Raw genomic sequence first — 115,343 nt, 5'->3', positions numbered from 1 at the left:
AGATCATGCCGAGGCCCATGAACCCGGGCTCCGTCCAATCCTTCGGCGGCAGGCAGTGCAGCACGGTCCGCATGTTGGGCATCCCGAACACCTGGATGACGTGGCCGTGCTCCAGCGGCTTGGGCGGGACGACGTGGTTACCCATGGTCCAGTTGAATCCGACGCTGACGACGTTGCGGTCGCCTTCCCAGCCGCGATGGAAGCCGTACACCCCGCCGACAGTGCCCGCGGGGATCTTCATGAAGCCCAGATCGGAATCGGCGGTGGCCGCGGTGAACGTGACGTCGAATGTCATCTTGTCCAGCTTGGCGCCGATCGCGTCGGCCATCATGGCCGCCGACTCGGCGAACACTTCGCTTTCGGCCCGCACGCTTTCCGCCAGCCCCGGTGTGTCGGGGTCCTGTGAGAACCCCATCGCCGTCTGGGTTTCCGCGGACTCGTAGGTTGAGCAGTCCACCGACTCGGTGATCCGGATCTCGTCGACACGCTCGCAGGAGGCGGACAGCACCATGCCGACCATGTTCGTCATGCCCGGATGCGCGCCGCTGCCGAAGATCGTCGAATTGCCCTTCCGGCAAGCGTCCTCGATGCGCTTGCGATCCTGCGGCGTCTGCTTGCCGCCGGTGATCCAGGCCGCGCTGGAGCACACGTTGACGCCGGACTCCAGCAGCCGCACCAACTCGTCGATGTTGGGCCACAACGGGTTATAGCAACACGCGTCTGCGCCCAGGGCGATCAGCGCGTCGACGTCGTTGGTGGCCCGCACACCGGTCGGCTCGGGCCAGCCGGAAAGGTCGGCGGCATCGACACCGACCTTGTCCGCCCCGTGCGCGTACACCCCGACCAGTTCCATGTCGGGCCGGCCGATGATGGCGTGCAGCGAGCGCCGCCCGATGTTGCCGGTCGTCCACTGGATGACGCGTAACGGACGGTCGGTGCTGGCTGCGCTCATCGTGGCTCCTTTGCCGGTGGGACTTGAACATTATCCGCATACCGGCCGGCCGGGGGCTCAGGCGTCCAGCCGGACGAATTGGCCCTGCCGGTACTGGTCGACACAGGCGGCGCGGCGGATCTTGCCGCTCGTCGTGGTCGGAATCGATCCGGGAGGCACCAGCACGAGATCCCCGACATTCAGGCCGTGCGCATTGGAGATCGCCGAGGTGACCTTGCTCGTGACGTCACTGAGCCACTGCGCGGCGTCCTCGTCGGGGCCGGAGCCCAGCTTGAGCTCGACGACGGCGACCAACTGCTCGGTACCCTCCACCGGAACCGAAATCGCCGCGACCCGGCCCCGCGTGATCTCTTGGATCGTCGCCTCGATGTCCTCGGGATAGTGATTGCGCCCGCGGATGATCAGCAGATCCTTGATGCGGCCGACGATGAACAACTCACCGGAGTGGACGAAACCCAGGTCGCCGGTGCGCAGCCACGGCCCCACGGGTGTACCGGGCGACGGGTCGACGAGTGTTGCGCCGAAGCAGCGCTGCTCTGATGGCGGCTTGCGCCAATAGCCGTCGGCGACATTCTCGCCATGCACCCAGATCTCGCCGACCGAGTCGGGCGCGCATTCGCGATTCGTCTCAGCGTCGACGATGCGCACCGTCGGGGATTGCGGCACCCGGTATTTGACCAGCGCCGTGCCTTTACCGGCCGCGCAACGCTCGACGCGGCCCGCGCCGAGCGCCGCGGCATCGAAGTGGGCCGCCGGCGACGACTCACTCCAGGTGCCGGTCGCGACGAAGACCGTGGCCTCCGCCATGCCGTAGGAAGGACGCATCATGTGGTCTTGAAAGTTGAAGTGCGCGAACCGATCTACGAAGCGCCGCAGGGTCGCCGGCTCGACCCGCTCGGCGCCGCTGATGATGCCCAGCACGTCGCCGAGGTCCAGCCCGGCCAGGTCCTGGTCGGTGGTCTTGCGGGCGGCCAGGTCAAAGGCGAAGTTGGGCGCCGACGACCAGCTGTGGCGATTTTCGGCGAGCGCTCGCATCCACCGGGCCGGCCTCTCCAAGAATCCGACCGGACTGGTCAGCTCGGCGCGATGACCGCTCAGGATCGGGGCGCAGACTCCCAGCACCAAACCCATGTCGTGGTAGAAGGGCAACCACGACACGATCGAGGCTTCGGACGGGAGCGTGGTTCGCGACTCGGCGAAGAAGCTGCGCATCAGCTGCTCGAAATTCACTTCGAGGTTTCGGTGCGAGATCTTCACCCCGGTCGGTGTACGGGTCGAACCGGAGCTGTACTGCAAGTACGCGATGTTGGGCAAATCGTCTGTCTGGACGCGTGTTTCGACGTCGACATCGAGATTCATCGAATCGATTTCGACGACCTTCGGAACGTCGTCCATGTGTGCCTGGTCGACGTACTCGGCGACATCTTCGGCGAAAGCGGAGGTGGTGAGAACAACCGAGGGCGACGTGTCGGCGAGGACCGCGCTCACCCGTTCGTGGCTCGAGCCGCGGTGCGGCAACGGAAGTGGTACCGCGATGAGCCCGGCCTGCATCGATCCCAAAAAGGCCGCAATGTAGTCGAGGCCCTGGGGAGCCAGGATCACCGCCCGGTCGCCGATCGACCCGTGCGGCCCGAGATCGCGTGCCACATTGAGTGTTCGGCGGGATACCTGCGACCACGTGAGGCTCTCGGAGACCCCCTCCCAGTTCCCCGCGTAATCGGTAAACGTGTACGCGACATCATCCGGGCGCATGCTGGCCCGGCCGTGCAGCATGGCGAGAATCGATGATCCAGACATGGGCGCGCGGTCAGCCGGTGCCGTGGGACAACACGGACGTGGCACCCGCGAGGATCTGGGACAGCGGGTCTGCGCCGCCGCCGAATGTCGCCTGGTTGGCCGGTGCGGTGACTTCCGCGGGGTCGAAGCCGTGCACCGGGTCGACCTGAACCGGAGCGGTCGACGGGTCGTCGTTTCGCGAATAGCCCGCGTTCACCCGGGGGATCAGGATTGCGTCGAGCTTGTTCAGCGTGTCTTCGTCGATCCCGACGTATTTCAGCGGCATGACAAGAGGAAGGTGCTTCTCCGGGACCATGATCGTGGTGTCCTTGGCGCCCCGAGAGTTGATGAACGTTCGGATGTTCTGCGGCGGCACCATGCTCGGGTTGGTGAACGCCACGGCGGTATGACCGGTGGCCAGGCCCAGCAGCGTGTTGGCGAGCGCGAACAGGTTGTCCGGCCGATCGGGGAAGTCCGCGATCGAGTCGTACGCGGCCACGAACCTGTTGGTGTCGTACTGACTTTCGTACGGCGGTGGCATCGTGTAGTCGAGCGCGGGAACGGTGCTGCCGACTCCGAACATGGCGCTCAGGAAGCTCTGACCGAAGGCGTGGCGCCCGATCGGGTCGCCGAAGGTGGCGAAGTTCAGCCGGTCCGGCGGGGGAGCGGTCGGGTCAGCGGCCAGCCGCGCCTGCTCGCCGTCGACCACGAACCCGCCCTCGGACAGGCCGATCGCCGTTCCGGGCCGACCCGCGCGGATCGCCGCATCGAGGTTGTCTACTCCTTCGGCGACCGACTCGCCGACGCTGGGGCCGTCCAGACCCAGACCGGGGAAGAATTCATCGAACCGGCCGATACCCGGGAAGAGCCGTTCCAGCACGTGGCCCTGCACCTGGCCCGCCGGGTATCGGACGATCTCGCGCTTCTGGCCGGGAAACCATTGCGCGCCTTCTTGGCGGATGTACTCGTCGTACGGGATGCCCAGCACGTGTGCGCCTCCGAGTGCGAACGCCGTCTGGTCGCCCGGCGCTCCGGGGGTCGGCGGGCCGCCGATTGGCGTGTCGTCAGCCGACGCGGTTCCGACGCCGAAATACGCTGTGGCGCCGACAGTTACCAGCGCCGAAACGCCAGCGAGTAGCTTCTTCATTCCTGATCCTGACCGCTCGGATTCGTCTCGTAGTCTCACATAGATCATGCGTGCGCCCTAACCGGGTTGTGGCTCGGCGCGTCGGAGGGCTGACCGCCGCGCACCCACGCGCGACGGCCACCAGTTGGCCCGTCCGACCAGCGCGGCGATGGCCGGAACCGTGATGGTGCGTACCAAGAAGGTGTCCAGCAAAATCCCCACGCCGATCACGAAACCGCCCTGGACCACGGTGCCGATGCTGGAAAACAACAGACCGCACATCGAGGCGGCGAAGATCAGACCCGCCGCGGTGATCACCCCGCCGGTCGAACTCAGGGTGCGAATGATGCTGTAGCGCATGCTGTGTTCGGACTCCTCACGCATCCGCGACACGAGCAGCATGTTGTAGTCGGCTCCCACCGCGACCAGCACCACGAATGCCAGCGGGGGCACGCTCCAATGTAATTGCTGGCCCAGCAGGTATTGAAATACGAGTACGCCGATGCCGACCGCCGACAAATACGAAATGATCACGGAAGCAACCAGATACAGCGGCGCGACAATCGCACGCAGTAGTGCGATCAAGGTCACCAGTACGACGAGCAGGGTTACCGCGATGATGAACCGGATGTCGTGCTGGTAGTAGTCGCGGGTGTCTTTCAGGCCAACGGTGTATCCCGCCATCGAAATCTTGGCGTCGGACAGCGCGGTATTCGGTTGTGCACCCCGTGCGGCCGCGGTGATCGCGTTGACCTGATCCATGGCTTCGGTGCTGAACGGGTTCAGTTTGGTTTGAACCAAATACCGCACCGAATGGCCGTCCGGCGAGATGAATACCTTGGCCGCCGTTTGGAACTCCTCCAACCGCAGCAGCTGAGGCGGGATGTTGAACCCCGCCATCGCCGGTTGTGCCGCGTCACGCTTCAGCGACAACAGAAACGTCGCCGACTCGCTGAGCCCGGCGCCGAGCTGTTTGACTTGGTCGACGAGTTGGGCCACGGCGTCGGCTATTTGCCGGCTCCCCCCGGCGAGCCGGTTAGCCCCGTCTTGCATGCTGTTCAAATTCGCTTGCAGGCCACCGGGTTTGTCCATCCCCATCGAGTGCATCACCTTGGTGAGCTTCCCCAACGCGGCACGGACGCGGTCCGTCGAGGCTTTGAGCGCCCGCTTGTCCTGAAAGTCCTGCAGTTGGTGGGCCAAATCGTTGATCGCGTCGAGGTCCGCCTGGTCGCGCGACCCCACCAGCTGCTCGAAGGCCCCGCGGGTGGAGCTGCACGATTGATCGGCATCGCAAACCGGGTTGCCCCGCAGCGCGGTCAGCACCGGACCTATCCAGGCAAACACGTTCTTGGCCGCCGAGAAATTCCAGCCCATCGCGTTGCTGAGCGAGTTGACATGATCGACGAGCTGGGCCGCGATGTCGACCTGTTTCACCAGAGCGTCGCCGGTGTACTGGCTCTTCGCCGACGAGAAGGCGTCTTGCAGTTCCTCCAGGCTGGCCGCGAGCTGGGCGACCTGGCCGCGGACGTCGCCGAGGGTGTTGGCCATCGTGCCCGCCCCGGCAACCAGCCGGTTGAGGTCACTGGTGTGATCGTTGATCATGGTGGACCCGCCGGCCAGCAGGGTGCCGATGGCGCCCGCCTGATAGGTGGCCCGGAACTGTTCGGGCACATTCCCGGTGGGACGCGTAATGCCGCTGACCGCAGCAACATTCGGCAGCTGGCTGACTCGGTCCGCCATCTGCTCCAGGTCTGCCAGGGCTTTCGGTGTGCGAAGGTCGTGCGGTGACTGGATGAGGATGTACTCCGGAATGGACTGGTTCACCGGGAAGTGACGATCCAGTGCGGCGTAGCCGATCGAGCTCGGCGCGGAGGACCGCAGGGCCTTGCGGTCGTCGTAGTTGTAATGCACCAAGCCGGCGCAGCTGGCCAGGATGATCAGCACCAGCGCGCTGGCGACCAGATTGGCTCTGGGGCGGCGCACGATGCGGATACCCGATCGCCGCCAGAACCGGGCGGTCAGTTCGCGCCGCGGTTTGACCCAGCCACGCGGTCCGGCGAGCACCAGAATCGCCGGCAGCAGCGTCACCGCGGCCAGGAATGCCACGCCGACCCCGATCGCCGACGACGCCCCGACCGTTTTGAACACGCCCATTCGGGCGAAGCTGATCAGCAGAAAAGTAATTCCGACGGTGGCGGCCGACGCGCCGATCACTTTTCCGATCGACATCATCGCGCGTTTGATCGCTTGGTCGAAATCGGCGCCCAACCGCAAATAGTCGTGGTAGCGACTGATCAGAAAGACCGCGTAATCCGTTCCGGCGCCGGCCATTATGGCGCTCAAAAATACGATCGATTGGTTCGAGACGCCCGAGCCGGTCAATTGTGAGTAGGCCGCCACCACCGCCTGCGCGATTACCAGCGATGTCCCGATCGTCAGCAGCGGCAGCAGCATGGTGACCACGCTGCGGTAAATCACCAGCAAGACGATGAGCACCAGAACGGCGATCGCCAGCTCGATCGGCAGCCGATCCTTATCGCCGGAGACCGTGAGGTCGGCGACGGTTGCCGCGGGCCCGGTGATGTCGACCGCCAGGGGACTTCCCGACACGGAATGCTTGACGATGTCACTGATCCGGTTGAACGCGGCGTAGGACTGTGGGGTGCCCAACTCGCCCGCGACGCCGACCGGCAGCACCCAAGCTTTGTGATCCTTGCTGGTCACGACGGAGCGCAGCGGCGGCGTGCTGATGAAATCCTGCACCATCACGACGTCCCGGGTGTCCTGGCGCAGCGTGTCCACCAGTTTGCGGTAAGCGGCTTCGTCGGCGGGGCGCAGCCCCTTGTCGTCGGTCAGGACGACCAGCAGCAGGTCTTCCGAGCCCGATTCGTTGAACGCCTTGGTCATCTCGCGAGCGGTGACACTCGACGGTGCATCGTTGGGCAGGATGGCGAGTGGATGCTTCTCGGCCATCTCGCCCAGCGAGGGAAACGCTAGCGGCAGCGCGACCGCAACCGCGATCCAGAGCCCGATGACCGCCCAGGGCCACCGCACCACAAAATCGGCTAGCCGTCGCATATCGCCCTCGCCCCCGGTCGGCGCAATCGGGTGCGCCCGCCGGCGACGCTCGCCGGCCCTCTGTCAAGCCGGGCTCGTCCGAAGCGTGCCCCACCGCACGTCAGAAAAGCTTCAGCCATCGAATGGACCCACGCTACGCGACGCGTCCCCAGTGCCCACGGCCAGCGACCCGCCCGCACACGGACTTCATCGCCGCCATATAGCGGCCGACCGACTTCTGCGCGACCGGATTGTCGGGATGCATGATCGCCATGACCGTGCCCTCGTCGTACCGGAAGACATAAATGGTCAGCTGATAGGAATACCGGCCGTCCGGATAGATTCCGATGTTGTTCGCAAGGCCCAGGTCGGCTGCGGCAAGAATGGCGTTGAGTGGCGCGGCGCCCCCGTGGAAGAAGTTCGACACCGGAAAGTTCGGCCGCGGCCAGTTCAACCACGGCGCTAATTCCAATACCCGGTAATAGGGCACCTTCGCCATGTTGAGGCTCGAATCGAAAGAAGCCTGCGCTGCCCAGGCCGCATCACCGAAAGAGGCCGCGGCGATGGGCACGGTGATCGGAATCAAGCCGGTAAACCAGCCCTGTGTCATGAAATTGTCCGCGGCCGTGCGCGAATCTCTGGGTGTGAGCCCGTAATACGTGAGAGCGCCGGTGAATTCATGCTCTAGCAGAGCGAAGCAGGCGAACAAACCGCCGACGAAGCGCGCACCGGCGGCCGTGCAGGCCGATTCGAATCGCTGCGTCTCGGCCACGTCCATCAGCAGTTCGGAGGTCATCTGACTGCTACTGGACTCCGACGCGTTGCCCAGTGGGAGCGGGAATTCCGGGAAACCGCCATTGTTGTTGTCGGCGAACTCAATCCACGCGCGCACCTCGGGCGAATCGACGGTCAATGTCGACGTGTATTCGCGTTCGCGGATGCAGAAATCGTCGAAGCTGCCGGCATCGGGGAGAACAAGGGGCTGGCCGCCGCTGCTCAGTGCCGAATACATGCCGTTGGCTTCCATCATCGTCGTGCCGATCAACGTCGCGTCCCCATGCACGTGATCCATGGCCGCGAAGAAAGTGAAGTGGCTCTCGCTCTGGATGATCCCGAAGGTGAAACAGCCCCACTCCAGCGGGTTCGGTATTGCCACGACGTGAGCGTGTATTTCGTCGACGGTCATTGGGCCGTGATCGATTGGCTCGAACTCGATATCAGCCGGATCGCGCAGCGTATGCCGGACGAACTCACCGCTACCGGTGTGCTCGAACCAACTGCGGAAGGTGTCGTGTCGACGCAGATAGGCGTTGACGGCGTGGTTCATGGCCGCGACATCACAAGTCCCAGGCAACTCACAGGTCGCGATGATTTGCCGGGAGAAGTTCAGCCCCTCGGCCGCCCGGTCGCAGTAGTTACGAAGATGCTGGCCTTGCATGTAGCTGACCGGCACCGAGCTGACCGGCGCCCGCCGGACCTTGTCTTTTGCCGCGTCCGTCGGGTGCCACGAGGTGACCGAGCCCGGCGTCAGCGTCCAATCGTCGAGTGCGCCGATCGTAATTTTCCCGATGCGCAAAATTACGTCCCCCTCGGTATAAACGGTCCCGGTCCGGCCACTGGCGGCGTCACCAAGATAACCCGCCCGCCGATCGCCTCCGCAGACATGCGTGGGCCACGGCCTACACTCACTCAGGGATCCGACGGGCCGTTGCGACGATCGAACGGCGGGGCAAGAAGCGCAGAGCGGCAGCCGCACTGGCTTTCGTCGCGCGACGCGGGCGCTGCAATGGGGGCAGTGCTGGCTTTCGGAAGGCTGCTTGAAAAAGCGCGACCGGGCCACCCGCGGAGCGGATCTTGACTGGCCAAGGGCAGGGAGGGCAACCGCATGGCTTCCGTTGAAGATCAGGACGAGCCGGCATCGGCTTTTGCGATCGTTGGCTACGCCGCGCGTTTTCCGGGTGCTGCTGACGCGAATGAGTTCTGGGATGTCTTGCGGCAGGGCCGGGATGCGATATCCGAGGTGCCGCGGGACCGCTGGGATGTCGACGAATTCTTCGACCCGGAGCCCGGTGCACCCGGCAAGGTCGTCACCCGTCGGGCGGGGTTCGTCGATGACGTGACGGGCTTCGACGCGCCGTTTTTCGGGATGTCGACGCGCGAGGTCAGGTTGATGGACCCGCAGCACCGGCTCCTGCTCGAGACGGCATGGCGTGCGGTGGAGCATTCGGGCATTGCGCCAACATCGCTGGCCAACAGCAACACTGGCGTCTTCGTCGGGTTGGCGACCCACGATTACCTGGGCATGGCGTCCGATGAGCTGACTTATCCCGAGATCGAGGCCTACATGGCCATCGGGACATCGAACGCCGCGGCGGCGGGTCGGATCAGCTATCGGCTGGGGCTGCAGGGTCCCGCGGTCGCCGTCGACACGGCATGCAGCTCGTCGCTGGTCGCGATCCATCAGGCGTGCCAGGCGCTGCGCTTGAGAGAATGCGACCTGGCGCTGGCCGGAGGCGCGAACGTGCTGCTCACGCCGGCGACCATGATCACGTTCTCCAGCGCGCACATGCTCGCGCCGGACGGCCGGTGCAAGACGTTCGATGCGGCCGCCGACGGCTATGTGCGTGGCGAGGGATGCGGCGTCATCGTGATCAAGCGCCTCGACGACGCGATGCGCGACGGTGACCGGATTCGGGCGGTGATCCGCGGCAGTGCGATCAACCAGGACGGCGCATCAGGCGGGTTGACGGTCCCGAACGGCGTTGCCCAGCAACGGGTCATCGCCGAGGCGCTCAAGCGCGCGGGCCTACAACCGCGCGACGTCGGTTACCTGGAAGCACACGGCACCGGGACATCGCTGGGCGACCCGATCGAGGCGCAGGCCGCGGGTGAGGTGCTCGGCGCCGGACGCGAGCCCGGCGAGCCGCTGCTGATGGGCTCGGTGAAGACCAACATCGGGCACCTGGAGGCCGCCGCGGGTATCGCGGGTGTGATCAAGGTCATCCTCTCGCTCGAGAACGAGTTGCTGCCGCGGCACCTGCACTTTGAGAAACCGTCGCCGCACATTCCCTGGGACCGGCTCGCGGTGCGGGTGGTCAAGGAGGCCACCGCCTGGGAACGCGACGGCCGCCCGCGCATCGCGGGAATCAGCTCGTTCGGGTTCGCCGGGACGAACGCTCACGTCATTCTCTCCGAACCACCCGAGCGGGCGGCACGGGATCTCGCGGCACCGGTTCCGGTCGAGCAGCCCGGTGACCGGCGGTTCAGCATTCTTCCCGTCTCCGCGCGGACGCCGGCCGCGTTGGCGCGCCTCGCCGACGAATACCGCAGCTGGTTGAGCGCGCACCCCGAGGCCACGCTGGCGGACGTGTGCTTCACCGCCGGGACGGGGCGAGCGCATTTGGAGCACCGCGCCGCGTTGGTGGTCAATACGCGAGAGTCCGCGATGGAGCTACTCGGCGCACTCGCGGACGACCGCCCGGCACCGGGCTTGTTCCGCGGGGAATCCCACGACACACCGAAGACGGCGTGGCTGTTCACCGGTCAAGGCAGCCAATACCCCGGGATGGCCCGGGAGTTGTTCGACACCGAGCCGGTGTTCGCCGAGACGCTGAATCGTTGCGCCGCCGCGGTCGCCGACGTTCTCGAAAAGCCGCTGCTGGATGTGGTTTTCGACGTGGACGGGCCGGACAGCGAAGCGACGCTGCGGCAGACCTCCTACGCGCAGCCCGCCCTGTTCGCGCTGGAGATGGGCCTGGCCCGGCTTTGGCAGTCGTGGGGCTTCGAGCCGGACGTCGTGCTGGGCCACAGCGTCGGCCAGTACGCGGCCGCCTGCGTCGCGGGCGTGGTCAGCCTCGAGGACGGCGCACTGCTGATGGCCGAGCGCGGTCGCCTCTTCGGCGGCTTGCCCGCGGGTGGCCGGATGGTCGCGGTGCACACCGCCGCGGAGCGTGTCGAGAACCTGACCAATGAATTCCCGAGCCTGTCGGTGGCCGCCTACAACGGCGCGAACACCGTATTGTCCGGACCCGCAGCCGATCTGGAGCGGGCGGTGGCACCGCTGGTCGCCGATGGTGTGCGGTGTGACTGGCTGGACACCAGCCACGCGTTCCACTCGGCGCTGCTGGACCCGATTCTGGACGAATTCGAAGCCTTTGCCGACCGGTTCAAGTTCGGTGCACCACAACGGATTCTGATCGACAACCGCACCGGTGCCGCGCTCGGCCGCAGCGTGCGGCTCGACGGTGCCTATTGGCGCCGTCACGCGCGCCAACCGGTGCAATTCGCCAAGAGTGCGCACACCCTTGCCGAGCTCAATTGCAAGGTGTTGCTCGAGATCGGGCCGCGACCGGTGCTCACCGCCGCGGCCCTGGGCGCATGGCCGGACCCGGCCACCGCGCCGCGGGCGATCGCGTCGCTGCGCCGAAACACCGCCGACCACCGGCAGATCACCGAAGCCGTCGCCGAGGCGTATGTCTTGGGCCAGCTGCCCGCATTCACTACCTTCCGCCGGGCGCACGCGCGCAAACTCGACCTGCCCACCTATCCGTTCGAGCACCGCCAGTACTGGTTCCGCGACGATCGGGACCGCGCTGACCAACAACAGCAGCTCGGCCGCCCACGCACCGAAGCTGTCCGCCTTCTCGAGGACGGCCGCATCGAGGAACTCGCAGCCCTGCTCGACGGTGGCAGCGGCGATCAGCAGACCCTGAGCGTGCTGACCAAGCTTGCGGCACACCACAACCAAGAACGCACCACCCGATCGATCGCGGACGATTGCTACGAGATCCGTTGGGAGAAAGCCCCCACCACTGCGAAAGTCGGTGGGGAAGCCAGTTGGCTTGTCATCGGCGAGGATTCGCCGGTGGTCCAGCCGTTGACCGAGGCACTCGCCGCGACTGGACAGCCTTATCGGCTCTTGGGGTTGCCGGCGTCCGACGCCGACGAGGAGCAGCTCGCAGAAGCGTTGCGCGCCGCCGCGGTACAGGATTCGACGCTGCGTATCGTGCACGTCGCGGCGGTGGACGCCGAGCGCACGCCGTCGATGCAGTCATTGTTGCGGATGCAACATCGAATCCTGGACGGTACACGGCGGCTGTTCCGCGCCGCCGTCGCCGCCGACCTGCGCGCCCCGATCTGGCTGGTAACTCGTGGCGCACAGCGAGTCACCGACACGGACACCGTGGCGCCGGACCAGAGCTGCCTGTGGGGATTTGGACGCGCCGCGTCGCTGGAGCATCCGCGGCTGTGGGGCGGGCTGGCCGATCTGGCGGAGGGCACCGCCGACGAGTGGGCTCGCTTCGTCGACCGGATCTCGGCGTCGCACGACTCGGCCCCGCGCGAAGACCAGGTGGCGCTGCGCGATCAATCCGTCTACGTGCCCCGATTGGTGCGACGGTCGGGGCGGCCGAGCGTGACACCGTTGCAACTGCGCACCGACGCAACGTATCTGGTGACCGGCGGGCTGGGGTCGGTCGGCCTGGAGATCGCCGGGTACCTGGCCGCCCACGGCGCCGGGAATCTGGTGCTGACCAGCCGCCGTGCGCCGAGCGAAGCCGTGCAACAGCGCGTCGACGCACTGGCCGCCCAACATGGCTGTGATGTCCGGGTTTTCGCGGCCGACGTCGCGGACGCGCACGACGTCGCCCGGCTGCTGGCTCGGGTGCGGGCCGAACTGCCGCCGTTGGCCGGGATCGTGCACGCTGCCGGCGAGATCGGCACCACCGCGCTCGGCAACCTGGATCAAGCCGAAGTGGACCGCGTGTTCGCCGGGAAGGTGTGGGGTGCCTGGCATCTGAGCGAAGCCGCGGCGGACCTGCAGCTGGATTTTTTCCTGAGCACCTCCTCGATCGCCTCGGTCTGGGGCGGGTACGGCCAGACCGCCTACGGCGCGGCCAACGCGTTCCTGGACGGGCTGTCCTGGCGCCTGCGCGAGCGCGGCGTCTGCGGGGCCAGCGTGAACTTCGGTCCCTGGGCGGCGGGAATGGCCGACGCGGAGTCCCGCGCGAAATTGGATCAGCGCGGGATCCGGACGTTGTCGCCCGCCGATGCGCTGGCGGGACTGGCCGACGTCGCGGCGTCGTCGTCGGCGCACGGTGTGGTGGCTCGGGTCGACTGGGCCCGCTTCCTGCCGCTCTACCAGCAGGCCGGCCGCCGGGCCTTCCTGACGGAATTGGCGCACGAGGTGCCCGATGCGGTGCCGCCCGTGACGCCGTCGGGCAAGACCCAGCTCGTCGAGCGACTCACCAACGCCCCACTGCAGCAACGCAAGAAGCTGTTGACCGACTACCTGCGTGACGCGGTGGCAGAGGTGACGCGAGTCGATGTCGCGGAGATCCGCGAGGATGCCGGGTTCTTCGACCTCGGCATGGACTCGCTGATGGCCGTGGAGATGCGGCGCCGCATCGAGCACGGCGTGGGCAAGGAGATACCCGTCACCATGGTGATGGATCACCCCCGGCTATCCGACGTGGCCGACTACCTACTCGGCGAGGTGCTCGAGCTCAGCGAGCAGACAGCAGTGCCGCAGCCGGCGGCGGTGACGACCCGGACCGACGAACCGATCGCGGTCGTCGCGGTGTCGTGCCGTTTCCCCGGTGCACCCGACCCGGAAGCCTTCTGGGAGTTGCTGTCTGGCGGTGTCGACGCCATCCGCGAAGTCCCGGAGGAGCGCTTCGACATCGACGAGTTCTACGACCCGGATCCGGAGACGCCGGGCAAGACCTACACGCGCTTCGGCGGATTCCTGGACGACATCGACGGATTCGATCCGGAATTCTTCGGTATCTCCCCGCGCGAGGCGGTTTGGATCGAACCGCAGCAGCGGCTGATGCTCGAAACCGTTTGGGAGGGCTTGGAAAGGGCGGGGTACGCCCCGGCCGCCCTGCGCGGCAGCCGGACCGGCATCTTCGCCGGGGTGGCCGCCAACGAGTACGCGCACCTGCTGTCCGCGGAGCCGATCGACAAGATCGAGCCGTACTTCATCACCGGCAACGCGCTCAACGCCATTTCGGGCCGGGTCGCCTTCGCGCTCGGATTCGAAGGACCGGCTGTCGCGGTCGACACCGCATGCAGTTCGGCCCTGGTGGCCGTGCATCAGGCCTGCCAGGCATTGCACTCCGGTGACTGCGACCTCGCGTTGGCCGGTGGCGTGAACGTCCTGCTGAGTCCGGTGACGGTCATCGCGGCGTCGCGCGCCCGGATGCTTTCCCCGGTCGGCCGGTGCAAGACCTTCGACGCCTCTGCCGACGGCTACGTGCGCAGTGAAGGCTGCGGAATCCTGGTGCTCAAGCGGCTCGGCGACGCGGAGCGCGACGGCGATCGGGTCCTTGCCGTCATTCCGGGCAGCTCGGTCAACCAGGATGGTGCCTCCAGTGGCTTGACCGTCCCCAATGGTGGTGCCCAGCAACGGCTTATCGGGGCGGCGCTGGCCCGCGCCGGCTTGGCAGGCTCCGACGTCGACTACCTGGAGGCGCACGGTACCGGTACCCCGCTCGGTGATCCGATCGAGGTGCAGGCGGCCGCCGCCGCCTACGGCGGTGCGCGTGACCCGAACCGGCCGCTGCTGATGGGATCGGTGAAGACCAATATCGGGCATACCGAGTCGGCCTCGGGCGCGGCGGGTCTGATCAAGGTCGTGTTGTCTCTGCAACACGAATTACTGCCGCAGAGCCTGCATTTCGACACGCCGTCGCCGCACATCCCATGGGACTCGCTGCCGGTGCGGGTAGTGGGCGAGTCGACCCCGTGGCAGACCAACGGCCGGCCGCGGCGCGCCGGCGTGAGTTCGTTCGGATTCACCGGCACGAACGCGCACGTGCTGATCGAGGAGGCGCCTGCCCGAGCGGGTTCGCCCACGCAAGATTCGTCGGACTCGCCAGACGGCGGCGAGGTCAATGTGCTGGCGCTGTCCGCCCGGTCACCGGAAGCGCTGGTGGCGTTGGCGCAACGCTACGAGACCTGGCTGAGCGCCCATCCGGATGTCGACCTCGCCGACGTCTGCCTGACCGCCGGCACGGGTCGGTCGCACTTCGAGCATCGCGCCGCGCTGGTGGTGGATTCGATCGAGGGCGCCCGCCAGGGCCTGGCCGAGCTGGCCCAGAACCGGCTGCGGCCCGGTGTCGTTCGTGGTGAGCACACGCACCACCCGACGACGGCATGGTTGTTCACCGGCCAGGGCAGCCAGTATCCCGGGATGGCGCGTGAATTGTTCGACACCGAACCGGTTTTCGCCGAAACCGTGACACGGTGTGCGGACACGGTCGAGGGCATGCTGCCGCGTCCGTTGCTGGAGGTGCTGTTCGCTACCGATCGCCAAGCCGGGGAAGCGCTGCGGCACACCGGGTTTGCCCAGCCCGCGCTGTTCGCCGTCGAGATGGGGCTGGCCCGGCTGTGGCAGTCGTGGGGCATCGAACCCGACGTGGTGCTGGGACATAGCGTCGGCCAGTACGCGGCGGCATGTGTGGCCGGAGTTTTCAGCGTCGAGGACGGCGCACGGCTGATGGCCGAGCGCGGCCGGATGTTCGGCAGTCTGCCCGAAGGCGGGCGAATGCTGGCGGTGTTCACCGACGCCAAGCACGTCGAGCAGGTCGCCGGTGAATTCCCGCGGGTGTCGGTCGGCGCCTACAACGGACCCAACACCGTCCTCTCGGGGCCGGGCGAGGACCTCGAACGGATCGTCGCCACACTCAGCGACGAGGGCATCCGCTGCACCTGGCTGGAAACCAGCCACGCCTTCCACTCCGAGCTACTGGACCCCGTTCTCGACGAATTCGAGTCGTACGCAGCGCAACTGGAGTTCGCTGCCCCGACGCTGCCGCTGGTCTGCAATCGCACCGGTGCCGTGCTCACCGCCCGGACCCCGCTCGACGCGCAATACTGGCGGCGGCACTCCCGCCAGCCGGTGCAGTTCGCCGAAAGTGTGCGCACCGTGGCCGCGCTCGGCTGCTCGGTGGTCATGGAGATCGGACCGCAACCGGTGTTGACCGCGGCCGCGGTGCAGGTCTGGCCGGAGCACCTGGCCGCGCCCCGCGCGATCGTCTCGCTGCGCAAGGGCGTCGGCGACCGGCGCCAGATCGCCGACGCGCTGGCCGCGGCCTACGTCAGCGGGCATCGCCCCGACTTCGCTGCCCTGCATCGTCAGGCCCGTCGACGACTCGAGTTGCCCACCTATCCGTTCCAGCGCCGCCGCTTTTGGCCCAAGACGTCCGGGATCGCCGGCTCCGGTTTTCACGGGCCCGCGGTGTCCGGAATCCTGGGTAGCGCAAAAGAACTCGCTTCGGGTGACTCCGTCTACACCAGCAGGCTGTCGGTCAAATCCCAGCCGTGGCTTTCCGACCACGTCATCTACGGCACCGTCGTCGTCCCGGGGGCGACGTATGCGGCGATGGCCTTGGCCGCGGTCGGAACTCCGGCGCGGGCCAAGGATGTCTTTTTCTACGAGCCGATCATCCTGCCCGAGAAGAGCTCTCGTGAGGTGCAGCTGACGTTGCACCCGCTGGAGGGCGGCGCCGGGTGGAAATTCCAGGTGCACAGCCGGCCGTACGGTGAGCGCGTCGCGGAATGGTCGCTGAACGCCGAAGGCACCGTGGTCGCCGGCGCGGACGACATCAGCGACGAGCCGGTGTCCGAGACCGATCCGGTCGACGAGGCGATCGAGCGGCTGAGCCGGATGCGGCCGCAGGAGTTGTTCGAGACGTTCTCCGACTTGGAGCTGGCCTGGGGGCCGACCTGGTCTGGCTCGCTGAAGTCGCTGTGGCTCGGCGAGGGTGAGGCGATCGGCGACATCGTCGTCGGCGAAGAACTCGCCGAACAACTCGGCAGCGAGCCGATGCACCCGGTGCTGATGGACCTGTGCACCGGCGTCGCATTTCCCGCGTTCCCGGCGGTTCTGGCGGCCGAACAGGGCGTCAACGATCTGTACCTGCCGCTGCGGTACGGGCAGGTGGCGCTGCGGGAGAAGATGCCGCGGCGGTTCTACTGCCGCGCGAAGTGGCACACCAGCGCCCTGGACAGCGAAACCCAGGTCTTCGACCTCGAGTACATCGACCGAGATGGCCGCCACCTGGGCGGGATTCGTGAGTTCACGGTCAAACGCGCACCCCGCGAGGCCCTGCTGCGCGGTCTGGGCGGCGACGCGACCCGGCTGCTCTACACCCTCGGCTGGCACGAGGTGCCGCCGGCGCCGAGCGACGACGCCGCGGGCGCGCGCGGCACCTGGCTGATCGCCGGGTTCGACGAACTGGCCGCCGCGGTGCCGGGATGCATCGCGTTCGACCGGACCGATCCCGAGCCGTTGGGGCAGCTGTTGGCACAGGCTCACGAGCGTGGGCTGCCGTTCTCGGGCGTGGTCTGGCGCAGCGCCGCGCCGAACGGGGCGGAGTCGGGCGCCGACATCGCCGCGCGGGTCGAGACCGAAATCGCCAACCTGCTCAGCGCCGTGCACACGGTGCAACGCGGCCCACAAAACGGCGGGGTGAAACTGCCTGGCGGACTGTGGATCGTCACCGAGCGGGCCGTGGCCACCGAGTCCGGTGAGCCGGTCGATCCGGTGCAGGCGGCGCTGTGGGGATTCGGGCGCACCACGATCAACGAGGAACCAGCGCTGCGCTGCAAGCTGGTCGACTGCGACGGATCCGACGAGGCCGTGCAGGCGCTGGCCGACCTGCTGGCCACACCGGTCGACGAACCCGAACTTGCGCTGCGGCAAGGGAAGCTGCTGGCCTCCCGGCTGTTGCCATGGGCGCGCAGCGGTCACCTGACGGTGCCCCGCTCGTCCGACTACGTGCTGGCGCCCACCGAACGCGGTGCGATCGACAACCTGCGGCTGACGGAGGCGGAGGTGCCGGCGCCGGACGAGGGCTATGTCCAGGTCCGGGTGGAGGCCGCCGGCCTCAACTTCCGGGATGTGCTCAATGTCCTCGGCCTCTACCCCGGCGACCCGGGCCCGATCGGCGGCGACTTCGCCGGAACCGTCACCCAATTGGGCGCTGGCGTCACCGGACTCGAGGTGGGCCAGCGCGTCTACGGCTTTATGCAGGGCGCGTTCGCCAGCCGGTTCAATGTCCCGGCCCAGTTGCTGGCAAAGATTCCCGACGGTGTGAGCGCGGTCGAAGCGGCGACGATTCCCGCTGCGGCACTGACGGTCCGCCTCGCGTTCGACTGGGCGCAGCTGCAGCCCGGTGATCGTGTGCTCATCCACGCCGCCAGCGGCGGGGTCGGCTTGGCCGCCGTCCAGATGGCCCAGCAGCAGGGCGCCGTCGTCTTCGCCACCGCGAGCACCTACAAACGCGCGACGCTGCGCAAGCTGGGCGTGAAATACGTGTATGACTCGCGCACAACGGATTTCGCCGACCAGATCCTTGCCGACACGGATGGTGCCGGCGTCGACGTGGTGCTCAACAGCCTGACGAACGAGGGCTTTCTCGAGGCAACCGTGCGGGCCACCGCCCGGAATGGCCGGTTCGCCGAGATCGCCAAACGCGATATCTGGACACCCGAGCAGATGGCCGAGGTCCGCCCCGACATCGCCTACGAGATCGTGGCGCTGGACACGGTGACCTTCCAGGAGCCCGAGCGTATTCGCGGCTTGTTGACCGAGGTGTCGGAGGGGCTGGGCAAGGGCGAGTGGGCGCCACTGCCCGCCGAGATCTACCCGCTCACCGAGGCCAGAGCCGCGTTCCGCCGCATGCAGCAAGCGCGGCACATCGGCAAGATCGTGGTGCAGATCCCGAATCCGTTGCAGCCGAAGGCCGATCGGAGCTATCTGATCACCGGCGGACTCGGCGCGATCGGCCTGCACACCGCGTCGTATCTCGCTCAGCTCGGTGCCGGTGACATCGTATTGACCAGCCGGCGTGCGCCCGAGGCGGACGCGCTGCGGTTGATCGGGGAGATCACCGAGCGCTACAAGTGCCGCATCCACGTTTTCGCGGCCGACGTCAGCGACGAGTCCGAGGTCGAGCAGCTGCTGGAGCGGATCCGCGCCGAACTGCCGCCACTGGCGGGTGTGGCTCATCTGGCCGGTGTGCTCGACGATGCGCTGCTGTCCCAGCAGAGCCTGGACCGTTTCCGAACAACGATGGCGCCCAAGGCGTTCGGTGCCTGCCACTTGGACAGGCTGACCAAGGACGACGAGCTGGACTTCTTCATCGTTTCCTCCTCGGTGTCCAGCCTGTTCGGTTCGCCGGGGCAGTCCAACTACGCGACCGCCAACGCGTTGCTGGACGGCCTGGTCGCGCACCGCAGGGCGCAGGGCCTGCCGGCCACCGGGGTCAACTTCGGCCCCTGGGCCCAAGGCGGCATGGCCTCGTCGGAGGCCGCGATCGCCAATATCAGTGCGCAGGGCCTGATTCCGCTGGAGCCGTCGGCCGCGCTGAGCGCGATGGGCGAGGTAGTCGCGAACGGAACGGGCCAGGCCACCGTCCTCAAGGCGAACTGGCAGCGCGCCGCGAAGGTGCTGGGCAGTTCGCGTCCGCCGATCCTCGACCTCGTGTTGCCCAGTGCCGCCGGGGAAGTGACCGGTGACAGCGAGTTGCTCAAGCAGCTGATGGAGATCCCGGTGCCGCAGCGAGCCGGCTTCGTCACCGAGTTCCTGCAACGCGAGGTGCAGAACTTCCTGCGTCTTGCCCAGCCGCCGGCAGCGACCAGCCGGTTCCTGGACCTGGGCACCGATTCGCTGATGGCAATCGAACTGCGCAACCGGTTGCACAGTCAGTTCGGTGGCAAGTTCACGATCAACGCCACCGCGGTATTCGACTATCCGACCATCGGGGGACTGGCCGAGTATCTGGTGGCTCAGCTGCCCGACGCGGAATCGCCGTCGGAGTCTGGGTCGGAGTCGCCGTCGGCGGGGGAATCGAGCTGACGCGCGAACGTCGAGTTGTCGGGCGAAAAGCTCGCGTTCCGGCCCGACAACTCGACGTTCGGACCGTAACGGACTAGAGCCGGGCCAAGTCGTAGTCGCCGAGGTGATCGATCAGGTTGTGCACGTGATCGCCCGAGGTGCCCAGCGTGTGCTCGATCGCGGTGAGCCGGGCCGCGTAGTGGCTCACCGGATATTCGGCGGTCACCCCGATTCCGCCGTGCATCTGGATCGACTCCTGCGCAATGTGGCGGCCCGACCGGCCGATCTGCACCTTGGCCCGCGACGCGATCAGCGGGTCGAGGTTTCCGTCCGCGATCGACATCGCGGCGTACAGGCTCATGCTGCGCGCCATTTCCAGCGACACATACATGTCGGCGGCCCGCTGGGTCAGCGCCTGGAACTTGTTGAGCGTGACCCCGAACTGCTTGCGGGTCTTGAGGTAATCGGTGGTCAGCCGCAGCGCTTCCTCCATCGCCCCGACCGCTTCGGCGCACAGCCCCGACTGGATGCGAACGATGGCACCGCCGATGGCATCCGACACGTCGACCGCTTCGCCCAACGGTTCGGCGGCCGCCCCGTCCAAGTCGATCTGCGCGCCGCGTTGACCGTCGAAGGTCCGGAACGGATGACGGGTGACCACGTTCGGGTCGACCAAAAACAGCCCGGTGCCGCCGTCCGGCAGCGCGGCGCTGACCACCAACGCGTCGGCGCAGTCGCCGGCCAGCACCGGGTTCTTGCGGCCGGTCAACGTCCACGAATCACCTTGCCGCGCAGCCTGAGTCGTGACCGTCGCGGTCGGCTTGCGCTGACCCGGCTCCAGGTGGGCGAACGCCAGCAGCCGTTGCCCCGCCGCGACGTCGTCGAGTTGTCCTTTCTGGGCGTCGGTGCCGAGCTCGGCGATCAGCGCACCGGGCGCCAACGCGGCGTGCAGGATCGGCTCGGGGGCCAACCGGCGCCCGGCCTCGGTGAGCACGACCATGATCTCGATCTGGCCCGCCTCGTCGGGGTCGAAGCCCAGGCCGAGGATCCCGGTATCGGCAAGCTGACTCCAGACCTCCCGGCTCCAGCCGAGATCGGAGCCGATGACCTTGATGCGGCTCTCCGGGTCGTAGCTGCGGGACAGCAGATCGCGGGTCGTATCGCGCAGCAGGCCCTGCTCGTCGGTCAACTGAAAGTCCATGGCTGCCTCACAATCCCAGAATGGTGGACGCGATGATGTTGCGCTGCACCTCGCTGCTGCCGCCGTAGATCGACGTCTTGCGGTAGTTGAGGTAGCGCGGCGCACTGTGTCGCGCCCAGTCCGGCGACGCGACGCCGTCCCCGTCGGCGGCCAGCGCGTCCGCGCCGGCGACCTCGACAAGAAGCTCGGTGGCGATCTGCTGCAACTGGCTGCCGCGCAGCTTGAGCACCGACGACGCCGGGTTGGGCTGCCCGTCCGCGGAATCCGTCACCACCCGCGACTGCGTGAGTTCCAGTGCCAGCAACTCGTTTTCGGCTTCGGCCAACCGGGCCGCGAACAACGGGTCGTCGAGCACGCCGGCTTGCGCCGCGAATTTCTTCACCTCGGCCAGACGCACCTTGGTGCGACCCACGCCGGCGATGCCGGTGCGCTCGTTGCCCAGCAGGAACTTCGCGTAGGTCCAGCCCTTGTTCTCTTCTCCGACAAGCTGATTGGCGGGAACCCGGACGTCTTCGAAGAACAACTCGTTGACCTCGTGGCCGCCGTCGATCGTCTTGATGGGCCGCACGGTGATACCCGGCGTCTTCATGTCGAACAGCAGAAACGAGATGCCCGCCTGGCGCTTGGGCGCCTGCGGGTCGGTGCGGACCAGGCAGAAGATCCAGTCGGCGTACTGGCCCAACGTGGTCCAGGTCTTCTGGCCGTTGACGACGTAGCTGTCGCCGTCGCGGACCGCGGTGGTGCGCAGCGACGCCAGGTCGGAGCCGGCCTCGGGCTCGGAAAAGCCCTGGCACCACCAGATGTCGAGGCTGGCCGTCGGCGGCAGGAAGCGCTCCTTGATCTCCTGAGAACCGAATTCGGCGATCACCGGGCCCACCATCTTGGTGTTGAAGTTCAGCGGCTCCGGGACACATGCCAGTTGCATTTCGTCGGCCCAGATCTGGTGCTGGGTGGGCGTCCAGTCCTTGCCGCCCCACTCGACCGGCCAGCTCGGGACGGCCAGGCCGTGCTCGTGCAGGATCTTGTGGCTGGTGACGACGTCGTCGTGCACCACTTCCGCCGAGCCCTGGCGTACCCGGTCGCGCGCGTCTTGCGGGATCTTGGTCGTGAAGATGTTGCGAAGTTCGTCGCGGAACGCGGCTTCCTCCGGCGTCAGCGCCAGTTGCATGCGGACTCCTTTGCCTGGGGTTGAGCGTGTCGACCGCGATTTCCGACGGATGCCCGGCCGTGCGCTCCGAGTTCCATCTTGACCCATCCCGCGCTGTGCTTGTGCACAGCCTCCGGTTAATCCACAGCGAGCGGTTCGGACGCCCCCGGTCGGGGCCGCCGTGGTGGTCGGCGCACCTACCGTCGGCCGCATGCGCACAGAACTTCCCGCCGAGCGGCTGCACCGGCGCCTCGGCGCCGACCCGGATGTCGATTCGCCCGCCGAGGAGCCGGAGCCCGACGAGGATCAAAACTCGCTGCTGCCGCGCTGGCTGCCCGACGCACCGGAGGGCGGGTGGCCGGCCCGGCTGCGCGCCGACCCGGGCCGGACCGGCGCGATCGCGTTGGCCGTGGTGGCCGCGCTGGCCGTGCTGATCACGATTTTCACGCTGATCCGCGACCACCCCGCACCGGTGATGTCGGCGAAACTGCCGCCGGTCGAGAAGGCGTCCACGGCAAGCCCGAGATCCTCGGCGAGTCCCGGCCCGGACCGGCCGGTGGTGGTCAGCGTGGTGGGTCTGGTGCACAAGCCGGGCCTGGTCACGTTGACCCCCGGCGCCCGGATCGCCGACGCGGTACAGGCCGCCGGGGGTGCGATGGACGGCGCCGACACCATCGGGCTCAACATGGCTCGCCCGCTCGGCGACGGCGAGCAGATCGTGGTCGGGCTGGCGCCGGTGTCGGGGCAGCCCAGCGCGCTGGGCAGCTCCGTGACGTCCGCCGCGCCGCCGGCGGCCAAGACGCCGGCACCCACGGGGTCGGTGAAGGGGTCGACCCGGCCGAAGACCGGCGAGGCGCTCGACCTCAACACCGCGACCGCCGAGCAGCTGGACGACCTGCCCGGGGTCGGGCCGGTCACCGCCGCCGCGATCGTCAGCTGGCGGCAGGCCAACGGCAAGTTCACCAGCGTCGACCAGCTCGCCGACGTCGACGGCATCGGGCCGTCGCGGCTGGACAAGCTGCGGGCCCTGGTCCGTGTCTGACCTCGCGGCGCCACCGCGAGGCCTGACGGAACTCGCCCGCCTCGATGTGCGGCTGGTACCCGCCGCGCTCACCGGCTGGCTCGTCACCGCCTGCGGCATCGTGTGGCCGGTCGGGCGGGTGTTGGCATCCTGTTGCCTGGCGTTGGTCGCCGCGGCCGGCCCATTGGCGTGGTGCACGGCGCGCCGGGCCGGACGACACCCGCGGCGGCGGGCCGTCGCTGCCGGGCTGGTGGCGATCGGGGTGGTCGGCGCGGGTTTCGGATTCGCGATCGCGCTGCGCGCCGACGCGGTGGCTCGCCATCCGATCACCGCGGCATTCGGGACGATCGCCCCGGTGACGGTGACGCCCAGCGAGAGCGCGCTCTCGCTGGGCTCGGGCCGGCTGATGTTTCGCGCCACCCTGCAACGGCTGCGCGATGACGAGATATCCGGCCGGGTAACCGTTTTCGCGCGGGCATCGGACTTCGACGTGAGAGTGGGCCAGCCGCTACGGTTCTCCGCGCGGATCAACCGCCCCGGTCGCCACGACCTGACCGTCGCGATGCTCAACGCGGCGGGCCGGCCCGTCCCGGGCCGGGCGGGGGCGGTGCAGCGGGCCGCGCACGTGGTGCGCGGCCGCTTCGCCGCCACCGCGCACGAAGTGCTGCCCGCCGCGCAGGCGGCGCTGTTGACGGCCCTGGTCCTCGGCGATACCTCGGCGCTCACCGCCGAGACCGTCGGCGAATTCCGTGCGGCCGGCCTGACGCATCTGACGGCCGTATCGGGGGCCAACGTCACGATCGTGTGCGCGGCGGTGCTGTTCTCCGGCCGACTGATCGGCCCGCGGGCGGCCGTGCTGCTGGCCGGGGTGGCCCTGCTGGCGTTCGTGATCGTCGTCCAGCCGACCGCGAGCGTGCTGCGGGCCGCCGTGATGGGCGCCATCGCGCTGGCGGGGATGCTGACCGCACGCCGGCGGCAGGCGATTCCCGCGCTGTCGGCCACGGTGCTGCTGCTGCTTGCGGTCACTCCCCAGCTGGCCGTCGATGCCGGCTTCGCGCTGTCAGTGCTGGCGACCGGCGCGCTGATCGTCGTCGCGCCGGGCTGGTCGCGGCGGCTGGCCGCCAAAGGCTGCCCCAAGCCGCTGGCGGATGGCCTCGCGGTTGCCCTGGCCGCGCAGGTGGTGACCGCGCCACTGGTTGCCGGCATCTCGGGCCGGTTCAGCCTGGTGGCCGTGGCCGCCAATCTGGCCGCGGCGCCCGTCGTCGCCCCCGTCACGGTGCTGGGCAGCGCCGCGGCCGTGCTGTGCGTGCTGTGGCCGCCGGGCGCACAGCTGCTGATGCGTTTCACCGGTCCGGAAGTGTGGTGGGTGGCCAAGGTGGCGCACGTCGCGGCTCATGCGCCCGCGGCGACCGTACCGGTACCCGACGGCCCGGCCGGCGTGCTGCTGGTCGGCTGTTCGACCGCGCTGCTGCTGGCGCTGGCGGCCGTGCTGTGGCGGCGGCCCTGGTTTCGCGCCTCGACCCGGGCGGCGGGGCTGGTCGCGGTGGTGTGCGCGCTGGCCTGGTCGGCGTCGGAGCTGCTGGATCCCCGAGCGGATTGGTCGGGGATCCGTGACACCATCGTGGGGTGAGCGAGGCGTCACCGTTGCACTTGGTCCTGGGGGACGAGGATCTGCTGGTCGAACGGGCCGTGGCCGACGTGCTGCGGGCGGCGCGCGACCGCGCCGGCACCTCTGAGAACCCCGACATCCCGGTCAACCGGATGCGGGCCGGCGACGTCAGTGCGTTCGAGCTCGCCGAGCTGCTGAGCCCGTCGTTGTTCGCCGACGAACGCATCGTCGTGCTGGAGGCCGCGGCCGAAGCGGGCAAGGACGCGGTCGCGATGATCGCCACGGCCGCCGCCGACCTGCCGCCGGCCACCACGCTGGTGGTGGTGCACTCCGGCGGCGGGCGGGCCAAGGCGCTGGCCGACCAGTTGAAGTCGCTGGGCGCCGAGGTCCATCCCTGCGCCCGGATCACCAAGGTGAGCGAACGCGTCGACTTCATCCGCAGAGAGTTTCGCGCGCTGCGGGTCAAGGTCGACGAGGACACGGTGACCGCCCTGCTGGACGCCGTCGGCTCCGATGTGCGCGAGCTGGCCTCGGCCTGCTCACAGCTGGTCGCCGACACCGGCGGCGAGGTCGACGAGGCCGCGGTGCGCCGCTATCACAGCGGCAAGGCGGAGGTGAAGGGCTTCGATATCGCGGACAAGGCCGTCGCCGGCGATGTCGCGGGCGCGGCCGAGGCGCTGCGGTGGGCGATGATGCGCGGCGAGCCGTTGGTGGTGCTGGCCGACGCGCTGGCCGAGGCCATCCACACCATCGGCCGGGTGGGGCCGCTCTCCGGTGACCCGTACCGACTGGCCGGGCAGCTGGGAATGCCGCCCTGGCGGGTGCAGAAAGCTCAGAAACAGGCCCGGCGCTGGTCGCGCGACAGCGTGGCGGCCGCGATGAAAGTGGTGGCCGAACTCAACGCCGACGTCAAGGGAGCCGCCGCGGACGCCGACTACGCGCTGGAATCAGCGGTCAGGAAAGTGGCCGAATTGGTGGCCGACCGGGGCCGATAGCCCAGGGGTCAGATCTTGTTGAGGGACCGCGCCAGCGCCGACTTCTTGTTCGCGGCCTGGTTCTTGTGGATGACGCCCTTGGTGGCCGCCTTGTCCAGCTTGCGGTTGGTCGACACCAGCAACTCCGCGGCCTTGTCCTTGTCGCCGGCCTCGGCGGCCTCGCGGAACGCGCGCACGGCGGTGCGCAGCGAGGACTTCACCGACTTGTTGCGCAGTCGGGCGCGCTCGTTGGTCTTGATGCGCTTCTGCTGCGACTTGATGTTGGCCACGCGGAACTGTCCTTCGTCGATGTGGTGTTGCGGTGTTCGTTTCGGGGGGCGCCCCACACCCGATTGCGACTGCTCAGGTTAGCAGTCGGTTACGTTTTCTCCCAAAACGGGAACTCGTGGCCTGCCATAACGTCGATTTGAGGCAGCATCCTAAAAGTGAGTCTTCCGAATCAGGTTGAGAAAGCCAGTCGGGGGTCGCGGGGTGCGGCACGGGCGTTGGCGCGCTCCGAGCGCATCTTCCGCGGATACAACTCGTCGGACGCCTACGAGATGGCCTTCGACGAGATGTTCGACGCGCAGGGCAACGTCCGGGGCCCGTACAAGGGCATCTACGCCGAGCTGGCGCCGTCGGACGCCTCGGACCTGCGAGCTCGTGCCGACGCGCTGGCCCGGGCGTTCATCGACCAGGGGATCACGTTCTCGCTATCGGGTCAGGAGCGGCCGTTTCCGCTGGACCTGGTGCCGCGGGTCATCTCGGCGGCCGAATGGAACCGGCTCGAGCGCGGCATCGTCCAACGGGTCAAAGCCCTCGAGATGTATCTCGACGACATCTACGGCGATCAGGAGATCCTGAACGACGGCGTGATCCCGCGCCGCCTGGTCACCTCCTGCGAGCACTTTCACCGCCAGGCCTTCGGCATCGTCCCGCCCAACGGCGTGCGCATCCACGTCGCCGGCATCGACCTGATCCGCGACGAGAAAGGCACCTGGCGGGTCCTCGAAGACAACCTGCGCTCGCCCTCGGGCGTGTCGTACGTGATGGAGAACCGGCGCACCATGGCGCGGGTCTTCCCGAACCTGTTCGCCATCCACCGGGTGCGGGCCGTCGACGACTACGCCTCGCACTTGCTGCGGGCGCTGCGCAAGTCCGCGGCCACCAACGAGGCCGACCCGACGGTGGTGGTGCTGACCCCCGGTGTCTACAACTCGGCGTACTTCGAGCACTCGCTGCTCGCGCGACAGATGGGCGTCGAGCTGGTCGAGGGCCGTGACCTGTTCTGCCGGGACAACCAGGTGTACATGCGCACCACCGAGGGGGAGCGCCAGGTCGACGTCATCTATCGGCGCATCGACGACATCTTCCTCGACCCGCTGCAGTTCCGCGCCGACTCGGTGCTGGGGGTGGCCGGGTTGGTCAACGCCGCCCGCGCCGGCAATGTCGTGATCTCCAGCGCGATCGGCAACGGCGTCGGCGACGACAAGCTCGTCTACACCTACGTGCCGACGATGATCGAGTACTACCTCGGCGAGAAGCCGCTGCTGGCCAACGTGGACACCTTCCGGTGCTGGCTGGATGGCGAGCGCGAGGAGGTGCTCGACCGGGTCGACGAACTCGTCATCAAACCGGTCGAGGGGTCCGGCGGGTACGGCATCGTGTTCGGTCCGGAGGCTTCCGAGAAAGAACTGGCGGCCGTCAGCAAGAAGATCCGCGAGGATCCCCGCAGCTGGATTGCGCAGCCGATGATGGAGCTCTCGACCGTGCCGACGCGGATCGACAACGCGCTGGCACCGCGCTACGTCGACCTGCGGCCGTTCGCGGTCAACGACGGCGACGAGGTGTGGGTGTTGCCGGGCGGGCTGAGCCGGGTGGCCCTGGTCGAGGGTTCGCGGGTGGTCAACTCGAGTCAGGGCGGCGGCTCCAAGGACACCTGGGTGCTGGCGCCGCGGGCGTCGGCCGCCGATCGCGAGCTGGGCGCCGCCGAGGTGGTGCGTTCGTTGCCGAAGTCCATGACGGACCCCGAGCCCGACGACCCGGCGGAGCTGCACCAGCAGCCGCTGCAGGCCGAGCAGCCTCCGGAAGGCAAGCCCCGGAAAAAGCAGAAGCAAAAACAGCAACAGCAGCAGCAACAACAACAGCAGCAGCAACAACAACAGCAGAGGACGGTTCGCTGATGTTGGCTCGAAATGCCGAGGCGCTCTACTGGATTGGCCGCTACGTGGAGCGGGCCGATGACACGGCGCGCATTCTGGATGTCGCGTTGCACCAGTTGCTGGAGGATTCCAGCGTCGACCCCGACCAGGCGTCCCGGCTGCTGCTGCGGGTGCTCGGCATCGAGGCGCCGGACCACAACCTGGATGTCTGGTCGTTGACCGACATGGTGGCCTACAGCACCGAAAACAACGGCGGCAGCTCGATTGTCGACGCGATCACGGCGGCACGCGAAAACGCGAAGTCGGCGCGAGAAGTGACGTCCATCGAGATCTGGGAATGCCTCAACACCACCTACCATGCCCTGCCCGAACGCGAACGTGCCGCCAAACGCCTTGGGCCACATGAGTTTCTGTCCTTCATCGAGGGCAGGGCCGCGATGTTCGCCGGCCTGGCCGACTCGACGCTCTCGCGTGACGACGGATACCGGTTCATGTTGTTGGGCCGCGCGATCGAGCGCGTCGATATGACGGTGCGGCTCTTGCTGTCTCGGGTGGGGGACAGCGCGTCCTCCCCGGCGTGGGTGACGCTGCTGCGCTCGGCGGGCGCCCACGACACCTATCTGCGCACCTATCGCGGCGTGCTGGACGCCGGCCGGGTGGTCGAGTTCATGATGCTGGACCGGTTGTTCCCGCGGTCGGTGTTCTACTCGCTGAAGCTCGCCGAAGAGAGCATCGAAGAATTGGTGCGCAACCCGACGAGCCGGGTGGGGGCCACCGCCGAAGCGCAGCGGCTGCTCGGGCAGGCCCGCAGCGAACTGGAATTCCTACCGCCGGGGGTGTTACTCGACACCCTCGAGACTCGCCTGGCCGGCCTGCAGACGACCTGCCGCGATGTCGGAGATGCGTTGTCGCTGCAGTACTTCCATGTCACGCCATGGGTGGCATGGTCGGATGCGGGCCATAGCGCGGCCATGGTCGCCCGGAACGGGGACACCTGATGTGGCGGCTGCGGGTGGTGCACACGACCGGGTTCGCCTACCAATCGGCGGTGACCGCGTCCTATAACGAGGCCCGGTTGACGCCGAGTTCGGACACCCGCCAAAACGTGATCCTCAACCGGGTGGAGACCATTCCGGCCACCCGGTCCTACCGGTACATCGACTATTGGGGCACCGCCGTCACGGCGTTCGACTTGCATGCGCCGCACACCGATCTGACGGTGACGTCGTCGTCGGTCGTCGAGACCGAACAGCCGGAGCCCGCCGCGAAGGACGTCAGCTGGAAGGACCTGCAGTCCGCCGCCGTGATCGACCGATTCGACGAATTGCTGCAGCCCACCGAGTACACGCCGACCAGCAAGCGGCTCGGTTCCGTCGGCAAGAAGATCGTCAACAGCTATGAGCCGCAGGAAGCGGTGATCGCCGCGGCCGACTGGGTCAACGGCGAGCTGGAGTACCTTCCGGGCACCACCGGGGTGCACTCGCCCGGCATCGACGCCCTCAAGGCGGGCCGGGGTGTCTGCCAGGACTTCGTCCACCTGTCGCTAATGCTGTTGCGCGAGATGGGAATTCCGGCTCGGTACGTGTCGGGCTATCTGCATCCCAAACGAAACGCCGTCGTCGGGGAAACCGTGGACGGCCGAAGCCACGCCTGGGTTCAGGCCTGGACCGGCGGGTGGTGGAACTACGACCCCACCAACAACACCGAGATCACCGAGCAGTACGTCGGTGTGGGCGTCGGCCGTGACTACACCGATGTCGCCCCGCTCAAGGGCATCTTCTCCGGGCAGGGCGCAACCGATCTCGACGTGGTCGTCGAGGTCACTCGACTGGCCTAGTCGCCCCGGCCGCGGCCGCACGATCGCGCTGCGACCAGCGTCTTGGTGGTTTACGATGAGCCTCGCTCGCGCGGGCGAGCGCTCGTTTGACCGTGGATCTCGCGGTGATGACTTCGACGAAGGAGAGTCGTCCATGGCTGAGATGCTGAAGGTCGAGTACGACGAGCTGATGGCCAGGGCCGCCGAGCTCGAGGTGCCGCTGCCCACCCCGCCACAGCAGAATCCGCAGCCGCCGTGTGCCATTTCTTTCGTCGTGGATTCCGGCACGCAGCTGAACTACAACGCCAGCGCGATTCGCGAGAGCATCAAACGAGCCGAGGCGGAATATCTGGTATTGGCGCAGTCGCTGCGCAACGCGGCGCTGGCCTATGAGGAAGCCGACCAGGCGGCCGCGGACGCGCTCACCGAGGGGTCGTCGGCCACGCCCGAGTCCGCGAGCACACCTCCCGCGCAGAAAACCGGCGGGGACGAAGATTTCGCCCCGCCGCCGCAAACACCCGGTTATGACGGCTATTACGACCTCCGGCAGGCGATCGAGGATATCGAGGCGCCCGACCAAGGCCCGGCATACACCAAGTTCGAGGGCGACTGGAACAGCTATGTGCTGGCGTTGCAAGCGGACGCCGTCATGCAACGGTTCCGACCCTTCGAGTATTGGGAGGGCGAGTCGGCGGCAGCGGTCGAAGCCAATTTCGAGCAACAGAAGAAGTATCTGATCCAGCTGGGCAACAGCTCGTGCTACCAGATCGCCAGCCAAGCCAGGGGCGTGGTGGACGCCCACAAATGGGCCGTCACGGTCCACCCCACCTCCTACGAGCTCTACATCGCCGACTTCTGGTACGACGAGTACGGGAGGAGGGGAGACATCAACAGACAAAACGAGGTTCTGACGTGGTACGTGGACATGCAGGCAAGGTCGGAGACGGTGCTGGCCGACTACCATCAGCGTGCCGCCTTGCCGTTGGCGCTGGTGTATCCCACCAACCCGCCGGCGGCGGTCACCGTCAAGGCGCCGCTTCAGATACCGGATAACGCCGGCGAAATCATCCGTGGCGCAATCGGGGGAGTCATCGGCACGGGGACGGGTTCCGGCGCTGCCAACCCCGGTGCGCTGGCGTCGCAGCTGGGCAACACCAACATCGCGGACACCGTGAGTAGCCTCAGCGACCTGGCTTCCAGCCAAACCGATACGGCCAGTGACCCTTTCGCCGCACCGCCACCATTGCCGACGGGAGTGCCCGGTCTGTCGACGGGTGGCGGGGTCAAGCCGGCGTCGTTCGGAGGCGCAGGCATGCCGTCGGCGCCGTTGCAGTCGGCGACGGACGCCGGTGCCGCGACCCAGGGTGCGGCGGCGCGACCGGGCGCGGGTGCGGGCGGCCTGCCCCCGGGGATGGGCGGCGCGGCGGCGGGACGCGGCGCTATGGGCGGCGGGATGCCGATGGGCGCCGGCGCGGGCCAGGGTCAGGGTAAGGACTCCAAGGCCAAGCGCTACGGCGAGGAAGAGGACATCTACACCGAGGACCGGCCGTGGACCTCGTCGGTCATCGGTGTCCGCCGGCGCAACGACGTTCCCGAGTGACCGCCGCCGGCACGGCTCGGGCGAAGGTGAACGACGGTCGACGCAGAGGTGTCTTAGGTATGTCGAGCCGTCAAAGCGCCTGGTGCGCAGCATGATTGGAGCCCGCACTGACTCGGGCGCTGTTAGAGTTCGTTCCAATTGCCGTCGCGCGGCGAAATCTGGAGGAATGTAGCGATGCCCAAGATTTCTGACACCTGGAAACCCGGCTTCAGCACCGTCGCCGCGGGTAAAGCGTTTGCCACGGGCAATTACGCCGACGGCACCCTCAACCTTGTCCTGGCTCTTGGCCAGGCCGGGTATGCGGTCGGGAAGAACTACCTCCCCAAATCCGCGGCGGGTGACATGCTCGGTCCTCGTAAAGGCGGCAAAGAATCGTTACGGGACGCCTTCGGGGTCGAGGCCGTCATCCTGGAACGCGGCATACAGATTGTGACCGCTATGACGCTGTTGCTCGGAAGTGGCGCAGAGCAGGGGCAGACGTATGAAGCGGCGTCGAGCTATTTCAAATTGGCCTGGGAAAACCTGAAAGATGCGACCGTCGCCGGCGACTCCTGGGTGGGTGCGGCCGCCGATTCCTATAACGCACGAAACGCCCAGCAGATCGAATGGGCGAGCACTATGGAAGCCCTTGACCTCGAGGTCGCGGCGATCCTGCAGCAGAATTCCGACACGCTGGGAAATTGCAAGATCACCCTGACCAGCGTCAGGGCTTTTTTCACCGCGTGCATCCCGATTGCGGCCACCCTGAGATGGGCGTACGGCCCAGCGGGGGAAGCGATTTCGATCTCGTTCCAGTGGGCAATGTTTCTTGTCGGATTTCCGATCGCCCTCTCCGCGTGTGTGTGGGCGTTTACCTCGGCGGCCGAGAATGGGGTTGCGTTGCAGACCGTTACCGAGGGATACACCGGCGTCGCCGCCAGTGCGGTGATCACCGGATCGGACTCCGCGGCGGCGAAGGTAGCGCCCGCGCCGAAGTCCGCCGTGAGCGGGTTCGCCGAGATCAACGCGGGATCCTCGGCCGCGCCGTCCGGCGGGTTCGGTCAGCGCGCCGCGTCGTCCCCGGGCGCCCCGAGCACCGGGGAAGGCGAGAGTGCCCCGGGTGACTGGCCGGGCGCGCTGTCGTCGGGAGCCGCCGTGCCGCAAACCGGCGGCTCACCGGCCTACGCCGCGCCCGCCGTCGGCCGGGTGCCGAGCGCAGCGTCGGGCTCACGGACCTCGTCCGGGGCGGCTGCATCGGGTGCGGCGAAGTCCGGTGCCGCCCCAAAGGCTGCTGCCGCCGAGGAAGACGTTCTCCCAAGCGATCCCGACGGCGCGGCCACGGGCAGCCAGGCTGCGGAGCGCGCGCCGGTCTACACCGCGGCCGACGGCACCGAACAGGCGAGCGAACGCGTCCGCTGACGCCAGAACGTCGAGGAAAGAGATCATGGCAAACAAATTCGAAGTAAAAACCGCATACCTGGAACAGTTGGCGCTCGAGCAGGAAGAAGCCGCGGTCGAAATCGACAGTGCGATGGCAACAACCGACGGGCTGGCCTACAAACTGGTCTGGGATCACGGGTTGATCTCCGCGGCGTTCTGGGGGGTCATGTTCAACACGGAGAGCGAACGCGAAGCGGCGTGCACCAACATGGCCAGTGTATGCGCCGACCTGGCCGGAAAATTGCGGGCCAGCGCGACCGCCTACACCAGCACCGACACCCAGACGAGCGACAACCTCGACCAACAGATGTTGCCGGGCTGAATTCGACAGACCAAGACGTTCGGAAGGACAGAGGCCACAGTGGAAACCACGCAGCACGGCGACGACGGGAGTTCCGCCGCTTGGGATTTCGGCGACAACCCCGGACCCGAAAGCGCAACGCACCAAGGCTTCGATGACGGGTTCGGCCGGGAGAGTGGCTCGTTCCTGGACTTCGGAGACGAGGCCGGCCACGACGACGCCGAGCCGTCGCTCATCGATTCACTGGTCGAGCCGGCGCCTGTCGCGGACGCCGGGGTCGAATTGATCGACGCGCTGGCCGACAGCGACGGCGACGTCGAGGCCGCCGACGCCGCAGACGACGATGGCGCGATGCCGACGGCGAAGGTGACGAATCCCCCCGAGACCGTGTCGGTGACGGCGACCATGGACGGCAGAATCTCGTTGGTCGAGCTGTCACCGGATGCGGCGAAGATGACTGAATCCAGTCTTGCCGCAGAGATATTCGCAATCGCGGACCTGGCTCGGCAACGGGCCCTGTCGATTCAGCACTCATTTGTGCTCGACGCGTTCCGGCACCTGGGGATCTCAGATCAAGAGGATGAAGAGTTCATCACCGAAGCACTGCAGACCGGTATGACGCAGCTGCGGTCGCCGGACCAGGCTATTCGCGCGCAGGCAGACGTGTTCGCCACGCGGTACGGCAGCAACGACCAGTAAGGACGCCAGATGAACACCGAAATGCACCCGGTAGTGGCTGAGGTGCTGCGTACGGCAGAGCAGATTCAGTCGATGGGGGACGCGCAAGCAGACAAGCTCAACGCCGAATCCTTCAGGGGCTCAGACGAATCCGGGACAGTCCAGGTAACGGTCGACGGGCACCAATGGCTTACCGGCTTGCACATCGAGGATGGCCTACTACGACTGGGCATCGAGACGGTGGCGCTACGCATCAACGAGGCGATACAAAACGCGCAAGCGGCGGCGGCGCCGGTCGTCGAGGCCCAACAGGCCCAGTTGATCGAGTCGCTGGGGCAGTTGGCCGACTCGCTCACCGCAGCGACGAGCGCTATTCAAACTAAACCGCAGTAGCCGCAACGCTTCTGGCGATAGCTAAGCTTTGACGGGCGACTGTGCGGCGGCGGTGTCGAGTAACTCGGTGAGGTGCTTCCAGTAGAGCCAGTCGGCGACGGCGGCACGCTGGGCAACCGAGTCGGCCGCCGCGCGCGCTTGGCCGAGGATCACCTCGTGTGCGTGGGCGGCGTAGCCGCGAAACGCCCGCAGGTGCGCCGTCTCGCGGCCGACGGCGCGGCTGGACAACGGCCGCATCGCCTCCAGCCACAGCCGCGAGCGCCGGTCGGCGGGCGGGCCGGCCGACGGCGTCGGCAACAGGGCGAGCAACCCCGAATCGGGAGTGCCCGCCAGGCGCTCTGCTGCCCGCGGATGAACCACTTCCAGCCGGGACCGGCCGGTCATCGCACCGCTTTGCGGGATGTCGTCCGGCTTCAGGACGACCTTGGCCACGCCGGGGTCGGAATCGCCGAACTGCTCGTCAGTCGCAATCACCGCTCGCAGCTTGGTGTTTCGGTGTTCCGCCCAACCCTGCACGGCGATCAATGGATAGGTGGCCCAGCGCGCCCGCTCGGCGGCCGGAATCGCGTCGTCGGCACTGGCCATGCGCACCTGTGCGGGCACCTGCACCCCGTCGGGGATGTAGGCCACTCCATAGTTGTTGGCCACCACGATGACGCCCTCGGCGGTCACCGCGGTCACCCAGAAGAACTTCAGATGCGTCGCGCCGCCACTGTCGGGCGCATTGAGCGCCGCGGCGATGCGCCGCGCGAGCACCAGGGGATCGGCCTCGCCACGGCGCGTCGCGTCCGTCGCCGCGTCGCGTTCGGCCCGCGCCGCCGAAACCGGAACCCCGCTGGCCGCATCGGATTCGGTGGGTTGGGCCGCCTTCGGGCGGGCAGCGACGCCGTCGCGCGCGTGCTGCCGGGTCGTGGCGGCCGGTCGCATCCCGGCAGACGAACCGGTCGCGTTCTGTCCGACCGGAGCACCCGAACCGGGGGCCGCACTCGAACCCGTGGTGGCTGCGCGCGATCCTTGCGCGGGTGCGGCGGGCATGCCGGTCGCCGAGGCCGGCGCGACCGCCGGACCCGTGTCCCGTGGCCCCGACCATGGCGCGGCGGGTGCCGCCGACGCAGCGGGCATGCCGGTGTTGCGAGCACCGGTGCCGAGGGGTTGCGCGGACTGCGCCGGGCTCAACGGTTTTGGTGCACTCGGTGGGACGACCGGAGCGGTCGTGCCGGTGGTGGCTGCCGGGGCGACGGGCATCGGCGCCATGACCGTCGATGGCGGTGGGGCCGCGGCGACCGGCGGGGCAGCCGTGGTCGACGGCTGTGACGCGCCGTCCGGTCCCCAGGAACGGCCGCCCCAGCGCGGGTCGCGGTCACCCAGCAGGCGGTCCGGCGGCGCCTTCTGGTCGAGCAGATCCTGCAATGCGCGCTCCGGCGGTTTCCAGTCCTTGCTCTCCAGGATCTGCTCCGCGGTGCCTTCGACCACGCTGACATTGGCGGCATGCGTCGCGCTGACCAGAGAATCGATCGCGGCCGTTCGCTCGGCGGGCTTCAATTTGGCATCCCGCTCAATCAGAGCGATCCGCCGCTGCGCGGCATCCACGTTGTCGCCGATGTCCGACTTCGCCTGCTCGATTGATCCGGCGACCTTTCGCTGCCAGGTGATCGCGGTGGTCAAATCGTTTTGCAAGTTCACCAATTCGTCGATATTCGATTCGAGCGCGCCGTTGGCGGCGCCGGCGGCCAGGCCCGACCAGAGGCCGCTGACGAAGATCTCGCTGCGCTGCTGGCGCAGGGTGTCCAACACGTCGGTGACCTGACGCAAGACCTGCGCATACTGCTGGGCTCGGTCGTAGAAGGCGTCTTCGGCAACGTCCGGCCATCCGCCGCCGTCGAGCATGCCTTCGGCAAACCCGCCGGTGGGCCTGACCATGCCCATAACCTAAGTCCTCTCCCAACACCGCATATCGGTCGCGGGCTTGGCGCGCTCGGTCAACAAGCTTAATCGAGGTGCGGGCAAGGTAATTCCGCCAAAGTCATCGTTTACACATGTTCGTCGGCAATGTCTTCCAATGCATCCAGCACCTGTTCGACGCTGATGTCGGCCATCCTTCGCTGATCGAGGTGCCGGTGCGGCCCGAACCTGAATCCCCATGTCGCCGATCGCGTCGGGCCGAAGAGTCCGACGCCCGGAATCCGCGCCAGATCCGCGGCGTGGAGCATGCAGGAATCGATGCCCAGGAAGAGGTCGGCGTTGGCGACCATGCTCATGCTGAGATCGAGCGGGAGCCCGAGATGGGAGAGGACGCGGCCACGTTCACGCCCGACGTTGAGATCCTCGTGTCCCAGCCCGACGACCCATGCCACGAACTCGGGGTGACTCGACAAGAATCGGTCCAGCAGATCGATGAAACGGGTAACGGGCCAACGCTTTTCTTTCCAATTGGTGTCGGCGTGCACGACCAGCACCTTGGTCCCGGGCGGCAGCGCGGCACGCATCGATCGGGCTTGCTCCTGGACCGACGCGGGGATGGACACCGGCTGTGCGTAGTCCTCGAGCCGTAGCGACGGATCGAAAAGGCGTGCCAACTTGAACAGCGAATCGCAGGCATGCCACGCCTGTCTGGGAACTGTGACGTCGTAGTCCGTGTAACCGTTGGTCAAGCCGATCGTTGTGGGAGCAAGACGCGCCTGAAGCTCCTGAAACGTGCCCATCGGCATGTTCGTGATCACGGTGTTGATGAACACGTCGACGGGGCCGAGCTGTGCGGCCAGGGCCGCACAGTCGGGTGATCGAATCGTAAGTACGGGCGGACCCGTTTCCGGTACGCCGGTGATGTCGACCAGGTGCGGACTCACCTCCCGGAAACACAGGTCGAAGGCCAGCTTCGGAGCGGCCAGCGTGAGCGGGGCGTCGAACATTTCGCCCAACGCTCGCACCGTCGGCAGCAACATGACGGAATCACCGATGTTGGCGGCGAAAAACACCGCGGGCCTACGTGCCCGCAGCAGATGGGACAGCGTTCCGGGTTCGACGTCTGCCCAGTGCTCGTCCTCGTGAGTTGCGCCGGCGCTCGGGCGATCATCCATGGCTACGGCTACGGCTACGGCTACGGCTACGGCTGCGGCGAGACTTCGACCCGGTGCAAGTCGTCGCCGAGCTCGATGCGCCCGCCGAATTGCGACGCGGCCAGTGTGCGCCACTGTTCTTCCTGTCCGGGCACCAGCGCCGGCACATAGTGCGTCATGACCAACGTGCCGACCCCGGCGCGGGCCGCGGTCGCCGCGGCTTCTTCGACCGACGAATGGTAGTCGCAGATGTCCTGCAGCCGCTGCTGCGGGATCTGCGTGACGATGTCCTTGCGGATCACCGTGTGCACCAACGCGTCTGCCCCGGCCGCCAGATCGTCCAGGCCCGCGCACGGCACCGTGTCCCCGGCCAGCGCCACCGAGGCGCCGCCGGCGTCGATCCGGAATCCGATGGTCGGTGCCACCGGCCGGTGGTCGGTGGGCGCGACCCGAATAAAAACGCCGTCGCGGTCCCACACCGGGCCCTCGGTGTACTCGTGCACCTCGATCGGCGGCGGCGTGTTCAGGTCGTCGTGATGGGCGATGCGGTAACCGATGTCGTGGCCGAACGCCTTCAGCATGGCCTCGACCGTCTCGGCGGTGCCCGGCGGCCCGATGATCGGGAACGGCGCGGGATCGGGTGTGAACGTGGTGATCCACCGCGTGATCAGCAGGTCGCCGAGATCGCCGATGTGGTCGCTGTGCAGGTGGGTGAGCAGCAGCGCCGACAACCCGGCGGCACCCACGCCAACGGCCGCCGCGCGCTGCAGCACGCCGCGCCCGCAATCCACCAGGAACGCTTGCCCGCCGGCCCGCACCAGCGTCGCCGGTCCCGCGCGGTTCGGATCGGGGATGGGACTGCCGGTTCCTAACAGGGTGATCTCGATCATGGCCCCAATCTTTCAAGACGCGTGGGTGGCTCGCATGTTTGGCCCGCGGACACGCGGGTATCGGTTGGGGATCGGTTGCCGGTTTTCGTGTTGGCTTTCCCGCCGCGCGAGTTAGCCGTAGCCTGGTGTGAAGCAGATCACAACCAGCTGGAGGCTCGATGCGGATAGCGGACGTTTTGCGAAACAAAGGCGCGGCGGTCACCACGATCAATCCCGACGCGACGGTCCGGGAATTGCTCGCCGGCCTCGCCGAGCAAAACATCGGCGCCATGGTGGTGGTCGGGGACGAGGGAGTGGTCGGCATCGTGTCCGAGCGCGACGTCGTGCGCCAGCTGCACGCGCATGGGCCCAGCATGCTCACCCGCCCGGTCTCCAAGATCATGACCGCGACGGTCGCGACCTGCACGAAGTCCGACACGGTCGACGAGATCAGCGTGCTGATGACCAAGAATCGGGTGCGTCACGTGCCCGTGCTCGACGGCAGGAAGCTGATCGGCATCGTCAGCATCGGCGACGTCGTCAAGACGCGCATGGAAGAGCTCGAGGCCGAACAGCAGCAGCTGCAGTCCTACATCACGCAAGGCTGAGCGCCCTTTTCGGCGAACGTGCTCTGGTGGCGAGAAATCCGCGCATTTGTCGCCACCAGAGCACGTTCGGCGAAGGGAGTCAGCGCCAGGCGTAGTCGGCGCGCAGCCGCGCGGCCACCACGTCGAAGATCTCGCGGTTCAGGACCGCGCCCTCGCGGCGAATACCCTCTTCGGGCACGTCGAGCACCCGGTCCAGCCGCACCCAGCTTTCGCGGCCCTCGTAATCCCAGTCGCCGGTGCCGATCCCGACCCAATCCGGGTCGGAGGCATAGTGCTCCTGACTGGACAGCATGAGCGCGAGCAGCACGCCGCGGTCGCGGCCCACGACGAGCACCGGGCGGTCCTTGCCGCGGGTGGGATCGTCCTCGTAGACCACCCAGGTCCAGACGATTTCCCCGGGATCGGCGCGGCCGTCGAGGTCGGGGGCGTAGACCACCTTGCGGGCCCGTTGCGCGGTGGGGAAGCTGTCGCTGGTCACCGGCCGGCCCTCGGTGATCGACGTCGGCTCCGAGTCGTCGGTGGCCCGTGCGCTAGCGGTGGCTTTCACGACCTGTTCGATTTCGCGGTACACCGCATGCGCGGTCTGCACCTGCTGGATGAGTCGCGGGACCCCGTAAACGACGACGTTCTGGGCGAACCGCTGGAAGGTTTTCCATTGCGATTTCCGGCTGGACGCCATAGTCGCAGCATAGTCGTCGGCCGACCGGCCCGACCGTGTCCGAGTGTGTCCCGACCAGCCCGCATGGATACCCTGGACGTACCCGCGAACCACGGTCAAGCAGCATCAACAGCACCCGCCAGGAGATTCCCATCAGCAGTTTCGCCGACAAGACCTTCACCGCGCCGGCGCAGATCAGGAACTTCTGCATCATCGCTCATATCGACCACGGAAAGTCCACGCTGGCCGACCGGATGCTGCAGCTCACCGGCGTCGTCGACGAGCGGTCCATGCGCGCCCAGTACCTGGACCGGATGGACATCGAGCGGGAGCGCGGCATCACCATCAAGGCACAGAACGTCCGGCTGCCCTGGAAGGTCGGCGACGAAGAGTTCGTCCTGCACCTGATCGACACCCCGGGCCACGTCGACTTCACCTACGAAGTGTCCCGCGCGCTGGAGGCCTGCGAGGGCGCGGTGCTGCTGGTCGACGCCGCGCAGGGCATCGAGGCCCAGACGCTGGCAAATCTGTACCTCGCGCTGGACCGCGACCTGCACATCATCCCGGTGCTCAACAAGATCGACCTGCCCGCGGCCGACCCGGATCGCTATGCCGGTGAGATCGCGCACATCATCGGCTGCGAACCGGGCGACGTGCTCCGGGTGTCCGGCAAGACGGGCGAGGGCGTGGCCGACCTGCTCGACCACGTGGTGCGTGAGGTGCCGCCGCCGCAGGGCGACGCGGACGCCCCGGCCCGTGCGATGATCTTCGATTCCGTGTACGACATCTACCGCGGGGTGGTGACCTACGTCCGCGTGGTCGACGGCAAGATCACGCCGCGCGAGCGCATCGCGATGATGTCCACCGGCGCGACGCACGAACTGCTCGAGGTCGGCATCGTCTCGCCCGAACCCAAGGCCAGCGAGGGGCTGGGCGTGGGGGAGGTGGGCTACCTGATCACCGGCGTGAAGGACGTCCGCCAATCCAAGGTCGGTGACACCGTGACGACGGCCCGCCACGGGGCGAAGGAAGCGCTCACCGGCTACCGCGAACCCAAGCCGATGGTGTATTCGGGGCTGTATCCCGTGGACGGTTCGGACTACCCGGATCTGCGCGATGCCCTGGAAAAACTGCAACTCAACGACGCGGCCCTGACCTACGAGCCGGAGACGTCGGTGGCGCTGGGCTTCGGATTCCGGTGTGGCTTTTTGGGTCTGCTGCACATGGAGATCACCCGGGAGCGCCTGGAGCGCGAGTTCGATTTGGACCTGATCTCGACGTCACCCAACGTCGTGTACCGGGTGGTCAAGGAGGACGACAGCGAGATCGTGGTGACCAACCCGTCGGACTGGCCCGAAGGCAAGGTGCGCACGGTGTACGAACCCATCGTGAAGACGACTGTCATCGCGCCGAGTGAGTTCATCGGCACCATCATGGAGCTGTGCCAGTCGCGCCGCGGCGAGCTCGGCGGCATGGATTACCTGTCCCCGGAGCGCGTCGAGCTGCGCTACACGATGCCGTTGGGCGAGATCATCTTCGACTTCTTCGACTCGCTCAAATCGCGCACCCGCGGCTACGCCAGCCTGGACTACGAGGAGGCCGGCGAACAGGAAGCTTCGTTGGTCAAGGTCGACATCCTGCTGCAGGGCGAGGCCGTCGACGCGTTTTCGGCGATCGTGCACAAGGATTCGGCGTTCGCCTACGGAAACAAGATGACCACCAAGCTGAAGGAACTGATTCCGCGCCAGCAGTTCGAGGTGCCGGTGCAGGCGGCGATCGGATCGAAAATCATTGCCCGCGAGAACATCCGCGCTATCCGCAAGGACGTGCTGTCCAAGTGCTACGGGGGTGACATCACCCGCAAACGCAAACTTCTGGAAAAGCAGAAGGAAGGCAAGAAGCGGATGAAAACCATTGGGCGCGTGGATGTCCCGCAGGAGGCGTTCGTCGCGGCGCTATCCACCGACGCGGCGGGCGACAAAGCCAAGAAATAGCGGCGCTTTACGTCACATGGGCGCGTTGGCGGGCTGGAACATCCCGGAGCCGTCGAGTTCCTCCTCGGCGCGGATCACGTGCACCACCGCGTTGATCAGCGCCAGGTGGGTGAACGCCTGCGGGAAGTTGCCCAGGTGCCGGCCGGTGCGCGGCTCGATCTCCTCGGCGTACAGCTGCAGCGGACTGGCGTAGGACAGCAGCCGCTCGCACAGCCGCTTGGCACGATGCACCTCACCGATCTCGACCAGGGCCGACACCAGCCAGAACGAGCAGATGGTGAAGGTGCCCTCCTCGCCGGCCAGCCCGTCGTCGGTCTGTTCGACCCGGTAGCGCAGCACCAGCCCCTCTTCGGTGAGCTCGTTCGCGATCGCCAGCACCGTGTTGCGCACGCGCGGATCGTCGGGTGGCAGGAAGCGGGTCAGCACCACCAGCAGCAGCGAGGCGTCCAACGCGTCGCTGCCGTAGCGCTGGGTGAACACCCCGCGGGAGTCCACCCCGTGCTTGAGGATGTCGGCCTTGATCTCCTCGGCGATCGCGCGCCACTGCTGCGCGTAGCTCTTCTCGCCTTGTCGCTCGGCCAGTTTCGACCCGCGGTCCAGCGCCACCCAGCACATCACCTTCGACGAGGTGAAGTGCTGCGGCTCCCCGCGCACCTCCCAGATGCCGCGGTCGGGCTCGCGCCAATGGGCGATCGCCTCCTCCACCTGCTTCTTGAGCACCGGCCACAGGGTCTCCGGCACCTGCTCGCGCGACTTGGCGTGCAGGTAGAACGAGTCCAGGATCGATCCCCAAATGTCGTGTTGCACTTGGTTATACGCGCCGTTGCCGATGCGCACCGGGCGCGCGTGGTCATAGCCGGACAGGTGGTGCAGTTCCTCTTCGACCAGGCTGCGCTCGCCGCCCACGCCGTACATCACCTGCAGCGGATGGCGCTCGTTGTTGTTGGCGCCGGAGACGTCGGCGATGAACGCGAAGAAGTCGTCGGCCTCGCGGTCCAGCCCCAGCGTGTACAGGCCCCACAACGCGAACGTCGAGTCGCGCACCCACGCATAGCGGTAGTCCCAGTTGCGTTCGCCCTGCGGCGTCTCCGGCAGCGACGTGGTGCTGGCCGCCAGCAGCGCACCGGTGGGCGAATAGGTCAAACCCTTCAGCGTCAGCGCGCTGCGCTGCAGGAATTCCCGCCACGGGTGGTCCGGGAAGTTGCCGATGTTGATCCACTGCCGCCAGCACTCGGTGGTCTGCCACATCCTGTCGGCAGCTTCTTGATAGGTCTGCGGCGCCGGGTGCTTGGTCCAGCTCAGCGCGACGAACACGTCGTCGCCCTCCTTCATCCGGGTGCGGGCCCGGGCCTCGCGACCCTCCAGGCCGATGTTCAGATTGCTGGTCAGCCGCAGCTGCGGATGGTCGTCCGGTTGCTTGCTGGCGCGCGCGACTGCCTCGCCGTATGCGTGGGCGGAGTATTCCCAGGTGGGGCCGATGCGGTGGTAGTCGAACGCCGGTTCGCAGCTCATCATCAGCTCGACGGTGCCGCTGACGCACCGCACCGTGCGCAGCAGAATGTGCTCGGCATCCCAATCCATCGGGGTACGACGGTGGGTTTTGGACCGGCGCTCGATGTCATGCCAGGGGCCCATCACCAGCGCGTCGCGCACAATCAGCCAGCCGGTGTGCGTTTGCCACGTGGTTTCCATGATCAGGCTGCCCGGCAGGTAGCGGCGGGCCGAGGGCACCGAGACGCCGTACGGGCCGAGCCGGAAATGGCCGGCGCTGCGGTCCAGGATCGCGCCGAACACGCTCGGCGAGTCCGGCCGCGGCACGCACAGCCACTCGACCGAGCCGGCGGGGGAGATCAGGCAGGTCGTTTCCCAGTCGGACAGAAACGCGTAGTCGGCGATCGGCGGGAACGGGTTGCGCAGTGCGCCGCCGGAGCTGAACGGCGCCGACCCGCTGAAATCAAGCGGCGAGTCCAACGGCGATTGGCGGGCCGATCCAAACGCCTGCTCGGGCTCCCCGCTGGCGGGCTGGTCGGCGGGTTCAGCGTGCATGACCATCTCGACATCATCATCTGTCGACCCGCCCGGCGTCCATCGGACTAGCCGTTAGGCCGGGCGAACTTCGGTGCGTGCTCGGACAGTGGACCGATCGCCACCAGGTAGGCGAACAACCGCCGCAAGGCCGGTGTTCGGCTGGCCAGCCCAATGCCGCGGGGCGCTTTGCCGTCGCCTCCGCCCACCACGTCGGCGACCACTTGGGCGTGGATCGCCCGTTGCACGGCCTGCACGATCGCCGTCGGTATCCAGCGGCGTACCTGCACCCGCAACAACTCCCGAGTCGATACCCGCCCGGCTTGCAGCGGACCGGCCAGCAAGCGGGCGGCGGCTACCGCATCGGCGACCGCGAGGTTGATCCCGACCCCGCCGACCGGCGACATCGCGTGCGCCGCGTCGCCGATGCACAGGGCGCCGTGGGTGTACCAGCGACGCAACCGATTGAGTTGTACGTCAAGCAGTTTCACGTCGTCGAACGAAGTCAGCGTGCCGACACGGTCGGCGAGCCAGGGCACCAGGGTCACCAGCACCCGGTGCAACGCCTCGATGCCCTCGGCCCGCATCTCGGTGTCGGTTCCCTTGGGAATGACGTACGCGATCTGGTAGTAGTCGCCGCGGTCGATCATGATGATCCCGTGTCCGGACACGAACCGGCCGGCAAGTCCGCTCGGGTCGCCGGCGTGGCGGGGCAGCCGGAACCACCACACATCCATCGGGGCGCCGAACCGGCGCGGTTCGAGTGCGAGCGCGGAGCGCACCGTGGACCCGCGCCCGTCGCAGGCCACCGTCAGCGCGGCGCGCATCTGTTTGCTCGCCCCGCTCGAGTCGCGGTAGGTGACGCCGGTGACGCGGTCACCCTCGCGCACCACGCCGGTCACCTCTGTGCTGCGCATCAATTGGAAGCTGGGTTCTGCCGCGGCCGCGGCGGCCAACAGCTCCAGGAAGTCCCACTGGGGTACCAGGGCAATGTGCTGATGCGCGCCCGGCAGGTGCGACAAATCGAGATTCAACGACTGGCCTTGCACCTGCAGTTGGATGCTGTCGATCAGGCGATGCGGAACCTGGGCGAAACGCGATCCCAAACCGAGTTCGTCGAGCAGGCGCAGGGTGCTCGCGTGCACGGTGTCGCCCCGGAAATCACGCAGGAAATCGGCGTGCTTTTCCATCACCGTGACTCTTATGCCGGCACGCGCTAACAGCAGGCCAAGCACCATTCCGGCCGGGCCACCGCCGGCGATGAGGCAGGTGGTTTCCTCGGTTGCGATTGCCACTTGCCGATCCTCACACATTGGTGTTTCGACTGCTCGGACGAATAGTGTGAGCCCGGTGAACGCGTTCCTCAATTGGTGGGACGGAAATGAGCTGTGGCTTTCCGGACTTCCCTTCGTGCTGCAGGCCATGGTGGTGATGCCGGTCGTGCTGGCGGTGGCATACCTCGCGGCGGTGGCGCTGGACGCCGTGCTCAGCAAGGGCATCGAATTGATGCAGCGCGCGCGTCGGACCGACGGGACGCCCAGGTAACCGCGATGCCTCGTTCTCACGTGACGTTGGTTCTCGTCGCGCTCGTGGTATTGGTGATCGTCGCGTGGTGGGTGACGCACTGAGGCGGGTGCCGGCCCGGTCCGGTGGCGGGTCAGTGGATTCCTGTTAGGCTTCGCGCCATGCACCTGACTTCCGACGCCCCGGAATGTGATGTCTTCGTGCACTGTTGTCGCTGACTACCACCCGTGCGCGGTTTGGTAGGGAGTTCGCGAATTCCCCTGACGTTTTCATTGCCTTTCCGCAGCAACGGACCGATATCCGTAAGCCCGCACCGAAAGGCCGTCAATGCTTATCGACAACGCCGGCGCACCGCGCTGGCGACCCCTCGTCGCGCTCGCGCTGATCGTCGGTGTCGTCGCGGCCTGTGGCGGCGGCCCCAGCGACGTCGTGGGCGGCAGCGGGCCCACGAGCGCGCATACCACCATCACCCTGGTCGCCTACTCCGCCCCAGAACCCGGATGGAGCAAGGTGATTCCCGCATTCAACGCCTCCGAGGAGGGCAAGAGTGTGCAGGTGATCACCTCCTACGGCGCCTCCGGCGACCAGTCTCGCGGGGTCGCCGAAGGGAAACCGGCCGACCTGGTGAACTTCTCGGTGGAACCGGATGTCACTCGACTGGTCAAGGCGGGCAAGGTTTCTAAGGACTGGAACGCCGATGCGACCAAGGGCATACCGTTCGGGTCGGTGGTGACTTTCCTAGTGCGTAAAGGCAATCCGAAGCACATCAAAGATTGGGACGACCTGCTGCGGCCTGGTGTCGAGGTGATCACGCCCAGCCCGCTGAGTTCGGGTGCGGCCAAATGGAATCTGCTCGCCCCATATGCCGTCAAGAGCGAGGGCGGCCGCAACAGCCAAGCGGGGCTCGACTTCGTCCGTCAGTTGGTGCGAGACCACGTGAAATTGCGGCCCGGGTCGGCACGACAAGCGACCGACGTTTTCATCCAGGGCAGCGGCGACGTGTTGCTCAGCTACGAGAACGAGGCCATCGCGACCGAGCGGCAAGGAAAGCCGGTCGAACACGTCACCCCGCCGCAGACCTTCAAGATCGAAAACCCGCTGGCACTGGTGACCTCCAGTCCGCACCTGGAGGTGGCCACCGCGTTCCGCAACTTCCAGTACACGCCCGCGGCGCAGAAGCTGTGGGCGCAGGCCGGTTTTCGGCCGGTTGACCCGTTGGTCGCCGCCGACTTCCGCGTCCAATTCCCGTTGCCGCAGCAGCTCTGGACGATCGCCGAGCTGGGCGGCTGGGCCACGGTCGATCCGCAGCTCTTCGACAAGAGCAACGGCAGCATCACCAAGATCTATACGAAGGCCACCGGATGACCGTGACGACCAACCCGAACCCGGAAGCGATTCGGCCCGAGCTCGCCGAGCCCGGGGACACCGCGCAACTGGTCGCGCGCACGTTCGGGCGCCACGGCAACTCGTCGCTGCGCGTCGGGGTGGCGACGGTGTGGCTCTCGCTGATCGTGCTGCTGCCGCTTGCCGCCATCGCCTGGCAGGCCGCCGGTGGCGGCTGGCGGGCGTTCACCGAGGCCGTGACGTCGCGCGCGGCGCTGGCCTCGTTCGAGGTGACGCTGAGCATCTCGGCCGGGGTCACGGTGCTCAACCTGCTATTCGGCCTCTTGATCGCGTGGGTGCTGGTGCGTGACGACTTCCCCGGCAAGCGTCTCGTGGACGCGATCATCGACTTGCCGTTCGCATTGCCGACGATCGTCGCCAGCCTGGTCATGCTGGCGCTGTACGGGAAAAACAGCCCGGTGGGTCTTCATCTGCAGCACACCCCGTGGGGCGTGGCGGTGGCGCTGGCGTTCGTCACACTGCCGTTCGTGGTGCGGGCCGTGCAACCGGTGCTGATGGAAATCGATCGGGAAACCGAGGAGGCCGCGGCGTCGCTGGGCGCCAGCGGGCCGAAGGTGTTCACCTCGGTGGTGCTGCCGTCGCTGCTGCCGGCGTTGTTGTCCGGTGCGGGCCTGGCGTTTTCGCGGGCCATCGGTGAGTTCGGCTCGGTGGTGCTGATCGGTGGCGCGGTGCCCGGCAAGACCGAGGTCTCGTCGCAGTGGATACGCACCTTGATCGAGAATGACGACCGCACCGGTGCCGCCGCGATATCCATTGTGCTGCTGTTGATCTCGTTCGTCGTGTTGTTCACCTTGCGCCTGGTCGGCGCGCGCGCGGCCCGACACGAGGAGGGGTCGGCGTGACATCGTCGCCGTGGGTTCGCTACCTCACCCGGTACGTGGCGCTGGCCTACATCCTGGTATTGCTGGTCATCCCGGTCACACTGATCCTATGGCGGACGTTCGAACCCGGGTTCGGCGAGTTCGTCGACCGGATCACCACCCCGGCGGCGATATCGGCGCTCGACTTGTCGCTGCTGGTGGTGGCCATCGTGGTGCCACTGAATGTCCTCTTCGGTGTGCCCACAGCGCTTGTCTTGGCGCGCAATAGATTCCGTGGCAAGCGCGTGCTGCAGGCGGTCATCGACCTGCCGTTCGCCGTTTCTCCCGTCATCGTCGGCGTGGCGCTGATCGCGTTGTGGGGGTCGGCCGGTGCGTTCGGCTTCGTGGAAAAGGACCTGGGTTTCAAAATCATCTTCGGCCTGCCCGGCATCGTGCTCGCCAGCATCTTCGTCACGTTGCCGTTTGTGGTGCGTGAAGTCGAGCCGGTGCTCCACGAACTGGGGACCGACCAGGAGGAAGCGGCGGCCACCCTGGGTTCTGGTTGGTGGCAGACGTTTTGGCGGATCACGCTGCCGTCCATTCGATGGGGCCTGACCTACGGCGTTGTGCTGACCATCGCTCGTACACTCGGTGAGTACGGCGCGGTGATCATCGTGTCGTCCGACCTTCCGGGGAAGTCGCAGACGCTGACGCTGCTGGTCTCGGACCGTTACAACCGGGGGGCCGAATACGGCGCCTATGCGTTGTCGACGTTGTTGATGGGTGTCGCGGTGGCCGTGCTGATCGTCCAGGTGGTTCTGGATGCCCGCCGGGCACGAGCGGCGAGCAAGGCCTGACAAGGAGAATCGGAGATGACCGACGCCAACACCGGTGACCTCGCGATCACCGTGCGCGACGCCAACAAACGCTACGGCGATTTCGTCGCCCTGGATCATGTGGACTTCGTGGTTCCGGCCGGTTCGCTGACGGCATTGCTCGGCCCCAGCGGCTCGGGCAAGTCGACCCTGCTGCGCACCATCGCCGGGCTCGACCAGCCCGACACCGGGACGATCACGATCAACGGCCGCGACGTCACCCGGGTGCCGCCGCAGCGGCGCGGCATCGGATTCGTGTTCCAGCATTACGCCGCGTTCAAGCACATGACCGTGCGCGACAATGTGGCGTACGGATTGAAGATCCGCAAGCGACCCAAGGCCGAGGTCAAGCAGAAGGTCGACAACCTGCTGGAAGTCGTGGGGCTCAGCGGATTTCAGGGTCGCTACCCCAACGAGCTTTCCGGCGGTCAGCGACAGCGGATGGCGCTGGCGCGAGCACTGGCCGTCGACCCGCAGGTGCTGCTGCTCGACGAGCCATTCGGCGCACTGGACGCCAAGGTTCGCGAGGATCTGCGCGCCTGGCTGCGGCGCCTGCACGACGAGGTCCACGTCACCACGGTGCTGGTCACCCACGACCAGGCCGAGGCGCTGGATGTCGCCGACCGGATCGCGGTGCTCAACAAGGGCCGCATCGAACAGATCGGGTCACCGACCGAGGTCTACGACGCTCCCGCGAACGCGTTCGTGATGTCGTTCCTGGGCGCGGTGTCGACACTGAACGGCAGTTTGGTTCGCCCGCACGACATTCGGGTCGGCCGCAATCCCGAGATGGCGATCGCCGGCGGTGACGGCACAGCCGAATCCATTGGAGTGGTCCGCGCTACCGTCGAACGGGTCGTGGCATTGGGCTTCGAGGTGCGCGTCGAGTTGACCAGCGCGGCCACCGGCGGCAGTTTCACCGCGCAAATCACCCGCGGCGACGCCGAGGCGCTGGCCCTGAAGGACGGCGACACCGTCTACGTGCGCGCCACCCGCGTGCCGCCCATTATCGCCGACGCCGTACCCGGCGCCGATGCCGAACAGAGCACCCTGACGTCGGCCTGACAGTTATTGCGGCGCCGCCCAGTAGGGCGGTTGCTGGGTCAGCCGCTCGAGGTACTCGGTCACCGTCAGCTCGTCGGATTCATCGGTCTCGTCACCGTGGGCGAACGGGCACCATCGTGGGTCGGCTTCGACAATCCACACCGCGTCGAGCTCCACCTCGGGCAGCGGGGCGCCCGGCGCCGGTGAAATCAGGTCTGCGGCGAATCCCTCTGCGCCCGGCCAGGTGAGCCCGTCGCTGTAAATGACCTCGTTGTTCCGGTTTTGAGCGACGACGTGGTAGTGGGGCAGGCCGGCCAGATGCTCGGCGAGCCGGTGCGAGTCGTGATCGCCCATTGCGCCATGTTAGTGCCGAAAGCGATTTGGCGTACTGTGAGGCCGCTGAGGCCGCTCAGGCCGCGATCTGGTCGGCGGTCGCCTCGGCGAAGCGATCCAGCACCGTCTCGGCCAACAACCGATCGGCGCCCAGCGGGGCCGCCATCTCGATGCCGGTCTTGGCGGCGAATCTCTCCACCCGATCGGGTATCAGTCCCGGCGCCAAAAACCACGGTGCGATGACCACCCGGCCGACGCGCTGGCGGCGCAACCTGCCCAGCGCTTCGGTCAGCGAACGTTGCTGTTGGGTGGCGAACGCGGTGGTCGCTCCGGCCCAGGACGTGCCCGCCAACAGCTTTGGCGCCACCCGGCCGGTGCGCGCGTTCACCGCCAGGTCGGAGGTGCCGATCGCCACCACCAGGACGCCGACGCGATCATCGAGGCGCGAGACCCCCAACTCCGTCACGCGACGGCGTAGCACCGACACCAGCCGGTCGTCCTCGCCGAGCACCGGAGCCTGCCAGACATGTTGGGTGGTAACGCAACTGGCAATCTGTGCGGGTATGTCGACGCGGGCGTGGTACGCGTTGGCCAACAACAGCGGAGTGACGACCGCCGGGCCGTCGGTCGATGTGAGCACGTCGGCCAGGCTCGGTGAGCTGTGCTCCAGGAATGCCAGTCGCACATCGAGATCCGGCCGCAAGCGGGTCACTTGGGCGGCGACGGCCTGTGCATTGGCCGCCGACCGTGGATCTTTGCTGCCGTGCGCGGTCAGCACAAGGGTGCTCACGACGCGTGCAGCCCGCATTCGGTCTTGGACAGACCCTGCCAGCGTCCACTGCGCGGGTCGGCGCCTTCGGCGGGCTTGGCCGTGCAGGGAGCGCAGCCGATCGACGGATAGCCTTCGTAGACAAGCGGATTGACCAGCACATCGTGCTCGTCGATGTAGTTCTGCATGTCCTCATCGGTCCACGCCGCCAGCGGGTTGACCTTCACCAGCTTGAAAGCCTCGTCGAAGCTGATCAGCGGCGCGTTGGCGCGAGTCGGTGCCTCGACCCGGCGCAGCCCGGTCACCCAGGCGCCGTAACCGCTGAGCGATTTGCCCAGGGGCACGACTTTGCGCAGCCGGCAGCACTCGCCGGGGTCCCGCGCGAACAGGTCCTTACCGTTGAGTTCGTCCTGCTCGGCCACCGTGTGCTCCGGCGTGACATTGAGAACGCGCACGTCGTAGACGGATTCGATTGCATCGCGGGTGCCGATGGTTTCGACGAAGTGATAACCGGTGTCCAGGAACAGCACCGGCACGCCGGGGCGCACCTTGGACGCCAGATCCACCAGCACGGCGTCCTGCATGTTGGAGGCGACGACGTAATTGCATGTCGCCCAGCCGCGCGGGCCGTTGATACCGCCGAAGTTCTCATCGGTCCAGCGCAACAGTTCGGTGGCGCTGGCACCCTCGAGTTCGGCCGCACCTCGGGCGGCCAGCTCGCGCAGTGCGGCGTAGGACTGGTCGGTCGTGTCGGTGCTCATCGGAGGTCACCCTCCTCGGCGCGAACTGCCCACTGCGCGAACCGCTCTCCCTCGTTGCGGTGCTTGACGAAGTTGCGCACCACCCGATCGATGTAGTCACCGATCTCGTCGCTGGTGACCTTGTGCTGGCGCAGTTTCCGGCCGAATCCGCTGTCCAGGCCGAGGCTGCCGCCCAGATGCACCTGGAAGCCTTCGACCGAGTTGCCGTCGCCGTCGTCGACCATCTGTCCCTTGAACCCGATGTCGGCGACCTGAATTCGGGCGCACGAGTTGGGGCAGCCGTTGATGTTGACGGTGATCGGGACGTCGAGCCGGGAGTTGATGTCCTCGAGCCGAGCCTCCAGCTCGGGCACCAAAGACTGTGCCTTGACCCGGGTTTCGGCGAAGGACAGCTTGCAGAACTCAATTCCGGTGCAGGCCATCAGGTTCCGGCGCCACTGCGAGGGCTTCGACTGCAGGCCGAGTGCCTCCAGGCCGGTGACCAGCTCGTCGAGCTTGTCGTCGGGGATGTCGAGGATGACCAGCTTCTGGTAGGGCGTGAACCGGATCCGGTCCGAGCCGGCCCGCTCGGCCAGGTCGGCCACCGCGGTGAGGATGGTGCCCGACACCCGGCCGGCGATCGAGGCGACGCCGACGGCGTTGAGCCCGTTCTTGAGCCGCTGCACGCCGACGTGGTCAATCGGGTGCTTGACCGGTTCGGGGGCCGGGCCGTCGATCAGCGGACGCTTGAGGTACTCGGTTTCCAGAACTTCCCGGAATTTTTCTATGCCCCAGTCTTTGACCAGGAACTTCAGTCGCGCCTTGGCCCGTAGCCGGCGGTAGCCGTAGTCGCGGAAGATCGAGGTCACCGCGTGCCACACCTCGGGCACCTCTTCGAGTGGCACCCAGGCGCCGACCCGTTGGCCCAGCATCGGGTTGGTGGACAGCCCGCCGCCGACCCACAGGTCCAGCCCGGGGCCGTGCTCGGGGTGGTTGACGCCGATGAACGCGATGTCGTTGACCTCGTGCACCACGTCCTGCAGGCCCGAGATGGCGGTCTTGTACTTGCGCGGCAGGTCGGCGAATTCGGGCTGGCCGATGTAGCGGCGCACGATCTCGTCGATCGCCCAGGTCGGGTCAAGCACCTCGTCGAGGGACTCACCGGCCAGGGGAGAGCCCAAGATCACCCGCGGGCAGTCGCCGCAGGCCTCGGCGGTCTGCAAGCCGACCTCGGCCAGCCGGCGCCAGATCTCCGGGACGTTTTCCACTTCGACCCAGTGGATCTGCACGTTCTGGCGGTCGGAGATGTCGGCGGTGTCGCGGCCGAACTCGGTGGAGATCTGGCCGATGGTGCGCAGGCCGGCCGCCGACACCGCTCCGCCGTCGCAACGCACCCGCATCATGAAGTACTTGGCTTCCAGCAACTCGGCGTTGTCGTCGCCGGTGAACGAGCCGTCGTACCCCTGCTCGCGCTGGGTGTACAGACCCCACCAGCGGAACCGGCCGCGCAGGTCGCTCTTGTCGATGCTGTCGAAGCCGTCCTTGGAGTACGTGTCCAAGATGCGATCGCGCACGTCGAGCGGGGCGCCGGCCTGCTTCATCTCCTCGTTGGGGTTGAGCGGCTCGCGATCACCCAGCGCCCACTGGCCCTCACTTCGGGCCTTTTTGTCGGGCGCAGCGGGACGGGCTGTGGTCATTCGAAGTCTCCTTCGCGGGCTGTGCAAGCGTGGACACGCGACTCACCGGTCTCCTACGGCGGGCGCAGATCCGGCGCCAGCTGGGCGTACAGGTGGGCGGGTCTACGGAATCAAGCCGGACAGCTACAGCTGCAGACACGCTTGAGATCGATGTGCCGCCGCGCCACTAGCGCAGTGCGCAGGCTGGGCTGGGCGACGGTCACGCGCCCATTCTGCCACGGATGCCGACGGGCCGTACCACCTGGTCGAATTTGTTCTCACGGTGAGCAAAACTACCCGCTAATCCTGGGTAATCAGATAGACAAACCCGAGAAACCCCTGAGAGGCCGTTCCTCCTGGTCGCCGACCGTGGGCCGCTGGTATGGCCGGCGCCCCGCAGTCGTCCGCGAGTCCCACGCTCGGCGACGATGGGCCGGGGTGAAGTTGCTCACCCACCCGTCCGTCGAGCAACCGGCACGATCCGGCGTTCGTGCAATCATTTGGCATGGCCCTTCGCGCGGCACCGGTCGAGCTTCCCGGGATACAGCGCAGACCTGAACAGGCGTTTGGGGTTTACGTCCACGTCCCGTTCTGCATTACCCGTTGCGGATATTGTGATTTCAACACCTACACACCCGCCGAGCTGGGCGGCGTCAATCCGGACGCGTGGCTGGACGCGCTGAACACCGAGCTCGAGTTGGCCACCGCGCGGCTGGACGCACCCACAGTCGACACGGTGTTCGTCGGCGGCGGGACGCCGTCGCTGCTGGGCCCGGCGCGCATCGTCGCGCTGCTCGACACGGTGCGCAGGCACTTCCCGCTGGCGCCCGACGCGGAGGTCACCACGGAGGCCAACCCGGAGTCGGCCTGGCCGGACTTCTTCGAGGCCGCCCGGGCGGCCGGGTACACCAGGGTGTCGCTGGGCATGCAGTCGGTGTCGCCGTTCGTGCTGGGCGTCCTCGATCGGATCCACACGCCGAACCGGTCGGCGTCGGCAGCCCGGGAGGCGTTGGCGGCGGGCTTCGACCACGTCAGCCTCGACCTGATCTATGGAACGCCGGGGGAGACCGATGACGAACTGTTGTGCTCGGTCGATACGGCGATCGCCACCGGCGTCGACCATGTGTCCGCGTATGCGCTGGTAGTCGAGGAAGGGACCGCGCTGGCGCGCCGGGTCCGCAGCGGTGAGCTGGCCGCACCCGACGACGACGTGCTGGCGCATCGCTACGAGTTGCTCGACGAGCGCCTGTCCGCGGCCGGTTTCGACTGGTATGAGGTGTCCAACTGGTCGCGGCCGGGCGGCGAGTGCCGGCACAACCTCGGCTATTGGAACGGCGGCCAATGGTGGGGCGCGGGGCCGGGCGCGCACGGTCATGTCGGCGCGACGCGATGGTGGAATGTCAAGCACCCCAACGCTTACGCCGAGGCGCTTCAGGGTTCGGCGTTGCCGGTGGCGGGTTTCGAGCAGCTCGACGTTGAGGCTTTGCACACCGAGGACGTCCTGTTGAAAACCCGGATGCGCCAGGGGCTTCCGCTTGAGGTGCTAAACGCCGCCGAGCGCGAACGGGCCAAAACCGTTGTCGCCGACGGCTTGCTGATCGCTGAGGACGACCGGCTGGTCCTCACGCCGCGCGGCCGATTGCTGGCCGACGCGGTCGTGCGGACGCTATTGGGATGACGGCGTCAAACGCCGAACCACCCTTCGACGACACGGGCGATCTCGATGTAGAGCGGGATGCCGATCGTGACGTTGTAGGAGAACGTCAGACCCAATGACGCGGCCAACGGCAGTGTCGGGCTTGCTTCCGGGATGGCCAGTCGCTGGACCGCCGGCACGGCGATGTAGGACGCCGCGCCGCACAAGACCGCGAACAGCACGTAGGTGCCCGGCTTGAAGTCGGTGTGGGTCACGCTGGCGTAGCAACAGGCGACGATGATCCCCAGCGTCGCAAAAAGATTCGGGGCCAGCAACGCGAAGAAGATGAAACCCGGTCCCGCCGTCTTCAGGTCCTTCAACTTGCGGGAGGCGGTCATGCCCATCTCGAGCAGGAACAGGCACAGCACGCCCTGGAAGGCCAAGACGAAGAACTTGTCGTCGTCTTGCACGACCTTTTGACCCTGCAAACCACTGATCAGGCCGATCGCGATGCCGCCGAAAAGGAGCACCAATCCGGGGTTGAGGAAGACTTCTTGAAAGAGCTCACGGGAGAACATGGACTGCTTCTTGGTGGGCTGCGCGCGCGGGCTCACGTCGAGTTCCTCTGTGCGTTCGCCCTTTTCGAGGGAAAGCTCGAGTTCGTCCTCGACCGCGAGTCCGAGCTCGCTCCCCAGGCTCTGGCCATGGGGCGGCCGCGCCGCCGTGCCGGGCCCGACTCCGACCTTGACCGGCGTGTAGCCCGGCTCGTCGGCCATGTTGCCCGCCGCGTCCATACCCCGGTGCCGCAGTCGAGCGACCAGGTACAGCGCCACCAGGCAGCCCGGAACCTCCATGACGGCCAGCATCACCGGCATGTACGCGTCGAAGGCGATGTTGACCGCGGCCAGCACCGCCACGCAGGTGGCAAACGTCCCGGCCGAATCCGACCCGTAGTAACCGGCCACGGTTGCCCGGTCGATTCTGCGCAACTTGGTCATCCAGCTGATGAGGAAGTAGGCGATGATGCCGATCAGGAAGTTGAGGACAAAGCCCAGCACGATGAATCCCACGATCACCCCGACGCTGGAGGCCTTGACCTGGGCGAGTTCCTCACCCCCGTGCCAGCCAATGGCCAACAGCAGGTACATGGTGAGGCCCTGATAGATCACATACGGAAACTCGAATCGCACCTTCAAGATCGGAATCAGGAATCCGAAGTAGAAGAAAAGCAGAAGCGGCTTGAACAGGTTATGCGTGAAGTTATGCCAGAACTCTTGCAGCATTAGATGCCTCTCTTTATCCGTCCGGTGGCCCGGGGGAAGCACCGTCCGCAAGCGGGGGCTACCACGAACATCCCGACGACCGTGGAAAACTTAGCTCTGCGGCTGTCAATCCGCCACTCGGATCCGACCCGAAATGGGGACATCGCCTCAGGCCGCGCCGAAACGGCTTTGTATCACAAAAGCCGTGGTCACAGCGGTGCAGGTAGGACCGGGTAAGGCGGGATTAGCGTGAATCTGGTGTGAGTTCACTGTGCATTTACTGTCAGGATTCGCGTGTCGGGGCTCAGCCGGAAATTAGCGAGGGCCTGACCCCGGCGCCCCGTTTACGGTGCGTCACCGACAGCCACGCGGACGGCGAGTAATGCGTCGTAATTTCTTCGAATCCGTCGACCCGGGAAACCGTAAGGACGCCGGTTTCCTGGTTAATTTCGAGTTCGTCGCCGTCGGATGCCTGGACTTCCTCGCCGTTCGCGAGCCGAATCACGAACATAATGTTCCTCTCGGTCGATGAGGCGGTAATCGCGAGCGGGCATTTGCTGCAGTCATTCGTGCCCGACCGGATTAAACCTCCGTTACGTCTTTCTGTCAGCCGCCGGGTGGGGCGTCTGGCGCGCTCGCGCGGCCCGACCGCACGCGTGGGCGCTTCGAATCCTGGTGGGGTTCATCCGAACTACCCCCTTCTCCGCGCCGCTGGCTGGCGAGCCCCCCATGCAGCGGCACCGGAGCCGGCAATGGTACGGGGAACACAGACATGGTAGCCCTTCCCTATGCGCTAAGCAGGTGAACGAGGGGCAAACGTTCAAGCCCCACGATGCCGCCGGACGCGCCACTGCGCCCATCGTCACGCGCCGGATTTAAAGCCTCTGCCTGCCGAAACGGTCTGGTGGCAGCAGCCGCGGAGCGTACCGGCGGGATTCTGGCAACGGGTGATGCCGGATTAATTCCTGGCGAGAACTGTCCGAGGGGAGCGGCTTGCGAGACCACGACTTTATGAGATACCTACGTTAGGTTAGCCTTACCAATCGTGACTGAAGCTAGCGTCGAGACGAATCCGATCGGTATGGCGTTCCCACTAATTCCCATCCCGGCCCGCGTCGACCCGGCCGATCTCGCCGCGGAGTTGGCGGCGGTACTGCACGACCGAAGCGGGGAAGAGTATTTGCTCTACGAGCACACCGGCCAATGGGTGCTGGCCAGCGGTGTGCACGCGATGATCGAGCTGGACAGCGATGAATTGCGGGTAATCCGCGACGGCGTGACTCAGCGCCAAGGGTGGTCCGGGCGGCCGGGGTCCGTCCTCGGCGGGGCGATCGACTCGCTGCTGGCCGAAACCGATCAGCTATTCGGCTGGATCGCATTCGAATTCGGCGTCTACAAATACGGGCTGCAGCAGCGGCTGGCGCCGGGCACCCCGCTGGCCCGACTGTTCTGGCCGAGTTCACGCATCGTGGTGAGCCAGGACGGTATTTCTCTTTCCTCGGACGAACATCGTCAAGTGGTGCTCGACGTGCTCCGCGACGGTGTGCGCGACCTGCGCGAAACTCACGGGATCGATATCGCCGCCGACGGCTCGCAATACCGCGACCGGGTGGCCACGGCGGTAAGCGAGATCGCGGCCGGGCACTACAGCAAGGTGATTCTTTCCCGGTCCGTGGAAGTGCCTTTCGCGCTTGACTTTCCGGCTACCTATCGGCTGGGCCGGCGGCACAACACGCCGGTGCGGTCGTTTCTGCTGCAGCTCGGCGGCATTCGTGCGCTGGGCTACAGCCCCGAGCTGGTCACCGCCGTTCGTCGAGACGGCGAGGTGATCACCGAGCCGTTGGCCGGCACCCGCGCTCTCGGCCGTGGTCCGGCCAACGACCGTCAGGCCCGCGACGACCTGGAATCGAATTCCAAAGAGATTGTCGAGCATGCGATTTCGGTGCGCAGCTCGCTGCAGGAGATGAACGAGATCGCCGAACCCGGAACGGTGGTGGTGACCGATTTCATGACCGTGCGGGAACGGGGGAGTGTGCAGCACCTGGGTTCCACGGTCAGCGGGCGTTTGGATGCGTCCAATGACCGGATGGACGCTTTGGAGGCGCTCTTCCCGGCGGTCACGGCGTCGGGCATCCCGAAAGGTGCCGGTGTCGAGGCGATCATGCGACTCGACGAAGCACCGCGCGGGCTGTATTCCGGTGCGGTGGTGATGGTCTCGGCCGACGGGACGCTGGATGCCGCGCTGACGCTGCGGGCGGCCTACGAATCCGGCGGCAAGACGTGGCTTCGGGCGGGCGCCGGAATCATCGAAGAGTCGCAAGCCGAGCGCGAGTTCGAGGAGACCTGCGAGAAGCTGTCCACGCTGGCGCCGTATCTGATTGCGCGCCGGTAGCGTCTCAGGTGGCTTTCCGCCGCCGTGCCGACAACTCGTGGGGCGGCGCTTCGGTTCCGGCTTCCGGTGAGTGTTCGAGGTAGTCGGCGAGAATGCGGCTGGCCAACGATTCGATGTTGGACTCGATCGACGACGCGAGCGTGGCGGTGACGGTGGCCACGGCCTGGGTGCGGAACCGAACCAGCATCGTGATCAGCTCGGCGATCTCGGCATCCGCCGGCAGTGCCTGGCCCGGCTTGATCCTGTCGATGACGTGTTCGGCGCCGGCGCGCACCAGCAGGTCGCTGATCTTGTCGATCTCGGGCACGATCTGCTCGTGCAGGTCGACGAGCTTCTCCAATTTGACGCCGTAGCCGCGGATCTCGTTGAACGCTTCGATCAGCTTGGGCCGGGTCACGGTGGCAATCTCACCGTCCACCCGGATCACCTGCAGGCTGACCAGCCGCTCGAATGCGGCCGGATCGTCGACGAGCGCCTGGGCGTCGACGAGCGCCATGGTCTCCGGCTTCTCGGTGGTCCAGGTACCGACGATGGCCGTCTCCAGACCCAGCACGTCGCCGAGGCTTCTGCCTTCCTCCCACGCGCTGAGCATTTCCCGCACGTGGGCGATGTTGTAGCCGCGGTCGAGCATCGAGGTGATCAGTCGCAGTCGCGTCAGATGGGTGTCGTTGAACAAGGCGATACGGCCCACGCGCAGCGGGGGAGGCAACAAGCCGCGATCGCGATAGACCCGGATGTTGCGGGTGCTGGTGCCGGCCAGCCGGGCCAAATCGTCGATCCGGTACTCCCCGGACGCGCCGCCGTGCGGATGGCGCGCGGCCGCGTCGAACAGCTGAGACACCGCGGTCTCGATGAAGTCCCGCGATTGGCGGCGAACGCGTTTGGGCGCCCGCCGCACGTTGTACAGCACGCTGGCGATGGTGCCTGGCTCCGGCCGGTTCGGTGGCATCTCGGCCTCAGGCGGTCGAGGTGACGCGCGCCGTGGCCCGGCGCGCCACCGCCCGGTAGTCCGCGTGGCGGAAATCGCTCATCTGGCGAAGATACTGGGTTGCGAAACCCGGATACATCGAGGCGTTGAATCCGTCCTTGGTGAGATACCAACTGCGGCAACCCGACATCCAGGTCGTCTTGGTGAGCCGGCGCTGGATGTCGGAGTTGTGGCGCAGTTGGACGTCTTGGCGAACATCGAGATAGCGCAGGTCGTCGTCCAGGATGGTGCGGATGCCGCGCACCGCATAGTCGAGCTGGCCTTCGATGTAGACCAGCAGCGAGTTGTGCCCCGGCCCAGAGTTGGGGCCGGTCATGAAGAACAGGTTCGGGTAGCCGTGCGCGTTGATGCTCTTGTAAGCCTGTGCGCCGTCGGCCCATTCGCCGGCCAGCGACCGGCCGCCGAGACCGGTGACGGCGAACGGCGGGCCGGTGAGGTGAACGTCGTAGCCGGTGGCGAACACGATGCAGTCCAGATGGTGCTCGATGCCGTCGCTGGTGCGGATGCCGACCGGGCTCAGCGTCGCGATCGGCCAGGAGATCAATTTGCAATTGTCGCGTTGCAGGGCCGGGTAGTAGTCGCTGGAGACCAGCATCCGTTTGCAGCCGGGGGCGAAATCCGGGGTCAGCTGCCGGCGCAGCCACGGGTCTTTGACCGTGGCGCGCAGATGGGCCTGGCCGAGCCGGGCCACCACCGAGGTGAGCGGGGTGTTCCACACCAGCGCCGTCGCGCTGGCTTCGTGGCCCCAGAACAGAGCTTGGCGGGCAAGTTGTTGGACCGCAGGAACTTTGGCGAACAGGGCCTGTACCGCCGGTGGGGTCGCCACATCCAGGCGCGGCAACACCCAGCCGGGGGTGCGCTGGAACACCTTGACGAACCCGGCCTGCTTGACCAGTTCGGGGACGATCTGGATGGCGCTGGCTCCGGTGCCGATGACGGCGACGCGCTTGCCCGCGAAGTCGTAGTCGTGATCCCAGCGGGCGCTGTGGATCTTGTGTCCCTGATAGGTGTCCAGGCCGCGGATGTCCGGGAAGCTGGCATCCGACAGCGGGCCGGAGGCCAACACGACGGTGCGGGCGCGAAAACGCTTGCGGTTTTTGGTCTTGGCCGTCCACACGCCGGCGTCCTCGTCGAAAGTCAGGTCGTTGACCTCGTGCTTGAACCGGATGTGGCGCCGGATGTCGAATTTCGTCGCCATGTCTTCGAGGTGGCGGCAGATTTCCGCGGCGGGGGAGTACGTTCGCGACCACGTCGGGTTCTGCACGAACGAGTACGAGTACAGCAGCGACGGGACGTCGCAGCTGGCCCCGGGATAGGTGGTGTCGCGCCAGGTGCCGCCCACCTTCTCGGCGCGCTCCAATATGACGATGTCGGTGACCCCGGCCTCGGCCAACCGAATTGCCGTACCGAGCCCGGTGAACCCGGCTCCGATGATCAGTGTTGCGTAGACGTGGTCGTTTGCCATGGTCACGCCGCCGGGTCGTGGGTGAGTTCTTTCGACCAGCTCGGAGCCGGTCGCAGCAGCGGCTTGGGGTAGAAATCCGACAGCCACACCATGGAATTGGCCAGCAGCTGATAGGGGTGGCGTGGGTTGACCACCCACATGCCGTGCCGCTTGAGCAGCTTGTAGGTGGGCACCCGGCGGGTGCGTTCGCCGCGGTCGCCGAGTTGCTTGAAACGGTTGACCGCGTTGAACAACCGTTCGGCGTCCATGCCCATCCCGGCCATCTCGTTGCGGATCCGATTGAGCAGTGGGACGTACATGACCATCCCGAGGATCAGCCCCGGGGAGGCGAAGCGGCCGACGAAGTCGATGGCCAGGCGCCGCGCGGTGGCGTGGCCGATCATCTCCAGCACCTCGAAATCGACTGCGATGTGCCGAGATTCGTCGTTGTTGATCTTCTCGAAGACCTGATGGCAGACGGGGTCCTCGACGGACTCCAGCAGGAACTTCAGCAGCGCGCCGTCGAGCGCGACCTCCAGCATCGGGATCACGGTGCCCAACACCGACAGGGGCATGTCGTCGGCGAACGTGTCCAGCCATTCGATGGCCAACCGGATGTTGACATTGGGCTTCGGGATCTCGCCGTCGTCGAGCATGTCCCAGCGTTTCATCAGTGCCAATTCGGCGTTGGCGTGCCGTTGCTCCTCGGCATGGAAATAGCGGTAGATTTCCGCGATGGTCGGGTTCGGAGCCTTCTTGGCGAGCGCGGCAAATCCGCGGGCCCCGATGTTCTCGATCCAGCACAGGTCGGCCATGAACGCCTTGAGCTTGGGCCGGAAGTCGGGCTTGATGGTGTCGGCACCCGGTGCGTCCCAATCGATATCGGCGAGCGCCCACTGGCGATCCTTGATCTTGGCGAGCATGGCTTCCATGTCGATGGCCATTTTTGGTCCCCTTCCCCCCTTTGGGCTTATCGGTGCGTGTTCGCCCGCGACACCAGGCCGACTGCACGGGTATAGGTTTGGGGGGCAACACGTTTGATGTTCCAGCCGATTTTGGCGTCGAGTTGTGGCAGGCAGTAGAGCTCGCCGCGGTCATGGGTATCCAGGCAGATCCGTGCCACTTTCTGCGTCGAGATTCCGGTCCAGCGCATCAGTTTCGCGGCGAGCTCTCCTGATGCCTGGCTGATGCGGCCCGATTCGACGATGTTGGTCTTGACGAACGTCGGGCACAGCACGGTGACCCGGATGCCGGTGCCGGACAGTTCGGCGGCCAGCGTTTCGGAAAGCGAAAGTACACCGGCCTTGCTGACGTTGTAGGCGGCCATCCCGGGAGCCGCGCCGAACGCGGCGGCCGAGGCGACGTTGATGATGCCGCGTGGGGCAGGTGACGGGCCGGCCGCACGCAGGATCGGGGTGAACACGTGGCAGCCGTGAATCGGGCCCCACAAGTTGACGCCCAGCGTCCACACCCAATCATCCAGGGGCACATCGCCGATCCCCGCGCCGCCGGCACCGACACCGGCGTTGTTGATGACCAGGGTGGGCGCGGCTCCGAAGAAGGACTGTGCTTGGTCGGCCAGCGCGCGAACGTCGTCGATGCGCGAGACGTCGCAGCGCATCGCCATCGCGTCGGCGCCCAGTTCGGCGATCGCAGCTGCGGTCCTTTGTGCGGCGGCCTCGTCGATGTCGCTGCACAGTATCGTGCCCTGACGGCGGCCGAGCTCGATGGCGAACGCGGCGCCGATGCCGCTGCCGGCCCCGGTCACCACGGCCAACGCGTCGCGGCTGGTGCACTTCGACGTGCCGAGCAGTTTGTCCAGCGGTCCGAGCATCGTCAGCCCGCCTCGTCTTTGACGGCACGAGCATCCTGCAATGCGTGGGCGATGAAGCGCGCGACGTAGGCCATGGCCTTGGCGGCTTCGGGTGTCATCCGCGGAAGTGCTTGGAACACGTGGACTTGGTGCGGCCAGATCTGCAGCTCGCAGCGGCCGCCCGCCGCCTTGATGTCGGCAGCCAGCTGCCGCGCATCGTCCTGCAGCATTTCGGCCCCGCCGGCTTGAATCAGGGTCGGGGGCAGCATCGCGCCGCCGGCGACGTCGAGCGTCAGCCGGGGGTGGGTGAGTTCGATGCCCGGGTGATAGAGCGCGACCAGGCGGGCCGCGTCGGCCACCCGGATGGCGGGATCGGGGCGAATCTTTTCGCGGGCCAGCGACAGCGCGAACGTCATGTCGATCAGCGGCGAGAACAGCACCAGCGCGGCCGGGGATTGCGCGGCGACCTCGGGCTGCAGCAGCATGTCGACCGTCAAATGGCCGCCCGCTGAATCACCGGCTACCACAATCTCTTTCGCCGGCACGCCGCACGTTTGCACCAGCCAGTCCCACCCCGCCCGGACATCGTCGGCGGCGGTGGGGAAGCGGTAGCGCGGCGCCAGCCGGTAGTCGATGCTGAACACCGGCAACCCGGTCAGCGACGACAGCCAGGATGTCAACCGCCGATGGGTCTTTGGCGAACACACCGCGTAGCCGCTGCCGTGCACGTAATAGATCGCACCCCCGTTGGTCGAGGAACGCGGCGCCGCGCTCGTCGGCGTGCGGGGCCCGTACACCCATTCGCCCTTGACCCGGCGGCCGTCGGGCAACCTCGTGTCGACCTGTTGTACGCGGGTGCCCGCCAGCGAGGGGCCGAACGTGGCCATGACCCGCGCGATCATCCGGCGCGACAGCCAAATTCCCCACGCCCGCTCGGGCGGCACCAACCGGCTGAACGGCCGCAAGGTGTACGTGCTTACCGCCGCTGCGCCGCGGGACCGCAATGACCCGCGGGCCGGAACGATGTCCGCCATGCCACGGAGTCAACCGCAAATGGTGACATTCGTCAATGGCAGCTTCGGGGGGGCGGCTGGGCCGGCCTATGTCACCCCGGCCCATTGCGTGTCAAATGCGGCGACCGAATCGGCGACCCGGCGTCGGGACGCTGCAGGGTCGGGAAATGTCGCGGCCAGGCCATCGACACCGCGGTCGGCCAGCGGACGCCACTTCGCTACCCAGTCGTCGATGACCGCGCGGTTGGCCGGGTTGGCGGCCAGAGCGTAACGGGTCAGCGCAGCGCTCCACACCTGACTGCGGGTGGTGTCGACCCGGGACTCCTGCAGTAGGGCGGCGGTCAGGCCGTCCCGGTTGGCGGTGGCCAGGTCGACGAACGCCTCCTTGAACAGCGCGTCGAGCGCCGGCTTGACCACCAGGTTCAGCGCCGTGAAGGCCTCGCCCCAGTCGTAGGCCAGGAGTAGCCGTTCGAGGGTCTCCCGGGCCGGCTGCCACGCCTCGTCGGACTCCCAAATCCGCCTCGTCGCTTCGGTGTTGGCCAACTGTGTGCCGTGCGTCAGCGACAACGACTTGGCCCGGTAGGCGATCCACTGCAGCGCCCGCAGCTCGTCGGCTGCCTGGAAGAACGCCGCGTTGGTGATGTAAGCGCTGGGGGCCAGCTGCCCGACGTAGAGGCTGGTGATCTGTAGGACATGAAACGCGTAGCGGGTCGGTACGTAGATGCGGTTCAGTGTCTCGACCCAGGTGGGATCGAGTCGCGCGTCGTGGTCGAGCGCCTCGTAGTGGTCGACGACGCCCTCGGCGTAAACCTCGCGGTCGTGTTGCAGCGCGATATAGCGGCGGTAGTTCAGGGCGGCCGGATCGCGAAAGCCCTCCCAGTCGTCGGCTTGCAGCGGCGAGCCTTCGCGATGTTTGAGATACCACCGGTTGATCGCGCTGTCTGGGTCGAGATCGAACGGGGCGGGCTTGCGGTTGAAGTGGTAGTGGAATCGGCCGGTGACGGCCTCGTACTCGGTAGGCCTACGCCGGGTATCGCCGGTGATGCTCCATGTCTTGAGCCGCCGGGGTGCTGCGGTGGTCATGAGTCAGTCCTCTCGGTCCAAGTACCAGTGCAGTTCGTCGTCGCCGACGTAGCGAATGCGGCCGGCAAACCCGACCAATGCCGGCTCCAGCGTCGCCAGCGGGAATGGTTGTCCGGCAGCGGCTTCCAGGCTGGCACGGGTTACGCGCAGGAAATGCGGCGCGTGAATGCGCACATAGCCGGCATGATCGTCGACGACGACGGCGGCGGCGGGGTTGTCGGCATAGATGGCCTCGGTGACCGCCGAGACGATCTCGGGGTCGAAGCCCCGCACGACGGGACCGACGAGCTTGGCCTGCTCGGCAGCTGCGGTCATTGCTGGCTCCGTTCTTCGGTGAGCGATACGACAATTTGATCGCCATCACGGCGCACCGGATGGCTGTGTAGGCGGCAGTTGGTGGGATTCACCCCGGCGCCGGTGGCCAGGTCGAATTCCCAGCTGTGCGCGCCGCATGTCAGGACGTCATCCTCGACATGGCCGTCGGCAAGCGGGTAACTCGCGTGCGGACACCGGCCGTCGTACGCGCGGATCTCCCCACCGCGCAAGTGCGCCAGCAAGATCGGCCGATCGCCCACATAGAACTCGCCGACTTCGCCTTCCCACAGCTCGTCGAGGGTGGCGATGGGGGTCCAGTTCTGGATGCTAGTCATAGAAGGCCTCGACGTGGTCCAGCGGACCCACACCGGTCGCGGCGATACGCGCCTGCGGATCCAGCACATTCCCGTTGTGGCGCAACCGGATCGGTGCATCGCGCCTGGCGACACGGTGCCCCACGACGTGGTGGGCGATTGCCGCACCCACGGCCTCGACGGTGTCTGCGTCGTCCACGGGGATCAGCAGTTCGAGCACATCGCCCTCGAACAAGGCCGTCAATGGAAGCAGCGCCATGGCCCCTAGCCCTTCGCTCCGTTGGTCGATCCGTTCAGTGCCCACGCATAACCGTCGGCATCCTGGCCCTGCTCCTCGGCTGAGAGCCCGAAGTACTGCAGCACGGCCCCCAGATCCGGGGGGCTGATTTCTCCGGAGAGCACCCGGTCGATCAGCGACTGGTGGCCGGCAAACCGGTCCGGGCGCTGGGCGAAGATCCACCGGCACGGCTCCGAGCAGAACAGATACTTGCGCCCGTTGTGCACATATGTCGGCGGCGCGGGATCGGTGTGCGCGCCGACGATTACGCCCGCGGCGCGAACCACCGGCAACTGGCACAGATTGCAGGTGATCGGTAGCGTCTCGGGCAGCGTGGCCGCGACGTCGCCGTTGCGAATGTTCTCGGTGATGACGTCCCAGTGCTTGCCGAAGTCCCGGTTCCAACCGGGATACTTCTCTTCGAGCCACAGCCGCTCGGCCGCGGACACCCCGGCGTCAGGGTTCCACCACACTGTCGGCCGGTAGTACCACACCCCGAGATGGATGGCGTGGTGATACCACGTCAACTCATTGATGAATTCGTCCCAGTACCAAGGAAACTCGAGGCCGTAGTCGCGGAATTGATCGGCGAATTGTTTGACCACCCAGTCCTCGATGAACTCCTTGAAGCTCATTCGCCGGCTTTCCAGCGGCGTGTAGTAGTCCATCGATAGGCCGGTCAGCAGGGCGAAGACGCGCCATGACCGCCAGAACATGTGGTCGATGAGGAACTGGCCCCATTCGGCCTCGCCGTTGTCGCTGAGCACCTTGATCGTCGGCTCGCCCTGCTGGGCATGCCGCGCCTCGTCCGTCTGGATCGAGCTGATCAGCGCGCCGAACTCCAAGTCACCCACGTCGATGGCGTCGGCGGCCATGCCGAGGAATTGCAGATTGGTGAAGCCGGTCTCCAGCGTGAACGTCAACTGCAACGCGATCGACAGGGCGTCGTTGGCCACGAACATGTCATCGAACACATGACGCACCGCCAGCACGATCCAGTTGTTGGTGTGAAACGCCTTGAGCGCCCAGTCCCCCCGCGGCTCCTTGTCTAGCAGACCGAACGGGAAGAACGCCTGGATCTGACCGTGGCGGACCTCGTCGAGAGTGCCGAAGGTGGCGGTGTTGCGCCAAGCGGCGGAGCGGCCGAACCGGCCCATCCGCGCCTCACCGATGGACGCCAGGTACTCGGGCATGGTGATCGCCCCGTAGTGCGCGACGATCACCGATTTCCAGCCGGGGTCAAGTTGATCGAACAACTTCGAGCGCCCGATCGCGTTCTTCAACGAGTACGTCGTGGTGTCCTTGGTGACCTGGTTGTGGACGTACTCCCGGTAACCGATCTTGTACGGCTCGTCCCATTTGAGCCAGCCTTCCGCGGAGACGCGGTGCGTCCCGGACAGCTCTTCAGGAAACACCTCGTCCTCGGTGGCGTAACGAAAGGTCCAGTTGGTGTCGCGAGCGAGGTCGTACCAGTCACTGCGTGCGAGCTTGGGCATAAATCGTCCTTAGTCCGTCATTGGCTGCCATCTCAGCCCTATTGAGCCGCGTGGATGACGCGATTGGCGTCTATCATGAGACATATTCCAAGGACTCCTAAGGGTTCTGCTCACGGAGATTCGCATCCTCTTGCGTTCGGCACGCCAGAGTTACGATCCGGTGCGAACCCCTATGGACAGCAAACGAATGAGGAGAAGGCCGGCGTGACCGTTACCGACGGATACCGGGCGAATGTTCACACGAGCACGTTCCCGAGCAAGCAGACTGCGGGGGTGGCCTGCAGGGACGCGTGGCGGCACGTACTCGACGTTGGGGCGGGCCGACTCAACGAGGTCGCGCTCTGAAACCCGAAGGCGCACGGCATCGCAGCCTCGACTCGAAGATCGTCGCGGCCCTGGATCGCGTTGGTGACGCGCTGCATGTGCTCGCGCGCCGCAATGCGGAGGCCCACGATCTGTCGAGCACCCAGATGCGGGTGTTGGTCTGGCTTTTCGTGGGACCGCCACCCGTGGCGCGCAGCACCGCGCTGGCCCGCGAACTCAATGTCGCCGATCCCACTATCAGCGATGCGATCGCGGCGTTGATCCGCAAGGGTCTGGTGGTGCGTACGCGGGATCCACGGGATGGACGCCGTCACGACCTGGCGCTGACCCAAGCCGGCCGCAAGGCCGCCGGCGAAGTGTCCCGGTGGACGGCGCCGGCGGAGATCGCAACATCCAAGCTTGACCGAGTCGAGGCGGAGCAGTTGCTCGACAGCTTGCTGATCGTAATTGCGAAACTGCATGAGGCGCAACTACTTCCAGTCGTACGAGCGTGTAGCACTTGCGCGCAGCTAGAAACAATCGCAGCCGACACGCGAAGCTATCGGTGCAGGTTCTACGGCACGCCGATGTCGTTGTTCGACCTGCGGGTCGACTGCGCAGAACACGTCACCGCCTAACCTTCCAGCGTGTGATGCCTGCGGGGCAGCCACAGCGTTACTCCGGCCGGTAGCGGTATGTCGAGGCCCGAACCCGATTCCCGCCGGCGCGTTTGGCCTCGTACATCGCGGCGTCGGCGGCCTCGACGAGGCTTTCGATGATCTGCCGGCCGGGGCTTTCGACGACCATCGGCAGACGAGCGCTGCTGACGCCCAGGCTGGCGGTCACGTACCACGGGGTAGCGGCGATGGCCGTCCGCATGGCCTCGGCGGTCTGGAGCGCTTCCGGCATGCCGATGCTCTCGGCCACCAGAAATTCCTCCCCGCCGACCCGGGCGATCACGGTCTTGCCGTCCCGGATTTGGCGAAGGTTGTCGGCTACGGCCACCAGGATCCGGTCTCCGGTGGCGTGACCGTAGGTGTCGTTGATGAGCTTGAAGTTGTCGAGATCGATCATCAAAACGCTTATGCAGAGTGGACGTTCATCCCCATTGAGCAGCTTGGGCGCCGTCCGGTAGAAACCCCGGCGGTTGCGCAGGCCGGTGAGCGGATCGGTCGAGGACTTCAAGGCGTCCACCGACAGCCAGTGCACGAGCACCTGTCCGCAGAACGGTACGGCCAGAATCCCGGCGCTGAGCACCAGCCAGTCCGCCGCCGCGATCAACGCATCGCTGTTCGCGGCGATCCGGGCGGCGCAGATTGCCGCGGCACTCGACGCGGTGCCGAGTGTGAAAACCAATAGGCGAGCGGAGTGGAAGAACGCGACGTAACCCGCCAGGCCGCCGAACGCCGTGCAGCCGAGCATCCCGTTGCGCGGGTCGTTCTGCAGGACGCAGATCGCGGCGATGCTCACGGCGCCGACCGCCGAAAAGACCTTCGATTGAACGCGGGTCGGCCAGCGCAGCAGATATACCAGTGCGAATCCGGCAAGGATGACAATGGCCGCCACCGCGGTCACGCGCTGCGTCGGCGCGTGCGGGCCCGATGGGCTGCTGAGCATGAGCACCGTCGCCGCCACCAGGGTGGTCAGGATGGCGGCGAGCAAAGAGCGGACAAACGGCTTGAGTCCACGCGCGGCCAGGTAATCCGACAACCAGACGTAGTGGTCGGGTTGACGCCACCACGCGCTGATCCACCCCATTTACCGACGCCCCTCGCCCTCGGTGACGTCGTCGAAGCGACGTTGCCTCGGTCGTATGTTACGTATCGGCAACGCAGATGCGGGACTGTTAGCAGAATTCTCGATTCTTACGGTGAGGCTCGAACTCCGGAATGATCGTTGTCACGGGTGTCCGCCAGGCCAGCCCCGGATAGTCAACTCCGATGGCCCAGAAGCGTCCGGGAAAGGAAAGCCGCTGATGATCCGCGGAAAGTCCGTCGTCGTAACGGGTTCCACGTCCGGTATCGGCCTTGCCGTCGCACGGGCCTTCGCAGCAGAAGGCGCGAACGTGACCCTCAACGGTTTCGGCGAACCGGAGGCTATCGAGCAGCAGCGGCACGATATCGAAGAGACCTTCGGGGTGACGGCGGCCTATGCGGGCGCCGATGTGACCAAGCCGGTCGAGATCGCCGAGATGATCGACGGCGCCGAACAGACCTTCGGAGCGGTCGATGTCCTCGTCAACAACGCCGGCATCCAATTCGTGGCGAAGCTGGAGGATTTTCCGGTCGAGAAGTGGGACGCGGTGATCGCGACGAACCTGTCGTCGGTTTTTCACACCTGCCGCTGCGCACTGCCCGGGATGAAACGCCGCGGCTGGGGCCGAATCATCAACGTCGCCTCGGCGCACGGCCTGGTGGCGAGCGCCGAGAAGGCGGCGTATGTCGCGGCCAAGCACGGCGTCGTCGGCCTGACCAAGGTGGTAGCGATCGAAACCGCGCAGGACGGCATCACCTCCAACGCGATCTGCCCGGGGTGGGTGCTGACTCCGCTGATAGAGCAGCAAATCGAAGCGTTCGCCGACACGGCGGGCAAGTCCTTTGACGAGGCCAAGCGAGAATTCGTTGCGGAGAAGCAGCCGATGGCCCGCTTCACCCGCCCGGAAGACGTTGGCGCGCTTGCGGTTTTCCTGGCCGGCGATGCGGCCGCCACCATCACCGGCGCGAGCTACTCGATCGATGGCGGCTGGACCGCCCAATGACGCACTACGCCCGTTGCGGCAGCGGGCGGCTACGCACCAGCGTGGGCCACCAGAACCACGGTCCGAGGATCCGCAAGATGCACGGCACCACGAACGACCGCACGATCAGCGTGTCGAGCAGCAGACCGATGCAGACGGTGGAACCCACCTGACCGATCGTCCGCAGATCGCTGGACAGCATCGCCAGCATCGTGAACGCGAACACCAATCCCGCGGACGTCACCACGCCGCCGGTGCTGCCGAGGGCGCGGATCAGGCCGGTGTGGATTCCGGCGTGCAACTCCTCTTTGACACGCAGGATCAACAACAGGTTGTAGTCCGAACCCACCGCCACCAGGATGATGAACGTCAGCGGCAATATCAGCCAGTGCAGCGGCAGACCGATCAGATGCTGCCAAACGAGTATGGAAAGCCCGAACGCGCCGGCGTAAGAGAACGCCACCGTGAGGGGAATGACCAAGGCCGCCATCAGGCTTCGCGTGAGGAACAACATGATCAAGAAGATCAGCACGAAGGCGGCGATCGCCACGATCAGCAGATCGGACGCGGCGTATTGCTTGATGTCCTTGTTGGTCGCTCCGGAACCGCCGATATAAACTTTCGAGCCGGCCAGCGAGGTCTCCTTGAGCGCCACGGTTATGGCCGTGGGGAACTGCTCGACATGCTGCACGCCTTCGGGGCCGTTGGCGTCCCCCTCGTGGGTCACGATGATCCGCGCGGCCCGGCCGTCCGGCGACATCAGCAGCGCCATACCGGTTTTGACGTCTTCGTTGTCGAATCCCTCGTGCGGAATGTAGAAGAAGTCATCGCTGCGGGACGCGTCGAAGTCGAGCCCGACATTGATCTGGTCGTCGAAGGTCTGGTTGGTCTGCGTGGTCTGCAGAGACGACTGTCCGTAGGTGTTGACCAACAGGGACGCCAGCGCCTCGGAGTCGTCGGCCGTGAGTTTCAGCTGCGTGATGATCTGCGGCAGGGTCTTGTCGATGACTTCGAGCGAGGTGACGGCGTCCTTGATATCGTCGGCCAGCTTGTCCAGGCCGTCGATCGACTCGAACAGCGACCTGAACGCGTAGCACACGGGGATGTCGAAACAGTGCTTCTCCCAATAGAAATAGCTGCGCATCGGCCGGAAGAAGTCTTCGAGGTTGGCAAGGTTTGCCCTCAACTCGTCGGTGACCTTTTGCATGTCCTCCATCGTGAGGACCGTTTTGTGCATCTCGTCCGACATCGTCTGGAAGAAGTCGATCTCCTTGCGCAAGACCGCGACGGTGTGCGTCGTAATCTCTGCTTGCTCTTGGGTATTGGCGTTTTGCCGCTGGGTGAACGGAAGCTGTTGGCCGAGACCGCTGCCTTGCGTGGTGAACAAGTAGGGGATGGTGGCGTGTTCCAGAGCGCGGCCCATCGGTCTGGTGATGCTTTGCACCATCGCGACGCCGGGCAGGCGTTCGAGAGCCTTGGCGGCGCGGTCCAACGAGATGAAGTCACCCGAGTTTCGCAGGTCGTGGTCCGACTCGATCATCAGCATCTCCGAGAACAGCTTGCTCTTCGGGAAGTGCCGATCCGCCGCCTGGAAGCCAAGATTGGCGGGGGCGCTGCGCGGCTGGTACTGACGGTCGTCGTAGTTCTGCCGGTACGTCGGTACGAAGATCGCCCCGAGCATGACGGCGGCGGTACTGGCCGCGAGAACCGGCACCGGCCATCGGACCACGCTCGTCCCGATCCGCCGATACAGATGGGCCTTGGCCTTGCTCTTCGGGTCGAAGAGCCCGAAAAGGCTGCCCACGGTCAAGAAGGCCGGACCGAGCGTCAGCGCCGCCGCGATGGTGAACAGCATGCTGATCGCAACGGCCGGGCCCATGGTGTGGAAGTAGTTCAGCCGCGCGAAAGTCAAGCAGTAGCACGCCCCCGCGATCGTCAGCCCCGAGCCGAGGATGACGGGCGTGACACTCTTATATGCGGTGTAGAACGCCTGCTCCCTGCCCTCCCCGTCATGTCGCGCCTCGTGGTAGCGGCCCATCAAGAAGATGCCGTAGTCCGTCCCTGCTCCCAAAGTCAGTGCGACGACGATGTTTACGGCGAACGACGAGAGCTCGATGTACCCGAGATGCCCGAGGGCTGAGATGACCCCCTTGGCGACCAGCATCTCGAACAGAACTCCGGCCAACGGCACAAACAGGGTCACGATGGAGCGGTACACCAGCAGCAACATCGCGATGATCAGAAAGATCGTCACGATCGTGATGTCGTTCAGGCTCGAATTCGCGATAGCCACCGTGTCCGAGGCCAGCGGGGCGGCGCCGCTGACGTAAACCTTGAGCCCGGGCGGCGGCGTGTCCTTCGCGACGATATCCCGAACGGCCGCAACGGATTCATTGGCCTGCATTTGGCCGATATCGCCGGCGAGACGCAACAGCACGTATGCGCACTTGCCGTCGAGGCTCTGCGCCCCCGCCGCGGTGATCGGCTTCCCCCACAGATCCATGGCGTACTGCACATGCTTGGGGTCTTGCTTGAACCGGCGCATCAAATCGTCGTAGTACTGATGATCGGTGTCGCCCAGCGGCCGGTTTGCTTCCAGCACGATCATGGCCAAGCTGGTCGAATCGGACTCCCGAAACTTCGCACCGATGGACAACAACGCCCGCTGCGACGGCGCGTAGTGCGGGACAACCGGCCCCGCAAGCTCTTCGGCAACCCGCTCTACCTGCGGCATGAAGGTGTTGGTCGACACGGCCAGCAGGGCCCAGAAAGCGATGATCGGTATCGCGAGGACGCGGACCATCCTGGGGACGAACGGTCGCTTCGCCGGCGGCTCCGACCGATGCTCGCTCATGCGGACTTCACCAGGCAGAAAACGTGTGCGTCCTGATGGGTATCGGATTGTTCAGCGCGGACAACGCCATTCACCCGCAGCCGACAGCCGACCTGACCGCCCTGAACCTGGGCCGAGATGCTGCCGGACACCACGGTGAGTGTGGTCGACTCCGTGTGCGACCACGGCAAGGTCGTCAGATCGACCCGGTGCGGATGTCCGTTGACGTCCGTCCAGACCAGCATCCCGCCTTGCCCGACGGAGCCGAACAACTCGTACGTGAGGCGTTTGATACTGAACTCCGGCGGCGCCGCCGGAGGGTTGACGGTGATGACGGGTGGGGGATCGGAGAATTCGTGCACCTTCCACATGGCCACCCCGCCCACGGTGAGCGCGACGACGGCAACCAACGGCATCCAGACTCGTGCCAAGACGGTCCTGCCGACCGAACGAGGGCTCACTCGATCACCCTTTCGCACTCCGGTTCGGGCCTTGCGCTGTCATCCAACCCCACCCGCACGTCGCCCAAATAGTAGACGGTCATGTGCTCAATGCGATGGACTGATGGTCAAGAGTAGCGGCTTTGCGCCAATACGAGAACATGATGACCACGGACGTTGCCACCCACCGCGGCTCACCGCAATGCGGCTGGGCCCCACTCACGCCGAGGGCCGCACAAATCGCCATGACCATGCCGTTTTGCCTTTGGCGCCGTCGATGGCGTGAAAATGCGCGTTGGAACGGGTATGAGTCGTGGCCATATCGTTGCTCACGACAATTTCCGCAAACGCCTTTTCAGCCTGGCGCTGCGGAGAATCTGAGTCGTGAAATTCAGGGAGGCGAGCATGGGGAACACCCCGAGGAATGTCCGCTCGGAGGGCGTCGCGCCGTGCAGGTGGTAAAGGCTCCCGAACACGTAGAAACATCCCACCATGAATAAAGCGCCGGGGATGCATAACGCCATCACGGAGCTGCGAACGGCGATGATTTGCTTGGCGTAGTCCAGCTCTTCGGCCGACATTGGTTCGCCTTTACGCACCTTGGTGGTGACCGTTCGGGCGATTCCGATTTCGTCGCTGATCGCAGTGGTAGGTCGGTCGCCCAGGCGTTTGACGTAGACGGCGGCAAAGGCGGCAAACACCAGAGCCAGCACCAGGGCAACCACGGTCAGCAGTCCATATAAACCTTGCTCCATTGCGCACTCCTTCGTAACCGTTATGGACGCGACCGGTCACTAGCGTAGGCCGGAGCCGGTGCGGTGCGGAATCCCGCTGGCACCGTTTGGTCAGGCGACGGTAACGGTTCAGGCTCGTTTCGGTCATGCCGCCGCACGTCGGGCGCTGCCGCCGATCGCGCGGTTTAACAATGCGGGGCATGACGCAGTCGCGGGAGTCCGACGATGGCGCGTGAGATCTCGCGGCAGACGTTCTTGCGCGGTGCCGCGACAGCGCTGGCGGCCGGTGCGGTGTTGGGCACCGGGCGATTGGGCTCGACCCCGGCTGTCGCTGCGCCGAATGCCACTGGCTGGGACGGTCTTTCGTCGGCGCTCGGTGGCAAGGTGTTGCTTCCCGACAGCCCGCAATTCGGCGCGGCCAAACAGGTTTTCAACACCAACTACAACGGCTTGACGCCGGCGGCGATCGTCACTCCGACCTCGGCGGCAGACGTGCAAAAGGCGATGGCTTTCGCCGCGGCCAATCACCTCAAAGTCGCTCCGCGCAGTGGTGGGCACTCCTACATCGGCGCGTCTACGGCCAACGGCGCCATGGTGTTTGACCTGCGCCAGCTGCCCGGGGGAGTCAACTACGACGCCGCCACCGGGCAAGTCACGGTGACGCCGGCGACAAGTCTGTATGCGATGCACGAAACCCTGGCCGCGGCCGGCCGGGGGCTGCCGACGGGTACCTGCCCATCGGTGGGCGCCGCGGGCCACGCCCTGGGCGGCGGGATGGGTGCCGATTCTCGGCATGCCGGCCTGCTCTGCGACCAGTTGACGTCGGCGCAGGTGGTGCTGCCCGGCGGCCAGCTGGTCACCGCGTCCGCCAACAGCAACCCCGACCTGTTCTGGGCGCTGCGCGGCGGCGGGGGCGGCAACTTCGGGGTGACCACGTCGCTGACCTTCAACACGTTCGGAACCCACGACGTCGATGCGGTGAACCTCAACTTCCCGCCGCAGTCGTTCGCGCAGGTCCTCGTCGGCTGGGCCAACTGGCTGCGCACCGCGGACCGCAACAGCTGGGCGCTGGCCGACAGCACCACCGACGGATTCGGAACGAGCTGCCGCATTCTGGCGACCTGCCCGGCCGGATCGGGTCCCAGCGTGGCGAAGGCCGTCGTTGCCGCCGTCGGCCTGCAACCGACCGGGACCGAGAACCACACGTTCAACCGCATGGACTTGGTCAGGTATCTGGCCGTCAACAACCTGAATCCGCAACCTTTGGGCTATGTCGGCGGGTCGGATGTCTTTCAGAGCCTCACCCCGGCCGCGGCAGCGGGAATCGCCGCCGCGGTCAACGCGTTTCCGCGCGGCGCCGGTCGCATGCTGGCCATCATGCACGCCCTGGACGGCGCGCTGGCCACCGTGGCCCCGGGTGCCACCGCCTATCCGTGGCGCCGCCAGGCCGCGCTGGTGCAGTGGTACGTCGAGACCGGCGATCCGGCGGCGGCGACGAACTGGCTCAGCACGGCACACCAAGCGGTGCAACCGTATTCGGTCGGCGGCTACGTGAACTACATCGAGGCGAACCAGCCGCCGGCCCGCTATTTCGGCCAGAACCTGCCCCGGTTGTCCGCCGTGCGGCAGAAGTTCGACCCGGGCCGGGTCATGTTCTCCGGGCTGAACTACTAGCCGCCCGGCTGACGCGTCGCCGAGTGTGCGGCGGCGGCCTCGAGTGTGCGGCGGTGGCGTCGAATGTGCGGCCTGGGCGTCGACACGCCGGGCGCCACCGGCCGCCAGTGCACACCGAAAGCCGCCGGTGCACACTCGGTGCCGCATTCGCCAACGGAGCGAGCGGCGTGGTCTGGTCAGCGCCCCGCCGCGTCGGCAAGGATGGAGCCCGGGGAGGCTCGCCCAATCGCCGGCCGTGGGGCGGCTCGGCAGACGGGGAACAACCACGAAACCCTCCGCGGGCCGCGCTGTGTCCGGGATCACGCTGCTTAGAGGGGGCTTAGTGGCAACGGCGCAGGGAGAGAGGATAGGGTAACCAAAAAAATTAGGGCAGCCTGTGCTAATTAAGGGAGGTTCCGTGGTGCGTGCCCCCGCGGGCTCGGAGGACATCCGTGCGGAGGTAGGCGAACTGCTCGGCGTCGGCGTCGACGCTGTTCAGCCAGCCGACAACCTGACGTGTCAGGGCCTGGGCCCCGTCCGCAGGATGTCGCTGGCCGGCCCGTCACGACGGCGAGCCGCAGGCTCCCATGCCGCTGCCGCGGCCAAAGTCGACGTGGTCCGGTGAGCGCGATGACATTCCGTGACCTGATCAGCATGCCGTCGACATTTCCGTCCTGGATCAAGCTGGTCCCGGGCCGCGGCGAGAAGCCATCCGTGGGCGCCACGGTGGTGTTTCCGCACGCCGGAGCGGCCGCGGCGAGCTACCGGGTGCTGGCCGCCGCACTGGCCGCCGGCGGCGACACCTACATCGTGCAGTATCCGCAGCGCGCCGACCGGCTCGCCGAACCCGCCCACGAGACCGTGCACGACCTCGTGCTGGGGCTCTTCGAAGCCGCGCCTTGGCGCAGCGTCGCGCCGTTGCGGTTGTTCGGGCACAGCATGGGCGCCGTCGTCGCGTTCGAGTTTGCCCGCGTTGCCGAAGAGCGCGACGTCGCCGTGCAGAAGCTGTGGGCTTCCGCGGGCCCGCCGCCATGCGTCGTGGCCGACATGCCCGAACTGCCGACCAGTGATGACGGAGTACTCGCCGACATCGCCGACCTCGGCGGTACCGATCCCGAGCTGCTTGCCGACGAGGAATTCTCCGTGCTGCTGACCACCGCGATGCGTGCCGACTACCGGGCCTTCAATCGCTACGACCCCAGTCCCGACATCCGGATCGCTACCGACATTCACGTCCTGGGCGGCCGCGACGATCACCGCATCGCGATCGAGGTGCTGCGCCAGTGGGAACGGCACACCGCCGGGTCCTTCGAGCTGTCGCTGTACGAGGGCGGGCACTTCTACGTCTACGACCACGTCGACGCGATCGCCGCACAGGTGAACGCCAATGTCTGACAACGGGATCGAAACTATCGACATCGACCCCGTCGTGATCATCGGGATGGCCGTCGAAGCGCCCGGCGGCATCGACACCGCCGACAGCTATTGGGACCTGTTGGCAAACGGGCGCGAGGCGCTGGGCCCGTTTCCCACCGACCGCGGCTGGTCGGTCGCCGACCTGCTCGCCGGATCGCGGCGAAGTGGATTCAAACAAATCCACGACCGCGGCGGATTCCTCAGCGGGGCAGCCACATTCGATCCGGAATTCTTCGGCATCTCGCCCCGCGAAGCGATCGCGATGGACCCTCAGCAGCGGGTGACGCTGCGGGTGTCCTGGCGCGCGCTGGAGAACAGTGGCATCAATCCCGACGACCTGGCCGGCCACGACGTGGGCTGTTTCGTCGGCGCATCCATGACGGGGTACGGGCCCGAGATGGCCGAGTTCTCCCGGCACAGCGGCCACCTGCTGGCCGGGACGGCGCTGAGTGTGATCTCGGGCCGGGTCGCCTACACGCTGGGACTGACCGGTCCGGCGCTCACCCTCGACTCCTCGTGCGCATCGGCGCTGGTGGCCTTCCACGTCGCGGTGCGCGCCCTGCGGGACGGCGATTGCGACCTGGCGCTGGCCGGTGGGGTCAACGTCTTGGGCTCGCCGGGCTTCTTCGTCGAGTTCTCCAAGCAGCACGCCCTCTCCGACGACGGTTACTGCCGTCCGTACAGCGCGCAGGCCAGCGGCACGGTGTGGGCCGAGGGGTCGGCAATGTTTGTGCTGCAACGTAAATCGGCGGCGCTGCGGGCCGGCCGGCGGATCATCGCCGAAGTCCGGGCCACCGCCGTCAACCAGGACGGCCGCAGTGCCGGCCTGTCCGCCCCCAGCGAGGACGCGCAGGTTCGGCTGTTCCGCCGCGCGATCACCCAAGCCGGGATCAAACCCGAGGAAGTGGGGATGATCGAGGGGCATGGCACCGGTACCCGCCTCGGTGACCGCACCGAATTACGCTCGCTGGTGCAGACTTACGGCGACACCGAACCCGGCGCCGGCGCGTTGCTGGGTTCGGTGAAATCCAACGTCGGCCACTCGTTGGCCGCCGCCGGTGCGCTAGGGTTGGCCAAGGTGCTCGTCTCGGCCGAACACGGCGCCATCCCTGCCACCCTGCACGCCAGCGACGCTAGTCCTGAAATCGACTGGGACGGGCAAGGTTTGCGGTTGGCGCAGACCCTGACGCCATGGCCTGCCATCGCCGGACAACGGACGGCCGCGGCATCGGCATTCGGGATCGCAGGAACCAACGCACATCTGATCGTCTCCATGCCAGAGGTGGCGTAGTGCTCGATCACGCGTTGCCCGATGGTCGTGTCCCGGTGCTGTTGAGCTCGCACGACAAAGAGTTGATCCGTCAAGACGCGGCGGCCATCCTGGACTACCTGGACCGCAGCGGCAGCGCCGCACCGGATGTGGCGGCCGCGGTCGCGTCGACCCTGCTGAGGCTGCGCCGCGTGCGACGTCACCGCGCGGTGGTGCGCGCGGCCGACCGGGCCGAGCTCGTCGCCGGGTTGTCCGCGCTCGCCGGTGACGAAGAGCACCCCCTGATCAGCTGGTCGTCGAAGAGCTCGGCGCCGCGTATCGCGTTCGTGTTCCCGGGCCAGGGCAATCAATGGCAGGCGATGGGGACCGACGCCTACCGGCGCCTGCCGGCCTACCGGAAGTCCGTGGACGAGTGCGGGCAGGCGTTCGTCGCCGCCGGATTGCCGTCTCCGCTGCCCTATCTGGTGGGCGAGGTGGAGCAGAACTGGTCGCGCACCGAGATCCAGGGGGCACAGTTCACGCACGCGGTCAGCCTGGCCGCGGCGTGGCGAAACTACGGGGTGGTTCCCGGGGTCACCATCGGGCACAGCCTCGGCGAGGTTGCGGCGGCATACGTGGCCGCGACGATCACGCTGCCGGACGCGGTCACGCTGGTCGGCGCGCGCGCGACCGTCGTCGACCGCCTCACCGGCCGGTACGCGATGGCGGTGCTGGGGGTCGGCCTCGAAGAGGCGGAGTCCGTGCTGGCCGACGCGCCGGGCTGGCTGGAAGTGTCGGCGGTCAACGGGCCGTCCTCGACGGTGGTGTCCGGCGACCACGACGCCGTGGCCGCCGTGGTGCAACTGGCCGGGCGGCGGGGCATCTTCAATCATCAACTGTCCGTTGACTATCCGGGTCACACCAGCGCGCTACGGCCGTTGCGCACCCCGCTGATCGAGTTGATGCCCGAATCCGCCTTCCGGCGTGGAGAGGCCCGATTCGTCGGCTCCACCTTCGGAACCGAGGTGGACGGCGATATCGACTTTTCCGAGTACTGGTATGAGAACCTCTGTGGCACGGTGCGGTTCGACCGGGCCGTGCGCCACGCCCAGAAACTCGGCGTCGACACCTTTGTCGAGCTGTCCGCACACCCGTCGCTGCTGTACCCGCTCGCCGACATCGTCGACGAGGATTCGGCCGTGATCGTCGGGTCGGGGCATCGGGACAAATCCATCGCCGACTCGCTCTCGGCGAACATCGCCGCCGTCGTGACCGCCGACCCCGGTAGCCCGTGGGGCAACGCCATCCCGGAGGGCATCCAGCCGCCGCTGCCGAGGTTCCCGAACGCGCCGATGCGTGCGGTGCATCTGTGGGCGACGCCGGAGCCGCTGGCCGACGCGGTGGCAGTTCCGGCGCTTACCGTCGCCGTCGAGGACTGGCGACAGGAGAGCGCACCGACGAACGGAACGGGTTGCACCATTGGATTTTTCGGCGAGGCGGCAGCGGGCGCATTGACCCAGCGACTGATCGAGGCCGTGGCCGCCCACGACGGTTGCCAGGCGGTGCCGCTCAGCGAAGCGGACATCGTCGTGGTGATCGCCCCGGAACTCGACCAGTTGGACGCGCTCGCCGCCGTCGAGCAGATCGCCGGCCGGTCGGATGCGGGTCTACCCGATTACGCGGCGGTGATCGGCCCGCGGTGCCGGGCGGTCTGGCTACTCACCGTCGGCGCCGAACAGGTGGATCGGGATGAACCGAATGTCGCACCGGCACAGGCGGCGCTGGCCGCGATGCATCGCAGCGTCGGTTTCGAGTTTCCGGACCAGACCTTCGGGCATATAGACCTGCCGAGCCGCGAAGTCGACGCGCCGACCGCGCTGGCGGTCGTCGAAGCGCTGGTCGGCGATGGCGCCGAGATCGCGGTGCGGGGCACCGAATCGCCTCGATGCTATGTCCGGACGTTCCGGGAGTGCCGCGAATCGGCGACCAGCCGGCCGCTGGACGCCGCCGCGCTGGACAACGTGGTGATCACCGGGGGCAGCGGGGCCATCGGGCTGCAGTACGCGCGGTACTGCATCGAGCACGGGGCACGCACCGTCACCCTGTTGAGCCGCAACGGTGTTGGCCCCGACGCGTTGGCGCGGCTGGCCGAAAACCACGACGCGGTGGTCCGGGCCCCGCGCTGCGACATCACCGACCGTGTCGCGCTGTCGGCCGTCGCCTTCGAATACGCCGGCTCCGGCGCGTCGTTGCTGATCCACACCGCCGGCATCGCCAAAGCGGTTGTGCGCGAGGACCTCACCGGTGCGGATGTGGCCGAGGTATGCGACGCGAAGGTCCGCGGACTTGCGTTACTGGCCGAGGTGTGGCCGATGCGGCCCGACTGCCGAATTCTGGCCTGCTCGTCGGTGTTCGGCGCGTGGGGCGGCCACCACCACGCCGCATACGCGGCGTCCAACCGGATGCTCGACGTGCTGGCTGCCCAGTTGCGCGCCGGCGGCCGGGACTGCACGTCCATCCGGTGGGGACTGTGGCGGGCCGCCGGCGTGGTGACGGCCAACGAGATCACCCGCACCGAGCGGTCCGGCCTGGTAGCGATGGACCCCGAACCGGCGATAGCAGCCAGCCTGTACCGTTACGACGGCGACCCCCTGATTTTCGACGCGGACTTCGACCGGCTCGCGGTCTTCTTCGAAAGCCAGGGAATGCCAATGCCGTTCAGCGGCTCGAGCGGCAGCGACAGCTCCGAGCGTGACAACGGTTCCGCCGCGAAACCGCTCGCCGACGTGGTCCATGCCGAGCTGGCCGCGACACTGCACCTGGGCGATTCGTCGTCCATTGACCCGAGCGCCTCTCTGATCGACCTCGGTGTGGACTCGCTGCTCGCGCTCGATCTGCGCAAGCGGCTGCGCCGGACGGTGGGCAGCTCGGTTCCGGTCGCTCGCATGCTCGGCGGCATCACCGTGCACGAATTGATCGATGCGTTGGGCGCCGGCTCAACCGGCGCGCCGACGGCTGCGCCGAGGTTGGAAGCCGGCGCCGCTCCGATCGGGGCGCAACACACGACGCTCGCGATGCTAGAAAGGTTGGACTCCTAGCGTGACTGAAACCAATGCCAGCGCCCGGCTCGACGAAAAGCGCCTGGAATTGTTGCGCCGCAAGATCGCTGAACGCGGCCTGTCTCGGCCCGAGGCCGAGGGGCCGGTGGCGGTCGCCGACCAGCCGCGCATGTCCGGTGGTCAGCACCGGATGTGGTTCGTGCAGTCGGTCGACCCTGACAGCGCGCTACTCAACGTTTGCGTGTCGTATCGCGTTACCGGCACCGTCGACGTGGCACGGCTCGGCGACGCGGTCAACGCCGTGGCCGCGCGGCATCCGGTGCTGCACACGACCTACGAGACCGACAGCGACGGCTTCCCGTATCCGGTGATCCGGGAGGATCTGCGGCCGGAGTGGGCCGAGCACGACTTGTCGGATCTGACCGAGCAGTCCCGGCGGTTGCGGCTGGATGTGTTGGCGCAGCGCGACTTCTGCCGCCCCTTCGACCTGGCCAAGGATTCGCCGCTGCGGGTCACCGTGGCGCGTGTGTCCGCCGACGAACTGATCCTGCTGTTCACCGCCCACCACATTGCGTGGGACGACGGATCATGGACGCCGTTCTTCGCCGACCTGACGCACGCATACACCGACCCGGACGGATTCGCTGCCGCGCCGGCGGCGCCGGCGCCCGCGGTCGAGCCGGCGTTCGCCGACGCCCCAAGTCATGACGAGGACGCGGCCTACTGGCGGCCGCTGATCACGAATCTCCCCGAACCACTTGAACTTCCGGGCGCCAACGGTTCGGTGGTGCCGAGCACCTGGCGTGCCCAGCGCGCGACAACACGGCTGTCGGCCGACGTTGTCGATCGGGTAGCGGCATTGGCGCGGGAAACCGGGGCCACGCCCTACATGGTGTTGATGTCCGCGTTCGCCGCGCTGATCCAGCGCTACACCCAGTCGAGCGACTTTCTGGTCGCGGTCCCGGTGCTCAATCGCGGCGTCGGGACCGAGAACGCCATCGGCTACTACGGCAACACCGTCGTCATCCGGCTACAACCGCACTCCCACCAGACATTCCGGGAACTGCTGGCCCAAACCCGCGACAGCGCCGTCGGCGCCTTCGCGCATTCACGCGCCGACCTGGATTGGCTGGTGCGCGAATCAAATCCCGATCGCCGCCACGGTGCGGACCGGATGACCCGGGTGAGCTTCGGACAGCGCGACGCCGATGGCCCCGGCTTCTGCCCGCCGGGCGTGCGGTGCGCGCGTGCCGAGCTGCGCGGCCACTTCAACCAGCTGCCACTGAATTTCATGGTGGAGCTGGAGCGCACGGCCGACGGCGGCGGATTGGTCGAGGCCGAGTATCTGGTCGAGGTGCTGGATCGTCCGCTGGTGGAGCAGCTGCTGCGGCACTACGCGGTATTGCTGGACAGCGCGTTGAGCAACCCCGACTCGACGCTGTCGGCGTGCGCGCTGATGGATAGCGAAGACGCCGAGTGGCTGCGCCAAATGTCGACCGGCGAAGAGTTCATCACGCCGGCGGCAACGTTGCCCGAGCTGGTCAGTCGGCGCGCGGCGTCCTCGCCCGATGCCGTGGCCGTCGGCTACGAGGGCCGCAACTACACCTACCGGGAGATCGACGAAGAGTCGAACCGGGTGGCGCACTGGCTCGTCGAGCAAGGTATCGGCACCGAGGACCGGGTCGCACTGCTGCTGGACAAGTCGCCCGAACTCGTCATCACAGCGCTGGGCATCCTCAAGGCGGGCGCGGTGTACATGCCCGTGGACCCCACCTACCCCAAGGATCGAATCTCGTTCATCCTTGGTGATGCGGACGCCAAACTGGTTCTGCGCGAATCAATTACCGGCTTGTCGAACTACCCGGTCACCGCACCGGAGTTGATTCGCCCGCTGAGCCCGTACAACACCGCCTACCTGATCTACACGTCGGGTTCGACCGGGCTGCCCAAGGGTGTTCCGGTACCGCACGCGCCGATCGCCGAATACTTCGTCTGGTTCGGCGACGAATACCAGGTCGACGCGACGGAATCGCTGCTTCAGGTCGCCTCGCCCAGCTTCGACGTGTCGATGGGCGAAATCTTCGGCACGCTGATCATGGGCGCCCGGCTGGTCATCCCGCGGCCCGACGGACTGCGCGACATCGGCTATTTGACCGATCTGCTCAGCCGCGAAGGCATCACCTCGATGCACTTCGTGCCGTCGCTGCTGGGGCTCTTCCTATCGCTGCCCGGCGTCAACCAGTGGCGCACGCTGCGCCGGGTGCCGATCGGCGGGGAGGCACTGCCCGGGGAGGTCGCCGACAAGTTCCACGCCACCTTCGACGCGCTGCTGTACAACTTCTACGGACCGACCGAAACCGTGGTCAACTGCACCAGTTACCCGGTGCAGGGCACCCAAGGCACCCGCATCGTCCCGATCGGCCGGCCCAAGATCAATACGCAGGTGTATCTGCTCGACGATGCGCTGCAGCCGGTACCGGTCGGCGTGATCGGCGAGATCTACATCGCCGGAACACATGTCGCGCAGGGATACCACCGGCGGCCGGGGCTGACGGCGGAACGCTTCGTCGCCGACCCGTTCACTCCCGGCGGGCGGATGTACCGCTCGGGCGACCTTGCCCGGCGCAACGCCGACGGAGACATCGAATTCGTCGGCCGCGCCGACGAGCAGGTGAAGATCCGCGGCTTCCGCATCGAGCTCGGCGAAATCGCCGCCGCCATCTCGGTCGACCCCAGCGTCGGACAGGCCGTCGTGCTGGCCGTCGACCTGCCCCGGCTGGGCAAGAGCCTGGTCGGCTACGTGACCCCGGCCCCGCACTGTGACACCGAATCCGTTGACGTCGAACGGATCCGGGCCCGGGTCGCCGCGGCGCTGCCGGACTACATGACCCCGGCCGGCTACGTGGTGCTCGACGAGATCCCGATGACCACGCACCAGAAGATCGACCGCGCCGCCCTGCCGCAACCGGAGATCGCGGCCGGCGCCGAATACCGCGATCCGGCGACTGCGACCGAACGTCGCATCGCCGCACTGTTTTCCACGCTGCTCGGCCACGACCGGGTGGGTGTCGACGATTCGTTCTTCGACTTGGGTGGCCACTCGCTGGTGGCCACCAAACTGGTCACCGCGATCCGCTCGGATTGCGGTGTGGAGATCGGCATCCGCGACGTGTTCGAGCTGGGGACGGTGGGCCGGCTGGCCGAGCGGGTCGACCAGCTGGGTTCTGGCGCGCTCGTGGAGTCGCGACCCAAGCTGATCGCGACCGCGCACGACGAACCGCTGCCGCTGTCGGCGTCACAGCTGCGCAGCTGGTTCGCATACCGCCTCGACGGGCCCAGCTGGGTCAACAACATTCCGTTCGCCGCGAAACTAAGCGGGCCTTGGGACATCGAGGCGTTGATCGCCGCCATCGGCGACGTCGTCGACCGCCACGAAATCCTTCGCACCAGCTACGTCGAAATCGACGGCGTGCCATATCAAGTGGTCAACCCGGCCGGTGATCTGCCGATCCGCCGCGCGGCCTTCGACGGTGCAGACAAGGACAGCGAAGCCTGGCTGACCCAACAGCTGGACATCGAACGCCAGCACTGCTTCGAGCTCGACGCTGAGCGTCCGATCCGAATCGCTTTGCTGCGCACCGGCATTGACACGGGCGACTATGTGATGTCGTTCGTCGTCCACCACATCGCCTCCGACCACTGGTCGGCGGGCGTGCTGTTCTCCGACGTGCTCACCGCGTACCGGGCCCGGCGGGCGGGCGAGGCTCCGTCCTGGGCGCCGCTGCGCGTGCAGTACGCCGATTACGCGGCATGGCAGAGCGCGTTCCTGGGCGATTCCAATGGCCAGGAGTCCGCTGTCGCCCTCGAGCAACGGGAGTACTGGACCCGGCAGCTGGCCGGAATGCCGGAGGACACCGGACTGCGGCCGGACTTTGCCCGCCGGCCGGTGCCCAGCGGCGCGGGTGAATCCGTCGACTTTCGCATCGACGCGGCCACCCGCGGCAAGCTCGCCGAGTTGTGCCGCGAGTTGGGCATCACCGAATTCATGCTGCTGCAAACGGCCGTCGCCGTGGTGCTGCACAAGGCCGGTGGGGGCGTGGACATTCCGTTGGGCACCCCGGTTGCCGGACGTACCGAAGCCGAATTGGACCAGCTGATCGGCTTTTTCGTCAACATCCTGGTGCTGCGCAACAACCTCGACGGTAACCCGACGTTGCGTGAACTGCTGGCTCGGGCGCGTGAAACGGCGCTGGCCGCCTACGCCCACCAGGATCTGCCGTTCGACCGGGTGGTCGACAGCGTGAGCCCGGTGCGTTCGCTGTCGCGCAACCCGCTGTTCCAGGTCGTGGTGCACGTGCGCGAACACCTGCCGGCCACCCGGGTCATCGATTCGGGGCACGACGGCCGCGACGGCGCGGACACGGTGTGCACCTCGCTGGATCCGATCTTCGACATGGCGCATGCCGACCTCAGCGTCAACTTCCTGGGCGTCGACGGTACTGACGGCGCGGGATACAACTGCAACGTCATCTTCCGGACCGAGCTGTACAGCCGGTCGACGATCGAACGGGTGGCCGGCTGGCTGGCCCGGATCATCACCGAGTTCGCCGACAATGTCGATCAGACGCTGCGCGATGTCGCGGTGATCGATGACGACGAACAGCGCCGCATCCTGACCGAGTGGAGCCGCGGTCCCCGCGCGCCACAGGACCGGGCGCGCACCATTCCGGAATTGCTGGCCCCCAGCCGGAATTGGGGCGCCGACCGGATCGCCGTGCGCTGCGGTGACGAGCAGATCGACTATCCGGCGCTGCACCGCCGTTCGGACAACCTGGCGGCACTGCTGGCCGAACACGGGGTGACCCCGGGGTCGCTCGTCGGGCTCTCGACACGACGCGGCATCGACATGGTGGTGGCGCTGGTGGCCATCATGAAGGCGGGCGCCGGCTATTTCCCGATCGACCCCGGTTATCCGCTGGCACGTAAGCAATTCATGCTCGAGGACGTCGTGCCGCCGGTGGTGCTGGCGACGGCCGACGCCGCCGACAGCACACCGGAAGTGTCCGGGGTCACGGTGATTTCGCTGGACGACCCGCGGGTGCGTGCGGCGGTGGAGAGCAGCGACGCGGTGGACCCGCCGGCGACCGCACCCCATCCCGACGACCCGATGTATTTGGTGTTCACATCCGGGTCCACCGGCAAGCCGAAGGGCGCGGTGGGCACGCATCGGTCGATGTCGGCCCGGCTGGATTGGCAGCTGCGGCATTACCCGCCGTGCGCCAACGACATTCGCCTGGCGCAGGCCTCCATCACCTTCCTCGAGGGCGGAATGGAAATGCTGGCCGGGTTGGCGGCTGGGGCCACGATGATCCTCGCCGACGACGCCGAGCACCGGGACGCCGAAGCGCTGGCGGCGCTGATGGACCGGCATTCGGTGGCGCAGGTGACCGCGGTGCCCAGCCTGGTCTCCGCGCTCGTCGACACCCGGCCCGATGTGGTGCGATCGCTGTCCCGGCTGGTCTGCGGTGGCGAGCCGGTGAGCACGTCGCTGCTCGAGCGGCTGGTGGCCGCGTGCGCCGACAACGCCGACATCGAGTTGCTGAACAATATCGGCTCCACCGAGACCTCCGGTGCGGTCTCCCGCGGGCGGCTTGGTCTGCCGAATCCGTTGGTGGGCAAGCCGGTAGCCGGTGCCGAGGCCTACCTGCTCGATGACCGCCTGCGCCCCGTGCCGGTCGGTGTGGTCGGCGAACTGTACTACGCCGGCGACCAGTTGGCCCGGGGTTACTGGAAGCGCTCGGGCCTGACCGCAACGCGGTTTGTCGCCAATCCGTATGCCCTGCAACCCGGGTCGCGCCTGTACCGCAGCGGAGATCTGGCTCGGTGGACGCAGGACGGCCAGCTCGAATTCGCCGGCCGCATCGACCACCAGGTCAACGTGCGGGGCTTCCGGGTCGAGTTGGGCGAGCTGGAGGCCGCGCTGACGGCGGCCGACGGGGTGGCCGCCGCGGCCGCCCGCACCTGGGAGGTGCGCGGCGGTCTGTCCCTGGCCGGATACGTTGTGCCGCAACGGCCGATCGTCGACGACGCGGAGAAGGCGGCGTTCGCGAGTGCGGTGCGCGCCGCGGTTGCCACGACGCTGCCGGCATACATGATGCCGTCGTCGTTGACCGTACTCGACGCCCTACCCAAGACCGAGTCGGGCAAGCTGAACCGCCCCGGCCTGCCGCAGCCATCGGTCAGCACCACCGCCCAGGCCGAACCGGCGCGCACCGAGACCGAGCGCGCGCTGGCCACGGTCTTCGCCGAACTGCTGTCGACGCCGGAAGTCGGGCGCTTCGACGACTTCTTCGCCCTCGGCGGTGACAGCATCCTGTCGGTGCAGCTGTCGGCGCGGGCGCGCGCCGCCGGCCTGCCGGTCAGCCCGCGCATGGTGTTCGAGCATCCGACGCCTGCGCAATTGGCCGCCGCCCTGGACGCGTTGGGTGACGGCCAGGTCGACGCCGATCCGGCCGCCGTGCCGGCCGACACCCGTTTCGAGCCGATGGCCGCGTCCGGACTGTCGGCGGACGATCTGGCTGCCGTGTCGCAGCTGTGGTCGTCGTCGCGCGACGGCACGTCATGACAGCCACCAAAGCCGATGTCGCACCCGACATCGAGGACGTGATGGCGCTGAGCCCCCTGCAGGAGGGCCTGTATTCGCTGAGCGCGCTGACCGAATTCGTCGACGGCGAAGCGGCCGACGATCCGTACATGATCGGAATGGCCGCCGACATCTCCGGCGTTCTCGACGTCGAGCTGTTGCGCGACTGCGCCACAAAGATGTTGGTGCGACACCCCAACCTGCGGGCGAGCTTCTTCAGCCGCGGGATCGCGCGCCCGGTTCAGATCGTGCCGGCGCGGGTCGAGTTGCCCTGGCAGCTCGTCAAGGCCTCGCCCGACGAGGTGCAGGCGCTGGAGGTGGGCGAACGCCGGAGACCGTTCGATCTGGAACGCGGGCCGGCCATGCGTTTCATGCTGATCGAATTGCCGGGCCCACGATGGCGTTTGTTGATCACCGCCCACCACATCGTGATCGACGGCTGGTCGCTGCCGGTGTTCGTCAACGAGCTGATGACCTTGTACGCCGCCGGGGGAGACCCGGCCGCCCTGCCCGCGGCGCCGCGCCCGTACCGCGACTACATCGGGTGGCTGGCGAGCCGCGATCCGGAAGCCAGCCAACGGGTTTGGCGCCAGCACCTGGCCGGCCTGCCCGGTCCCACCTTGCTGGCCGCCGCGCTGGGGTCGGCCGAGGCGGCCGAGGGCCAGGCGACGGGCTTGCCGCGCACCACCGAACTGCGGCTGTCGCCCGAGGTCGCCGAACGACTGGTCGAAGGCACCCGCTCGCGCGGGATCACCGTCAGCACCCTGATGCAAATGGCTTGGGCCCTGGTGTTGTCGCGGCTGACCGACACCCGCGATGTGGTGTTCGGCGTCACCGTCTCCGGCCGGCCACCCGAACTTTCCGGCGTCGAGACGATGATCGGCCTGTTCATCAACACCGTGCCGATGCGGGTGCAGCTCGACCCGGCCGCCGGCGTCGGTGATCAGTGCCGCGCCGTGCAACGCAATGCCGCGCTGTTGCGCGAGCACGGCTATCTCGGGCACGCACAGCTGCGCGCGCTGGGCGGGGTGGGCGAAATGTTCGACACCCTGTTGGTCTACGAGAACTTCCCGATGGACGGGCTGGTCGCCGGAGGCGAATTGACCGCCGGGAGTGCGAGATTCCGGCCGTCGCAGCTGGAGAGCCTGTCCCATTTCCCGATCGCGATCGCCGCCCATCTGGAGGGCCGTGAGCTGGTGGTGCTGGTCGAGGTGCTCGACGGCGCACTGGGCGCCACCTCCGCCGAGCGGCTGGGCCGGCGGGTGATGGCCACCGCTGAGCGGTTGCTGCACGGGTGGGAGCGGCCGCTGCGCGAGGTCAGCGTCCTGTTCGAGGACGAGGCCGTCACGACCCAAGGTGCAGTGGCCCCGCCGGCGGTCGGCATCCACGCCCGGTTCGCCGCGGTCGCGGCGAAGACGCCCGACAGCGTCGCCGTCAGCTGGGCGGGCGGCGCCCTGAGCTACCGCGAGCTCGACGCACGCGCCACCGGGCTGGCTGCCCGGCTGGCCGAGCGCGGGGTGCAGTCCGAAACCCCAGTGGCGATCCGGCTTTTCCGCGGCCCGGAGTACATCGTTGCGATGCTCGCGGTGCTCAAAGCCGGCGGCATGTGCGTGCCGATGGAGCCGGGGCTGCCCCCCGAACGGGTGGAGTCGATTCTGCGTCAAACCGGGGCGTCGATCGTCTTGGACGAGAGGCTGGCCGAGCAACTGCTGAGGGCCGGCAACCGGGACGCCGCCGACTTCCACGCCGTCGACGTGCCGCCGGAGCAGGCCGCATATGTCGTCTTCACATCCGGGACGACGGGAGAACCCAAGGGGGTCATAGGAACTCACGCGGCCGTCAACGCGTATGCCGACGATCATCTGGACAGCGTGCTGCGGCCCGCGGCCGCCCGGCTGGGTCGCCCGCTGCGGATCGCACATGCGTGGTCGTTCGCGTTCGACGCCGCCTGGCAGCCCCTGGTCGCGTTGCTCGACGGCCACGGGGTGCACGTCGTCGACGAGCGGACCCAGACCGACGCCGAGGCGCTCGTCGCGGCGATCGCCGAGCACGGCGTCGACATGATCGACACCACGCCGTCGATGTTCGCCCAGCTGACCGCCTGCGGGTTGCTCAGCACGGTGCCGCTGGCGGTGCTGGCGCTGGGCGGCGAGGCGCTCGGTAAGTCCGCGTGGACGCTGATCCGCGGCGAATGCGCACGAAACCGGTTGCGCGCGTTCAACTGTTACGGACCGACCGAAACCACCGTCGAGGCGGTGGTGGCCGCGATCGCGGACTACGAGGAGCCGTCGATCGGACGGCCGACCCGCTACACCCGCGGCTACGTGCTGGACTCGGGGCTGCGCCCGGTGCCCGTCGGGGCGACCGGTGAGCTTTATCTGGCCGGCGCGCAGCTGGCCCGCGGTTACCTGGGCCGCCCGGGGGAGACGAGCCACCGATTCCTCGCCGATCCGTTCGCGGCCGGCGAGCGGATGTACCGCACCGGCGATTTGGTGCGTCGCGGTCCCGACGGCTCACTGCAGTACGTGGGGCGCGCCGACGCGCAGGTGAAGATTCGGGGCTACCGGGTCGAGCCGGGCGAGATCGCGGCCGTATTGGAGTCGCACCCCGCCGTCCAGCACGCCGGTGTTCTGGTGCGGCGTCTGGAAACCGGTGCGCGGCTGACCGCTTACGTGGTGCTTGCGGGTGCGCAGAAACCGCCGATCGCGGAGCTGCGTGCCATGCTCGGTACCCGGTTGCCGCGCTATATGATTCCGCAGCGCATTGTCACGGTCGACGAAATCCCGCTGACCGCGAATGGCAAGCTGGACGAGGCCGCGCTGAGTGCATTCGATGCGGCCGAGACCGCCGAAGCCGGGTCCGATCCGGAAACGCCCACGGAAGCCACACTGGCCGAAGTGCTCTCGGAGCTGCTGCACCTGCCCCGGGTCGACGTCGCCGCCGACTTCGTGCAGCTGGGCCTGGACAGCATCATGGCGTTGTCGGTGGTGCAGGCGGCCCGGGCGCGGGGTCTCGCGTTGCGGGCCAGGCTCATCCTCGACTGCGTCAACGTCCGGGAGCTTGCGGAGGCGATCGACTCCGAAACTGCCTCTGCTGCAACCGATGTCGAAGACGACGCCGGGCCGATGCCGGTGCTGCCCAACGGCCGCTGGCTCTACGAATACGGCGAGCCTCGCCGGCTGGCGCAGTCCGAAGCCATCCGGTTACCCGACGGCGTCAGCCGCGAGCAACTGGACGCGGCGCTGGCAAGCATCATCGCGGGGCACGAGGTGTTGCGCACGCGATTGGACCGCGCCGCGATGACCCTGGTGCCCGCGGAAGTCACCGAGACCCTGATCGACGAGGTAGCGGTCCTTGACGATCTGCAAGCCGTGGTTCCCGGGCACGTCGCCGGCGCCCTCGACCGGCTTGACCCCGAGCGCGGGGTGATGCTGGCCGCGGTGTGGCTTCGCCCACCGACCGGAGCGAGTGTTCTGCTGCTGGCCGCCCACGTGTTGGCGATGGATCCGGCGTCCTGGAGGGTCGTGCTCGGCGAGCTGGACGCCGCGCTACGGGCGTTGGCCACCGGCCACTCGCCCGCACCGATCCGGGAGCACACCAGTTACCGGCGCTGGGCCGCCGCCCTGCGCGAGCGTGCCGCCCGGCTGGACACCGCGCACTTCTGGGCGGCCCAGCTCGAAGGCGATGATCCCGACCTCGGTGCCCGGCGGGTTGATCCGGGCCGCGACCGGGCCCGCGATCTGATGGTCCGCATGGTCGCCGCCGATGCGGACATCACCCGCCGGCTGCTGGATTGCGGCCTGCCGTTGCCGCATCTGCTGGTGGCTGCCACGGCGACGATGGTGACGCGCTGGCGGCAGCGGCGAAACCAGGCCACCCCGCCGCCGCTGTTGGCACTGGAAACCCATGGCCGCGCAGACGGTTTGGTCGACGAGCACGGCGCGCACACCATCGATACCGGCGACACGGTCGGACTGCTCAGTTCCATCTATCCGGTGCGGGTGCCCTCGGCCGACCCGCGCCGGGTCGGGGAAGATCTGGCCGCCATTCCCGGGGACGGACTCGATTACGGCCTGCTGCGCTTTCTGCGCAATGACAGCGCCGAGCGCCTGACGCCGCTGCCCGGCCCCCAGGTGTTGCTGAACTATCTCGGCGCGGCCCACACCGGAGGCGGGACCGTGCTGAAGCTGGAGCGCGAACTGCTGGCCGGGGTGTCGCCGCAGCCGGAACCGGATCTGGCGGTGCGTCACGAACTCACGGTCGTGGCCACCGTGCTGCCCTTCGACGGGCAGCGTGTCCTGGCCGCACAGTGGCGCGCGCTGCCCGACATTCTCGACGACGCGGACATATCTGCGTTGCAACAACTTTGGATCGAATCACTGCGGGAGGTGGTGACATGGGCACGCTAGCGATCCTCGGCGCCGGCGCCAAGGCGGTGGCGGTGGCCGCCAAGGCCAAGGTTTTGCGCGACATGGGCGTCGAGGCCCCCGACGTGATCGCAGTCGAACGCACCGGGGTCGGGGCGAACTGGCAGGCGAGCGGTGGCTGGACCGACGGGGCGCACCGGCTGGGTACCAGCCCGGAAAAAGATGTCGGGTTTCCCTACCGGTCGGCGCTGGTGCCACGCCGCAACGCCGAACTCGACGAGCTGATGACCCGCTACAGCTGGCAGTCCTACCTGATCGCGACCGCGTCGTTCGCCGAGTGGATCGACCGGGGCAGACCCGCTCCGCCGCACCGCAAATGGAGTCAGTACCTGGGTTGGGTCGCCGACCAGGTCGGCATGAACGTGGTGCACGGCGAGGTCGACGGGCTGGGCGTCGAAGGTGAGCGCTGGGCGCTGCACACCCACGAGACCACCGTGCACGCGGACGCGTTGATGATCACCGGCCCGGGCCAGGCGGAGAAATCATTGCTGCCCGGCAACCCGCGCATGATGTCGATTGCCCAGTTCTGGGATCGCGCCGCGGGCCACGACCGCATCACCGCGGAGCGGGTGGCGGTGATCGGTGGCGGTGAGACCGCCGCGTCGATGCTCAATGAGCTTTTCCGGCACCGGGTTTCGACAATTACCGTCATTTCACCGCAAGTGACGTTGTTTACCCGCGGCGAGAGCTTCTTCGAGAACTCGTTGTTCTCCGATCCCACCGACTGGACCGCGCTGACGCTGGACGAGCGTCGGGATGCGTTGGCGCGCACCGACCGCGGTGTGTTCTCGGCGAGCGTGCAAGAAGCGCTGCTGGCCGACGACCGGATCCGGCACCTGCGCGGCCGGGTCGCGCACGCGGTGGGCCGCGACGGGCAGATCCGACTGACGCTGTCCACCAACCGGTTCAGCGAGAACCTGGAGACGGTGCACGGATTCGATCTCGTAATCGACGGCTCCGGGGCCGACGCGCTCTGGTTCACCTCGCTGTTCAGCCAGGAGGCCCTCGACACCCTCGAGCTCGGCCTGGGCGGACCGCTCGCGTCGGATCGCCTGCAGGAGGGGATCGGCTACGACCTGTCCCTGAGCGACGTCACCCCCAAGTTGTTCCTGCCCAACTTGTCCGGCCTCACCCAGGGGCCGGGATTTCCCAACCTGAGCTGTCTGGGCCTGCTGTCGGACCGGGTGCTGGGGTCTTGGGTTGGTCCGGCGGGTTTGTCCAGATACCAAACGATGGTGGAGAAGCGATGAGCACTAATCCTTTCGACGACGACAACGGCACCTTCTTCGTGTTGGTCAATGACGAAGAGCAGCACAGTCTGTGGCCTACCTTCACCGCCGTTCCGGCGGGGTGGCGCGTGGTGTACGGCGAAGCCACCCGGGCCGAGTGCCTGGACTATGTCGAACAAAACTGGCCCGACATCCGGCCGAAGAGCCTGCGGGACTCCATCGTCGGGGGCTGATCGGCCCCTTGGCCGGCGAAGCCGAAATTCTGGGCTGCTACACAGGTTGCGCACAGATTAGTCAGCGTGATCCCGCGTAGCATCTGTCCCAAGGTGCACAATCACACCATCTACACCAGACAGGGCACTGGGTGACGTTCCGTCACATCGCTGCACTTCGAAGGGGGAATCATGAAATCGGTGCGAGCCGCAAGAGTCGTCGCCACCTGGGTGGCCGCCGCGGGCGCCGTCGGCGCCGCAGCCATCGGCGTCACCTCGATCGCGTCTGTTCCGGCGTCCAGTGCGGTCCAGCTGACCTCGGTCGGCGTGCCTTACGGACCGGCACTGCCGCAGGACCCACCGCCTGTGCCCGTCCCGGCGCCCGCCGCCGGCGTGCCGACCGCCGACCAGCTGACCGCGCTCCTCAACAGCCTCGCCGACCCCAACGTGTCGTTCACCAACAAGGGCAACCTGGTCGAAGGTGGCATCGGTGGAACCGAGGCACATCTTGCCGACCACGAGCTGAAGAAGGCCGCCAAGAACGGTGACCTGCCGTTGACCTTCAACATCACCAATATCGCGCCGGGGCCCGGTGGTACGGCCACGGCGAACGTCGCGGTTTCGGGCCCGAAGTTGCCGAACCCGGTGATGCAGAACGTCACGTTCGTCAACCAGGGCAGCTGGATGCTGTCGCGCTCTTCGGCGATGGAGCTTCTCCAAGCCGCCGGGCACTGACTACCATCCGGCAGGTTGGCCTCTAACGGTTCGGTGAAGGGGGAATTGTGAAATCCGTAGCCATGAGTGTGGCGGCCCTGGCCGTCGTCGGCGGCGCGGCCGTCGGCATCGCTTCCGTCGCAACGCCGGTCACTGCGGTGCAACTGGCCGCGGTCGGCGCGCCGTACGGACCGGCACTGCCGCAAGACCCGCCGCCGCCTCCACCCCCACCGCCGGTGCCGGGCCAAAACCTGCCGGCCGCAGACCAATTGGTGAATCTGTGCAATCAGGTCACCGATGCCGGTGTGTCGTACACGACCAAGAACAATCTGGTCCAGGGCGGTATCAGCCCGGACGAGGGCCACGTGGCCGACCACGACCTGCGCAAGGCCTACCGGAACGGGAACTTCCCGGAGACCTTCACGGTGACCAACATCGCGGCGGCCGGCCCGAATGCGGCCACCGCCGATGTCGCCATTGCGGGCCCGAAGTTCGCCGGCCCCGTCACCAAGAACCTCGCGTTCGTCAACGAGGGCGGCAACTGGATCATGCAGCACGACAGCGCCATCGCCCTGGTGCAGGCGGCCAGCGCGACGAACTAGCCGGACACCGCTTTCAGGTCGAGCCGGGCGATGCGCTCCGGGTCGGCCAGCACGTCGATCGCGGCAACCACGCCGTTGCGCACCACGAACGCCATGATCGCGGTGGGCCGGCCGGTCACGAAGACGACCGCGCCGGCCGCGCCGTTGATCGTCGCCGCGCGCACCTCGCGCCCGGGGCCCGCATAGCCGCGGGCCAGCCGGGCCACCGACGACGCCCCCTCGGCGCGGAAAAGCGCTGTGCCGGAACCGAAGTCACCACGCAGTACCACGTCGGGATGCAGCACCGACACCAGCCGGTCGAAGTCGCCCGAGCGGCCGGCCGCGAAGAAGGCGTCGACGGCCGCGCGCTGCGCGCCGATGTCGGCGTCGGGAAGCGGGTCCGCCTCCCGGATTCGCCGGCGTGCCCGGCTGGCCAGCTTGCGGGTCGCTGCCGGGGTGCGCTCGACGATCGGCGCGATCTGGTCGAACGGGACGGTGAACACGTCGTGCAGGACGAACGCCAATCGTTCCGCGGGTCCCAAGGTGTCCAGCACGACGAACAACGCCAGGCCCACCGCGTCGGCCAGCATCGCGCGGTGTTCGGGGTCGAACTCGCCGTCGGTGTCGACGATCGGATCCGGCAGCTGGGCGACCGGCTCCTCGCGGTGACGGGCGTGGCGGTCGCGCAACGTGTTCAGGCAGATGCGGGCCACCACGGTGGTCAGCCAGGCGTCGAGGTTGACGATGCCGTCGGCCGAAGTGCGGTTCAGCCGTAGCCAGGCCTCCTGCACGGCGTCCTGCGCGTCGTCGATCGAGCCCAGCATGCGGTAGGCCATGGCGCCCAACTGCGGCCGGGCTGCCTCGAAACGGGCTGTCAGCGCGGCGGTCACGCGCGGCCGGCGTCGGGCAGGGCGCACACCCGGTTGCCCGAGAAGCCGGACGAGCCGATGCCGAGCGCGAGGTTGAACCGGGCGCGCATGTTGCCCAGGTTGATGACATGGGTGAGGCCGACCAGCTGGGCTGTGTCGAAGTGGGGGCGCAGCGCGTCGAACAGCTCGTCGGTCACCTCGACCGGGGTGCGGCTCATCGCGGTGGCGTATTCGAGGATCAGCTTGTCGACATCGTCGAAACAGGTGGCGTTGCGGTAGTCGGCCATCGCGAGCAGCTCTTCGTCGGTGATTCCCCACTGGCGGGCGATCTGTGAGCCGAGGTCGATGCAGTACTCGCAGCGCACCGTCGTCGCCGCCTTCAACTCCGCCAGCGCGCGGTGGCGCGGGCTGAGTATGTCCAGCTTCGATTCGGCCTGCTCGAGCTTGCCGTAGGCGCTGAGCAGCCGCGGGATATGGGCATACATGCGCAGCGGTTCGAGCATGCCGGCCGTCTCCAGCCCGGCCATCTGCGCGAGCTTGCGTTTGGTGAAGAAGAAGGCGATCTTGGCGCCCAGGCTGGCGTCGCGGTCTGAGACTCCCTGAAGCCGGGACATGGCGTACCTCCCGAATAGTCGCGGTAGGGGCCCGGTGGAAAACCCCGTGGCCCTCACTACGTCGACACCCGACGACGTGCAAACGTGACCGGGCTAGTGCCCGAACGTCGAACCCGGCCCCTGGGTCTGTTGGCTCAGCGGCACATCCATGTCGTACACCCGGGCATGCAACACGGTGCGATTCCGCAGCGCGGCGCGCACCGCGCGGTGCAGGCCGTCCTCGAGATAGATGATTCCCCGCCACCGCACCGCGTGCGGGAACAGATCGCCGTAAAAGGTGGAGTCCTCCGACAGCAGCCGGTCCAGCGCCAGCACCGTGGTCGTGGTGACCAATTCGTCGAGCCGGATCTGCTGCGGCGGTATCTGGGACCAGTCCCGGTAGGACAGCCCATGTTCCGGATAGGGCTTGCCTTCTCGTACGCCCTTGAAAATCATTGGCGGGTCTGCTCCGATGCGTCGTCGAGGCCCTATGGATACCTGCTGGACAGGCTAGCCGCAAAGTTGTCGGCAGTGCGCGCCGTAGGCGCGCGCAACGAGGTCAGCGTGTCGTATGAGACCGTAAAATGGATGCGATCAAGGAGGTAGCAACCAATGGGCAGTGCTGACGAGCGTCGCTTCGAGGTGCTGCGCGCCATTGTCGCCGACTTCGTCGCCACCAAGGAACCCATCGGATCGAAGTCGCTCGTCGAGCGGCACAACCTTGGCGTGTCCAGCGCCACCATCCGCAACGACATGGCGGTGCTGGAGGCCGAGGGCTACATCACCCAGCCGCACACCAGCTCCGGGCGGGTTCCCACCGAGAAGGGCTACCGCGAGTTCGTCGACCGGATCGATGACGTCAAGCCGTTGTCGGCGGCCGAACGGCGGGCGATCCAAAGCTTTTTGGAATCCGGCGTCGACCTCGACGACGTGCTGCGCCGCGCGGTGCGGCTGCTGGCTCAGCTGACTCGTCAGGTTGCGGTGGTGCAGTACCCGACGTTGTCGACGTCGACGGTGCGGCATCTGGAAGTGGTCGCGCTGACGCCGGCCCGGCTGCTGATGGTGGTCATCACCGAATCCGGTCGGGTGGATCAGCGCATCGTCGAACTCGGCGACGTCATCGACGACCACCAGCTCTCGCAGCTGCGTGAGGTCTTGGGTCAGGCCCTGGAAGGCAAGAAGCTCTCCGCGGCTTCGGTCGCGGTGGCCGACCTCGCCCAGCAGCTGGGTGGCGCCGGCGGGCTGGGCGACGCGATCGGCCGGTCGGCGACGGTGCTGCTGGAATCGCTGGTCGAGCACACCGAAGAGCGCCTGCTGATGGGCGGCACCGCGAACCTGACCCGCAACTCCGCGGACTTCGGTGGCTCGCTGCGCTCCATCCTGGAGGCACTCGAGGAGCAGGTGGTGGTGCTGCGGTTGCTGGCGGCCCAGCAGGAGGCCGGCAAGGTGACGGTGCGCATCGGTCACGAAACGGCGGCCGAGCAGATGGCGGGCACGTCGATGGTGTCTACCGTGTACGGCACCATGGACACCGTGTACGGCGGTATGGGTGTGCTCGGACCCACCCGGATGGACTATCCGGGAACTATCGCCAGCGTGGCCGCGGTTGCTCTTTATATTGGCGAAGTCCTGGGTGCTCGATGATCGCGCACCCGCAGTGTTTGTGGACAGCCGCGTAACAGCGCGGCACAAGAAAGGTCAGGCGTGGCACGCGACTATTACGGGCTGCTGGGCGTGAGCAAAAAACGCCGGCGATGCGGAGATCAAACGCGCGTATCGGAAGCTGGCGCGCGAACTGCACCCCGACATCAACCCGGACGAGGCCGCGCAGGCGAGGTTCAAGGAGATCAGCGTCGCCTACGAGGTGCTCAGCGATCCGGAGAAGCGCCGGATCGTCGACCTCGGCGGGGACCCACTGGAGAACGGCGCCGCGGGCGGCGGATTTGGCGGTTTCGGCGGCCTGGGTGACGTGTTCGAGGCGTTCTTCGGCGGCGGTTTCAGCGGGGGCTCGACGTCTCGCGGACCCATCGGCCGGGTTCGGCCGGGCTCGGACTCGCTGCTGCGGATGCGGCTGGATCTCGAAGAGTGCGCGACCGGGGTGACCAAGCAGGTCACCGTCGACACCGCCGTGCTGTGCGACCGCTGCCAGGGAAAGGGCACCAACGGCGATTCCGCGCCGATCCCATGCGACACCTGCGGCGGTCGCGGCGAGGTGCAGTCGGTGCAGCGCTCCCTGCTGGGCCAGATGGTCACGTCGCGGCCGTGCCCCACTTGTCGGGGCGTCGGCGTCGTCATCCCCGACCCGTGCCATCAGTGCATGGGCGACGGGCGGGTGCGCGCCCGCCGCGAGATCAGCGTCAAGATCCCCGCCGGGGTCGGCGACGGCATGCGGGTCCGGCTTGCGGCTCAGGGCGAGGTCGGGCCCGGGGGAGGGCCGGCCGGTGACCTCTATGTCGAGGTGCACGAGCAGGCCCACGACATCTTCGTGCGCGACGGCGACGACCTGCACTGCACGGTGTCGGTGCCGATGGTCGACGCCGCCCTCGGTGCGACGCTCAAGGTCGACGCCATCCTCGACGGCACCAGCGAGATCGCGATTCCGCCTGGCACACAACCGGGTTCGGTCATCACGCTGCGCGGCCACGGGATGCCGCAGCTGCGCTCGACCACCCGCGGCGATCTGCACGTCCACGTCGAGGTGGTGGTTCCCACCCGGCTGGACGGCCACGACAGCGACCTGTTGCGCGAGCTGAAAAGCCGCCGCAGCCGCGACGTGCCGGAGGTCCGGTCGACGCACACCGCCGGCGGGCTGTTCAGCCGGCTGCGCGAGACCTTCACCGGGCGCTAGGCACAATGGCAGCCCGGTGAGCGTGGGGCCTATGGACGGATCGGAGCCGAATTTCGTACCTAGCGCCCACACTCGGCCTGTGCGGGGTGATTGACATGGTGGCGACGCTGTTCTACGTCGAAGCACTGCCCGACACCGGTGGGCTGGCCGTCGTCGAGGGCGACGAGGGGTTTCACGCCGCGACCGTGCGCCGGACCCGGCCCGGCGAGGAGTTGGTGCTCGGCGACGGCGCCGGACGCCTGGCGCGCTGCGTGGTCGAGCAATCCGGGCGCGACGGCCTACGGGCCCGGGTGCTGGACCGCTGGACCGTCGAAGTCGGCAAGCCGGCGGTGACCGTGGTGCAGGCGCTGCCCAAATCCGAGCGCTCCGAGTTGGCGATCGAATTGGCCACCGAGGCCGGCGCGGATGCGTTTGTCGCGTGGCAGGCCAACCGCTGCGTGGCCACCTGGCCGGGCGCGCGCGTCGAGAAGGGGCTGCGCCGCTGGCGTGCGGTGGTCCGATCGGCGGCCCGGCAATCGCGGCGGGCGCACATCCCGCCCGTGGACGGCGTGTTGCCGACAGCGGCGCTGGTCGCGCGGATCCGCGACGAAGTGGCCGCCGGCGCGGCGGTGCTGGTCTTGCACGAGGCGGCGACCGAGCGGATTGCCGACATCGCGATTGCGCAGGCCAACGCGATGTTCCTGGTGGTCGGGCCCGAGGGAGGCATCGCACCGGACGAGCTGGCGGCGCTGACCGACGCGGGCGCCGTCGCGGTGCGGCTGGGGCCGCAGGTGTTGCGGACTTCGACGGCCGCCGCCGTGGCCCTGGGCGCACTCGGCGTGCTCACCGCGCGATGGGAGCAAACCGTCGAGGTCGGGCCGCCCGGACCGCTTGCGGCTGACCAGACGGAGCCCTCGGCGTAGACTAAGTCATCCGAACTACCCCTGACGAGCCGAGAAGGCAGGCACCGGAAACCACGTGACGCCACGCGAGACCAACGCTGCTGACGCAGCTGGGGCCCTGCCGGCCGACGCTCAGGTTCGCAGCAGCATCGACATCCCTCCTGATCTCGTCGTGGGCTTGCTGGGTTCGTCAGACGAGAATCTGCGTGCGCTGGAACGCATCCTGAGCGCGGACCTGCATGTGCGCGGCAACGCCGTCACGCTGTCGGGCGAACCGGCCGACGTCGCGCTTGCCGAGCGCGCGATCTCCGAGCTGATCGCGATCGTGGCCAGCGGCCAGTCGCTGACCCCGGAAGTGGTGCGCCACAGCGTCGCGATGCTGCTCGGCACCGGCGACGAATCACCCGCCGAGGTGCTCACCCTCGACATCCTGGCCCGCCGCGGCAAGACGATCCGGCCCAAGACCCTCAACCAGAAGCGTTACGTCGACGCCATCGACGCCCACACCATCGTGTTCGGGGTCGGCCCGGCCGGTACCGGCAAGACCTATCTGGCGATGGCCAAGGCGGTCCATGCGCTGCAGTCAAAGCAGGTAAGCCGGATCATCTTGACCAGACCGGCGGTGGAAGCCGGTGAGCGCCTTGGCTTTTTGCCGGGCACGCTGAGCGAGAAGATCGATCCGTATCTGCGCCCGCTGTATGACGCGCTGTACGACATGATGGAGCCCGAGCTGATCCCGAAGCTGATGTCCGCCGGGGTCATCGAAGTCGCGCCGCTGGCATACATGCGCGGGAGAAGCCTCAACTCCGCTTTCATCGTCCTCGACGAGGCGCAGAACACCACCGCCGAACAAATGAAGATGTTCCTCACCCGACTGGGGTTCGGGTCGAAGATGGTCGTCACCGGGGATCTCACCCAGGTGGACTTGCCGGGCGGCGCCAAGTCCGGCCTGCGGGCGGCGGTCGAGATCCTCGAGGACATCGACGACATCCATGTCGCCGAGCTGACCAGCGTGGATGTGGTACGCCACCGGCTGGTTTCGGAGATCGTCGACGCCTATGCGAGGGTGGAGGAATCCAACTCGGGCATGAATCGGGCGGCTCGGCGGGCATCCGGCACCCGAAATCGCCGATGATGGTGCGGTGAGCAGACCATGACGATCGAAGTGTCCAACGAATCGGGGATCGACATCTCCGAAGCGGAGTTGGTGAGCGTCGCGCGGTTCGTCATCGCCAAGATGGACGTCAACCCTGGGGCAGAACTATCGATGGTGCTGCTGGACACCGCGGCGATGGCCGACTTGCACATGCGCTGGATGGACCTGCCCGGCCCGACCGACGTGATGAGTTTCCCGATGGACGAGCTCGAGCCCGGCGGCCGTCCGGACGCGCCCGAGCCGGGGCCGTCGATGCTGGGCGATATCGTGCTGTGCCCGGAATTCGCGGCCGAGCAAGCCGCCGCGGCGGGCCACAGCCTCGCACATGAGTTGGCGCTGTTGACAATTCACGGTGTACTGCACTTGCTCGGCTACGACCACGCCGAGCACGACGAAGAGAAGGAGATGTTCGCCCTGCAGGGGCGACTTCTCGAAGAGTGGGTAGCCGACCAGGTCGAGGCGTACCACTACGACCGGCAGGACGAGAGAGATCGCCGGTTGCTGGACAAGTCAAGGTATTTCGACAATTGAGCCCTTTGAAGCAAGCTCTGAAGAGAGCACTCTGGATCGCGGTTTGCGCCGCGATGGCTTTTGCGCCGTCGGTGGTGCTGGCCGCCGCGACCGGTGTGGCACAGGCGTCTCCGTGCGCCGGCGAGGGGTCAAACCCGGTGTCCTGCCAGCACTGCCTGTTCTACGTGAACGCGTATCACACCGCGAACGTCTGCAACGCCCCCGCGCCGCGGCCCGCCCCGGCACCGACGAGCACCCCGGTGTACATCCCGGAGCCACCGCCGTTGCCGCTGCCGCCGAGTCCCACCCGCCCGGCGCCGACGCCGGTGCAGACCCCGAAGATCAATCCGCAAGCCCCGGGTGCGCCGAGAAACGTCGGGGTGGTGGTGCCGCCGAAGAAGCTGGATGCGCCCCCGCAGGCGGTCGCGGCGGCCAAGGCCGCACCCGCGGCGCGGCTCAATCCCGCTGACCCTCCGAAACCGCCGACCTCGACGGACTTCAACCAGCAGGTGCAGAACGTCATCAGCGCCCACAGCGAGAACATCGACCAGATCAGGGCCGACAACAAGGTGCTCGTTCGGCCGCGGCACTGGGACTTCGTCGACTACGACGAGTATCACCGCCCGACCCTGTACAACCCGCTCAGCCAGGCGATGACCTTCCGCTACAGCTACGACGGTGCCTCCCGTGATGCCTACCTTCCGGCCGGCGGCCGGATCGTGCTGGATGCCGGCACCGTCGGCCTGGTCCCCTTCACCGTGGTCGGCGAGAGCTATCTGGCGGCGGGCAGCTTCTACGGCGGGGCGTTCGTACCGCCGCCCAATTTCGCCGGGCCGCCGCCGCCGGAGTACGCCGCGCCGGCGCCCCCGACGCTGTACCAGAACGTGTTGGCCGACGTCCCCGCCGACAACCAGATCGTGCAAGTCGGCCAGGTGGCGGTGGTAGGCCGCGACGAAAGCCAGCCCGTGGGTAGCCAAGACAGCTTCCTGCTCGACGACACCACCGTGGCCTGGGGCCAGGTGGTCGATCCCACCAGCGGGGTGCAGATCAGGGTGAGCAAGACCCAGTCGTTGCCGGGCTTCGGGCCGACCGACAACGGCGACTTCCTGGTGGCGCTGGCGGTTCGCGGGGACCAAACCCAACCCGCTCAGCCCGCCCCGCCCGCTCAGCCCTGGTGGCCGTGGGCGGTGCGGTACGGGTTGCTGGTGCTGGCGGTCGTCGTCATCGCCGGGTTGCTCAATCGTCGGGCCAAAAACGACGACGCCGGTAAAGAGTCCGCGACCGAGTCAAGGCATTAGCGGCGTTGACCGGGATATCTCAGCTGCTCGGCGCGCTTGCGTTGATCGTTCTGGGTGGGGTCTTCGCGGCGATCGATGGAGCCATTAGCACGGTGTCGCTGGCTCGGGTGGCCGAGCTGGTCCGCGATGAGCGCCCCGGCGCCCGGTCCCTGTCGAAGGTGATGGCCGACCGGCCGCGCTATATCAACCTGGTGGTGCTGTTGCGCATCACCTGCGAGGTCACCGCGACCGTCCTGCTGGTGGTCTTTCTTTACGACAACTTCGGCCTGAACTGGGCGGTCTTCGGCGCCGCGACCATCATGGTGCTGACCAGCTTCATCGTCATCGGCGTGGGCCCGCGGACCCTCGGCCGTCAGCACGCGTATCAGATCTCACTGGTGTTAGCCATTCCGCTGCAAGTGGTTTCGTCGCTGCTGATGCCGGTCAGCCGGCTGCTGGTGGTGATTGGTAACGCGCTCACCCCGGGCCGCGGCCTGAGAAACGGGCCGTTCGCGTCCGAGATCGAGTTGCGCGAAGTCGTCGACCTGGCCCAGCAGCGCGGCGTCGTCGCGGCCGACGAGCGCCGGATGATCGAGTCGGTGTTCGAGCTCGGCGACACCCCGGCGCGTGAGGTGATGGTGCCGCGCACCGAGATGATCTGGATCGAAAGCGACAAGTTCGCCAGCCAAGCGACCAACTTGGCCGTGCGCAGTGGCCATTCCCGCATTCCGGTGATCGGTGAGAACGTCGATGACATCGTCGGTGTGGTGTATCTGAAAGACCTTGTCGAGCAGACATTCTTGGCCGCCGACGGCGGCCGGGACATCAAGGTGGCGCAGGTGATGCGCCCGGCGGTGTTCGTGCCGGACTCCAAGCCGCTGGACGCGCTGCTGCGTGAAATGCAGCGCGACCGCAATCACATGGCGCTGCTCGTCGACGAGTACGGTGCGATTGCCGGTCTGGTCAGCATCGAAGACGTGCTGGAGGAGATCGTCGGCGAGATCGCCGACGAGTACGACGAAGCAGAAGTGGCGCCGGTAGAAGAATTGGGCAACAACCGCTTTCGGGTGTCGTCCCGGCTGCCCATCGAAGACGTCGGCGAGCTCTATGACGTCGAATTCGACGACGATCTCGACGTCGACACGGTGGGCGGCCTGCTGGCGCTGGAATTGGGCCGGGTTCCGCTGCCCGGCGCCGAGGTGGTCTCGCACGGCCTGCGGCTGCGCGCCGAGGGTGGCCCCGACCATCGCGGACGGGTGCGCATCCACACGGTGCTGCTGAGCCCGGCCGAATCGGAGGATCGCGAGTTCGAGAGCACGCATCATGGCTGAGCGACTCGACGCCGAGGACGCCAAACTGGTGGTGTTGGCGCGCGCCGCGATGGCCCGCGTCCAGGCCGGCAGCGCAGCCTCGGTGCGAGATGCCGACGGTCGCACGTATGCGGCTGCGCCGGTGGATCTTTCGGCACTGCAGCTCACCGGACTGCAGGCGGCGGTGGCCGCGGCGGTATCCAGCGGGGCGACGGGCTTGGAGGCCGCCGTGCTGGTGGCGGGGTCGGCCGACGACCCGGGCATCGCCGCGGTGCGCGAGCTCAGCCCGACCGCGGCGATCATCCTGACCGACCGCGCCGGTACTCCGCTATGAGCGAATTCCGTTCGGGCTTCGTCTGTTTGGTGGGCCGGCCGAACACGGGCAAGTCGACACTGACCAATGCTCTGGTCGGCACCAAGGTGGCGATCACCTCGAAACGCCCGCAGACCACTCGCCACACCATCCGCGGCATCGTGCACCGGGAGAACTTCCAGATCATCCTGGTCGACACCCCGGGTCTGCACCGGCCGCGCACCCTGCTGGGCAAGCGGCTCAACGACCTGGTCCGCGATACCTACACCGAGGTCGACGTGATCGGCCTGTGCATCCCGGCCGACGAGGCGATCGGTCCCGGCGACCGCTGGATCCTGGACCAGATTCGTTCGGTCGCACCGAAGACCACCCTGGTCGTCATCGTCACCAAGATCGACAAGGCGCCCAGGGATCGGGTGGCCGGGCAGCTGGTCGCGGTCAGTGAACTCGTCGAGGGTGCGGCCGAGATCGTCCCGGTGTCGGCGGTGGCCGGCACCCAGGTCGACGTGCTGATCGACGTGCTGGCCGCGGCGCTGCCGCCGGGACCGGCCTATTACCCCGACGGCGAGCTGACCGACGAGCCCGAAGAGATCCTGATGGCCGAGTTGATTCGCGAGGCGGCTTTGGAGGGAATTCGCGACGAGCTTCCGCATTCACTGGCCGTGGTGATCGACGAGGTCAACCCGCGGGAGGACCGCGACGACCTGATCGACGTGCACGCGCTCCTCTACGTCGAGCGGGACAGCCAGAAGGGCATCGTCATCGGCAAGGGCGGGACGCGGCTGCGCGAAGTCGGGACGGCGGCGCGCGCGCAGATCGAGAAGTTGCTGGGCACCAAGGTCTATCTCGACCTGCGGGTGAAGGTCGCCAAGAACTGGCAAAGCGACCCGAAACAGCTTGGACGACTGGGTTTTTAGCGATAGCACGTCTCGCGGCCTCGGCCGCCGCCCGGCGGTACGAATGGTGTGCAAAACTATTGAGCCCGTCTTAGCGTCGCGAGCCCGGTACCACTCACCGACCGATCTTCAGGTCGTCGCTGAGTCCGTCGAGCAGCATGGTGATCATCGATCCGACCATCTCGAGATGGCTGAACTCTTCGGTCGCGATGTCCATGAACAGGTCGTACATCATGGGGTTCTTTGGCGCAGCACGAATGCCTGGGTAAAGACTGCAGCGCCGCGGTGAGTTCACCGTTGGCGCCCCCGAATTGCTCCGTGAGCAACGACGCGAAACGTGGGTTTGCCAAACGCGGTTATCCAGGTACCGATATTGACCGTTTGCGTGTGCCGACCGCGGGTACCGGTCCTGCGCCCGATAGCGCCAAAGTTTTTCTCAACAGCGTGATTTGGGTGCCGAGAAGTCGCTAGTCGTGCGGACGGAAGTGGTCGTGCTCCCACCACACCTTCGGCTGCTTGGCGGCCCAGCCACAGACAGCCTCCAACTCGGCGGCCAGCGAGATCAGCATGCCCTCGCTGTTCGCCGGGCCCATCAACTGCACACCGATCGGCAAGCCGTCTTCGGTGAACCCGGCCGGTACGTTGATCGACGGCCACCCCAACACATTCCACGGCCAGGTGGCCGGGCATGCCTTGATCATGGCGCGGTCGGTGCCGAAGCCGCTCAGCCGGTCGAAGGATCGAGCCAGCGGCGGTGGCTGCGCGGTCGTCGGGGCCACCACCACGTCGACGATGTCGAAGATCGAGCCCACCCGGCGCTGCAGCGCGGCCTCGTGCACGCGCGCGTTGCGCAGGATCGCCTGCCCCAGGACATGCCCCATCCGCAGGTTGGACAGGGTGCGTGGGTCCAGGACGACGCCATCGCCGAGGCGCTCCTCCCATTCCCGCAGTCCCGCAGTCGATCTGGCCAAGAAGTCCCACCCCAGCCGCACGCCGTAGTCCGGGTTCCCGCTCACCACCGTGTGACCGAGCAACTGGAGCTGCTCGCCCACGGCGCGGGTCGCGGCCAGGATCTCGGGATGCAGCTTGGCCCGAAAAAAGGTGTACGCGAAGCGGGTTGACAGCGCGATGTTCAGCGGCCCGGGTGCGATGCTGACGTAGTCGGACGCCCGCAGCGGGGGCGGCTTGTGCCGGTCGCCCTCGACATTGCCCGACGCCGCGTCGAGCACCAGCGCCGCGTCGGCCACCGTGCGCGCCAACACGCCGTTGACCGTGATCCCGTTGAACGACTCCGGCAGCGGCCAGGTCGAGATGCGGCCGCGCTGCGGCTTGATGCCGACCAGGTGCGTCCAGGCCGCCGGGATGCGGATGCTGCCGGCGCCGTCGGAGCCGATCGCGGCGGTGACCAGACCGGCGGCCACCGCGGCCGCGCTGCCACCCGACGATCCGCCCGGGGTGTGCCGCCGCGACCACGGGTTGCGGGTGTGCCCGAACCCGGGCCCGCTGGTGAACGGCCACTGACCCAGCTCGCAGGTGTTGGTCTTGCCGACGATCACCGCTCCGGCGGCCTTGAGGCGGCGCACCACCTCGGAGTCCTCGGTGGCGGGTCGGACGTAGCCGTCGGTGCCGAAGGCGGTGGGCACGCCAGCAACATCGACGTCGTCTTTCACGGCGATCGGGATGCCCAGCAACGGCGCCGTGTCGCCGGCGGCGCGGCGCCGATCGGCCTCGGCCGCGGCGGCCAGCGCCGACTCCGTCAGCACCACCCGGAACGCGTTCAACGTGGACTGGCTGACGTCGATCGCGTGCAGCGAACGGCGTACCAATGTCTCGGACGTCACCGAGCGGCTGTTCAGCTGATAGAGCAGGTCAGTGAGTGTGGGCAGGCGCGCGCCGCGGGATCCGGATACGGACCCGGAAGGGGACCCAGGAGCGCCAATCACGGGGTACGAGACTATCGGCGCGGATCCCCGCGATGTCGCGGCGGGGTGCAAAACTATTGAGATGCGGCTGTATCGAGACCGAGCGGTAGTGCTGCGCCAGCACAAGCTCGGCGAAGCCGACCGGATCGTCACGCTGTTGACCCGTGATCACGGGTTGGTCCGCGCGGTGGCCAAGGGGGTGCGCCGCACCCGCAGCAAATTCGGCGCGCGGCTGGAGCCGTTCGCGCACATCGATGTGCAGCTGCATCCCGGCCGCAATCTCGACATCGTCACCCAGGTCGTTTCGATCGACGCGTTCGCCACCGACATCGTCAGCGACTACGGCCGGTACACCTGCGGGTGCGCGATGCTGGAAACCGCCGAGCGCCTCGCCGGTGAGGAGCGGGCGCCCGCCCCGGCGCTGCACCGGCTCACGGTGGGCGCGTTGCGGGCGGTGGCCGACGGACGTCGCCCCCGTGACCTGCTCCTGGACGCCTACCTGCTGCGCGCCATGGGCATCGCCGGCTGGGCGCCGGCGCTGACCGAGTGCGCCCGCTGCGCCACGCCCGGCCCGCATCGGGCATTCCACATCGCCGCCGGGGGCAGTGTCTGCGGCCACTGCCGTCCCGCCGGCTCGACGACACCGCCGCTGGGCGTGCTGGAGCTGATGTCCGCGCTTCACGATGGCGATTGGGAGGCCGCCGAGGCGACGCCGCAATCCCACCGCAGCCATGTCAGCGGATTGGTGGCCGCGCATCTGCAATGGCATCTGGAACGCCAGCTCAAGACGTTGCCGCTGGTGGAGCGCAATTATCGGGTCGACCGCACCATCGCCGATCAGCGCGCCGCGCCGATCGGGCAGGATGAGGCCTGTGGCTAAGAACCACGACCGCGACTTCCCGCAACTGCCCGCCGCGCCCCAGGACTATCCGACCTTTCCCGACAAGTCGACCTGGCCGGTGGTGTTCCCTGAGTTGCCGCCCGCTGCGAACGGCGGCCCGAGCCGGCCACCCCAGCACATTTCGAAGGCCGCCGCGCCGCGCATCCCGGCGGATCGGTTGCCCAACCATGTGGCCATCGTGATGGACGGCAATGGCCGCTGGGCCACCCAACAGGGCCTGACCCGCACCGACGGCCACAAGGCGGGAGAGGCGGTCGTCATCGACGTCGTCTGCGGGGCAATCGAAATCGGGATCAAGTGGCTCAGCCTCTACGCGTTCTCCACCGAAAACTGGAAGCGGTCCCCCGAGGAGGTCCGCTTCCTGATGGGCTTCAACCGCGACGTGGTGCGGATGCGCCGGGTGAACCTCAAGACGATCGGGGTCAAGATCCGCTGGGTGGGGTCACGGCCGAGGCTGTGGCGCAGCGTGATCAACGAGTTGGCGATCGCCGAGGAGATGACGAAGGGCAACGACGTCATCACCGTCAACTATTGCGTGAACTACGGTGGCCGCGCCGAAATCGCCGACTCTGCAAGGGAAATCGCGCGTTTGGCGGCCGCGGGCCGGCTGAACCCGGAACGCGTCACCGAGGCGACGGTGGCGAATCACCTGCAGCGGCCCGACATCCCCGATGTGGATCTGTTTTTGCGGACCTCGGGGGAGCAGCGCTCCAGTAATTTCATGCTGTGGCAGGCGGCCTACGCCGAGTACATCTTTCAGGACAAGCTGTGGCCCGACTACGACCGTCGCGACCTGTGGGCGGCCTGCGAGGAATATGCGGACCGCAACCGACGGTTTGGGAGCGCCTGATGCCATCGCTGCAAGAACGTCTGGGCTCGATCCTGCGCGACGTGCTGCATGTCGAGGACGAACCCGACGGCGGCCTGACCGTGCACCACGACGGCACCTTCGCGTCGCTGCGGGTGGTCAACATTGCCGAGGGCCTGGACCTGGTGTCGCTGACCCAGGTCGTGGCGTGGGATCTGCCGCTGACCAAGAAGCTCAGCGATCAGGTGGCCAAGCAGGCGCACGACAGCAACTTCGGGAATGTGACCGTCGTCGAAAAGGTCAGCGAACAGGCCGCGGCGCGCAACTCCGGCAAGGGTGCATCCAAAACCGCGGACGTGATGCTGCGGTACAACTTTCCCGGCGCGGGCTTGGCCGATGACGCCCTGCGCACCCTGATCCTGCTGGTGCTCGATACCGGCGCCCAGATGCGGCGCGTGCTGACCGCCTGAGCGGCTGGCCGTCAACCGCAGCCCGAGCGCCCCGCCAGCCGGGCGTCGGGTGCCGAGCGCCCGGCTGGCCGGGCACTACCGCGTCAGCGGCAGTCCGAGCAGGTGCCGAAGATCTCGATGGTGTGGCTGACGTCGGAGTAGCCGTGCTTGGCGGCCACCTGCGACGCCCACTCCTCGACCTCGTGGTCGCCCACCTCGATGGTGGATCCGCAGTGCCGGCACACCAGATGGTGGTGATGGTGCTCCGAGCAGCGCCGGTAGACCGATTCGCCCGTGTCGGTGCGCAGCGTGTCCACCATTCCCGCCGATGCCATGGACTGCAGCGTCCGGTAGACCGTGGTCAGCCCGATGTTCTCGCCGCGGCGGCGCAGCTCGTCGTGCAGCTCCTGGGCCGAGCGGAATTCGTCGAGAGTCTCCAGCAGCGTGGAAATCGCCGCCCGCTGACGGGTGGAACGGACGCTTGGCCCTGTCATTTGCGCCACTCCTCCTCATCGCTGCGCTCTGCATCGTCGACGGCGCGCGTCATGGTGTGTCCTCCCTGGCATGGTCGACGGCGTCGACGACGATGTGCGCCAGGTGGTGGTCAGCCAGGCGGTACAGCACCTCGCGGCCGGAGCGCTCCCCGGCGACCACTCCCGCCGCCTTGAGAATCTTCAAATGCTGGCTGACCAGCGGTTGCGGCACGCCCAGCGCGTCGACCAGCTCGTGCACACAGCGTTGGGATTCGTGGAGTTGCAGCACGATGGCGATCCGTACGGGTGCGGCCAGCGCGCGCAACAGCTCACCGGCGGCATCGAGGATTTCGCGCGCCGGCGGCTCCGGATACTCGGCGAACGGAGCATGCTCGCCGCCGCCTGCCTCGCCGTGCCGGTGGGAAACCAGATCCGACGATGAGGCCGGCGATGAGGAGGACATCACCATGTGAGCGTCATCTCCTCGAGAAGTGCCGGGTACGTGGAGTGCCCACTATAGGGAACGACTTCCACTGTCACATGCATGATGACGCATGTCAAAGACCACGGCCCGGTCGATACCATTGCTGATGTTTCGCGGGCGACGATTCGCCGCCCCGCCTCTTCAGTCATCCGAAAGGGAGTGGACCACCCCGTGGCGTCCGTCATCGAAACCGTCGTCAACCTGGCCAAACGACGCGGATTCGTCTATCCCTCCGGTGAGATCTACGGCGGCACCAAGTCGGCGTGGGACTACGGGCCGCTGGGTGTGGAACTCAAGGAGAACATCAAGCGGCAGTGGTGGCGCGCCGTGGTCACCGGCCGCGACGACGTCGTGGGACTCGACTCGTCGATCATCCTGCCGCGGCAGGTGTGGGTGGCCTCCGGCCACGTCGAGGTGTTTCACGACCCGCTGGTGGAGTCGCTGATCACCCACAAGCGCTACCGTGCCGACCACCTGATCGAGGCCTACGAGGCCAAACACGGGCACCCGCCGCCCAACGGGCTGGCCGACATCCGCGACCCGGACACCGGCGAGCCCGGCCAGTGGACCGAGCCGCGCGCATTCAACATGATGCTCAAGACCTACCTCGGTCCGATCGAGACCGAGGAGGGGCTGCACTATCTGCGGCCCGAGACCGCGCAGGGCATCTTCGTCAACTTCGCCAACGTGGTGACGACCGCGCGGCGTAAGCCGCCGTTCGGCATCGGCCAGATCGGCAAGAGCTTCCGCAACGAGATCACCCCGGGCAACTTCATCTTCCGGACCCGCGAATTCGAGCAGATGGAGATGGAGTTCTTCGTCGAGCCGTCGACCGCTAAGGACTGGCATCAGTACTGGATCGACACCCGCCATCAGTGGTACACCGACCTCGGCATCAACCCGGAAAACCTGCGCCTGTACGAACACCCCAAAGACAAGCTGTCGCACTATTCCGACCGCACCGTCGACATCGAGTACAAGTTCGGTTTCCAGGGCAACCCGTGGGGTGAGCTGGAAGGCGTCGCCAACCGGACCGACTACGACTTATCAACGCACGCAAAGCATTCCGGTGCCGACCTGTCCTTCTACGACCAGGTCAGCGACACCCGGTACACGCCGTACGTGATCGAACCCGCCGCCGGCCTGACGCGGTCCTTCATGGCGTTTTTGATCGACGCCTACGCCGAGGACGAAGCCCCCAACGCCAAGGGCGGTGTGGACAAGCGCACCGTGCTGCGACTCGACCCGCGCCTGGCGCCGGTCAAGGCGGCGGTGCTGCCGCTGTCGCGGCACGCCGACTTGAGCCCCAAGGCCCGCGACCTGGCCGCCGAATTACGCAAGTCCTGGAACATCGAGTTCGACGACGCCGGCGCGATCGGGCGCCGCTACCGGCGCCAGGACGAGGTCGGCACGCCGTTCTGCGTGACGGTGGATTTCGACTCGCTCGAGGACAACGCCGTCACCGTGCGCGAACGCGACGCCATGACGCAGGAGCGGGTGGCAATGGACGCGGTGGCCGACTACCTGGCGGTTCGGCTCAAGGGCGCCTAGCAGACCGGCGAACCGGCCATTTCGACGAACCGGGCCATTTTGGTGTAGTGCTGCCCTACGATCCGGCCTTAGTCTTATACGCAGTGTCCAGTCGCTGTGACTGTCGGGGTGCAGCTGTAAGGCCGTACAAACGGCTGGTCGTGTCGAGGTAGTAGATGGTTCTGGATTTTGCGTTCTTCCCGCCGGAGATCAACTCGGCCCTGATGTACGGCGGTGCCGGCTCGGGGCCGCTGTTGGCCGCTGCCGCTGCCTGGGACGGATTGGCCGCCGACATGTGGGCGTCGGCGTCGTCCTTCGACTCGGTGGTGTCGGGCCTGGCGTCGAATGGGCAATGGACGGGTCCGTCCTCGGAGTCGATGACGCAGGCGGCCGCGCCCTATCTGCAGTGGCTGCACACGGCGGCCGCGCACGCCTCGATGTCGGCCGTGCAAGCCCGGGTGGCGGCGATGTCGTACGAGTCGGCGTTCGCGGCGACGGTGCCTCCGGCGGCGATCGCCGCGAACCGTATCCAGCTGATGACCCTGATCGCGACGAACTTTCTGGGCCAGAACACCGCCGCAATCGCGATGACCGAATTCGAATACCTGCAAATGTGGCTGCAGGACGTGATGGCCATGTTCGGCTATCACGCCGGGGCGCAATCGGTGATGTCGGCGTTGCCGTCGATCACTGCGGCGCCGTCGAGCTTGGCGGGGTTGTTTACCACCCCGCTGAGCACGTTGGCATCGCAGTTCGCCGGGGCGCTGTCGTCGGTGGGTGGGCAGATATTCGGGCCCGGATTCTCGTCGGCGGTGACCGCGATTCAGACCGCGCTGACCCAAGTCGGGTCGATCGTCACCTCGGCGCCGGTGTCGTCGCTGATGTCGGTGGCCCAGATCGGGATGTATCCGGCGACCGCGTTGACGGCGCCGATGATGGCGCTGACACAAGGCACCGCGCCGGTGACCTCGTTGGCCGGTGCGACCAATATGGCTGCCACCGGTGCGGCCCAAACCGTCGGTTCGACCGCACCGGCGATGCGGGTGATGAGCGGCGACGGAAGCTGGGGCTCGTCGATTTCGGCCAGTCTGGGTAGGGCGCGGTTGGTCGGCGCGATATCAGTGCCGCCGGTCTGGCAGGGCTCGACGCCTGCCCCGATCGTCAGCTCCGCGATGGTGGGGGCGGGTACGTCCGGCGCCGTGGCGGAGCCGGTCGGATCCACCAGCGGCGTGCCGATGCCGGCGCGGGCGGCCGCGGGTCATGACAAGCCGGCCGAAATGGTGGGGCGCGCCGGAACCAGCGCGACGCACGTCGTGCAGTCCCGGCCTAAGGTGGTGCCGAGAAAGGGCGCGTAAGGGGGCTTCAGCGGCCTGGGTGCAATTGCTCGGGCGGTCATACGAATGAATCGGACATGTCGTAAATTTCTCGACATGTTGCGAACTCGTATTCATCGGTTACACGCTTAATCAAACTATTAGGTACGGTTTGCGGTCGCGAATGATTGCGACGCCCGCAATGTTCGGCAGAAAGACGCGTCCCGGGGGGTGGCCCGATCGTTGGGTGCGGGTCCTGCGCTGTGGTTCGACGAGCCTGCAGCGGTTGCCATTGCGTTGTCGTCGCGCGGCGCGGCCCGCCACGCACGCACCCGCCACATGACCGCAGAACCCCTGCCGAGCAACAAATTTCGCGCTGACGACAACGGCCGGATATGCAAGCGCTCCGCTTGAACGGCGCGGTCGGTCGATGCCTCGATCGACCGGTTCGGCGACCGCGGCGCCTGGTTACCGCGCGGCTGAATTTTCGTGATTAACGGCGACGAAAATCAGAAATTTCCAACAATTGTCCTGGGGCTTGCTTTACTATGAAAAATACTCGGCGGCGATTTGTGCGCCGTTGGGGTCTGTGTGAACAGAGTTTCGGGTGTGGAAGGGGGCATCATGCTTTTGCCTCTTGGTTCACCTCTGCCGGACGATTCGGTCGTGGCAGTTCGGGGTGAGTCAGGCATGCTCGGTCGCTTGACGGTTCCGCTCAGTTGGGGCGTGGCCGTTCCGCCGGACGACTATGACCATTGGGCACCGGAGCGCGAAGAGCTCTCCGATGCCGAGGTCGAGGCGACCGACGGGCCGGATTCAGAGGCGGCTGCCGAAGGCATGAGCGAGAAGAAGGAATGGGGGCATTGGAACGAATGGGGAGGCGACGCCGAACCTCGTTTCGAAGTGCCACGAACCAGCAGCGTGGTACCGCATTCACCAGCAGCTGGTTGAGAGCGACGGTCGGCCAACGGGTCGGCCGTCGCTGGGTTCAGTCCGCTACCTAAGGAAGAGGAAGTATGGCAACACGTTTTATGACGGACCCGCACGCGATGCGTGCGATGGCGGGCCGTTTTGAGATGCACGCGCAGACGGTGTCGGATGAGGCTCGCAAGATGTGGGCGTCGTCGATGAACATCGCCGGTGCGGGCTGGAGTGGTCAGGCCCAGGCGACCTCGTACGACACCATGGGTCAGATGAACCAGGCGTTCAACAACATTGTCAACATGCTCCACGGCGTGCGTGACGGACTCATCCGTGACGCCAACAACTACGAGACGCAAGAGCAGGCCTCGCAGCAGGCCCTCAGCCACTAGCCACGAAAGCACTTGGAGACGTAGACAATGTCGATCAATTACCAGTTCGGAGATGTCGACGCGCACGGCGCGTTGATCCGCGCGCAGGCCGCTTCGTTGGAGGCCGAGCACCAGGCCATCGTGCGCGATGTGCTGGCCGCCGGTGACTTCTGGGGTGGCGCCGGTTCGGTTGCCTGCCAGGAGTTCATCACCCAGTTGGGGCGCAACTTCCAGGTGATCTACGAGCAGGCCAACCAGCACGGGCAGAAGGTGCAGACCGCGGGCAACAACATGGCCAGCACCGACAGCGCCGTCGGGTCCAGCTGGGCCTAACAGATCCCGAGCGGTAGGGGCGTGCCGAGAAATCGGTGCGCCCCTACTGGCGTGCGGGGCTCAGAACCGTCCACCGCCGCCCATGAAGCCGCCGTCGGAACCGCCCGGCGACGAGTTCGACGAGCCGCCGAACGACGTGGAGCTCCAGCCGCCGAATCCGCCGTGCATCCCTCCGCTGAGCAGGTCGCCGAGGATGATCCCGCCCAGCATCGCGCCGGTGTCGCTGCCGCCGACGCGGGCGTAGGCACGCTGAGCCGAGACCACGTCCGAGTTGGCCAGCGACTGCGCGTTTGGCCGCCAGGGTCGACGCCGCGTTTGGCGTGGGCGATCGCCTCGGCCGGGTTTGGTCGACCTTTCCGGCATGCGCGGCCTGGAGATGCCGCTGGGCCTTCGGCGAGCCGGGTGCGAGCGTCGGGCCCGACGCTTTGCCGCGACGGGTGTCGATGTACTCCGAGACTCCGCGCACCCGCG

At 67.1% G+C, this 115,343-nt stretch carries 90 protein-coding genes and 4 pseudogenes (1 of these 94 running past the window's edge); 51 read left to right on the top strand and 43 right to left on the bottom strand.

From position 1 onward, the window contains the following. The 5 genes from BN973_RS19935 to BN973_RS19915 all read right to left on the bottom strand — a co-directional run. Positions 1 to 952: the 5' portion of an NAD(P)H-dependent amine dehydrogenase family protein gene (locus tag BN973_RS19935; protein WP_036470368.1), read on the bottom strand. It extends 107 nt beyond the left edge of the window; only the first 952 of its 1,059 coding nucleotides appear in the window; it begins with the start codon at positions 950 to 952; the stop codon falls past the left edge of the window. A 57-nt stretch (positions 953 to 1,009) separates the two neighbouring features. Further along, positions 1,010 to 2,749: an AMP-binding protein gene (locus BN973_RS19930; protein WP_084163464.1), complete on the bottom strand. Its 1,740-nt coding sequence runs from the start codon at positions 2,747 to 2,749 to the stop codon at positions 1,010 to 1,012. A 10-nt stretch (positions 2,750 to 2,759) separates the two neighbouring features. Beyond that, on the bottom strand, positions 2,760 to 3,875 hold the full coding sequence (gene pe, locus BN973_RS19925) for an acyltransferase PE (RefSeq protein ID WP_036470362.1): 1,116 nt from the start codon (positions 3,873 to 3,875) through the stop codon (positions 2,760 to 2,762). Between the two features lie 57 nt (positions 3,876 to 3,932). Continuing rightward, on the bottom strand, positions 3,933 to 6,932 hold the full coding sequence (locus BN973_RS19920) for an MMPL/RND family transporter (RefSeq protein ID WP_036470360.1): 3,000 nt from the start codon (positions 6,930 to 6,932) through the stop codon (positions 3,933 to 3,935). 133 nt (positions 6,933 to 7,065) lie between these two features. Beyond that, positions 7,066 to 8,487, bottom strand: a complete 1,422-nt coding sequence (locus BN973_RS19915) for a condensation domain-containing protein (RefSeq protein WP_036470359.1) — start codon at positions 8,485 to 8,487, stop codon at positions 7,066 to 7,068. 309 nt (positions 8,488 to 8,796) lie between these two features. Between BN973_RS19915 and BN973_RS19910 the strand changes: the two genes are divergently transcribed. Beyond that, entirely contained in the window at positions 8,797 to 19,776 is a 10,980-nt protein-coding gene (locus tag BN973_RS19910) for a type I polyketide synthase (protein WP_036470357.1), read from the top strand. A gap of 73 nt (positions 19,777 to 19,849) precedes the next feature. On the opposite strand, the gene BN973_RS19905 is transcribed toward BN973_RS19910, so the two are convergent. Both BN973_RS19905 and BN973_RS19900 read right to left on the bottom strand, forming a co-directional pair. Beyond that, positions 19,850 to 20,956 (bottom strand): acyl-CoA dehydrogenase family protein, encoded by a 1,107-nt coding sequence (locus BN973_RS19905; RefSeq protein WP_036470355.1) that lies wholly within the window; start codon positions 20,954 to 20,956, stop codon positions 19,850 to 19,852. Between the two features lie 7 nt (positions 20,957 to 20,963). After that, the gene (locus BN973_RS19900) at positions 20,964 to 22,124 is read right to left on the bottom strand and encodes an acyl-CoA dehydrogenase family protein (RefSeq protein ID WP_036470353.1); all 1,161 of its coding nucleotides are present in this window, start codon (positions 22,122 to 22,124) and stop codon (positions 20,964 to 20,966) included. A gap of 190 nt (positions 22,125 to 22,314) precedes the next feature. On the opposite strand from BN973_RS19900, the gene BN973_RS19895 reads away from it, so the two are divergent. From BN973_RS19895 to holA, 3 genes are read left to right on the top strand one after another with little or no spacing between them, the layout of a single operon-like run. Continuing rightward, positions 22,315 to 23,145, top strand: a complete 831-nt coding sequence (locus BN973_RS19895) for a ComEA family DNA-binding protein (RefSeq protein ID WP_036472759.1) — start codon at positions 22,315 to 22,317, stop codon at positions 23,143 to 23,145. Between the two features lie 46 nt (positions 23,146 to 23,191). Beyond that, positions 23,192 to 24,754 carry a ComEC/Rec2 family competence protein gene (locus BN973_RS19890; RefSeq protein WP_051641621.1) on the top strand — a complete coding sequence of 521 codons (1,563 nt, stop codon included), beginning with the start codon at positions 23,192 to 23,194 and terminating at the stop codon, positions 24,752 to 24,754. Positions 24,755 to 24,768: 14 nt separating this feature from the next. Further along, positions 24,769 to 25,728: a DNA polymerase III subunit delta gene (gene holA, locus BN973_RS19885; protein WP_139830248.1), complete on the top strand. Its 960-nt coding sequence runs from the start codon at positions 24,769 to 24,771 to the stop codon at positions 25,726 to 25,728. 8 nt (positions 25,729 to 25,736) lie between these two features. Here holA and rpsT read toward each other — a convergent pair whose 3' ends face one another. Beyond that, positions 25,737 to 25,997 carry a 30S ribosomal protein S20 gene (rpsT, locus tag BN973_RS19880; protein WP_025736070.1) on the bottom strand — a complete coding sequence of 87 codons (261 nt, stop codon included), beginning with the start codon at positions 25,995 to 25,997 and terminating at the stop codon, positions 25,737 to 25,739. Between the two features lie 147 nt (positions 25,998 to 26,144). Here rpsT and BN973_RS19875 point away from each other — a divergent pair, with 147 nt between their 5' ends. The 8 genes from BN973_RS19875 (at position 26,145) to BN973_RS19840 (ending at position 34,076) form a co-directional block, all read left to right on the top strand. Beyond that, positions 26,145 to 27,890 carry a circularly permuted type 2 ATP-grasp protein gene (locus tag BN973_RS19875; RefSeq protein ID WP_036470348.1) on the top strand — a complete coding sequence of 582 codons (1,746 nt, stop codon included), beginning with the start codon at positions 26,145 to 26,147 and terminating at the stop codon, positions 27,888 to 27,890. Beyond that, positions 27,890 to 28,867: an alpha-E domain-containing protein gene (locus BN973_RS19870; RefSeq protein WP_036470346.1), complete on the top strand. Its 978-nt coding sequence runs from the start codon at positions 27,890 to 27,892 to the stop codon at positions 28,865 to 28,867. The genes BN973_RS19875 and BN973_RS19870 overlap by 1 nt, the downstream gene beginning before the upstream one ends. Beyond that, entirely contained in the window at positions 28,867 to 29,706 is an 840-nt protein-coding gene (locus tag BN973_RS19865) for a transglutaminase family protein (RefSeq protein ID WP_036470343.1), read from the top strand. Before BN973_RS19870 ends, BN973_RS19865 begins: the two co-directional genes overlap by 1 nt. Positions 29,707 to 29,839: 133 nt before the next feature. Beyond that, a complete protein-coding gene (gene espB, locus BN973_RS19860; protein WP_036470341.1) occupies positions 29,840 to 31,285 on the top strand; it encodes an EspB family ESX-1 secretion system-associated protein in 1,446 nt (481 codons plus the stop codon). Positions 31,286 to 31,459: 174 nt separating this feature from the next. Further along, complete coding sequence (locus tag BN973_RS19855) at positions 31,460 to 32,683, top strand: EspA/EspE family type VII secretion system effector (protein ID WP_036470339.1); 1,224 nt, start codon at positions 31,460 to 31,462, stop codon at positions 32,681 to 32,683. Positions 32,684 to 32,708: 25 nt separating this feature from the next. Further along, the gene (locus BN973_RS19850; RefSeq protein ID WP_036470338.1) at positions 32,709 to 33,026 is read left to right on the top strand and encodes a type VII secretion target; all 318 of its coding nucleotides are present in this window, start codon (positions 32,709 to 32,711) and stop codon (positions 33,024 to 33,026) included. 39 nt (positions 33,027 to 33,065) lie between these two features. Beyond that, complete coding sequence (locus BN973_RS19845) at positions 33,066 to 33,704, top strand: hypothetical protein (protein WP_051641371.1); 639 nt, start codon at positions 33,066 to 33,068, stop codon at positions 33,702 to 33,704. 9 nt (positions 33,705 to 33,713) lie between these two features. Beyond that, the gene (locus BN973_RS19840) at positions 33,714 to 34,076 is read left to right on the top strand and encodes a YbaB/EbfC family nucleoid-associated protein (protein ID WP_036470335.1); all 363 of its coding nucleotides are present in this window, start codon (positions 33,714 to 33,716) and stop codon (positions 34,074 to 34,076) included. A 21-nt stretch (positions 34,077 to 34,097) separates the two neighbouring features. Here the strand turns inward: BN973_RS19840 and BN973_RS19835 are convergent, their stop codons facing one another. The 3 genes from BN973_RS19835 to BN973_RS19825 form a co-directional block, all read right to left on the bottom strand. Beyond that, on the bottom strand, positions 34,098 to 35,996 hold the full coding sequence (locus tag BN973_RS19835) for a hypothetical protein (RefSeq protein ID WP_036472756.1): 1,899 nt from the start codon (positions 35,994 to 35,996) through the stop codon (positions 34,098 to 34,100). 110 nt (positions 35,997 to 36,106) lie between these two features. Beyond that, on the bottom strand, positions 36,107 to 37,153 hold the full coding sequence (locus tag BN973_RS19830; protein ID WP_051641370.1) for a glycosyltransferase family 9 protein: 1,047 nt from the start codon (positions 37,151 to 37,153) through the stop codon (positions 36,107 to 36,109). Between the two features lie 26 nt (positions 37,154 to 37,179). After that, entirely contained in the window at positions 37,180 to 38,022 is an 843-nt protein-coding gene (locus BN973_RS19825) for a ribonuclease Z (protein ID WP_036470333.1), read from the bottom strand. A gap of 158 nt (positions 38,023 to 38,180) precedes the next feature. Between BN973_RS19825 and BN973_RS19820 the strand changes: the two genes are divergently transcribed. Then, on the top strand, positions 38,181 to 38,609 hold the full coding sequence (locus tag BN973_RS19820; RefSeq protein WP_025736061.1) for a CBS domain-containing protein: 429 nt from the start codon (positions 38,181 to 38,183) through the stop codon (positions 38,607 to 38,609). A 79-nt stretch (positions 38,610 to 38,688) separates the two neighbouring features. On the opposite strand, the gene BN973_RS19815 is transcribed toward BN973_RS19820, so the two are convergent. After that, on the bottom strand, positions 38,689 to 39,288 hold the full coding sequence (locus tag BN973_RS19815; RefSeq protein WP_036470330.1) for a type II toxin-antitoxin system PemK/MazF family toxin: 600 nt from the start codon (positions 39,286 to 39,288) through the stop codon (positions 38,689 to 38,691). Here BN973_RS19815 and lepA point away from each other — a divergent pair. Next, a pseudogene (gene lepA, locus BN973_RS19810) lies at positions 39,265 to 41,261 on the top strand (translation elongation factor 4). The gene BN973_RS19815 and the pseudogene lepA sit on opposite strands and share 24 nt — an antisense overlap. A gap of 12 nt (positions 41,262 to 41,273) precedes the next feature. On the opposite strand, the gene BN973_RS19805 reads toward lepA, so the two are convergent. Both BN973_RS19805 and BN973_RS19800 read right to left on the bottom strand, forming a co-directional pair. Continuing rightward, entirely contained in the window at positions 41,274 to 43,313 is a 2,040-nt protein-coding gene (locus tag BN973_RS19805; RefSeq protein WP_036470328.1) for a glycoside hydrolase family 15 protein, read from the bottom strand. 41 nt (positions 43,314 to 43,354) lie between these two features. Then, the gene (locus BN973_RS19800) at positions 43,355 to 44,599 is read right to left on the bottom strand and encodes an FAD-dependent oxidoreductase (protein WP_036470326.1); all 1,245 of its coding nucleotides are present in this window, start codon (positions 44,597 to 44,599) and stop codon (positions 43,355 to 43,357) included. A gap of 28 nt (positions 44,600 to 44,627) precedes the next feature. On the opposite strand from BN973_RS19800, the gene BN973_RS19795 reads away from it, so the two are divergent. The 5 genes from BN973_RS19795 to BN973_RS19775 all read left to right on the top strand — a co-directional run bounded on the left by BN973_RS19795 (position 44,628) and on the right by BN973_RS19775 (position 48,954). Beyond that, the gene (locus tag BN973_RS19795; protein ID WP_232232118.1) at positions 44,628 to 44,831 is read left to right on the top strand and encodes a hypothetical protein; all 204 of its coding nucleotides are present in this window, start codon (positions 44,628 to 44,630) and stop codon (positions 44,829 to 44,831) included. Positions 44,832 to 45,137: 306 nt separating this feature from the next. Continuing rightward, positions 45,138 to 46,175 (top strand): sulfate ABC transporter substrate-binding protein, encoded by a 1,038-nt coding sequence (locus BN973_RS19790; RefSeq protein ID WP_051641369.1) that lies wholly within the window; start codon positions 45,138 to 45,140, stop codon positions 46,173 to 46,175. After that, on the top strand, positions 46,172 to 47,056 hold the full coding sequence (cysT, locus tag BN973_RS19785; protein ID WP_036470324.1) for a sulfate ABC transporter permease subunit CysT: 885 nt from the start codon (positions 46,172 to 46,174) through the stop codon (positions 47,054 to 47,056). Before BN973_RS19790 ends, cysT begins: the two co-directional genes overlap by 4 nt. Next, positions 47,053 to 47,871, top strand: coding sequence for a sulfate ABC transporter permease subunit CysW (gene cysW, locus BN973_RS19780; RefSeq protein ID WP_036470323.1), 819 nt, complete (start codon positions 47,053 to 47,055; stop codon positions 47,869 to 47,871). The genes cysT and cysW overlap by 4 nt, the downstream gene beginning before the upstream one ends. Positions 47,872 to 47,886: 15 nt before the next feature. Continuing rightward, positions 47,887 to 48,954: a sulfate/molybdate ABC transporter ATP-binding protein gene (locus BN973_RS19775; RefSeq protein WP_036470321.1), complete on the top strand. Its 1,068-nt coding sequence runs from the start codon at positions 47,887 to 47,889 to the stop codon at positions 48,952 to 48,954. 3 nt (positions 48,955 to 48,957) lie between these two features. Here BN973_RS19775 and BN973_RS19770 read toward each other — a convergent pair whose 3' ends face one another. The 5 genes from BN973_RS19770 to BN973_RS32200 all read right to left on the bottom strand — a co-directional run bounded on the left by BN973_RS19770 (position 48,958) and on the right by BN973_RS32200 (position 52,639). Continuing rightward, positions 48,958 to 49,287, bottom strand: a complete 330-nt coding sequence (locus BN973_RS19770; protein WP_036470318.1) for a hypothetical protein — start codon at positions 49,285 to 49,287, stop codon at positions 48,958 to 48,960. Positions 49,288 to 49,342: 55 nt separating this feature from the next. Then, entirely contained in the window at positions 49,343 to 50,056 is a 714-nt protein-coding gene (locus BN973_RS19765) for a sirohydrochlorin chelatase (RefSeq protein WP_036470315.1), read from the bottom strand. After that, positions 50,053 to 50,796 carry a phosphoadenylyl-sulfate reductase gene (locus tag BN973_RS19760; protein ID WP_036470312.1) on the bottom strand — a complete coding sequence of 248 codons (744 nt, stop codon included), beginning with the start codon at positions 50,794 to 50,796 and terminating at the stop codon, positions 50,053 to 50,055. Before BN973_RS19760 ends, BN973_RS19765 begins: the two co-directional genes overlap by 4 nt. After that, positions 50,793 to 52,472 carry a nitrite/sulfite reductase gene (locus BN973_RS19755; RefSeq protein ID WP_036470309.1) on the bottom strand — a complete coding sequence of 560 codons (1,680 nt, stop codon included), beginning with the start codon at positions 52,470 to 52,472 and terminating at the stop codon, positions 50,793 to 50,795. Before BN973_RS19755 ends, BN973_RS19760 begins: the two co-directional genes overlap by 4 nt. Before the next feature lie 110 nt (positions 52,473 to 52,582). After that, a complete protein-coding gene (locus tag BN973_RS32200; RefSeq protein ID WP_368026538.1) occupies positions 52,583 to 52,639 on the bottom strand; it encodes a hypothetical protein in 57 nt (18 codons plus the stop codon). Positions 52,640 to 52,956: 317 nt separating this feature from the next. On the opposite strand from BN973_RS32200, the gene hemW reads away from it, so the two are divergent. Further along, positions 52,957 to 54,129: a radical SAM family heme chaperone HemW gene (hemW, locus tag BN973_RS19750; RefSeq protein ID WP_036470307.1), complete on the top strand. Its 1,173-nt coding sequence runs from the start codon at positions 52,957 to 52,959 to the stop codon at positions 54,127 to 54,129. A 5-nt stretch (positions 54,130 to 54,134) separates the two neighbouring features. Here the strand turns inward: hemW and BN973_RS19745 are convergent, their stop codons facing one another. Both BN973_RS19745 and BN973_RS19740 read right to left on the bottom strand, forming a co-directional pair. Beyond that, positions 54,135 to 55,370, bottom strand: coding sequence for a sodium-dependent bicarbonate transport family permease (locus BN973_RS19745; protein WP_036470306.1), 1,236 nt, complete (start codon positions 55,368 to 55,370; stop codon positions 54,135 to 54,137). A gap of 283 nt (positions 55,371 to 55,653) precedes the next feature. Continuing rightward, complete coding sequence (locus BN973_RS19740) at positions 55,654 to 55,860, bottom strand: hypothetical protein (protein WP_036470305.1); 207 nt, start codon at positions 55,858 to 55,860, stop codon at positions 55,654 to 55,656. A 534-nt stretch (positions 55,861 to 56,394) separates the two neighbouring features. Between BN973_RS19740 and BN973_RS19735 the strand changes: the two genes are divergently transcribed. Then, on the top strand, positions 56,395 to 57,741 hold the full coding sequence (locus BN973_RS19735; protein WP_036470303.1) for a salicylate synthase: 1,347 nt from the start codon (positions 56,395 to 56,397) through the stop codon (positions 57,739 to 57,741). A gap of 4 nt (positions 57,742 to 57,745) precedes the next feature. Here the strand turns inward: BN973_RS19735 and BN973_RS19730 are convergent, their stop codons facing one another. The 10 genes from BN973_RS19730 to BN973_RS19685 all read right to left on the bottom strand — a co-directional run bounded on the left by BN973_RS19730 (position 57,746) and on the right by BN973_RS19685 (position 66,484). After that, positions 57,746 to 58,690 (bottom strand): MerR family transcriptional regulator, encoded by a 945-nt coding sequence (locus tag BN973_RS19730; RefSeq protein ID WP_036470301.1) that lies wholly within the window; start codon positions 58,688 to 58,690, stop codon positions 57,746 to 57,748. Between the two features lie 7 nt (positions 58,691 to 58,697). Continuing rightward, positions 58,698 to 60,200, bottom strand: a complete 1,503-nt coding sequence (locus BN973_RS19725; protein ID WP_036470300.1) for a flavin-containing monooxygenase — start codon at positions 60,198 to 60,200, stop codon at positions 58,698 to 58,700. Beyond that, the gene (locus tag BN973_RS19720; protein WP_036470297.1) at positions 60,197 to 61,117 is read right to left on the bottom strand and encodes a ferritin family protein; all 921 of its coding nucleotides are present in this window, start codon (positions 61,115 to 61,117) and stop codon (positions 60,197 to 60,199) included. Before BN973_RS19720 ends, BN973_RS19725 begins: the two co-directional genes overlap by 4 nt. 26 nt (positions 61,118 to 61,143) lie before the next feature. Then, positions 61,144 to 62,007, bottom strand: coding sequence for an SDR family NAD(P)-dependent oxidoreductase (locus BN973_RS19715; RefSeq protein WP_036470296.1), 864 nt, complete (start codon positions 62,005 to 62,007; stop codon positions 61,144 to 61,146). A gap of 2 nt (positions 62,008 to 62,009) precedes the next feature. Further along, complete coding sequence (locus BN973_RS19710; RefSeq protein WP_084163463.1) at positions 62,010 to 63,020, bottom strand: alpha/beta hydrolase; 1,011 nt, start codon at positions 63,018 to 63,020, stop codon at positions 62,010 to 62,012. 66 nt (positions 63,021 to 63,086) lie between these two features. Then, a complete protein-coding gene (locus BN973_RS19705; RefSeq protein WP_036470294.1) occupies positions 63,087 to 64,082 on the bottom strand; it encodes an aromatic/alkene monooxygenase hydroxylase subunit beta in 996 nt (331 codons plus the stop codon). A 3-nt stretch (positions 64,083 to 64,085) separates the two neighbouring features. After that, a complete protein-coding gene (locus BN973_RS19700; protein WP_036470293.1) occupies positions 64,086 to 64,397 on the bottom strand; it encodes an MmoB/DmpM family protein in 312 nt (103 codons plus the stop codon). After that, on the bottom strand, positions 64,394 to 64,732 hold the full coding sequence (locus BN973_RS19695) for a Rieske 2Fe-2S domain-containing protein (RefSeq protein WP_036470291.1): 339 nt from the start codon (positions 64,730 to 64,732) through the stop codon (positions 64,394 to 64,396). The genes BN973_RS19700 and BN973_RS19695 overlap by 4 nt, the downstream gene beginning before the upstream one ends. Then, complete coding sequence (locus BN973_RS19690; RefSeq protein WP_036470290.1) at positions 64,725 to 64,970, bottom strand: toluene-4-monooxygenase system B family protein; 246 nt, start codon at positions 64,968 to 64,970, stop codon at positions 64,725 to 64,727. The genes BN973_RS19695 and BN973_RS19690 overlap by 8 nt, the downstream gene beginning before the upstream one ends. 5 nt (positions 64,971 to 64,975) lie before the next feature. Then, complete coding sequence (locus BN973_RS19685; protein ID WP_036470287.1) at positions 64,976 to 66,484, bottom strand: YHS domain-containing protein; 1,509 nt, start codon at positions 66,482 to 66,484, stop codon at positions 64,976 to 64,978. A gap of 290 nt (positions 66,485 to 66,774) precedes the next feature. On the opposite strand from BN973_RS19685, the gene BN973_RS19675 reads away from it, so the two are divergent. Further along, the gene (locus BN973_RS19675; protein WP_232232116.1) at positions 66,775 to 67,425 is read left to right on the top strand and encodes a MarR family winged helix-turn-helix transcriptional regulator; all 651 of its coding nucleotides are present in this window, start codon (positions 66,775 to 66,777) and stop codon (positions 67,423 to 67,425) included. 37 nt (positions 67,426 to 67,462) lie between these two features. Here BN973_RS19675 and BN973_RS19670 read toward each other — a convergent pair whose 3' ends face one another. Beyond that, positions 67,463 to 68,545, bottom strand: a complete 1,083-nt coding sequence (locus BN973_RS19670) for a GGDEF domain-containing protein (RefSeq protein ID WP_036470284.1) — start codon at positions 68,543 to 68,545, stop codon at positions 67,463 to 67,465. Between the two features lie 55 nt (positions 68,546 to 68,600). Between BN973_RS19670 and BN973_RS19665 the strand changes: the two genes are divergently transcribed. Beyond that, positions 68,601 to 69,545, top strand: a complete 945-nt coding sequence (locus BN973_RS19665; RefSeq protein WP_269147648.1) for a 3-hydroxybutyrate dehydrogenase — start codon at positions 68,601 to 68,603, stop codon at positions 69,543 to 69,545. A 4-nt stretch (positions 69,546 to 69,549) separates the two neighbouring features. Here BN973_RS19665 and BN973_RS19660 read toward each other — a convergent pair whose 3' ends face one another. The 3 genes from BN973_RS19660 to BN973_RS19650 all read right to left on the bottom strand — a co-directional run bounded on the left by BN973_RS19660 (position 69,550) and on the right by BN973_RS19650 (position 73,552). Beyond that, on the bottom strand, positions 69,550 to 72,378 hold the full coding sequence (locus BN973_RS19660; protein ID WP_036470281.1) for an MMPL/RND family transporter: 2,829 nt from the start codon (positions 72,376 to 72,378) through the stop codon (positions 69,550 to 69,552). Then, the gene (locus BN973_RS19655) at positions 72,375 to 72,773 is read right to left on the bottom strand and encodes an MmpS family transport accessory protein (protein ID WP_036470278.1); all 399 of its coding nucleotides are present in this window, start codon (positions 72,771 to 72,773) and stop codon (positions 72,375 to 72,377) included. The genes BN973_RS19660 and BN973_RS19655 overlap by 4 nt, the downstream gene beginning before the upstream one ends. 353 nt (positions 72,774 to 73,126) lie before the next feature. Then, entirely contained in the window at positions 73,127 to 73,552 is a 426-nt protein-coding gene (locus tag BN973_RS19650; protein ID WP_036470276.1) for a hypothetical protein, read from the bottom strand. A 204-nt stretch (positions 73,553 to 73,756) separates the two neighbouring features. Between BN973_RS19650 and BN973_RS19645 the strand changes: the two genes are divergently transcribed. The 11 genes from BN973_RS19645 (at position 73,757) to BN973_RS19600 (ending at position 94,735) form a co-directional block, all read left to right on the top strand. Further along, positions 73,757 to 75,205 carry an FAD-dependent oxidoreductase gene (locus BN973_RS19645; RefSeq protein WP_036470275.1) on the top strand — a complete coding sequence of 483 codons (1,449 nt, stop codon included), beginning with the start codon at positions 73,757 to 73,759 and terminating at the stop codon, positions 75,203 to 75,205. 397 nt (positions 75,206 to 75,602) lie between these two features. Then, entirely contained in the window at positions 75,603 to 75,809 is a 207-nt protein-coding gene (locus BN973_RS31145) for a hypothetical protein (protein ID WP_139830243.1), read from the top strand. Positions 75,810 to 75,814: 5 nt separating this feature from the next. Then, positions 75,815 to 76,579 carry a thioesterase II family protein gene (locus BN973_RS19640; RefSeq protein ID WP_036470273.1) on the top strand — a complete coding sequence of 255 codons (765 nt, stop codon included), beginning with the start codon at positions 75,815 to 75,817 and terminating at the stop codon, positions 76,577 to 76,579. After that, a complete protein-coding gene (locus BN973_RS19635; protein ID WP_036470271.1) occupies positions 76,572 to 77,891 on the top strand; it encodes a beta-ketoacyl [acyl carrier protein] synthase domain-containing protein in 1,320 nt (439 codons plus the stop codon). The genes BN973_RS19640 and BN973_RS19635 overlap by 8 nt, the downstream gene beginning before the upstream one ends. Then, positions 77,891 to 80,947, top strand: coding sequence for a mycobactin polyketide synthase MbtD (mbtD, locus tag BN973_RS19630; RefSeq protein ID WP_036470268.1), 3,057 nt, complete (start codon positions 77,891 to 77,893; stop codon positions 80,945 to 80,947). Before BN973_RS19635 ends, mbtD begins: the two co-directional genes overlap by 1 nt. A 1-nt stretch (position 80,948) precedes the next feature. After that, positions 80,949 to 87,533 carry a non-ribosomal peptide synthetase gene (locus tag BN973_RS19625; RefSeq protein ID WP_036470267.1) on the top strand — a complete coding sequence of 2,195 codons (6,585 nt, stop codon included), beginning with the start codon at positions 80,949 to 80,951 and terminating at the stop codon, positions 87,531 to 87,533. Next, positions 87,530 to 91,960 carry a non-ribosomal peptide synthetase gene (locus BN973_RS19620; protein ID WP_036472746.1) on the top strand — a complete coding sequence of 1,477 codons (4,431 nt, stop codon included), beginning with the start codon at positions 87,530 to 87,532 and terminating at the stop codon, positions 91,958 to 91,960. The genes BN973_RS19625 and BN973_RS19620 overlap by 4 nt, the downstream gene beginning before the upstream one ends. Continuing rightward, on the top strand, positions 91,948 to 93,228 hold the full coding sequence (gene mbtG / locus BN973_RS19615; protein WP_051641368.1) for an NADPH-dependent L-lysine N(6)-monooxygenase MbtG: 1,281 nt from the start codon (positions 91,948 to 91,950) through the stop codon (positions 93,226 to 93,228). Before BN973_RS19620 ends, mbtG begins: the two co-directional genes overlap by 13 nt. Continuing rightward, entirely contained in the window at positions 93,225 to 93,440 is a 216-nt protein-coding gene (locus BN973_RS19610; RefSeq protein ID WP_036470266.1) for an MbtH family protein, read from the top strand. The genes mbtG and BN973_RS19610 overlap by 4 nt, the downstream gene beginning before the upstream one ends. Before the next feature lie 171 nt (positions 93,441 to 93,611). Continuing rightward, the gene (locus BN973_RS19605) at positions 93,612 to 94,154 is read left to right on the top strand and encodes an MTB12 family secreted protein (protein WP_036470265.1); all 543 of its coding nucleotides are present in this window, start codon (positions 93,612 to 93,614) and stop codon (positions 94,152 to 94,154) included. 47 nt (positions 94,155 to 94,201) lie between these two features. After that, the gene (locus tag BN973_RS19600) at positions 94,202 to 94,735 is read left to right on the top strand and encodes an MTB12 family secreted protein (protein ID WP_462138147.1); all 534 of its coding nucleotides are present in this window, start codon (positions 94,202 to 94,204) and stop codon (positions 94,733 to 94,735) included. Here the strand turns inward: BN973_RS19600 and BN973_RS19595 are convergent. The 3 genes from BN973_RS19595 to BN973_RS19585 form a co-directional block, all read right to left on the bottom strand. Then, complete coding sequence (locus BN973_RS19595; RefSeq protein ID WP_036472743.1) at positions 94,732 to 95,604, bottom strand: sigma-70 family RNA polymerase sigma factor; 873 nt, start codon at positions 95,602 to 95,604, stop codon at positions 94,732 to 94,734. The two genes, BN973_RS19600 and BN973_RS19595, sit on opposite strands and share 4 nt — an antisense overlap. Next, positions 95,601 to 96,197 carry a carboxymuconolactone decarboxylase family protein gene (locus tag BN973_RS19590; protein WP_036470263.1) on the bottom strand — a complete coding sequence of 199 codons (597 nt, stop codon included), beginning with the start codon at positions 96,195 to 96,197 and terminating at the stop codon, positions 95,601 to 95,603. The genes BN973_RS19595 and BN973_RS19590 overlap by 4 nt, the downstream gene beginning before the upstream one ends. A gap of 93 nt (positions 96,198 to 96,290) precedes the next feature. Next, the gene (locus tag BN973_RS19585) at positions 96,291 to 96,632 is read right to left on the bottom strand and encodes a type II toxin-antitoxin system VapB family antitoxin (protein WP_036470262.1); all 342 of its coding nucleotides are present in this window, start codon (positions 96,630 to 96,632) and stop codon (positions 96,291 to 96,293) included. Positions 96,633 to 96,788: 156 nt separating this feature from the next. Between BN973_RS19585 and hrcA the strand changes: the two genes are divergently transcribed. From hrcA to era, 9 genes and pseudogenes are all read left to right on the top strand, one after another. Further along, entirely contained in the window at positions 96,789 to 97,820 is a 1,032-nt protein-coding gene (gene hrcA, locus BN973_RS19580) for a heat-inducible transcriptional repressor HrcA (protein ID WP_036470260.1), read from the top strand. Positions 97,821 to 97,880: 60 nt separating this feature from the next. Then, a pseudogene (gene dnaJ / locus BN973_RS19575) lies at positions 97,881 to 99,024 on the top strand (molecular chaperone DnaJ). Between the two features lie 95 nt (positions 99,025 to 99,119). Further along, entirely contained in the window at positions 99,120 to 99,926 is an 807-nt protein-coding gene (locus BN973_RS19570) for a 16S rRNA (uracil(1498)-N(3))-methyltransferase (RefSeq protein WP_051641366.1), read from the top strand. A 55-nt stretch (positions 99,927 to 99,981) separates the two neighbouring features. Then, on the top strand, positions 99,982 to 101,040 hold the full coding sequence (locus BN973_RS19565; RefSeq protein ID WP_036470258.1) for a PhoH family protein: 1,059 nt from the start codon (positions 99,982 to 99,984) through the stop codon (positions 101,038 to 101,040). A gap of 18 nt (positions 101,041 to 101,058) precedes the next feature. Next, complete coding sequence (ybeY, locus tag BN973_RS19560) at positions 101,059 to 101,592, top strand: rRNA maturation RNase YbeY (protein WP_036470257.1); 534 nt, start codon at positions 101,059 to 101,061, stop codon at positions 101,590 to 101,592. Positions 101,593 to 101,645: 53 nt separating this feature from the next. After that, positions 101,646 to 102,869, top strand: a complete 1,224-nt coding sequence (locus tag BN973_RS19555; protein WP_036470255.1) for a hypothetical protein — start codon at positions 101,646 to 101,648, stop codon at positions 102,867 to 102,869. Between the two features lie 5 nt (positions 102,870 to 102,874). After that, complete coding sequence (locus BN973_RS19550; RefSeq protein ID WP_036470254.1) at positions 102,875 to 104,179, top strand: hemolysin family protein; 1,305 nt, start codon at positions 102,875 to 102,877, stop codon at positions 104,177 to 104,179. Next, positions 104,172 to 104,492, top strand: coding sequence for a hypothetical protein (locus BN973_RS19545; protein WP_036470253.1), 321 nt, complete (start codon positions 104,172 to 104,174; stop codon positions 104,490 to 104,492). Before BN973_RS19550 ends, BN973_RS19545 begins: the two co-directional genes overlap by 8 nt. Beyond that, the gene (gene era, locus BN973_RS19540) at positions 104,489 to 105,388 is read left to right on the top strand and encodes a GTPase Era (protein WP_036470251.1); all 900 of its coding nucleotides are present in this window, start codon (positions 104,489 to 104,491) and stop codon (positions 105,386 to 105,388) included. Before BN973_RS19545 ends, era begins: the two co-directional genes overlap by 4 nt. A 103-nt stretch (positions 105,389 to 105,491) precedes the next feature. Here the strand turns inward: era and BN973_RS30650 are convergent. Together BN973_RS30650 and BN973_RS19530 are read right to left on the bottom strand one after the other, a co-directional pair. Next, a pseudogene (locus BN973_RS30650) lies at positions 105,492 to 105,717 on the bottom strand (manganese catalase family protein); the annotation flags it as partial. Positions 105,718 to 105,834: 117 nt separating this feature from the next. After that, a complete protein-coding gene (locus BN973_RS19530; RefSeq protein WP_036470250.1) occupies positions 105,835 to 107,310 on the bottom strand; it encodes an amidase in 1,476 nt (491 codons plus the stop codon). A 61-nt stretch (positions 107,311 to 107,371) separates the two neighbouring features. Here BN973_RS19530 and recO point away from each other — a divergent pair, with 61 nt between their 5' ends. Genes recO through BN973_RS19515 form a run of 3 tightly spaced genes read left to right on the top strand, consistent with a single transcriptional unit; the run spans position 107,372 to position 109,468 of the window. Next, a complete protein-coding gene (gene recO, locus BN973_RS19525; RefSeq protein WP_036470249.1) occupies positions 107,372 to 108,169 on the top strand; it encodes a DNA repair protein RecO in 798 nt (265 codons plus the stop codon). Next, positions 108,162 to 109,040, top strand: a complete 879-nt coding sequence (locus tag BN973_RS19520; protein ID WP_232232115.1) for a decaprenyl diphosphate synthase — start codon at positions 108,162 to 108,164, stop codon at positions 109,038 to 109,040. Before recO ends, BN973_RS19520 begins: the two co-directional genes overlap by 8 nt. Then, positions 109,040 to 109,468: a hypothetical protein gene (locus BN973_RS19515; RefSeq protein WP_036470247.1), complete on the top strand. Its 429-nt coding sequence runs from the start codon at positions 109,040 to 109,042 to the stop codon at positions 109,466 to 109,468. Before BN973_RS19520 ends, BN973_RS19515 begins: the two co-directional genes overlap by 1 nt. Before the next feature lie 83 nt (positions 109,469 to 109,551). Here BN973_RS19515 and BN973_RS19510 read toward each other — a convergent pair whose 3' ends face one another. Beyond that, positions 109,552 to 109,941, bottom strand: coding sequence for a Fur family transcriptional regulator (locus tag BN973_RS19510; protein ID WP_036472740.1), 390 nt, complete (start codon positions 109,939 to 109,941; stop codon positions 109,552 to 109,554). Positions 109,942 to 109,990: 49 nt separating this feature from the next. Continuing rightward, complete coding sequence (locus BN973_RS19505; RefSeq protein ID WP_051641365.1) at positions 109,991 to 110,389, bottom strand: ArsR/SmtB family transcription factor; 399 nt, start codon at positions 110,387 to 110,389, stop codon at positions 109,991 to 109,993. A 174-nt stretch (positions 110,390 to 110,563) separates the two neighbouring features. On the opposite strand from BN973_RS19505, the gene BN973_RS19500 reads away from it, so the two are divergent. The 5 genes from BN973_RS19500 (at position 110,564) to BN973_RS19480 (ending at position 114,872) form a co-directional block, all read left to right on the top strand. Then, the gene (locus tag BN973_RS19500) at positions 110,564 to 111,955 is read left to right on the top strand and encodes a glycine--tRNA ligase (protein WP_036470245.1); all 1,392 of its coding nucleotides are present in this window, start codon (positions 110,564 to 110,566) and stop codon (positions 111,953 to 111,955) included. Positions 111,956 to 112,110: 155 nt separating this feature from the next. Further along, the gene (locus BN973_RS19495; protein WP_036470243.1) at positions 112,111 to 113,289 is read left to right on the top strand and encodes a PPE family protein; all 1,179 of its coding nucleotides are present in this window, start codon (positions 112,111 to 112,113) and stop codon (positions 113,287 to 113,289) included. Positions 113,290 to 113,937: 648 nt separating this feature from the next. After that, entirely contained in the window at positions 113,938 to 114,198 is a 261-nt protein-coding gene (locus BN973_RS19490) for a hypothetical protein (RefSeq protein WP_036470241.1), read from the top strand. A gap of 65 nt (positions 114,199 to 114,263) precedes the next feature. Next, a complete protein-coding gene (locus BN973_RS19485; protein WP_025735564.1) occupies positions 114,264 to 114,560 on the top strand; it encodes a WXG100 family type VII secretion target in 297 nt (98 codons plus the stop codon). Positions 114,561 to 114,587: 27 nt separating this feature from the next. Then, positions 114,588 to 114,872, top strand: a complete 285-nt coding sequence (locus tag BN973_RS19480) for a WXG100 family type VII secretion target (RefSeq protein WP_036469090.1) — start codon at positions 114,588 to 114,590, stop codon at positions 114,870 to 114,872. Positions 114,873 to 114,932: 60 nt separating this feature from the next. Here BN973_RS19480 and BN973_RS31140 read toward each other — a convergent pair. Continuing rightward, positions 114,933 to 115,343 (bottom strand): annotated as a pseudogene (locus BN973_RS31140) (TPM domain-containing protein); the annotation flags it as partial.

The organism is Mycobacterium triplex (genome assembly GCF_000689255.1).
In the GTDB taxonomy this organism is placed as follows: domain Bacteria; phylum Actinomycetota; class Actinomycetes; order Mycobacteriales; family Mycobacteriaceae; genus Mycobacterium; species Mycobacterium triplex.
Note: the sequence above shows the minus strand (reverse complement) of the source record. Positions and strands in the feature narration are given on the sequence as shown.

Bases quoted from the DNA above. Each gene is read 5' to 3' on its own strand.
- BN973_RS19590 (WP_036470263.1), bottom strand. From the start codon at position 96,197: ATGTCCCGGCTTCAGGGAGTCTCAGACCGCGACGCCAGCCTGGGCGCC.
- BN973_RS19690 (WP_036470290.1), bottom strand. From the start codon at position 64,970: ATGGCGCTGCTTCCATTGACGGCCTTGTTCGAGGGCGATGTGCTCGAA.
- recO (WP_036470249.1), top strand. From the start codon at position 107,372: ATGCGGCTGTATCGAGACCGAGCGGTAGTGCTGCGCCAGCACAAGCTC.
- BN973_RS19740 (WP_036470305.1), bottom strand. From the start codon at position 55,860: ATGTTCGTGATTCGGCTCGCGAACGGCGAGGAAGTCCAGGCATCCGAC.
- BN973_RS19815 (WP_036470330.1), bottom strand. From the start codon at position 39,288: ATGGCGTCCAGCCGGAAATCGCAATGGAAAACCTTCCAGCGGTTCGCC.
- BN973_RS19825 (WP_036470333.1), bottom strand. From the start codon at position 38,022: ATGATCGAGATCACCCTGTTAGGAACCGGCAGTCCCATCCCCGATCCG.
- BN973_RS19790 (WP_051641369.1), top strand. From the start codon at position 45,138: ATGCTTATCGACAACGCCGGCGCACCGCGCTGGCGACCCCTCGTCGCG.
- BN973_RS19645 (WP_036470275.1), top strand. From the start codon at position 73,757: ATGGCGCGTGAGATCTCGCGGCAGACGTTCTTGCGCGGTGCCGCGACA.
- BN973_RS19545 (WP_036470253.1), top strand. From the start codon at position 104,172: ATGGCTGAGCGACTCGACGCCGAGGACGCCAAACTGGTGGTGTTGGCG.
- BN973_RS19515 (WP_036470247.1), top strand. From the start codon at position 109,040: ATGCCATCGCTGCAAGAACGTCTGGGCTCGATCCTGCGCGACGTGCTG.
- hemW (WP_036470307.1), top strand. From the start codon at position 52,957: ATGGCCCTTCGCGCGGCACCGGTCGAGCTTCCCGGGATACAGCGCAGA.
- BN973_RS19670 (WP_036470284.1), bottom strand. From the start codon at position 68,545: ATGGGGTGGATCAGCGCGTGGTGGCGTCAACCCGACCACTACGTCTGG.
- BN973_RS19900 (WP_036470353.1), bottom strand. From the start codon at position 22,124: ATGCAACTGGCGCTGACGCCGGAGGAAGCCGCGTTCCGCGACGAACTT.
- BN973_RS19805 (WP_036470328.1), bottom strand. From the start codon at position 43,313: ATGGTCATGCACGCTGAACCCGCCGACCAGCCCGCCAGCGGGGAGCCC.
- BN973_RS19720 (WP_036470297.1), bottom strand. From the start codon at position 61,117: ATGGCCATCGACATGGAAGCCATGCTCGCCAAGATCAAGGATCGCCAG.
- BN973_RS19635 (WP_036470271.1), top strand. From the start codon at position 76,572: ATGTCTGACAACGGGATCGAAACTATCGACATCGACCCCGTCGTGATC.
- mbtG (WP_051641368.1), top strand. From the start codon at position 91,948: ATGGGCACGCTAGCGATCCTCGGCGCCGGCGCCAAGGCGGTGGCGGTG.
- BN973_RS19570 (WP_051641366.1), top strand. From the start codon at position 99,120: ATGGTGGCGACGCTGTTCTACGTCGAAGCACTGCCCGACACCGGTGGG.
- BN973_RS19870 (WP_036470346.1), top strand. From the start codon at position 27,890: ATGTTGGCTCGAAATGCCGAGGCGCTCTACTGGATTGGCCGCTACGTG.
- BN973_RS19480 (WP_036469090.1), top strand. From the start codon at position 114,588: ATGTCGATCAATTACCAGTTCGGAGATGTCGACGCGCACGGCGCGTTG.
- BN973_RS19485 (WP_025735564.1), top strand. From the start codon at position 114,264: ATGGCAACACGTTTTATGACGGACCCGCACGCGATGCGTGCGATGGCG.
- BN973_RS19865 (WP_036470343.1), top strand. From the start codon at position 28,867: ATGTGGCGGCTGCGGGTGGTGCACACGACCGGGTTCGCCTACCAATCG.
- BN973_RS19650 (WP_036470276.1), bottom strand. From the start codon at position 73,552: ATGGAGCAAGGTTTATATGGACTGCTGACCGTGGTTGCCCTGGTGCTG.
- cysT (WP_036470324.1), top strand. From the start codon at position 46,172: ATGACCGTGACGACCAACCCGAACCCGGAAGCGATTCGGCCCGAGCTC.
- BN973_RS19895 (WP_036472759.1), top strand. From the start codon at position 22,315: ATGCGCACAGAACTTCCCGCCGAGCGGCTGCACCGGCGCCTCGGCGCC.
- BN973_RS19695 (WP_036470291.1), bottom strand. From the start codon at position 64,732: ATGACTAGCATCCAGAACTGGACCCCCATCGCCACCCTCGACGAGCTG.
- BN973_RS19855 (WP_036470339.1), top strand. From the start codon at position 31,460: ATGCCCAAGATTTCTGACACCTGGAAACCCGGCTTCAGCACCGTCGCC.
- BN973_RS19760 (WP_036470312.1), bottom strand. From the start codon at position 50,796: ATGAGCACCGACACGACCGACCAGTCCTACGCCGCACTGCGCGAGCTG.
- BN973_RS19700 (WP_036470293.1), bottom strand. From the start codon at position 64,397: ATGACCGCAGCTGCCGAGCAGGCCAAGCTCGTCGGTCCCGTCGTGCGG.
- BN973_RS19685 (WP_036470287.1), bottom strand. From the start codon at position 66,484: ATGCCCAAGCTCGCACGCAGTGACTGGTACGACCTCGCTCGCGACACC.
- BN973_RS19510 (WP_036472740.1), bottom strand. From the start codon at position 109,941: ATGACAGGGCCAAGCGTCCGTTCCACCCGTCAGCGGGCGGCGATTTCC.
- BN973_RS19715 (WP_036470296.1), bottom strand. From the start codon at position 62,007: ATGCTCGGACCGCTGGACAAACTGCTCGGCACGTCGAAGTGCACCAGC.
- BN973_RS19910 (WP_036470357.1), top strand. From the start codon at position 8,797: ATGGCTTCCGTTGAAGATCAGGACGAGCCGGCATCGGCTTTTGCGATC.
- hrcA (WP_036470260.1), top strand. From the start codon at position 96,789: ATGGGCAGTGCTGACGAGCGTCGCTTCGAGGTGCTGCGCGCCATTGTC.
- BN973_RS19655 (WP_036470278.1), bottom strand. From the start codon at position 72,773: ATGCCGTTGGTTGCCGTCGTCGCGCTCACCGTGGGCGGGGTGGCCATG.
- BN973_RS19775 (WP_036470321.1), top strand. From the start codon at position 47,887: ATGACCGACGCCAACACCGGTGACCTCGCGATCACCGTGCGCGACGCC.
- BN973_RS19920 (WP_036470360.1), bottom strand. From the start codon at position 6,932: ATGCGACGGCTAGCCGATTTTGTGGTGCGGTGGCCCTGGGCGGTCATC.
- BN973_RS19610 (WP_036470266.1), top strand. From the start codon at position 93,225: ATGAGCACTAATCCTTTCGACGACGACAACGGCACCTTCTTCGTGTTG.
- BN973_RS19660 (WP_036470281.1), bottom strand. From the start codon at position 72,378: ATGAGCGAGCATCGGTCGGAGCCGCCGGCGAAGCGACCGTTCGTCCCC.
- BN973_RS19840 (WP_036470335.1), top strand. From the start codon at position 33,714: ATGAACACCGAAATGCACCCGGTAGTGGCTGAGGTGCTGCGTACGGCA.
- BN973_RS19505 (WP_051641365.1), bottom strand. From the start codon at position 110,389: ATGGTGATGTCCTCCTCATCGCCGGCCTCATCGTCGGATCTGGTTTCC.
- BN973_RS19730 (WP_036470301.1), bottom strand. From the start codon at position 58,690: ATGCCACCGAACCGGCCGGAGCCAGGCACCATCGCCAGCGTGCTGTAC.
- BN973_RS19665 (WP_269147648.1), top strand. From the start codon at position 68,601: ATGTTACGTATCGGCAACGCAGATGCGGGACTGTTAGCAGAATTCTCG.
- BN973_RS19490 (WP_036470241.1), top strand. From the start codon at position 113,938: ATGCTCGGTCGCTTGACGGTTCCGCTCAGTTGGGGCGTGGCCGTTCCG.
- BN973_RS19830 (WP_051641370.1), bottom strand. From the start codon at position 37,153: ATGGATGATCGCCCGAGCGCCGGCGCAACTCACGAGGACGAGCACTGG.
- BN973_RS19555 (WP_036470255.1), top strand. From the start codon at position 101,646: ATGGCTTTTGCGCCGTCGGTGGTGCTGGCCGCCGCGACCGGTGTGGCA.
- BN973_RS19930 (WP_084163464.1), bottom strand. From the start codon at position 2,749: ATGTCTGGATCATCGATTCTCGCCATGCTGCACGGCCGGGCCAGCATG.
- BN973_RS19640 (WP_036470273.1), top strand. From the start codon at position 75,815: ATGACATTCCGTGACCTGATCAGCATGCCGTCGACATTTCCGTCCTGG.
- BN973_RS19495 (WP_036470243.1), top strand. From the start codon at position 112,111: ATGGTTCTGGATTTTGCGTTCTTCCCGCCGGAGATCAACTCGGCCCTG.
- espB (WP_036470341.1), top strand. From the start codon at position 29,840: ATGGCTGAGATGCTGAAGGTCGAGTACGACGAGCTGATGGCCAGGGCC.
- BN973_RS19800 (WP_036470326.1), bottom strand. From the start codon at position 44,599: ATGTGTGAGGATCGGCAAGTGGCAATCGCAACCGAGGAAACCACCTGC.
- BN973_RS19905 (WP_036470355.1), bottom strand. From the start codon at position 20,956: ATGGACTTTCAGTTGACCGACGAGCAGGGCCTGCTGCGCGATACGACC.
- BN973_RS19770 (WP_036470318.1), bottom strand. From the start codon at position 49,287: ATGGGCGATCACGACTCGCACCGGCTCGCCGAGCATCTGGCCGGCCTG.
- BN973_RS19835 (WP_036472756.1), bottom strand. From the start codon at position 35,996: ATGGTCAGGCCCACCGGCGGGTTTGCCGAAGGCATGCTCGACGGCGGC.
- BN973_RS19710 (WP_084163463.1), bottom strand. From the start codon at position 63,020: ATGGCGGACATCGTTCCGGCCCGCGGGTCATTGCGGTCCCGCGGCGCA.
- ybeY (WP_036470257.1), top strand. From the start codon at position 101,059: ATGACGATCGAAGTGTCCAACGAATCGGGGATCGACATCTCCGAAGCG.
- BN973_RS19705 (WP_036470294.1), bottom strand. From the start codon at position 64,082: ATGACCACCGCAGCACCCCGGCGGCTCAAGACATGGAGCATCACCGGC.
- pe (WP_036470362.1), bottom strand. From the start codon at position 3,875: ATGAAGAAGCTACTCGCTGGCGTTTCGGCGCTGGTAACTGTCGGCGCC.
- BN973_RS19850 (WP_036470338.1), top strand. From the start codon at position 32,709: ATGGCAAACAAATTCGAAGTAAAAACCGCATACCTGGAACAGTTGGCG.
- BN973_RS19820 (WP_025736061.1), top strand. From the start codon at position 38,181: ATGCGGATAGCGGACGTTTTGCGAAACAAAGGCGCGGCGGTCACCACG.
- BN973_RS19585 (WP_036470262.1), bottom strand. From the start codon at position 96,632: ATGATTTTCAAGGGCGTACGAGAAGGCAAGCCCTATCCGGAACATGGG.
- BN973_RS19620 (WP_036472746.1), top strand. From the start codon at position 87,530: ATGACAGCCACCAAAGCCGATGTCGCACCCGACATCGAGGACGTGATG.
- era (WP_036470251.1), top strand. From the start codon at position 104,489: ATGAGCGAATTCCGTTCGGGCTTCGTCTGTTTGGTGGGCCGGCCGAAC.
- BN973_RS19605 (WP_036470265.1), top strand. From the start codon at position 93,612: ATGAAATCGGTGCGAGCCGCAAGAGTCGTCGCCACCTGGGTGGCCGCC.
- BN973_RS19755 (WP_036470309.1), bottom strand. From the start codon at position 52,472: ATGACCACAGCCCGTCCCGCTGCGCCCGACAAAAAGGCCCGAAGTGAG.
- BN973_RS19745 (WP_036470306.1), bottom strand. From the start codon at position 55,370: ATGCTGCAAGAGTTCTGGCATAACTTCACGCATAACCTGTTCAAGCCG.